Here is a 113815-nt window from a genome sequence, read left to right as displayed (position 1 = left end):
CCCGTGGCCCGAGGGCGCCGAGCGCGAGTGGACGAGGGAGATCCGCCTGCGCGGCGGCGAGGTGATCATCCGCGACCAGGGAGCCGCCGTCGGGGCAGCGGGCACCCGCATCGCCGTCGTGTGCGCCGGTGTGCCCCAGCGAGTGGGCGACGGCATCCTCGTGCCCGGTCGGCACGCATCCCGTTCCCTTCTGCTGGTCCATGACCCCGCAGAGGTCGTGATCGAGACGCGGACGACCGGCGACCCGTACCTCCAGGACTCCTGGGGGGTCGAGGTGTCGAGGATCCTGTTCACGCCTCATCCCGGCGTCGACTCCTGGGAGCTTCGCGGCAAGGTGCCACGTCGTGCATATTCCGTTCATCTCGGAGAGATCTGAACATGAACGAACTGGCGCCGGAAGCATGCTGAGCGAAGAGCGCCGAGAGCGCATCCTCCAGGAGGTGGCGATCCGCGGGCGGGTGCACGTCATGGAGTTCGCTGCTCGCACTGGACTGTCCGGGATGACGATCCGTCGTGATCTCGCAGTGCTCGCGGCGAGGGGACTCGTACGGCGCGTCCACGGAGGCGCGGTTCTTCCCGGGGCCGCGGATGCTCCCATCGCCGGCGATTCCGGGTTCAGCTCGTCCCGGCGCCCCATCGGTACGGTCGGGTTCATCGTCCCTGACTCGAACTACTATTTCCCGCCGGTGATCAGGGGGGCCCACGCTGCGGCGCGGCAGCTGGGGTTGAGGCTCGTCCTCGGGGTCACGAATTACGACCCCGGCGAGGAGGTTCGCCAGTTGGTCAAGCTCAGCGAGAACGGTGCTGACGGGATCCTCCTGGTCACGGCGAGGCCGGGGGTCGATGACGCGCGGACGTGGGATTGCCTGGCGTCCGTCCGCCCACCGGTGGTGCTCGTTGAGCGTTCCGCACGGGAAGCGCCGTTGGCGCTGGGCGTCGACTCCGTCCGCTCTGACCACAGCAGCGGCACAGAGCTCGCGGTCGACCATCTCGTCGCCGGAGGACACCGCCGGATCGGCCTCATCTGTCGTGACTCGGCCACGGCGTCCTGGATCGAGGAGGGGTACGTGAGAGCCTCGAGCAGATGGGGGCTGTCTCATGACTCGCCGCGGATGCGTGCACCGTCGCTGCGCTGGAGTGCCGAGACAGCGCCGGACATCTTGCGGGACTTCCTCGACGCATGCCTCGCCTCTGACACCAGGGCGGCCATCGTGCTGCCGGACGATCTGGCGATCGGCCTGCTCAGCGTCGTTGAGGAAGCTGGTTTGAAGGTGCCGGAGGACTTCGCGATCGTATCCTACGACGACGAGATGGCGTCACTCGCGAGTGTGCCACTGACAGCGGTGGCCCCGCCGAAGGACGCGGTCGGCCGTCAGGCGATGCAGACCTGCTTCATGCGGCTCGGGGAGCGCAACGCGTGTCCTGCGCTGCGCATCGAACTCGCGCCGGAGCTTCACGCCCGAGAGTCGAGTCCCTGACTCGCAGCTTCTCCACGCTGTGCGACTCTGTGCGTTTGCTTTGGGAAGTCGGTATCGGCGGTGAAAGCTGATCGGGTTCGACGAAAGGAGAGACGATGACGTCTCGCAAATTGAGCAGGAAGATCGTGACAGGCATAACTGTGCTGGTGACGGTCTTCACGATCGCCGCGACAGGTCCGGCCGCAGAGGCCACGACTGGTGCGCACTACATCGACTGCGGATCGACCGCAGCGTCACTGGGGACGGTGAGCGCCCCATGGAACTCGTTCGCCGATGTGAACGCGCATACGTTCGGTCCCGGGGACACGCTGAATCTCAGGGCCGGCACCACATGTTCCGGACGCCTCGCCCCTTCGGGATCAGGCACCACGGCCGCTCCCATCTTGATCCAGTCGTACGGAAGCGGGGCGCGTCCGAAGATCAACGGTGCCGGTGCCGACACCGCCATCTTGCTGCGCGACGTGAGCAACTGGACGGTGCGCGGGATTGAGGTGACGAATCCCTCGACGACCAGGGCGCAGCGCACAGGCATCATGTACGAATCCACTACTTCCGCGGCGAAGGCGGGCGTCGTCATCGACGATGTGTATGTTCACGATGTCGCCGGATGGGGCAACAAAGATGTCGACGGGCAGAAGTACGTGCTCTCGGCAGGTATCGCCGTGAAGGTGGTGAGCGGAGTCGGCGCCTACGCGGGCGTCCGCATCACGAACTCCACGATCGAGGACACCGGTGGCGGCGGAATCAAGCTCATGGGAGACACGACGGCGAAGCATACGAACGTCTACATCGGCGACAACACCATCAGAGAGGTCGGCGGCGATGGGATCGTCGTTCACAACTCTCAGTCGCCGCTCGTCGAGAGGAATACGGCACTCGACCTGGGGCTGGGCGCGTATCCGCTGGAAGGGGGGAACTTCGCCGGGATGTGGCCTTACAACAGCTCGGACCCGGTGTTCCAATTCAACGTCGTCGGCGGGAGTCGTGTGTCGAAGTTCGACTCGACCGCGTGGGACTGCGATCACAACGTGACCGGGACCTGCACCTACCAGTACAACTACTCGTACGGCAACGGCGGAGGCTTCTATCTCAACTGCCTCGTGAACTGTTCGGTTCAGAGCACTGCGACCGATGTCATCCTGCGTTACAACATCGCGCAGGATGACTGCCGGCTCGTCTTGCCGAACGGCGGAACGGGCGTCCACTACGTGTACAACAACACGTTCTATTGCCCGAGTAAACCGGTCGTCGACACGATCAACCGCAACATCGTCTGGAAGAACAACCTTGTGGTTTCACCGAGCGGGAGTTTCGCGACGGGTACGGGCGTCGTGTTCAGCAAGAACGCTGTGTCGGGCGGAGTGACCGTCCCTTCATCGGCGACTGGTACGGTCACGGCGGATCCCGGTCTGACCGCGCCCGGAAGTGCTCGGCAGTCCCTGGACTCGACCTCCGGATATCGGCTGGCCGCGGGGTCAGCGCTGCTCGGTGCTGGGGAAGTGATTGCGGGCAACGGTGGACGTGACTTCTTCGGGAATCCCGTATCCGCCACCGCAGCCCCGAATATCGGGGCGTACAACGGGCCCGGCATCGCGGTGCAGCCAGCCGAGCTTGTGAACCTGTTCAATCAGACTGCGGTGACGACCGACGCGCACCGCAACGGCGGAGCCGTCTATACATCTGGTCGGTCGTTCTCTGGTCAGTCGTTGGAGGCGGCGGGCTACGCCCGCGGTGCCGCACTGAGCGCGGCTGGATTCGACTTCACCTGGCATGAGGGTGACTACGGGCTCCCTGACAACGTGAAGTCGGCGGGCCAGCAGGTGGCCATCGGTGAGACGGGGCGGTACATCGGCGTCCTCGGGTTCGGTGCGGGCGGCACGACCGCAGGCACTGCGACCGTGCACTTCGCCGACGGAAGCACCCGCACGGTGACGCTGTCGCTGAGCGACTGGTTCGATTCGTCACCTCGGTTCGGCAACACCCAGATGCTCTCTGCTCCGAGCCACAACATCTGGTCGGAGCCCTACAACTCGGGGTCGTTCGGCAAGGTCGGCAGTACCGCGTCCGGGACGGTCAAGGTGTGGGTGGCCACCATCGATCTCGGCGCCAGCCAGCAGATCGCGTCGATCAGCCTGCCGTCCGGCTCCCTCACCACGTCGGCCGGTTTGCACGTGTTCGGCGTCGACACGCGGTAGCCGCGGGCACCCGATCTGATGCTCAGCCGGGTGCGACGGGGTGGATGATTTCACCTCGTCGCACCTGCGTGTGCGCGCTCGCCGAAGCGGGCTTGTTCTGCTTTGCGCCGAAGAAGCCGCCGAGCGAGTGGGGGCCTCGAACGCACGTGAACATCGCTCTCCTCCACAGAGCGCAAACGGCTCCATCTGGCGGCGAGATCCAGCCGTTTGCGCTCTTCGAAGCGCCGCGGCGGGAGGAGTCGCTTGCAGTCCTCACAGAACCGTGGCATGCTGTCGGAAAGCGCTTACCCGAATGGCGGCGCAACGACTTCCCAGAGAACGGACCAGCAATGTCACAGACGACGACCCGCGAGATCGGGATCATCATGAACGGCGTCTCCGGGCGCATGGGCTACCGGCAGCACCTCGTGCGCTCGATCCTCGCGATCCGCGACCAGGGCGGCATCGAACTCTCCGACGGCACCCGCGTCACGGTCCGGCCGATCCTCGTCGGCCGCAGCGAGCAGAAGCTCGCCGAGCTTGCCGCCCTCCACGGCATCGAAGACTGGACGACCGACCTCGACGCGGCGCTCGCCGACCCGCGGTGGGAGATCTACGCCGACTTCCTGGTGACGAAGGCTCGGGCATCCGCGATCCGCAAGGCGATCGCCGCCGGCAAGGCGATCTACACTGAGAAGCCGACCGCCGAGTCCCTCGAAGAGGCCCTCGAGCTCGCGCGCCTCGCCCAGGAAGCCGGCGTCAAGACCGGCGTCGTGCACGACAAGCTCTACCTGCCCGGCCTGCAGAAGCTCAAGCGCCTCATCGACTCCGGCTTCTTCGGCCGCATCCTCTCGGTGCGCGGCGAATTCGGCTACTGGGTCTTCGAGGGCGACTGGCAGCCGGCTCAGCGGCCGAGCTGGAACTACCGCACCGAAGACGGCGGCGGCATCATCAGCGACATGTTCCCGCACTGGAACTACGTGCTGGAGAACCTCTTCGGCGAGGTGAAGAGCGTCTACGCGCAGGCGGCGACTCACATCCCTGAGCGCTGGGACGAGAACGGCGAGAAGTACACCGCCACCGCTGAGGACGCCGCATACGGCATCTTCGAGATCGAGGGCGGCATCGTCGCCGAGATCAACTCGAGCTGGACCGTCCGCGTCAACCGCGACGAGCTCGTCGAGTTCCAGGTCGACGGCACCCACGGCTCCGCTGTCGTCGGTCTGTTCGGGGCGAAGATCCAGCCGCGCAACGCCACTCCGAAGCCGGTCTGGAACCCGGACCTCGAGGACACCCGCGACTACGACGCCGACTGGCAGAACGTGCCGACCAACGACGTGTTCCTCAACGGCTTCCGCCAGCAGTGGGAGGAGTACCTGGAGTCGTACGTGTTCGGCACCGACTACCCGTTCGACCTGCTCGCGGGCGCGAAGGGCGTGCAGTTCGCCGAGGCCGGTCTCACCTCCAGCGCCGAAGGACGCAAGGTCGCCATCGAGAAGCTGTCCCTCTGATGGCGGCGCTGACGCTTCTGGCCGCCGACGGCTCCCTGTCCGATGCGCCGCTGAACGCCGCGGGAGCCTATGTGCGACCGACGGCTCCGCTGCAGAGCCGAGTCGCCTACGCCGCAGCGCACGTCGTGCCGCGCGTCTCGGCCGACAACACTCCGGGTCAGCCGGCCGACATCGACTGGGATTCGACTCTCGCCTTCCGCCGCAACGTCTACTCGTGGGGTCTCGGCGTCGCCGACGCGATGGACACCGCGCAGCGCAACATGGGGCTGGATGCCGCGGCCACCCGCGAGCTGATCTCCCGCAGCGCCGAGGTCGCCCGTGAGGAGGGCGGTTCGGTCGTGGTGGGTGTGAACACCGATCACGTTCTCGATTCCCGCATCTCGCTCGATCAGGTGATCGACGCGTACAAGGGTCAGCTGCACTTCACCGAGGAGCAGGGCGCAGGTCCTGTGCTGATGGCCTCCCGCCATCTCGCCAGGGTGACGAGGGATGCCGCGGACTACCGCCGTGTGTACCGCGCGGTTCTCGAAGCGGCGACGACTCCGGTCGTACTGCACTGGCTCGGCACCGCTTTCGACCCGGAACTGGCCGGTTACTTCGGCGCGGACGACTGGCAGACGGCATCCCAGGTGCTGCTGGAGATCATCGGCGAGAACCCGGACAAGGTCGCCGGTGTGAAGATGAGCCTGCTGAACGCGGAGTCCGAGATCTCGGTGCGATCGCAGCTGCCCGAGGGCGTGCGCATGTTCACCGGTGACGACTTCAACTACGTCGGACTCATCGGAGGCGACACCGTCGGACAGGGCGACAGCCACTCCGATGCGCTGCTCGGCGCCTTCGCGGCGATCACTCCGGTGGCATCCGCGGCGATCCAGGCGCTCGACGCCGGCGACCCCGCTCGATACCTGGAGATCCTCGGCCCGACCGAGGAGCTCAGCCGTCAGGTGTTCGCCGCGCCGACGTTCTATTACAAGACGGGCGTCGCGTTCCTCTCCTGGCTGAACGGGCACCAGCCCGCGTTCCAGATGGTCGGCGGCCTGCACTCCGCCCGCAGCCTGCCGCACCTGAGCCGCATCGTCGAGCTCGCGAACGCCTCGCTCGCCCTGGAGAATCCAGAGCTCGCACGCGAGCGCTGGCACGGGATGCTGCGCGTGAACGGAGTGGACGCATGAGCGCCGCCCACCCGCGTCTGTCGATCAACCAGGCCACCATCAAATACGCCGACCTCGCCACGGCGCTTCAGGTCACGGTCGAAGCCGGAGTGCAGTCCATCGGACTCTGGCGCGAGCCGGTGAACGCGGTCGGCCTCGACGTCGCCGCGCGGATGCTGTCCGATTCCGGTCTGCGTTTCTCGACGCACTGCCGTGGCGGCTTCTTCACGCTGCCGGAGGGTCCGGAGCGGGATGCCGCGCTCGATGACAACCGCCGGGCGATCGAGGAGACCGCGACACTCGCCGCCGCGGGTGCCGAAGGATCGACGGCCGTGCTGGTGCTCGTCGCCGGCGGGCTGCCGGAGGGGTCCCGCGACCTCGTCGGCGCGCGGGAGCGCGTGCGCGACGCGATCGGCACGCTCGCACCGGATGCGAAGGCGGCGGGCGTGACGCTTGCGATCGAGCCCCTGCATCCGATGTACGCCTCCGACCGTGCCGTCGTCTCGACTCTCGGTCAGGCACTCGACATCGCCGCCGACTTCGACGCCGATGTGGTCGGAGCCGCCGTCGACACGTTCCACATCTGGTGGGACCCGCAGGTGTTCGAGCAGATCGCTCGAGCCGGCCGCGAGGGGCGCATCGCCACCTACCAGGTCTGCGACTGGAAGACGCCGCTGGCCGCGGACGTGCTGCTGTCACGGCACTACATGGGCGACGGTGTGATCGACTTTGGTGCGCTCACGCGTGCGGTGATCGAAACCGGGTACGACCGAGACATCGAGGTGGAGCTCTTCAACGCCGACATCTGGGCGGATGCTCCCGCCGATGTCGTCCGTCGCACCGCCGAGGCGTTCGGCGCCGTAGTCGCCCCGCACCTGCCCTGACAGGATGAACGTATGACGACGATCAGGCCGGGGTTGTGCTCGGTGACTTTCCGGGAGCTCCCGCCAGAGCGGATCGTGGGGCTGGCGGCGGATGCTGGACTCGAGGTGATCGAGTGGGGCGGCGACGTGCACGTCCCGCCCGGTGACGCCGTGCGCGCCGCGCATGTCGCTCGGGCGACGGTGGATGCCGGACTCGCCGTCTGCTCGTACGGCTCGTACTTCCGGGCGGGGGCGGGGGAGGAGCTCACGCCGATCCTGGACAGCGCCGAGGCGCTCGGGGCCGATCGCATCCGTATCTGGGCCGGCCCTGTCGGGTCGGCGGAGGCGACCCAGGCGGATTGGGCCGGCACCGTCGCGCGGCTCCAGTCGGCGACGTCCGAGGCATCCGCGAGGGGAATCGGATTGGCGCTCGAGTTCCACTCCGGCACTCTCGCCGACACGGCGCCGACGACGCTGCGGCTCCTTGCCGATGTCGCCAGCCCTGCCCTCACCACCTACTGGCAACCGACCGTCGCGGCGCCCGATGATGTCGCGCTCGCCGAGTACCGTGCGATCGCGGCGCATACGAGCGCCGCGCATGTCTTCTCCTGGTGGCCGACGAAGGAGAGGCTGCCGCTGCGCGCCCGCGATGAGCTGTGGAGTCGGTTCTTCGCGGCAGCATCCGCCGCCGAGCGCCCTCCACGCGACGCCCTGCTCGAGTTCATCCCCGACGCCGACCCGGATCTCCTCGCCTCGGAAGCCGCGGCACTGCGCGGCTACCTTTCCCGCTGATCTTCAGAATCGGGGAGGGCGTGGACCGGCATCCGGTGTCAGCGCACGCGCCCCAGGTGGCGACGGATCCACGGACCGAAGGCGAACATCAGGCCGCCCGCGGCGAGGCCCGCGAGGCCGATCACCAGGAAATAGGCGAACTCGCTGGTCGAGTGGTAAAAGCTTCCGATCACGCCGGAGAGCGAGGATCCGAGGGCTGAGGCGATGAAGTACAGCGCCATCAGCTGCGCACGGAACGCCTGAGGCGCGAGCTTCGTCGTCACCGCGAGTCCGATCGGCGCGACGAGCACCTCGGCGACGGCGAGGATCAGGAGGATGAGGAAGACGTACAGGGCCGGGGTCGTCTTGCCGGTGCCGCCCGCGAACGGCAGGAACAGCAGGAAGCAGATTCCACTGAGCATGATTCCCACGCCGAGCTTCGTCGGCGTGGACGGAGCACGGTCCCCCAGGCGGACCCAGATCGCGCTGGCCATCGCGAGCAGCGGCATCACCCAGACGGTCTCCGCGAGGAACAGCCAGGATGACGGGGCCGTCCACCCGAGGATGTTCCAGTCGATCCGCTCGTCGGAGTAGGCGGCGAATGCCGTGAACATCTGGGTGAACAGAGCAGCGAAGACGGTGATGGAAAGGAACATGGGGATGAAAGCCCGGACCCTGGAGCGCTCGTCCTTCGTCACCTTCGGGCTGGTCAGGATGACCACGAAGTACACGACGGCCGCAAGTGAAACGACGATGCTCAGCACCTGCGCAAGGTTCGACAGATTCACCACCCCGGTCAGCAACGCGGCGGCGACGACCGAGGCCGCCGCGACGGCGAGTACGACCGTTCTCGGGATCGCAGTGCGCGGCAGCGGGTTGCCTGGAGCTTTTCCGGCCGTGCCGAGGTTGCGACGGAAGGCCACGTACTGCACGAGCCCGAGGAGCATGCCGACCGCCGCTGCGCCGAACGCGAAGTGGAAGCCGCGCGAGTCGTTCAGCAGGCCGGTCAGCAGCGGTCCGAAGAAGGAACCGACAGTGATGCCGAGATAGAAGATCGAGAATCCGCTGTCCGTTCGCCGGTCATCCCGGGCGTACAGCGTGCCGAGCAGGGACGACGCGTTCGCCTTGAGTGCCCCGGCTCCGATCGCCACGAGCACCAGCCCGGTCGAGACGCCACCGAATCCCGGCAGCAGCGCCAGTGCGACATGACCGAGCATCACGACGAACCCGCCGTAGAAGACCATGCGCTCCATCCCGAGTATGCGATCCGCCAGCCAGCTGCCGAGCATGGTCGACAGGTACACCAATCCCGCGTACGCTCCGACGAACCCCAGTGCGGCGGGCTGCGGGATGCCCAGCCCGCCTTCGTCGAGGGAGTAGTAGAGGTAGTACGGCAGGATCGTCACCATGCCGTAGAACGAGAACCTCTCCCACAGTTCGACTCCGAGGAGGTTGGCGAGGCCGATGGGGTGCCCGAGCATCGTTCGCGGGGGCCGGGCCTCGACTGTCGCGTCGTCTTCTCGCTCTGCGGTCTGGGACATGTTCTTCAACCTCCGGGCTCGGCGTCTCACGGCCGCACTGCCGTGAGCTCATCGATGCGCCGGGAATCGTTGACGAGTTCACGTCGACGGCGTATCGCGATGTACCAAAGTGTGGACGGTGGCGCCGCCGTCGCCTCGTTGTTGTCGGCCAACATGACGACGACATCGCGTGATTTCCAGACAACGGCCGCGGTGCGCCCGCGATGAGGGTGCCGCGAAAAAGTTGAGTTTCTCCATTGAATGGCAACCGTTTGCCAGATACTCTGAGGCGGCACGCTACTGAACGGTAAGTACGTTTACTAATGACGTGGCGCACGAACCGTCGAGAAGCAGTTCCCGCCGAGTAGGAGACACCGATGTCGCACGCTCATCCTTCCGTCCGCAGATCCATCGCCGCGCTCGCCGCGGTGATCGTCGCGATCCCGCTCGGCCTGGCGGTGCAGTCCGCCACTGTTCCGGCATCCGCCGCAGAGCCGGGCATCACCGAGGGTCTCGATCTCAGCGCAGGCAACCGGCGCGCCCCGATCACCGGCCTCTATGACTGGAGCAAGGCCGGGTACCGCGGCGGTGCAGAACTCCCGAACACCGCCGCCCTCGCCCCCCGCGCGGCGTGCGACATCACAGCGGCGGAGATGACCAGCGCGCACGGCGTGACCGCCGGCGATGGCGTCGATGACACCGCGGGGATCCAAGCAGCGATCGACGCGATCCGCACCGGCTGCTCGCCGACAGCCGGCTTCGACAACCTCAGCCGCATCACGCTTCCGGCAGGGCAGCTCGACGTCATCGGCGAGCTGCACGTCGACGCCGACTACCTCGTCATCCGTGGTGCGGGATCGGATGCGGCGACCGGCACCACGCTCGTCTATCGACCGGATGCCGCCACCCGCTACGACACGATCACACCCGACGGATCCGAGTGGGACAAGGACGCGATGAACTCGGGTCAGGGCACCGGCGGCTGGCTGTGGCCGGGACGCGGTCTGTTCCGCGTGCAGTCGCGCGGCGTGCACACGGCGTATGCGAGCGACTACGCCGCCGCCCCCGCGAACCGCAAGGACCTCTTCGAGGGCACCGTCAACGTGCACTGGAAGGTCGGCGTCGCGCTGCGCGCCAAGAACGGCGATGCCGGTTACTCCGCCCGTGCCGGTGACACCGTCGTGCACCTCGCCACGACGGGCTCGATGACGACTCTCGGCGTCGGCGCTCTCGTCAACATCAGAGCAGCCAACTCGATCAAGTTCTACGAAGAGCAGGAGGCGGTGCAGGCCACGCATCCGCTGCAGAACCTGCACATGCGCCAGCAGATCTTCCGCATCGTCGCGAGCGACTCCACCGCCCGCACCATCACGCTCGACAAGCCGCTCGAGTACGACGTTCCGGTGAACTCCACCTCTGACGGATCGGAGGGCATCGGCGGCAAGGTCTACGCCTCGAAGGCATCCCCGATCGTCGACCCGGTCGTCGGTGTCGGAATCGAGTCGCTCGCCTTCACCCAGGTGATCGAGGGGGCGGATGCCGCAGACGCGAAGAACAACTACGGCAACCTTGCTCCCGACCAGGCGATGCACGGCATCGTGTTCAAATGGGCCGCCGACTCGTGGGTGCGCGGCATCCGCGCGGAGATGACCGGATCGCATCCGATCGTCACCGAAGAGGCGAAGAACCTGCAGATCGTCGACAACAAGCTCGACGGCTCGTGGAACAAGGGCAAGGGCGGCAACGGCTACTTCCGTGGCTCGCGCGTCTGGGACTCGCTCTACGCCGACAACATCTCTCGCAACCTCCGCCACTTCACGTTCCAGTGGGCGGCATCGGGCAACGTCGTGATCGGCAACGATTTCGACTCCGACCTGAACCTGCACGGCGGGTGGGAGCGCAACAACCTCTTCGAGCTCAACAAGGTCACCGTGCCCTATGCGCACCGTCCCGGAAACTGCAGCTCCAACTGCGGTGAGGAAGGCGGCGGCGGGCCGGACGACTCGAACTGGTTCCCGATCTGGTGGGGTGCCGGCCAGAAGGCGGTGAAGTGGTCTGGTTCGTCCGGGCCGATGAACGTCTTCTTCAACAACGACATGAGCAAGCAGTTGGGTGACGACGCGGCGACCTACACGCCGTATCTGCCCGACCGGCACCGTATTCTCCAGTTCGGATGGAACGGCACCGGCTGGCACCACCTCGATCAAGGCGGCACCCCGATCACCGACTGGGCGTCTCGCGAGACGCTGGACTACGGAGATGGGCACGGTGTGCATGACGAGTTGACGGATGCTGGGGACTCGCTGTTCCTCAAGTCCGTCACGGGAGGCGGTGGCGGAACGCCAACAGCCACACCGACGCCGACGCCGACGCCGACGTCGACCCCGACGCCCACGCCGACTCCGACTCCAACGAACCCGACGGAGACCCTCATCTCGCAGGGGAAGCCGGTCACGGCATCCTCCGTGGAGACCTCCGAGTTCCCCGCGTCCCACGCCGTCGATGGCTCCATGACCACGCGCTGGGCGAGCGCCGAAGGCGTCGACCCGCAGTGGATCACAGTCGACCTCGGCACCGGGGCCAAGGTCTCGAAGGTCGTCCTGAAATGGGAGGCCGCCTACGCGTCGAAATACCGTGTGGAGATGTCCACCGACGGCTCGACCTGGACGCCTCTGAAGACGGAGACCGCAGGCAACGGCGGCACGGACGAGTTCACGGGTCTGGCGGGCACGGGCCGGTACCTCCGCGTATTCGGCACCGCGCGCGGCACCACCTACGGCTACTCGCTGTGGGAGCTGCAGGTCTACGGCACGGCAGGAACACCGGGCGGCCCCGTCGACCCGGGCCCCGGTGATGGTGACATCGTCGATGTCGACACCGCCGCAGAGCTCAGCGCCGCGCTCACTGCGGCCGAACCAGGGCAGACGATCCGACTCGCGGCCGGCACGTACCGCGGCAGCTTCATCGCCACGGACTCCGGTACGGCGGCCAAGCCGATCACTCTCACGGGTCCGCGCAGCGCGATCATCATCAACAACGGCTCGTCCGGGACGTTGTCCGGATGCCCGCAGCCGACATCCGGTTGGAACTCCGGTTACGGACTCTGGCTGTTCGGGGCGTCGTACTGGAACGTGAAGGGCGTCACGGTCGCGGAGTCGAAGAAGGGGATCGTGCTCGACACGGCCACCCACGTCAACATCGACGGCGTGCTCGTGCGAGACATCGAGGAGGAAGGCGTGCACTTCCGTCGTTCCTCGGCCGACGGGACCATCCGGAACTCGGAGATCACCCGTGTCGGATTGGTCAAGCCCGGCTACGGCGAGGGCGTCTACCTCGGTTCCGCGAATTCGAACTTCGACTGCTATGGAGATTCCAGCGGGCGGGACCGCTCCGACCGTGTGCAGGTTCTCGACAACACGTTCGGGCCGGGCATCGCCGCTGAGCACATCGACATCAAGGAAGGCACCGAGGGCGGCGTCATCCGAGGGAACAAGTTCGACGGCAAGGGCATCTCCGGCGAGAACTCCGCCGATTCCTGGATCGACGTGAAGGGGAACGGCTACCTCATCGAGGGCAACACCGGCACCTTCTCCTCGCCGGGCACCTTCGCCAACGGCTACGAGACGCACAACCCCCTGACCGGCTACGGGTGCGGAAACACCTGGCGCTCCAACACCTCGAACCTCGGCGGTGTGGGCAAGTACGCGGTGTTCATCTCGTCGACGTCGAAGTGCTCGAGCAACCCCAACAAGGTCTACGCGTCGAATACCGTCGCGAACGCCGTCACGGGGCTCACGAACGTCACGGTGACACCGTGATGTGGGCGTCGTGCACCACCCGCGGTCCTGAGCTCGTCGAAGGACCACCATCAATGAAGATCGGAACAGGAATGAGAACCACTCAACGAGTCCTCGCCGTGCTGGCGACGGCATGCCTGCTCGCCGCGGGCGGCACCGCCGCGCACGCGAGCGCCCAGGAAACAGTCCCGGCGACGGCGTTCGGCCAGGCCGGCCCGCTCAGCGCGACCGAGGTCGGTCCGCTCGCCGAGACCCTCATCTCGCAGGGCCGTCCCGCGACGGCCTCCTCGGTCGAGACCTCCTCCTTCCCGGCGAGCAACGCCGTCGACGGATCGGCCACCACGCGATGGGCGAGCGTCGAGTACGTCGACCCGCAGTGGATCACGGTCGATCTCGGCGAGGGCGCGACGGTCTCGCGCGTGCTCCTGAATTGGGAGGCCGCCTACGCCAGCAAGTACAAGGTGCAGATCTCGGTCGACGGCACGACCTGGACCACGCTCAAGGATGAGACGGCCGGCAACGGCGGCACGGACGACATCACGGGCCTCAACGGCACAGGCCGATACCTCCGGGTCCACGGCACCGCGCGCGGCACGGCCTACGGTTACTCCCTGTACGAACTGCAGGTCTTCGGCAGCACCGGCGGCGGCACGCCGACCCCGACGCCGACGCCCACCCCGACCGTTCCCGCCGGGCAGACCCTCGTCACCTCGATCTCGCAGCTGCAGAGCGCGATCAACAGCTCCGACCCCGGTGACACGATCGTGCTGAAGAACGGCAGCTACAGCGTCTCCACCGCGGTGAGCCTCGGATCCAGCGCCTCCGGAAGCTCGTCCGCGCCGGTGACCATCAAGGCCGAGACCGTCGGCGGCGTGACGCTGACCGGCTCGTCGAGCTTCAGCTTCTCGAGCGTGCAGTACGTCAGCATCCAGGGCTTCAAGTTCACACAGTCGACGACGATCGACGTGGGCTCGAGCAGCAAGGCGGTGGACTTCGTCCGCAACGAGTTCGCGTTCTCCGACGCGGCGGAGCACAACCTGATCGTCCGCTCGGACGACTCGGAGATCGCGTACAACTGGTTCCACGGCAAGGACTCGCTCGGCGTCTACCTCGGCATCGAGGGCCCCGGCAGCGACACCGTCGCCAAGAACTCCCACATCCACCACAACTACTTCTCCGACCACAACTTCACCGGCACCAACGGCGGCGAGTCGATCCGGCTCGGCACCAGCCCGAAGGCGCTCTCCAGCGGCGGCGCGATCGTGGAGTACAACCTGTTCGAGAACGCCAATGGCGACCCGGAGACGATTTCGGTCAAGTCGAGCGGGCACACCATCCGGTACAACACGATCCGCGACAGCGTCGGCGGCATCGTGCTGCGCCACGGCAACAACAACAAGGTGCTGTCGAACTACATCCTGAACGGTGACAACGGCATCCGCATCTACGGCAACGACCACGTCATCATGAACAACTACGTGAGTGGCATCAGCAACGACGACGGTGCGATCGTCGTCGGCTCGGGCACGGTGCGCGACCACTTCGTGGGCGAGAGCGCCGATTCGCGGAAGAAGTACGATGCTCCCGACCGCGTCCGCATCGGCCTGAACACCGTGGTGAACAACGTCAACGGCCTCGCCGGCGAGACGCACCGCACGGTCAAGCCGCTCAACGTCACCATCGTGGACAACATCTTCCAGGGCGCCACCGGCAACCTCGCAGACGTGCCGCTCATGCAGGACTTCTACTGGCGAGGCAACATCCTGTGGGGCTCGGCCGCCAATGGGAACATCCCGACGGTGGGCTACACGCGGGTGAACCCGCAGCTCGCTCAGGATTCGGCCGGAGTGTGGAAGATCGGCTCGTCGAGCCCCGCGGTGAACGCGGCGTTCATGACCGATCACGGCACCTGGGTCACCGACGACATCGAGGGGCGTCAGCGCTCGGGCACCTACGACGTCGGTGCGCATGAGGTCACCAGCAACGCGGCGACCCGCGCTCCGCTGACCACGTCGAACGTGGGGCCGACCGCCCCGTAGTCGCAGGGAGAGATGGAAAAGGCCGGTGAAGATCAATCTTCACCGGCCTTTTCCATCCCTGTGGACGGATGTGCGGCGGGCGCACCGTAGCGGCGGGCGCCGCGGCGGCGGGCGGCGGATGCCGTGACTCAGGCCTGCGGGATGCGGAACGTGTCGTAGGGGATGCGCCGGACCAGGTCGTCGGCGATGTCAGCGGCATCCGCCTCGGTGAGCCGGTGGGTGGCGACGAGGGAGGCCAGGTACGAGGCATCCGCTCTGCGTGCCATGTCGTGCCGCGCGGGGATCGAGCAGAACGCCCTGGTGTCGTCGATGAACCCGGAGGTCTTGGCGAAGCCGGCGCTGTCGGTGATCGAGCGGCGATAGCGCTCCATCGCATCCGGAGTGTCCAGGAACCACCACGGCGCTCCGACGTACACGCTGGGGTAGAAGCCGGCGAGCGGAGCGAGCTCTCGCGAGAACGCGGTTTCGTCGACGGTGAACAGCACGAGCCGCAGCTGCGTGTCGGTGCCGAAGTCGTTCAGCGCCCGTCGCAGCGGCTCGGTGAACGTGGTCGGCAGGGGCAGGTCGTGGCCGGTGTCGGCGCCGTGGCGCTCGAGCGTGGGCTCATGGTGGTTCCGGTGCACGCCCGGATGCAGCTGCATCACCATGCCGTCCTCGGCGGACATCTCGATGAGGCGGTAGAGGATGTCGCGGCGGTAGGCCGTGCCCTCGGCGACGGTGGCTGTTCCGCGCAGGCCTGCAGCATGGATGCGTTCGGCCTCGGCGTCGTCCAAGGGGAGAGCCCAGGCATCCGCCACGCCCGTGTCGGTGGCCGTGCCGCCGGCGGCGCGGAAGTACGCGCGACGGGCGCGCAGCGCGGCGAGAAGGCCCGCGTGCGTATCGCAGGCGATATCGGATGCGGCGGCGAGGCGATCCAGCGCGGCGATCCAGCCGGTGGCGGCCGGGTCCATGCTGCGGTCGGCCCGGAATGTCGGCAGCACGCGGCCGCGGAACGTCGGATCCTCGGCGAGGATGCGGTGCGCGGCAAGATCGTCGGCAGGGTCATCCGTGGTGGCGAGCACGTCGACGCCGAACCGTTCGAAGAGGGCGCGCGGCCGGTAGGCGTCGTCGGTCAGTCGCTCGGCGATCTCGTCGTAGACGAGGTCGGCCGTGTCGGGGGTCAGCCGGGTGGTGACCCCGAACACTTCGCCGAGCTGATACTCCAGCCAGTACTGCACGGGGGTGGCACGGAACAGGCGCCAGTTCGCCGCGAGCACGCGCCACGCTTCGCGCGGGTCCACCGGCGGCGCCCCCGCGGGGGCCTGTACCTGGCCGAGCGGAACGCCGGCTCCGTGCAGCACCCTGGTCACGTAGTGGTCGCCGGTGATCAGTAGGTCTGTTGGAGAGGCGAACGGCGCGTTCTCGGCGAGCATCGAGGCCGGGACGTGGCCGTGCGGGGAGCAGATGGGGGCATCGCTGACGCGGAGATAGAGATCCCGGGCGATATCCCGGGTGGCCGGGTCGCTGGGGAAGAGGCGGTCCGGGTGCATCATCGTGGTCGGCATGCTGTCCTTCGGGGGTCGTGCGCGGCGACGGAACGGTCGTCGCCACGGTTGACGTTACCGGGCCTCGCCCACTATGGCAACCGCTTGCCATAGAATGGTTCCGAAGTCGACGCTGGAGTCGGCGGGGAACACGAGGAGACGGCATGTCGCAGCGTCCACAGGGCATCGACGAACACACCATCGCCCACCTGGGCGTCGGTGCGTTCCACCGTGCACACCAGGCCTGGTACACGCACCGTGCGACCGATCAGGACGACCCGTGGAGCATTGCCGCCTTCACCGGGCGATCGCCAGAGCAGGCGCAGATCCTGCAGGCGCGGCAGGGCGCATACACGCTGATCACCCGCAGCGCCGACGGGGATGACTTCACCCAGATCACCAGCATCCGCTCGGCCCATGACGGCGCCGAACGCGCGCAGTGGGAATCCGTGATCGCCGATCCGCAGACGGCCGTCGTCACGCTGACCATCACCGAGGCCGGGTATCGGCTCGGGGCCGACGGCCGGCTCGACACCTCCGCCGTCGTCGACGCCGACCTCCGGAATGCGATCCATTCCCCGGATGCTCCGATCGCGACGGCGCCGGTGCGTCTCGCGCTCGGTCTCGCCGCCCGCCGCGCGGCAGCTGCGCCGCCCCTCACGGTCATCAGCTGCGACAACCTCAGTGGCAACGGGGAGATCGCGCGGTCCGTCGTGCTCGCTGCCGCCGCCGTGCTCGATGCGACCCTGCCGGACTGGATCGACGAGAACGTCGCCTTCCTCTCCTCGATGGTCGACCGCATCACGCCGCGGACGACGGCTGCCGACGTCACCGCGGTTGAGCAGGCGACCGCCATCCGCGACGAGGGGACCGTCGTCGCCGAACCCTTCTCGGAATGGGTGATCGAAGACGGCTTCGTGGGTCCGCGACCCGCGTGGGAGCGGGGCGGTGCGCGACTGACCGTCGATCTCGCGCCGTTCGAGGAGCGCAAGCTGCGCATCCTCAACGGGGCGCATTCGCTGCTCGCCTATCACGGGCTGCGCAACGGGTTCGATGATGTGGCCGGCGCCTTCGGCGATCCTTACCTGCGCTCCCTCGTCGAGGACTACTGGGCGATCGCGGCCTCGAGCTGCGCCCTGCCCACCGATGAACTCGAGGACGCGATCGATGCCACGCGGCAACGGTTCGCCAATCCGCGCATCCGCCATCAGCTGGCACAGATCGCACTCGACGGCGCGCACAAGCTGCCGCACCGCATCGTGCCGGTGCTCGAGCACGCCATCCGGTCAGGTGCGGACGCGGAGGTGCCGGCGTCCGTCATCGCCGCGTGGTGCCTGCGCGGCGGTCAGTCCGCCGACGACGCCACAGCGCTGCTCTCCGGGGTTCAGGACGCATCCGCCGCGGACGCAATGCTCACCGTGATCGGGCGCGAACTCCGTAGGCTGGAGGGTGACCCCACCGGCGCCCCCCGAAGCGCCGGTGCAGTGAGGAGCTGAGCATGGCCGAAGACGGCACCGCCGACGCCGAGCTGCGAGCGGAGCGGGCACCGGCGGCCGGCTCGGAGAGTGTGACGATCTACGACGTCGCCAAGCTGGCCGGCGTGAACCCGTCGACGGTGTCCCGGGCGCTGAACAGGCCGGGCAGGGTCAATGCCGTCACCGAACGGCGGATCCGAGCGGCTGCAGAATCCCTCAACTATCACGTGAATCCGATGGCGCGAGCGCTGCCGACAGGGCGCACCTCGATCATCGGTCTCGTCGTCTCCGACATCACGAACCCGGTGTTCTTCGACGTGATCCGCGGCGCCGAGGCTGCTGCCGCCCGGGCCGGATACACCCTGGTGCTCACCGAGTCCGAGGAGTCGGACGAGCGCGAGTACGAGAGCGCCCAGCGGATGCTGCGCATGGTCGACGGTCTGCTCCTCGCGACTCCCCGCATGTCGGATGACCAGATCCGCGCGCTGGCGCGGCAGAAGCCCATCGCCGTGGTGAACCGACTGGTCGAGGACGTGCTGTCCGTGGTCCCGGACGTGCAGCACGGCATCGCCGAGGCCGTGCGGCATCTGCGCAGCCTCGGGCACAGCCGGATCGCATACGTGCCGGGTCCTCCGCTGTCCTGGATGGCTCGGCACCGCGGCGAGCTGCTCTCCCAACGCTGCGAGTGGGCCCACATCGAGCTGCTGCAGCTCGCACCGGTCGCGCCCACGGTCGTCGGCGGGCGCAGCGCGGCGATGGCGGCCAGGGACAGCGGAGCGACGGCGGTCATCGCGTACAACGACCTCATCGCGATCGGTCTCATGCAGGAGCTCGTCGAGACCGGCATCCGGATCCCGGCGGACATCAGCGTGCTGGGCTTCGATGACATCTTCGGCGCCGACTTCACGTCGCCGCCCCTCACCACGGTCAAGTCGCCGCTGCGCGAGGAGGGCGATCACGCCATGGCTGCGTTGCTCAGCCGGGTGACCGAGGGCTCTCTTCCTCCGGTCGGATTCGACCTGGCGACCAGCCTCGTCGTCCGGGGCTCGACGGGAATCGCCGCCGGCTGAGCGGGCGGCCCTGGCGGCATCCGCTTTCTGCAACGTTTCACAGTGTGGCAAGCGATTGCCAAGCGAGAGCGGACCGGGCCGAGGTCGGCGTCCCGGGGGAGGACGCCGACCTCGGTCGCGGGGGGATCAGGGGGCGAGCGGCCCCACGTCAGCCGGAGTCAGCGGCGCGCGCTTCGCGATCGCCGAGCTCGACTCATGGCAACCGACGTCGGCGGCGCCGATGCGCTTGCGGCCGCCGATGTCGTCTCGCACCTGGCCGGAGTGATCCTGAGTCGCGGCGTCGATGGCCGGGCTCGATGCACTGATCCGCCACACGTCGGCGGAGTCCCGCTCGAGCTGCGGGTCGACGCGGGTGAAGCCTGTCGTCGGCAGGTCTCCGTCGGCGGCAGCGCCCCAGAGGATGTTGCCCGACCAGGTGAAGCCATTCGACACGGGCACCTTGGCGAGCGTTCCGACATCGCCCTGGATGATGTTGTCGACGATCACGCAGTCGTTCGGCTCGATCGGCCGGTGCGTCTCTCCGGAGATGCCGCCCGTGTTGCCGACGAAGTTGTTCAGCGCGATGCGGACGCGGTCGGCCGCGTCGTTCTTGTTGCGCGAGTTGGCGGGCTCTCCCTCATAGTGATCGCGCAGCGTGCCGGCGCCGAGCACCAGTGCCGTGTCTGCCGTCTCGCCGACGTAGTTGTTGACGATGACGTGGTCGTTGCCGTAGATGCGGATGCCGCGCTGGCCGCGGATGATGTGGTTCGACTCCACGACGGTGCGGTTTCCGTGACGCAGCACGATGCCGCCGCCGCTGTCGCGCATGGTGTTGAAACGGATCGTGTTGTCGCTGGACTTCACCGAGATCGCCTCAGGGTCGCCGTTCGTGCGCTCGAAGAGATTGAACTCGACCAGTGCGTGGGCGCTGCTGAGCGCGCGCGGGCTGACACCGAGTCGGATCGGCTCGCCGCCGTTGTCGCCGGCGAAGCTGTGATCGGAGAAGTAGTTGTGGTGGATGTGCACGTTCTCGGCCATCTCGGTCGACCCCGCGCCCTCGACGCCGAGGAAGATGCCGAGCGTCGACTTGCCGTGGAAGTGGTTGTACTCGATGACCGTGTTGTCGGCGCGCACCATCACGCAGTGCATGCCCTCGATATCGGCGAGCACGAACTCATTGCGGCTGAGCGTGATCGCCGTGCAGCTCGCCGGGATCTCGAACGTCGTCGACTGCGTGAAGACGAAGCCCTGGAGCGCCAGATCGTGCGTGGCATCGAAGGTGAAGCTCTGTGCGCCCGTGAGGGTGACGCCGCCGATCGATTCGGCCATGATCGTGAGCGGCTTGTTCCAGCGGCCGCCGGCGCCGGCGAGGCTGATCGGAGCGCCGTCGGGTACCGCGTAGGTGCCGTCGGCGACGATGATCGTTCCGCCGTTGGTCATCTCGGTGATCGCGGTACGCAGCGCGTCCAGCGACGAGACGTGCGAGTACGGCCCGCGACCGGGAAGCAGCGGTGCGATGCGCGAGGCTACGGATGCCGAGGCAGGGCCCCCGAACACGGATGCTCCCGCCTGCTGCGGGATCGCGATCGCTGCCGCACCGGCGACAGCGGACAGGATGAACGTACGACGCTTCATGTTTCCTCCTCGTTGAGGCGGCCCCTTCGACGAGCTCAGGGACCAGGGTTCAGGGTCAGGGACCCAGGGTTGGGGTGGGGAGAGGTGCGGTCAGGGAGTCTCGGTGAGGAACAGCTCGATCACCGGGACGGGGGTCTCGGGGCGCTGCACCGGAAGCTGGAGCGTGAGCGTGCCGTCGGGCAGCCCGCCCATCAAGGTGTTCTGCGCCTGACGGTTCGGGTCGATGTGCAAGGGGACGAGCTCGGAAGCATCCGACATCAACTGGGCGTAGCGGACCTTGCCGGCGAGTCCGGGCAGGTGCAGGTGCTTGAACGGCCAGGAGAAGAGGTGCACGTACAGGCGGTCTCCGCGCAGGGTGTATCGCGCATCGTTCGGGGCCTGCCAGGGGGCGGCGCCGGCACCGTGGATCGAGCGGGCGTGGTCGTCCATCCACGCGGCGATGTCGTCGAAGGTGCGCTGCGCCGTGCGGTCGATCCGGCCGCGGCCGTCGGGCCCGACGTTCAGCAACAGGTTCCCGTTCTTCGCGACGCCGTCGATGAGGAGCTTGATCAACGATTCCGAGCTCTTCACGTCGAGGTTGTCGCGGTCGTAGCCCCAGCTGCCGTTGAGGGTCTGGCACGCCTCCCAGGCCACGGGAGCGCCGTCGCGCTCCATCGGCTTCAGCGGCTGGTACTGCTCAGGGGTGACGATGTCGCCGGGAATACCGAGACGGTCGTTCACGATGCAGCCCGGCTGCAGTGCACGCACCAGGCAGAGCAGGTTCTCGGCATCCCAATCGGCGGCGCCCTTGCCGCCCCAGTAGTCAGGGCGATGCGTGTAGGAGAAGTCGAAGAAGAGGTAGTCGATCTGGCCGTAGCCGGTGAGCAGCTCGCGCACCTGCCCGTGCAGGTAGCGCTGATAGTCGCGGATATCGCGGTCGGCCGTTGCCGCTTTGAACTCCTCGTCGTCGCGCTGCGGATGCGTTCCGTCGACGGGGAACCCGTCGTGGTGCCAGTCGATGAGCGAGTAGTAGATGCCCACGCGCAGGCCCTCGGCGCGGCATGCCTCGACGAACTCCGCCACCGCATCGCGGCCGAACGGGGTGTTCACGGAGGTGTAGTCGGTGAGCTTCGAATCCCACAGGCAGAAGCCGTCATGGTGCTTCGCCGTGAGGACCACGTAGCCGGCACCGGCATCCTTCGCAGTGCGCGCCCAGGCGCGCGGGTTGTAGCGATCAGGGTCGAAGTGGTCGAAGTACGGCGCGTACTGCGCGTCCGTCATGTGTTCGCGGTTCTTGACCCATTCGTGGCGTGCGGCGAGGGAGTAGAGCCCCCAGTGCACGAACATGCCGAGGCGCGCTTCTGCGAACCACTCGAGATCGGCGGATGTTGTCATGACGAGGCTCCCGGGATTGTGGGTGCGGATTCGACGAGGGCGGCGCGCAGCGCGCTCAGCTCCGAGGCGGTGAGGCCGTGGGCGATCAGGTAGTCGGCGGCGGAACCCCACTCGGCGTCGAGGTTCGCGAGAGTCTCGCGCATCACCTCGGCGGGGGATTCGGTGGCGAGCATCCAGGCGTGGCTCGACTGCGGGTACTTCTTCGCCAGCCGTTCCGAGGTCGCTCGGCGGTGTTCTGCGGGGATGAGGTCGCCGGTCAGGGCGTAGTCGGCGACGACGGATTCTCGATCCGCGCCGACAGCGGCGAGGGCGAGCGCGATCGTGACGCCGGTGCGGTCCTTGCCGGCCGTGCAGTGCACGAGGGTCGGCTCGCCCGCGGCGATGATCCGCACAGCATCCACCAGCCGGTTCGATCCGCCGCCGAGCAGGTGCGCGTAGATCTCGCCGAGGCTGTAGTCCTCGAGGAAGAACGAGCGCGTGGAGCCGAGGTAGAGAGGCAGTCGGGTGATCTCGACGCCGGTGACCGCCGTGACATCGGCTGCCACCTCGTCATCGGCGCGCAGGTCGACGATGCGGCGCACGCGGGCGCGGACCTCATCCGCACCCTGCGCACCGAGCCCGGCGAGGTGACCCGAGCGGAACAGTCGCCCTGTGCGGATCACCCCGCCGTCTGCGGGAATGCCACCGACATCCCGGAAGCCGGTCACGCCGTCGATCTCGACGATCGCCGTCGGCTCCGTCGTCGCTGTCATCGCTCGCTCGCCCGTCATGGTTCGATCAGCCCTTGAGCGCGCCGGAGGTGAGTCCGCGAGCGAACGAGCGCTGGAACAGGAGGAACACGATCACCGAGGGGGCGAGCGCGAGCAGCGATGCCGCCATCACCACGCCGGGGGTGACCTCCGGTTCGATGCGCAGGGTGCGCAGCGCCAGCGGCAGCGTGTACGTGTCGCTGGAGGTCGAGACGAGCAGCGGCAGCAGGTACTGGTCCCAGATCATCGTGAATCCGAAGACCCCGATGACGCCGATGGCCGGCTTGCACAGCGGCACGATGATCTGCGCGAACACACGCAGCTCGCTGGCGCCGTCGATGCGCGCGGCCTCCTCGAGCTCGAGGGGCACGTCCTTCATGAACTCGGTCATCACCAGGATCGAGAACGCCCAGGCGCCGATCGGCACGATCATGCCCGCGAGGGTGCCCATCAGGTTGATGTGCAGGAAGGGGATGTCGGCCAACAGGATCGACAGCGGCAGCGCCAGGATCTCATCGGGCAGCATCATCGTCGCGAGGATCGCGACCAGCGCCAGCGCCGAGAAGCGGAACTTCTTGCGGGCGAGGGCGTAACCGGCGAGGACCGAGACGATCACCTGCAGGAGCAGACCGAAGCCGACGACGAAGAACGAGTTCATGAGGTAGCCGAGCACGCCGAAGTCGAACGCGACGGAGAAGTTCTCCAGCGTCGGCCGGTTCGGAATGATGCTGAGCTCGGTCGGGTCGTTGACCTCGCTGAACGCGCCGGAGAGCAGCGCGAGCAGGGGGCCGGCGAACAGCGCGACGACGACCGCGTACAGCAGCACCTTCACGCCGATCCCGACGATGGTGCGGCTCTCGGTGAGTCCGAGGGCGGTATCCGTTCCGGCGGTCATGCGTCCTTCTTCCTTCGCAGCATCAGCTGCACCGCGAGGGTCAGCACCAGCGTCGCGAGGAACAGCAGCACGGCTCCGGCCGAACCGACGCCCAGCTTCTGCTGTTCCAGGCCGAGTTTGTAGAGGAGGGTCATCACGACCTCGGTAGCGCCGTTCGGGCCGCCGTTGGTCATGAGGTACACCTCGGTGAACACCCGGAAGCCGCGGATGGCGGCGAGGATGAACAGGATCGAGAACACCGGGCGGAGTCCCGGAAGAGTGACGTGCAGGATGCGCTGCCAGCGGTTCGCACCGTCGACGGTCGCGGCCTCGTAGAGCCCTCGGTCGATGCCGGCGAGTCCCGCGAGGATGATCATCATGTCGTAGGGGCCGCCGCGCCAGATGCCCATCAGCATGATCGACCACATGGCCGAGTCCGGGCTGTTGATGTACTCACTGGGGGCGAGGCCGACGATCCCGATGATGGAGTTCAGGAACCCGTTGTCGGTCGGGTGGTACATGATCCGCCACAGCTCGGCGATCACGGCCATCGGAACGACGACCGGGAGGAAGGCGGCGGAGCGGATGAAGGAGAGCTTGCGGGTCTGGCCCTCGAGGAGGAGTGCCAGCAGGAAGCCGAGCACCAGGCATCCGAGCGTCTGACCGAATGCCAGGACGAGGGTGTTGATCGTCGCGTCGCGGAAGGCCGGATCGGAGAGGATCGTCTCGTAGTTCTTCAGCCCGACGAACTCGTTGCCGAGGTAAGGGCGGACGTTCTCGACCGACATGCCGATGGCCTGGACCATGGGGATGTAGCGGAAGACGAGGAACAGCAGCAGGGCGGGCATGAGGAAGGCCCACGGGACCCACCACTGTCCCTGTACGCGATGGCGGCCACGCCGCCGGGCGGGCGGCGGGGACACGCTGGTCCCCGCCGCCGACTTCGGAGCGTCTGCCGTGTTCACGGCGTCGGCTGTGTGGATTGTCACTGCTTGAGGATTCCCTGCGTCAGGAGCTCGGCCGTCAGCTTGCCGTCGAGCTTGGTGAGTTCTTCTTCGACGTCGAGGGAGCAGTCAGCGAGCAGGGCGTTGATGGTGTCAGCGCTCATCTGGCGTACCGGCGTCCAGCTCGGGATGGTCGGCGCGTAGTGGCCGCTCTCCTTGTAGGCGGTCGCGAACGTCTCCCAGCGGGGGTCGTCGCGGACCTCGCTGATGTCGACCTTCTCGTTGACCGGGAGCTGGATGGCGAAGGCATCCGTGCCCTCCATGCCGTAGGTCTGCGATTCTTCGCCGACGTACCAGTCGGCGAAAGCCGTCTGACCCTTCTCGTTCTCGGAGCCGGCCATCAGGTAGACCGTGCCGCCCTCAGCGAGCACCGAGGCGTCCTTCGGGCCCTCAGGCGCCGGGACCACGGTGTACTTGTCGGCGCCGAGCACCTTGTCGAAGCGCGGCATCATGTAGGGGCCGGTCACGTACATGCCCGCGACGCCGGACTCGAAGGCCTCGTTCGTCGGCGGGGTGTCCATGCTCGGGGCTCCCGGCTGGATGACGCCGGCCGTGCACTGCAGGTCGCGGAACCAGGTGGTCGCCTCGATCGCCTCGTCCGTGGTCATCGACGGCAGCCACTCGTCGCCGGAGCCGGTGATGAAGTCGCCGCCCGCAGCCCAGAGGAAGTTCGAGAAGTACCAGGAGGCGTAGCCGCGCTTGGTCGAACCGGGAACGGCGAGTCCGTAGGTGTCGGCCTGGCCGTTGCCGTCGGGGTCGTTCTTCGTGAACGCCTCGGCGACGGCGAGCATCTCGTCCCAGTCGGTCGGTGCCTCGAGGCCCAGGTTCGCCAGCCAGTCGCTGCGGATCATGAGCGCGTTCGCCTGAGCGGAGTAAGGGATGCCGTAGGTCTTGCCGTCGATGGCCTTGCCGGCCTCGAGGGCCTGCGCTGTCATGTTCTTCGAGTTCTTGATGTCCTTGAGGTCGACCTCGCGGAGGATGCCCTGCGACTGCATCGTGCCGAGCTGGCTGACGTCGTTGAGCACGATGTCCGGCAGGTCCTTCTGGCCGGCGCGCTGAGCGAGCTTGATCTCGAAGTCATCGAAGATCGCGGTGACCTCGGCTTTGTAGCCGGTGGCCTCCATGAATGCTTCGACCTGTCGGATCGTCGCAGCCTCGCTCGGGCTGCCGGGGGTGGTGCGGGTCCAGACTTCGAGGACGGCCTCTTCGTCCTGCTTGACGCCCGAGCTGTCGCCTTCGGGGGCGGCTGCGCTGGAGCAGCCGGCGAGCGCAAGCGTGACGACGCCCAGGACTGCGGCTGCTTTCATCTTTGTGTGCATGGTTTCTCCAGGGTTTTGGCAAACGCTTGCCACTTTGCAAGACGTCGATGGCGAATCTAACCTAGGGATGCGAACACTGTCAATCATTGATCGGATGTTTCGCTTTCAATCGTGATGATGTCGGGAGACGAAGTGGTCGATAGAGACGAGAAGTTTCGAGTGCGTCTGGTGATGGAGGAGCGGCGTCGAGGGGATGTCTATCCCGCCGACGTGCTGGCCGATATCGACCGTATCGCGGACCTGGAGCGCCCGTTCCTCACGGCGCAGCAGCTCGCGGCCGATCCGGAGGCGCTGCGCGACACCGACGTGCTCCTCACCGGCTGGGGTGCGCCCGTCATCGATGCCCAACTGCTCGCCCGAGCCCCGCGGTTGCGGGCAGTGCTGCACGGTGCGGGATCCGTGAAGCACCTGATCACGGATGACTTCTGGGCGCGCGGACTCTCGATCGTCTCCGCGGCCTCCGCCAACGCCGAGCCGGTCGCCGAGATGACCGCCGCGCAGATCGTTCTGGCGGCTCGCGGAGTGCCGGCATCCCGCCGCCGGTATCGTGCCGAGCGCACTCTCGCCGCGGCCCAGGCCGCTTCCGGTACCAGGGGGAGCGTCGTCGGCCTGGTCGCGCTGGGGGAGATCGGACGGCGAGTGGCGGAGCGGCTGCGCGGCTCGGATCTCATCCTGCTCGCCGCTGACCCGTTCGCGGATGCGGCGGCCGCTGCCGAGCTGGGCGTCTCCCTCGTGTCGCTGGACGAGCTGTTCGACCGTGCCGACGTCGTGAGCCTGCACGCGCCTCTCCTCCCGGCGACGGAGGGGATGATCGACGCCCGCCTCCTGGAGCGGATGCCGGAGGGTGCCACGCTCATCAACACCGCGCGGGGTGGCCTGATCGCCGAGGCTGACCTGATCGACGTGTTCCGCCGTCGCCCCGATCTGACCGCGCTGCTGGACGTCACCGCACAGGAGCCGCCGGCGCCGGATTCGGCGCTCTGGGACCTGGAGAACGTCGAGCTGACGCCGCACGTGGCCGGCTCCATGGGCACTGATCGTGGAGCGATGGGGCAGCTCGTCGCCGAGGAGCTCGAACGCCTGGTCGGAGGCCGGCCGCTGCAGCACGCGATCGCGCGGAGCACCCTCGAGCGCATGGCCTGATTCGGAGGCGGAAGGGCGCGGGGTCCGGCGATTGGTCCGGCAACCGATTGCCACGATGGAGGGACGCGCCGGGTCCGGGTGGGCGACGCCGCTATGCTCGGTTCATGGATACGTCCGAGCCGACTCCGGAAAGCCCCTTCCGCGTTCGCGCGACACGGCCGGGCCGACACAGCGCTCCCACGCTGGAAGACGTCGCGCGCGTCGCCGGAGTGTCGCTGGCCACGGCATCCCGCGTCCTGAACGGGTCGGAGCGAAAAGTCGCCGAGTCGTTCCGGGAACGGGTCGAGCAGGCAGCCGAAGAACTCGGATACACAGCGAACGTGTCGGCGCAGGCCACCGCCCGCGGGACCTCACCGGTCATCGCGCTGCTCGTCGCGGACATCGCCGACCCCTACTTCGGCCTGATCGCCTCGGGTGTCGCGCGCGGTGCCGACGAGCACGGCCTCGTCGTGACCATCGCGATCACGGAACGCGACCCCGCCAGGGAGAAGCGGATCGTGCGGGCGTTGCGTGGTCAGCGACCGCAGGGGCTCATTCTCGCTGCGTCGCGCACGCACGAGCCCATGGAGCAGGAGACCAGACAGGAGCTGGCGGAGTTCGCCCGGTTCGGTGGTCAGGTCGTCGCTCTCGGCGCAGGTGAGGCGGGGGAGCGCAGCGTCCAGATCGACAACGCCGCCGGCGCTGAGGCGCTCGGACGCCGGATGGCCGATCTCGGATACCGTTCGGCGGTGGCGCTGGCCGCCGCGGCGGGGGTGGACACCTCCGATGCGCGACTCGACGGATTCCGTCGCGGCTTCGGTGCAGGCGGCGGCGCGGTGCAGAAGATCTACCGGGGCGACTTCCGGCGGGAGTCGGGAACGGACACCATGGCGGAGGCGCTGGCAGACGGCATCGACCGCGGCACGCTCGTCTTCGCGATCAGCGACGTCGTCGCGATCGGCGCGATGACCGCCATCCGCGACGCCGGACGCGAGATCGGTGCGGACATCGCCGTCTGCGGCTTCGACGACGTGCCGTCGAGTCTTGACGTCACCCCGCCGCTCACGACCGTGCACGTCCCGCTGACCGACGTCGGCTACCAGGCGTTCCGCGCGACGATCGATCCCGACTGGAAGCAGGGGCCGCTCCCGCTCGACGTCATCGTGCGCGCGAGCACGCCCGCGCTCGCGACCGGCGGCGCCGCGGAAAAGGAGCTCGGATGAAGGTCGTACTGGCACCGGACAGCTTCAAGGGCACGATCACCGCGGCGGATGCGGCGTCTGCGCTTGCCGAGGGGTGGGCGTCCGTCGATGCCGCCGCATCGTTCGTCTTCCGCCCGATGGCCGACGGCGGCGAAGGCACGGTCGCCGCGTTCGCAGCGGCCGTCGCAGGCGCGCAGCGCATGCCTCTCGTCGTGGACGGCCCCGCCGGCACACCGGTCGAGACCGCGTGGCTGCTGCTGCCCGCCTCTGCAGATGCCCCAGACGGAACCGCCGTCATCGACCTGGCCTCCACCTCGGGCATCGAACTGCTGGACGAGCTGCGGCCGTGGGATGCCGACACGACCGGCTTCGGGCAGGCCGTCGTCGCGGCCCTCGACCACGGCGTCTCGCGCCTTGTGGTCGGCATCGGGTCGAGTGCGTCGACGGATGGCGGCACCGGTCTGCTCACCGCGCTCGGCGCCCGATTCCTCGATGCCGCCGGCGCGCCGGTCGTGTCGGGAGCGCGAGGACTCGCCGACATCGCCGACGTCGACCTCAGCGGGCTCCGGCCGGCGCCGGAGGTGCGGGTGCTCACCGACGTCACCAATCCGCTGACCGGCCCACGCGGCGCGGCAGCGGTGTTCGGGCCGCAGAAGGGACTCGTCGAAGGCGACATCGCCGTCGTCGACGCCGGTCTGGAGCAGCTCGCCAGGCTGCTCGACATCGACGCGTCGTTCCCCGGTTCGGGAGCGGCCGGCGGTACCGGAGCGGCGCTCGTGGCCTGGGGCGCGACTCTCGCGCCGGGCTCTGCCGAGGTCGCACAGTTGATCGGCGTCGCGGAGGCTCTGGCCGGCGCGGACATCGTGATCACCGGCGAAGGGTCCTTCGACGGACAGTCCGGAGACGGCAAGGTGCCCTCGTTCGTCGCGGGCCTTGCCGAGGACGCCGGAGTGCGCGCGATGCTCGCCGCCGGTCGGATCACCTCGGATGCCGATACGACGCTGTTCGTGGCATCCGCTTCGCTCACCGACCTCGCCGGGTCGCCGGCGGCCGCCCTCGCGGAGCCCGCACGCTGGCTGCGCGAGGCCGGCGCTGCACTCGCCCGGGCCGCAGCATCCTGAGCTGAGCGTCACACGCGTTCGGGGATGGTTTCGACCGGTTCCAGGCCGTGGGAACCGGTGAAACCTCTCCCTGAACTGCGGTCAGGCGGCGTCGGGGGACGGTGTCAGCCGCCCAGAGCGGCCGACACGACGGCGCGGGCCTCTTCCTGCACCTCGGCGAGGTGCTCAGGGCCGAGCAGGCTCTCGGCATAGAGCTTGTAGACGTCTTCGGTGCCGGACGGACGGGCGGCGAACCATGCGTGCTCCGTCTGCACCTTCAGGCCGCCGATCGCCGCGCCATTGCCGGGGGCGTGCGAGAGCTTCGCCGTGATCGGCTCGCCGGCGAGGGTCGTCGCGGAGATGCTCTCCGGTGCGAGCTTGCCGAGGGTCGCCTTCTGCTCCGGGGTCGCGGCGGCATCGACTCGCTGGTAGGCGGATGCTCCGAAGGCCTGCTCCAGCTCGGCATAGCGCTCCGACGGAGTCTTCCCGGTGACCGCGATGATCTCGGCGGCCAGAAGGCAGAGCAGGATGCCGTCCTTGTCGGTCGACCAGACCGAGCCGTCCTTGCGCAGGAACGATGCTCCGGCCGACTCCTCGCCGCCGAAGGCGACAGAGCCGTCGAGCAGCCCGGGCACGAACCACTTGAATCCGACCGGAACCTCGAGCAGACGCCGGCCGAGCGACTCGGCGACGCGGTCGATGATCATCGACGAGACCAGGGTCTTGCCGATCGCGGCATCCCGCGGCCACTCGGCGCGGTGCGAGAACAGGTAGTCGATGGCGACCGCGAGGTAGTGGTTCGGGTTCATCAGCCCGGCATCCGGGGTGACGATGCCGTGCCGATCGGCGTCGGCGTCGTTGCCGGTCAGCACGTCGTAGTCGCCCTTCTTGGCGACGAGCGAGGCCATCGCCGAGGGTGACGACGGATCCATCCGGATCTTCTCGTCCCAGTCCAGCGTCATGAAACGCCACGTCGGGTCGACTTCGGGGTTCACCACGGTGAGGTCGAGTTCGTAGACCTCGGCGATGAGCGCCCAGTATTCGACGGATGCTCCGCCCAGCGGATCAGCCCCGATGCGGACGCCCGCCTTGCGGATCGCGTCGACGTCGATGATCGAGGCGAGGTCGCGCACGTAGGCGTCGCGGAAGTCATAGGCGGGGAGCGCGTCCCAGTCGACGTCGGCGAAGCGCTCCCGCTTGACACCCTCGAGGCCGGTGGCGATCAGCTCGTTCGCGCGGTCGGCGATCCAGCTGGTGGCATCGGTATCGGCGGGGCCGCCGTGCGGGGGGTTGTACTTGAAGCCGCCGTCGCGAGGCGGGTTGTGGCTCGGCGTGACGACGATGCCATCGGCTCGGCCCGCAGCATCCGCCGCCAGATCGCGGTTGAAGGTGAGGATCGCGTGACTGAGCGCCGGGGTCGGCACATACGAGTCGCGGGAATCGACGCGGACGTCGATGCCGTTCGCGACCAATACCTCGATCGCACTGCGCTCCGCCGGGAGAGACAGCGCGTGGGTGTCGCGGCCGAGGAACAGCGGACCACGGATGCCCTGACTGTCGCGGTAGTCGACGATGGCCTGCGTCGTCGCGAGGATGTGGTTCTCGTTGAAGCTGCCCGACAGCGAAGACCCGCGATGACCACTGGTGCCGAAGGCCACGCGCTCAGCGGCGACATCGGGCTTCGGGATGCGGTCGTAATAAGCGGCGATCAGTTCGTCGACATCGATGAGGTCAGTTTCCTCCGCGGGGAGGCCGGCACGGCTCGTCATGCACTCAGTCTGCCCTCTGTGCGGCGGGACCGCATCCGCGATCCGGGCGGATTACGCGCAGGGCGCCGAGGGCTAAGGTGAAACGCGTGACTGAACGCCGTACCTACAGCTACCTCGGCCCTGCCGGAACATTCACCGAGGCGGCGCTCGAGCAGGTCGCGGAAGCCCGCGGCCAGGACTGGCGCGCCGTGCACAACGCCGGTGAGGCGTTCGCCGATGTGCTGGAAGGTCGCAGTCATGCGGCGATGATCGCGATCGAGAACTCCGTCGAGGGCGGGGTGTCCACCACGCAGGATGCACTGGCGACGCTACCGGGGCTCCGCATCATCGGCGAGTATCTGGTGAAGGTGAACTTCGTCCTCGTGGCGCCCCGTGGAACGACGCTCGACGACGTGCAGGTCATCGCGGCGCATCCCGTCGCCTACGCGCAGTGCCACGGATGGCTCGGTGAGCATCTTCCCGCGCACTCGCACGTCCCCGCTGCGAGCAACGTCGCCTCCGCCATCGGCATGCTCGACGGCACCCTGCCGGTGCAGGCCGCCATCGCCCCTCCGGGGATCGTGCGGCACTACGACGTCGACGTGCTGGCGACCGAGATCGGCGACAACGCCCAGGCCGTCACCCGCTTCGTGCTCGTCACCCGCACCGCGCGGCCGCCCGCGCCGACCGGGGCCGACAAGACATCCATGATCGTCGAGCTGCCGCACGACCATCCCGGTTCGCTGCTCGAGATGCTCGAGCAGTTCTCGACGCGGGGCATCAACCTCTCGCTCATCGAGTCGCGGCCGATCGGCGACGAGCTCGGACGCTACCGCTTCGTCATCGACGCCGACGGCCACATCGAGCACGAGCGGATGGCCGACGCCGTGCTCGGCATCCGCCGGTTCAGCCCGCGTGTGGTGTTCCTCGGCTCGTACCCGCGTGCCGACCGGCAGATCGTTCAGTACCCGGAGCGCTACGCCGACGACGTGTTCGTCGAGGCGCGGGACTGGCTGCGCGGCATCCTGAGCGGCGAGCCCGAGGCGTAGCCGCGCGCCACGCCCGCTCAGATCGCGGCGGCGATGAGCTCCAGCGTCTGGGCCCGGCCGAACGGCTCCGCGAGAGGTTCCGCATCGAAGGATCCGGCCACGGGCGAAAGCATGACCTCGTCGACGCCGAATCGGTCGGCGAAGGAACGGACCTCGGCGGCGACCGTCTCTCCGGTGCCGACGAACCAGCGCGACCGCGCGGCCTGCACGACCTGGTCGGTCGCGGCATCCGTCTCCGCCGCCAGCGCCTGCTCGACCGTGTCGAGCGCCGTGAGCGGCTTGTTGAGACGCAACCGGGCCATCATCCGCAGCTGCGGGAGGGCGCGGGCCTCCGCCTCCTCCGAGGTGGGAGCGGCGACGGCGTTGACAGTGAGGAACGTGCGAGGCTCCGCGAGTGCCTCGGAAGGCCGGAACCCGGAGCGATACAGGTCGAGCGCGCGTTCGAGCCCCTCTCCGGAGAAGTGGTTCGCGAACACGTACGGCAGCCCCTGCGCGGCGGCCAGCTGTGCCGAGTAGTCGCTGGATCCGAGCAGCCACACCTCGGGCACGCCGGTGGCTGCGGGCGTCGCGTGCACCGAGTACTCGCCGCCCGAGGTGAAGCGCACGGTGGCGCCTTCGTCGGAGAGCAGCAGCGAGATGTCCTGCACATGGCGCGGGAACTGCTCGACGTCGCTGGTGGTGCCGGCCGTGCGCAGCAACTGGGTGATCACCGGGTCGCTGCCCGGCGCGCGGCCGATGCCGAGGTCGATCCGCCCCGGGGCGATCGCCTCGAGGGCGGCGAACTGCTCGGCGACGATGAGCGGGGCATGGTTGGGGAGCATCACACCGCCCGAACCGAGCCGGATGCGGCGGGTGCGACCGGATGCCGCGGCGATCAGCACCGGCGGAGACGTCGACGCGACCGCCGGCATGTTGTGGTGCTCGGCGAACCAGTACCGACGGTAGCCGAGCTGATCCGCGCGCCCGGCGAGGGCCAGTGATGCGGCCACCGCCTCTGCACTGGTCTGTCCGGTGCGTACCGGAACGAGGTCTAGGACGGAGAGGGCGGTGGCAGTCATCCTCCTCCCCAACCTCGCGGGGCGGCGGGGCATTCCCCCTCAGGGTTCAGAAGGTGGAAGCTCGCGCTACGTGCTCACCAGGGGGTGCCCGAAGAGCGCGTCCGCGAGCGTCGCGCGAGCGAGGAAGTAGCGGATGTGCCAGCGTGCGGCGAAGCTCTGATCGGGGAGGTCTCCGAGAAGCGCACAGTCGCTCGCGGAAAGGCCCTCGCGCGCGGCTTCGCGCAGCAGGTCGTCCTTGGTTGCGGGGTATTCCATGTCCGCCAGGAAGGCGTCAAGGGATGTCGGGATGGTCATGATGTCTCCTCTCTGGGAACTTCTGGGCGTATGGGTTTTACGCAGTGGGGGTCGCCGCCGCGACCCCCACTGCCGGGATCGGGTCAGGCGTCGATGGCCTGGCGCTGTTCGCCGGACTCGACCGCGATCTTCCGCGGTTTCGCGCGCTCGCTGACCGGGATGACGACCGAGAGCACGCCGCTCTCGTACGACGCGCTGATCTTGTCGGCATCCACTCCGTCGCCGAGCATGAACTGGCGCAGGAACATTCCTGCACCCCGCTCGCGCGCGAGCCAGCGGACGCCTTCACGGGTGTCCGCGGTGCGCTGAGCCCGGATCGAGAGCTGCGCTCCGTCGACGTCCACGTCGATGGATCCCGGATCGACGCCCGGCATGTCGGCGTGAAGGATGTATCGATCCCCGTCGCGGTAGAGGTCGACCGGCATCAGTCGCGGGGCCCGAACGGAGTCCAGCACGCTAGCCGCGAAACGGTCCAGCTGGCTGAACGGGTCGAATGACAGTGACATGAGTGATCTCCTTTCGTATTGCCCACCTGCGGGCTATCGCAATGAGCTGCATATTATCTGCAACTCGTGGTATAGATTTTTTATAGAACAACTTCAGATCCAATGCAACCCGAGATAAGGAAACTTTCAGAATGGCCGAACGTGATCCCCGGCTCCCGGTCTACGGGATCGCCGTCGCGGCACAATTGAGCGGGGTGCCGGAGGCAAGTCTGCGGCTGTTCGAGGCCAAGGGGCTCCTCACGCCGTCGCGCAGCGAGGGCGGCACTCGGCGCTACAGCGACGAAGACATCGGTCGGCTTCGTCGAGTGACGGACCTGCGTGAGGAGGGGGTCAATATTGCGGGGATCCGCCGTGTGCTCGACCTCGAGGATGAGAACGCAGGTCTGCGCGACGAGCTGGCCGACGGCCGCGGCTGAGGGCGGCTCGGGCGTCGGGCGCCACAGGGCTTGACCCGCCCATCGCTCGGGGGTACTCCAGAAGGAGGACGGAGGCGGCGACGGTGTGGTTCGCAGATCGAAAGCAGGCGGGGCGGATGCTCGCTGAGCGATTGGCGGAGCATCCGCTCACTGACCCGGTCGTACTGGGACTGCCGCGCGGTGGTGTCCCGGTCGCGGTGGAGGTCGCGCGGGTGCTCGATGCGCCGCTGGATGTTCTCGTCGTCCGCAAGCTCGGCTTCCCCGGTCACGAGGAGTTCGCGATGGGAGCTGTGGGCGAGGACGGGGCGAGAGTGCTCGATCAACGGGTGGCCGCCGGCGTCGCGCCTCGCGACCTGGAGCAGATCGAGACCAGAGAGACGATGGAGATCGGTCAGCGTGTCGCCCGGTTCCGCGACAGGCGGCCGGCCGTCGATCTGCGCGGACGCACCGCGATCATCGTCGACGACGGTGTCGCGACCGGGGCGACCGCCAGGGCGGCCTGCGCGATCGCGCGGGCGAGGGGCGCCGCCGTCATCGTGCTCGCTGTGCCGGTCGCTGCTCCCGACTCGCTCGCCGAACTCGCGGATGCGGCGGACGAGATCGTGTGCCTGTACGCACCCGCCGGGTTCATGGCGGTCGGCATGCACTACGTGGACTTCCGCCAGGTCGAGGACGCCGAGGTCATCAGGCTGCTCCGCTCCGCAGAGTGAGGTTTCGGACCCGGCCGCCACGGGTCATCCCGCTACGCTTCGACCATGGATGCCGGGATCTTCTTCGTTCTCACAGGCGCACTCATCGTCGCCGCCATCGCGCGCTGGCGCGGATGGCCGGCGCCGCTGCTGGTCACGGTCGTCGCGCTCGCCGTTTCGTTCGTGCCGTTCGTGCCGAATCTCGAGATCGACGGTCATCTGCTGCTGACCCTCGTGCTGCCGCCGCTGCTGTACTCGGCCGCTCTCGACGTCTCCTTCATCAGCTTCGCGCGCAGTCTTCCCCAGATCCGTCGTCTCGGCATCGGGCTGGTGCTGGTGACGACGCTGGTGGTCGGGCTCATCGCCTGGTGGATCCTCCCCTCGCTGACCCTGCCCGGCGCGCTGCTCCTCGGAGCGATCGTCGCGCCGCCCGATGCCGTCTCCGCCGCCGCGATCGGCCGCAAGCTCGGGCTGCCCCGACGAGTGATGACCGTGCTGTCGGGAGAGAGCCTCATCAACGACGCGACCTCGCTGACGCTGTACCGGGTGTTCGCGTCGATCGTGCTCGGCGCCACCGTCAGTGTCTGGGAAGGCATCGGCCAGTTCGCGCTCGCTGTGGTGTTCGGCGTCGGTATCGGCCTGGTCTTCGGCATCGTCATCCACCAGCTGCGCCTGCGGATCGCGGATCCCGTCGTCATCGGTACCTTCGGCCTGCTCGTGCCGTTCGGCGCCTATGCGATCGCCGAGCACGTCGGGGGATCGGGTGTGCTCGCTGTCGTCGCGATGGGTCTGTTCGTCGGCTTCAACTCGCCGAGCACCAGCTACACGACCAGGCAGCAGGAGGCGCCGCTGTGGCTGTCCGCCGACTTCCTGCTGGAGAGCTTCGTGTTCGCCTACATCGGCTTGCAGTTCCCTCGAGTGATCAGCGACCTCGGCGACGAATCCGTCGTTCATGTGATGCTGCTGTCCGGGGCCGTGCTGCTCGCCGTCCTGCTGGTGCGCCCCGCGTTCGTGTATCCCGCGAATGCGTGGGGTCGCTTCCAGCAGCAGGTGCGGCTGCGTCGCTTCGACCGACGGGTGCAGTCGGGCCGAGTCCAGGCGCGGTTGGTGCGCGGGAAGCATCCGCGAAAGCCGCAGATGTCCGTGGAGCAGCTGCGCGGGCGGATGATCGCGCCCGCCCTGACCTGGAAGGACAACGCCGTCATCTCCTGGGCCGGGATGCGCGGGGTCGTCACTCTCGCGACGGCTCTCGCCGCCGCGGATCTGGCTGACCTGGACAGAGGCGCAGGTCATGCGATCGTCGTCGTCGCGTATGTCGTCACCCTCGGCACGCTGCTGTTGCAGGGCTTGACGCTGCCGTGGCTCATCCGTGTTCTCGGGGTGGTGGCCGATTCGGAGCACGAGGAGGACCGACGCCAGCTCGCCGCAGTCCGTGCGCGCAGCAAGGAGGCGGGTAAGGAGTATCTCGAACAGCGCCGTTCCGAGTGGATCGCAGAGCACGGCAAAGGCAGCACGGCAAGGTTCGACGCCTTCGAGACGCGCCTGCTGAAGATGGAGACCGATGCTGATCGGGCGCAGGCGAGCACAGACGGTTCGGGTCCTGCGCATCCGACCTACGCCGAGCTCGAGGAGCTGTCGCGAGGGTGGCTGCAGGTGCGGCGCGAGGTGCTGCGGCAGGAGCGCGACGCCGGGAAGTTGAACGAGGAGGTGATGCGCGAGCTGATCGCGGCGATGGATGCCGAGGAGCTCGCGCTCGACACTCGGGGTGCGCTGCGGTTGCCCGGGCGGGCGTAGGGGCGCATCCGCCTCCATAACTCCGGAGATTTGCGGGGCAGGACGCGCAGTGCCCGCGTGATTTCGGGGAGCCGGATGCCTGCGGGCCGCGTTCTTCCTGAATTGTGAACGGCAGGCCGTCGGAGCCTCCGTCACCCGGATGCCGAAAGCGCCCCGTCCCGCAGGGGACGAGGCGCTCTCGAGGGGTGACGCAGCGGGTCAGCGGGCGCCGACCGGCTCCGGATCCTTGTCACTGACGGCATCCGTCTCCGGCACGCCGTCGGAGTCATCCGAGTCGCCGGAGTCGTCCGCGAACGGAAGGCCCTCGCGTGGAGCGTTGTAGAGCTCCTCGTCGAGGATGCCCTCGCGCTTGGCGACGATGGTCGGGACGAGCGCCTGGCCGGCGACGTTGACCGCGGTGCGGCCCATGTCGAGGATCGGGTCGATCGCGAGCAGCAGGCCGACGCCCTCGAGCGGCAGGCCGAGCGTCGACAGCGTGAGCGTCAGCATCACGGTCGCGCCGGTGGTGCCGGCTGTTGCCGCCGAGCCGACGACCGAGACGAGAACGATGAGCAGGTACTGCACGATGTTCAGCTCGATGCCGAAGAACTGCGCGACGAAGATCGCGGCGATGGCCGGGTAGATCGCGGCGCATCCGTCCATCTTCGTCGTCGCGCCGAATGGCACGGCGAACGATGCGTACGAGCGGGGTACGCCGAGGTTGCGCTCGGTGACGCGCTCGGTGAGGGGCAGCGTGCCGATCGAGGAGCGGCTGACGAAGGCCAGCTGCACGGCGGGCCAGACGCCCGAGAAGTACTGCTTGATCGAGAGGCCGTGCGTCTTCACGATGGCCGGGTAGACCACGAAGAGCACGAGCGCGAGGCCGATGTAGATCGCGGCGGCGAACCAGGCGAGCGAGGTGAGCTTGTCCCAGCCGTACTCGACAACGGCCGCGCCGATGAGGCCGAAGGTGCCGAGCGGGGCGATGCGGATGATCCACCACAGCACGCGCTGGATGACCTTCAGCAGCGACTCGGTGAAGACGAGGAACGGCTCGGCCTTCTTGCCGGCCTTGAGTGCGGCGATGCCGACCACGGTCGCGACGACGATGACCTGCAGGATGTTGAAGCCGACGCTGGACGTGACGGCGCCCGCCTCGGGGTTGAAGGAGCTGTTCACGCTGAGGCCGAGGAAGTTCTGCGGGATGAGCCCGAGCAGGAAGTTCCACCAGGTGCCGACCGTGTACGGGTCGCCGGGCTCGAGGCCTGCACCCGCGCGGGATCCGGGCTGGATGACCAGGCCGAGCACGATGCCGATGGTGACGGCGATGAACGCGGTGATCGCGAACCACAGCAGCGTCTGCCCGGCGAGGCGGGCGGCGTTCTGCACCCGACGCAGGTTCGAGATGCTGGCGACGATGGCGGTGAAGATCAGAGGGACCACGGCGGCACGGAGCAGCGTGACGTAGGAGCCGCCGATCGTGTCGAGCGTGGCGGAGAGTCCGTTCGGAGCGTCAGCCGTGGCGCCGAGCTGACGGGCCAGCAGGCCGGCGGCGATGCCGAGAACGAGGGCGGCCAGGATCTGGAAGCCGAACGAGGTCAGCAGCTTCCGGACGGGTCCGCGGGTATCTGGCGCTTTCTGGGCGCGGGCGGTGGTGCTCATGAGACTCCAAGTCGTTGCGCGCCGGTTGCGCGCCATGGGAGACAACGCTAGGAGCACCCATTCATTCCGAGGGCCGAAATGACGAAGGATGACGGATGCTGTGCGCATCCGTCATCCTTCGGTGATTGCTGCCGGAGATTACTTACCGGACTTCTCGGCGCACTCCTGGATGTTGTCCTTGATGAGTTGTGTGGTGAGGTCGCGGTCTTCGACGTTCTTCTGCTTGTCCTCGCCGTTGGCGATGTAGTTGAGGGTCTCGTCGCTGAGCTTCGAGTCGACGAGGACCTCGGCCAGGCATGTGGCGACGTCCTTGGTGACCACGTCTTCCTGGCCCTGCTCGACGAAGACCTGGTGGATGCCTTCGGCGACCTTGTCGACCGAGGGGCGTGCGGGGCCGGCGCAGGCGGCGAGGGAGAACGCCACGGCCGCGATGGGCAGGGCGAGAAGAAGGCGGGTGCGCAGTTTCCGGTCGATGTTCATGAGTTCAGGGTATCGGCTAACAGTGAATTGATAGGGGTCGCCGAGTGGGGAGAATTGCCCATGTATTCGCGGCGTCCGTCTGTCACGATGGCCTCATGTTCATGGTGACGACGAATGACATCCCCGGCTATCGGATCACCCAGGTGCTCGGCGAGGTGATGGGTCTGACAGTGCGGTCCACCGATTTCGGCCAGAGCTTCACCGGAGCGTTCCGCTCTCTCGGCGGCGGCGAGATCCCCGAGTACACGAAGGTGATGTACGAGAGCCGTCAGGAAGTTATGGCGCGCATGTGGGGCGAGGCGCAGCAGCGCGGGGCGAACGCGATCATCGCGATGCGATTCGACACCGGCTCGATCGGCAACTTCAGCGAAGTGTGCGCCTACGGGACCGCGGTCGTCGTCGAGCCGGTGGGTGCGGCGGCCACGCCCGCATGAGTTCCCGGGCCGGCGGCCCGTCGACCCGTGGATAGGATGATCGCACACCGGATCTCGCGGTGCCTCATGCGCTCCGACCGAAGGATCCCGGTGACCGATAACCACGCTGCCCAGCCCACCCGCCGCACGGTTCTCGCCGTGGCCGCATGGTCGGCCCCGGTGATCGCCACCGCCCTCGCGGTTCCGCTCAGCGCCGCGAGCACTGTCGGAGCCATCGACGCGGCCGGCGTGGAGCTCGTCTTCACCGGGCCGGAGTTCAGCTCCGAGTTCCGGCTCAGCGGGCAGCTGTCCTTCCCGCAGGCGCCCGCCGCTGCGACGATCGTGTCCGCGACGGTCACGTGGCAGGGCACGGGGTCGAACTCCGGCGCTCAGGGGCTCTATCTCTACAAGGGCAATATCGCCGGCGGTGACGCAGGGATCGTCGGGTGGGCGACGGTGCAGGGCGCGGCCGACGACCAGCTCCACCCCACCTTCGTGTTCCAGGCTTCGCTGGGTACCGGGGAGACGCAGCTGCCGGTGGTGTCGAGCTACGACGGCTCCACGCTGAACCCGATCATGTACGGGGCCGAGACGCCGAGTGGCGGCACCTCTTTCTGGGACGGCGTCATCACCATCCGGTTCTCCGCGCCTGGGTACGCGGATGCCGTGCTCACCGCCCCTTACGTGCAGTAACGCGGCGTCGATCAGCGAGCCAGCACCAGCAGGTCGCCGACCTCGCATCCGAGCGCATCGCAGATCGCGCGCAGCGTCGAGTACCTGATCGCGCGTGCCCTGTCGTTCTTCAGCACCGACAGATTCACGATGCTCACTCCGACTCGCGCGCTCAGTTCGGTCAGCGTCATCCCCCGCTCGGCGAGCAGCTCATCGAGTCGGCAGTGGATGCCGGTGTCCTCCTCGTCCTGAGGCGCGGGATTCATACCAGCCCCTCCGTCTCGCGCTGCAGCTGTTCCTTCTCCCGCTGCAGGCGCATCCCCTGGTGGAAGACTGCGGCCAGTGCGGCGAGAGCGAGAGCGGCGGCAAAGGGCAACGGCGTGACGAAGAGGTAGTAGTCCGACGGATACCACTCGCTGTCCGGCGGGAACACCTCGCGGAGGCCGACGGTCGCCGTGACGCCGGGAAGCAGGTCGTTCGCGACCCCGAGGACGAGCACCGCGACGGCCCCAGCGGCGAGGTTGCGCGTCGCCGTACGGGAGAACGGGCGGCCCTTGAGGGTCTGGAAGCAGATCACCGCGACCATCGCCGCGGGAACGGTGGACAGAGCGAGGTTCACCACCTGCGCGGCACCGGACAGCAGTCGGAGTTCGAGGGATGCCGGCGACACGGTGGCGTACTTCGCCGACAGGACGCTGCAGCTGAGCATCGGCTCGGAGCTGTCGCCGGTGTCGTTGCACGGCAACTGCTCGGGCCAGGGGAGCTGGAGGGCGGAGCCGCCGATCTCCGCCCAGTCCGACGTGAGCACCTTGACCATGATCATCACGACCCCGATCGCGGACAGGACGACCCACCATCCTGAGATCGTCAGCGCGAGGTCGAGAGTGATGGTCCTGCTCCCGCTCCGGCGTCCACGCCAGACGACGATCGCCGCGATCGCCGCGATCACGACGAGCATGATCAGCGCGTTACGCAGCGAGCCCCACGGATCGACCGAGGCGTAGGGGAACATCAGACCAGCCCCTCCGTCTCGCGCCGCAGCCGGTCGCCGACGACGAAGACCGTGCCGATGATCGCGAGGGCGAAAGCGGCCAGGAGAAAGGGGAACGGCTGCACGGACATGACGGCTGTGTCGAACGCGCCGTCTGTGACCTGAGAGATGGCGGCATTGGCCAGCACGTTGTCGCAGAAGCGAGACGCGGCTGATCCGACCAGGCCGAGGATTCCGCCACCCATCACGAGACCGGTGTTGACGCGGCTGAACACGACGCCGCGGAGGAGATTGCGGCTGAGTGCGATCAGGCACACCACCACGCCGATGATGGTGAGCGCGAAGGTGATCTGACCGAGGACGCCGAAAACGACGCCCGTTGGCATGAGGTCGGTCACAGTGACGACCGCACGGTCGAGCAGGACGGGCAGCGTCTCGCCGCCGGCCGTCGCCTCGGCGGGGACGTCGATGAACTCGGCGAGCACCTGGACGGATCCGCCGGACGAGAGTTCGGCGATGCGAACGATCGTCATGCAGATCGACGTCACGGCGATCCCGATGCCCAGGATGGTGAATAGGGCGAGCGCGACGGTGTCGCCGGTGCTCAGTACGCGCTGCTGGTTCTTCATTTCAACTCCTTATCGAATATCGTTGTTATCGATTCCCGTTAACGTAACGACAATCGATATGGGTGTCAACCCCGCCTGATCAACACCGCGCGCTATGCCGACGGCGAACACGGGCATACCGGCATCCGCCGCTGGTTACTCTCGATGTACAAGCGCTACACGCGTCTTCGCCCCGTGCGAATAAGGAGTCACAGCATGTTCGAGAGATTCACGGACCGAGCCCGTCGAGTGGTCGTCCTCGCCCAAGAAGAGGCGAAGATGCTCAACCACAACTACATCGGCACCGAGCACATCCTGCTCGGCCTCATCCACGAGGGTGAGGGTGTCGCAGCCAAGGCGCTCGAAAGCCTGGGCATCTCCCTCGACGCCGTGCGCGAGCAGGTGCAGGACATCATCGGGCAGGGTCAGCAGCAGCCCACCGGTCACATCCCCTTCACTCCGCGCGCCAAGAAGGTGCTCGAGCTGAGCCTCCGCGAGGCCCTCCAGCTCGGCCACAACTACATCGGCACCGAGCACATCCTCCTCGGCCTCATTCGCGAGGGCGAAGGCGTCGCCGCTCAGGTGCTCGTCAAGCTCGGCGCCGACCTGAACAAGGTGCGCCAGCAGGTCATCCAGCTGCTCTCCGGCGCCCCCGGCCGCGAGCCGGCCAGCGTCGGCGCCACCACCGGCGACCAGCAGCAGGGCCCCCAGGGCGGATCCGCGGTGCTCGACCAGTTCGGCCGCAACCTCACCCAGGCCGCGCGCGACAACAAGCTCGACCCGGTGATCGGGCGCGAGAAGGAGATCGAGCGGGTCATGCAGATCCTCTCCCGCCGCTCCAAGAACAACCCCGTCCTGATCGGCGAGCCCGGCGTCGGCAAGACCGCCGTCGTCGAGGGCCTCGCTCAGGCGATCGTCAAGGGCGATGTGCCCGAGACGCTGAAGGACAAGCAGGTCTACTCGCTCGACCTCGGCTCGCTCATCGCCGGTTCCCGCTACCGCGGTGACTTCGAGGAGCGCCTGAAGAAGGTCACCAAGGAGATCCGCACCCGCGGCGACATCATCGTCTTCATCGACGAGATCCACACCCTCGTGGGTGCGGGCGCCGCCGAGGGCGCGATCGATGCGGCCAGCATCCTGAAGCCTCTCCTCGCCCGCGGTGAACTGCAGACGATCGGTGCGACCACCCTCGACGAGTACCGCAAGCACTTCGAGAAGGATGCTGCGCTCGAGCGCCGCTTCCAGTCGATCCAGGTCGCCGAGCCGAGCCTCGCGCACACGATCAACATCCTCAAGGGCCTGCGCGATCGCTACGAGGCGCACCACAAGGTGCAGATCACCGACGGCGCCATCGTCGCGGCATCCAACCTCGCCGACCGCTACGTCAGCGACCGTTTCCTCCCGGACAAGGCGATCGACCTGATCGACGAGGCCGGCGCCCGCCTGCGTCTGTCGATCCTGTCCAGCCCGCCCGAGCTGCGCGAGTTCGACGAGAAGATCGCCGCCGTGCGTGAGCAGAAGGAGATCGCCTCCGAGGAGCAGGACTTCGAGAAGGCCGCCTCCCTCCGCGACGAGGAGAAGAGCCTCCTCGCCGAGCGTCTGCGCCTCGAGAAGCAGTGGCGTTCCGGCGACATCGCGACCGCAGCGGTCGTCGATGAAGGCCTGATCGCCGAGGTGCTCGCACAGGCCACCGGCATCCCGGTGTTCAAGCTGACGGAAGAGGAGTCGAGCCGGCTCGTCTTCATGGAGAAGGCCCTGCACCAGCGGGTCATCGGCCAGGAAGAGGCGATCGCCGCTCTCTCCAAGACCATCCGTCGTCAGCGCGCCGGCCTCAAGGACCCGAAGCGTCCGTCCGGTTCGTTCATCTTCGCCGGTCCCACCGGCGTCGGAAAGACCGAGCTGGCCAAGGCGCTCGCCGAGTTCCTCTTCGATGACGAGGCAGCTCTCATCTCGCTCGACATGAGCGAGTTCGGCGAGAAGCACACCGTCTCGCGTCTGTTCGGTGCCCCTCCCGGATTCGTCGGATTCGAAGAGGGCGGCCAGCTCACCGAGAAGGTGCGCCGCAAGCCGTTCAGTGTCGTGCTCTTCGACGAGATCGAGAAGGCGCACCCGGACATCTTCAACTCGCTGCTGCAGATCCTCGAAGAGGGTCGCCTCACCGACGGTCAGGGTCGAGTGATCGACTTCAAGAACACCGTGATCATCATGACCACCAACCTCGGTGCGCGTGACATCGCCGGTGGACCTGTCGGCTTCCAGCTCGAGGGCAGCAGCTCGACGACCTACGAGCGGATGAAGGGCAAGGTCAACGAGGAGCTCAAGCGCAACTTCAAGCCCGAGTTCCTGAACCGTGTCGATGACATCATCGTGTTCCCGCAGCTGTCGAAGCCCGAGCTGGTGCAGATCGTCGATCTGTTCACCAAGCGCCTCGGCGAGCGTCTGCTCGATCGCGACATGACGATCGAGCTGTCGCAGTCCGCGAAGGAACGTCTCATCGAGATCGGGTTCGACCCGGCTCTCGGCGCCCGTCCGCTGCGTCGCGCGATGCAGCACGAGGTCGAGGACCGCCTGTCGGAGAAGATCCTGCACGGCGAGCTCAACGCGGGCGACCACGTCAAGGTGGATGCGAAGGATGGTGAGTTCCTCTTCGAGCACGGTCCGCGCGGCGAGCGGGTCGCGGTCGGCGTGAACACCGGTGGCGCGATCGCGGGCACCCCCGACCTGGCGGTCGCCAGCGGGGAGTAGCCCTTCGACAGGCTCAGGGACCCAGTTTGAGCGGAGGGGCGGATGCGAGCAGCATCCGCCCCTTCGTCGTTCCCGTTCCGATTCAGGCGCTGCCTCACGGATGTCACAGGCGCGGGGTTCTAGGCTTGTCCTGTGAGCGAGATCATCGTACGGCCGGCGCGGAGCGCGGATATCGTCGCGATCAGGAACCTGCTGCAACCGCTCGTCGAGCAGCGCATCCTTCTGGGCAAGGATCTCGCGATCCTCTACGGTGCGGTGCAGGAATTCGTCGTCGCGGAAGCGGATGGTGTGCTGATCGGATGCGGCGCGCTGCACGTGATCTGGGAGGACCTCGGTGAGGTGCGCACGCTTCTCGTCCGCGATGACTGGCTGCACCACGGAGTCGGGCGCTCCATCGTCGATCGCCTCGAGGAGAACGCGAAGGCCCTCGGGCTGTCGCGGCTGTTCTGCCTGACCTTCGAGGTCGAGTTCTTCAGTCGGCGCGGCTTCGCCCCGATCGGCGAACAGGTCGTCGATCCCGACGTGTACTCGCAGCTGCTGCGCAGCGGTGACGCCGGCGTCGAGGAGTTCCTCGACCTGGCGCATGTGAAGCCGAACACGCTCGGCAACACGCGGATGCTGAAACAGCTGAACTAGCCTGGACGCATGACCCGTTCGTCTGCAGCCGTCTATCGCCGACGGCGTCTTGTGGTGGTCGGCGCGCTGATCGTCCTCCTCGCGGCGATCGGGGTCGGAGTCTGGCTTTTCGTCGCCCAGCCGTGGGCCGGAGCTGAGCCGGGAGCAGACCCCACGCCGTCATCGACGACGAGTTCGTCACCGACGACGACGCCGACCGCAGGAGAAACCCCGACGCCGGAGTCGACGACCGATGAGACCCCCGCGATCGTCGCCTGCAAGGCGACGGACATCAAAGTCACTGCCGTCGCCGATGCGGACGTCTACCCCGCAGGTGTCCTGCCCCAGCTGTCGATCTCGCTGACCAACGACGGGAAGACCGATTGCACGCTCGATGTCGGGTCGACCATGCAGGTGTTCACGGTCTCCAGCGGCGACGACGTCTGGTGGCGTTCCACGGACTGCCAGGAGAACCCGAGCAGCATGATCGCGACGCTGGTCGCGGGAACGACGGTCACCAGCAAGGAGCCGGTCACCTGGGACCGCACCCGATCGAGCGTCGAGACATGCGCGGACGAGAATCGTCCGCGAGCGCCAGGCGGCGGTTCGTCGTATCACGTCGCCGTGTCGATCGGCGGCTTCGAAAGCCAGGGAACACAGCAGATCCTGCTCGAGTGAGATCGCTCTGATCGAGGCGTGGTGCGGGGGCGCGGTGCCCCAAAGACGGTCGCCTTTGGGATACCATGGGGTGACTCTCGGGTATTCGCGGCGTAAGCCATCCCCAGTGGCGTCGGCTACAGCGTCCCCAGCGCTTCGACATCCGCCGCGCGAGAGCTCCGGGCCCTCTCGAGTACCCCAGTCCCCACTGGAGAACTCGAGAGGGCCCTCTTCGTTTTAGGCTGGACTCATGGCAGCGAAGAAGGCGAAGGCCTCCAAGAAACCCGCCCCCGAGGAGTTCCGCTCCGACGCGCTGGCGCAGGCGCTGGAGAAGCAGGACATCGCCGCGGTCGCACTGGCACTCCGCCACGGCACGACCGTCGTCCCGCTGATCAAGCCGGGAGCGCGCGATAACCCGCGCGACAGCGGCGAGGTCTGGACCTATCGCAACCCGGACAGCGGCGACCTCGCCCTGCTGCTCTTCAGCGACGCGAAGAACAAGCCGGCGAATCTGCCGCCCGGAGTCGGGATCTACGACGCCGACTGGCTGCGGAAGTTCCTCGCCGCGCATCCGATCACGACGGTCTTCCTCGACATCGCGGGCCCGCATCCGATGCAGGCCGCCCCGGACGAGCTGCTGAAGGCCCTCGACGCCTGAGTCGAAGCCGACCGGCCGGCCTCGGTCACGGACCGGAACCTCAGAACGGCGGGATCTCGCCGTCGGGCCGACGGTTGGTGTTCCGCGCCCGCACATCGTTGAGTGCAGCCCGGAGCGTCTTGGAGCGGTCGTCGACGACCTGCTCGTACCCGAGCCGCGCTGCTTCGGAACGCCGCTGTGCCGCCTGCGTGACCGGGCGGATCTCACCGGCCAGGCTCAGCTCACCGACCGCGGCCACCGTGCGCGGCACGGAGTTCAGCTGCACGGATCCGGCCACGGCGATCGCGATGGCGAGATCGGCGGCCGGCTCGGTGAATCGCACGCCGCCCACTGTCGACACGTAGACGTCGAGCATGCTGGTCTTGATGCTGGCCCGCTTCTCGAGGATCGCGAGCACCATCGCGACCCGTGAGGCGTCGAGACCGTGCACGACCCGGCGCGGATTGGGCGCGGACGACGGGATCGTCAGGGCCTGAACCTCGACCGGCAGCGCCCGCTTGCCCTCCAACGCGATCGCGACGCAGGTGCCCGGTTCGGTCGCGCCCTGCGAGAGGAACAACCCGGACGGATCGGGGACCTCGGCGATGCCGCCGCCGGTCATCTCGAAGCATCCGACCTCATCGGTGGGGCCGAAACGGTTCTTCAACGCGCGGATGAAGCGCAGCGATGTCTGGCGATCACCCTCGAAGTGGCAGACGACGTCGACGAGATGCTCGAGTACTCGTGGGCCGGCCACCTGGCCGTCTTTCGTGACGTGACCGACGATGATGATCGGCAGACTGCGTTCCTTCGCGACCCGGATGAGTGTGGCGGCGACCTCTCGCACCTGACTGGGCTGCCCTGCCGCACCATCGGTCAGTGAAGAGGACACGGTCTGCACGGAGTCGACGATCACGAGCTGCGGTCGCACCTCGTCGATGTGGCCGAGGATCGTGGCGAGGTCGGTCTCGCTCGCGAGATACAGCTCATCGTGCAGCGCGCCGGTGCGTTCGGCGCGCAGTCGCACCTGAGCGGGTGACTCCTCGGCGCTCGCGTAGAGCACGCGGCGGCCCGCACGGGCCGACTGCGCCGCCACTTCGAGCAGCAGCGTCGACTTGCCGACGCCCGGCTCGCCGCTGAGCAGGATCGCGGCTCCCGGAACGATGCCGCCACCGAGCACGCGGTCGAACTCGCCGACGCCGCTCGTGCGCCGCGGTGCGTCTTCCGTGGTGATCTGCGTGATCGGCCGAGCGGCGCGATCGGCGTGCGGGGCGAGCGGTGTCATCCGACGGAGGATGCCTGTCGGAGCGGCCTGTTCGGACACGGTGCCCCATTGCTGGCACTCGCCGCAGCGACCCACCCACTTCGCCGTCGTCCATCCGCATTCCGTGCAGACGAAGGCAGGGGGAGCGGGTTTGCGGGTGGCCATGCAATCAGGCTATCGGCCGCATCCGACATGCCTATCGGCAAGGGGGACTTTCGGCCCACGTCGGCCGTCGCGGCCCGACAGAATGGAAGCAGGAGAGAAGGAGTCGCGCATGGAATGGCTTGACCCGCTGGTCCTTTCACGATGGCAGTTCGGTCTGACGACCATCTACCATTACCTCTTCGTGCCGCTGACGATCGGCATGGTCGTGGTGGCCGCGATCTTCCAGACCGCCTGGGTGCGCACCGGCAAGGTCGAGTACCTGCACCTCACTCGTTTCTTCGGGAAGATCTTCCTCATCAACTTCGCGATGGGCGTGGTCACCGGCATCGTGCAGGAGTTCCAGTTCGGCATGAACTGGTCGGACTACTCCCGCTTCGTCGGAGACGTGTTCGGCGCCCCGCTGGCCTTTGAGGGGCTCCTGGCGTTCTTCTTCGAAGCGACCTTCATCGGCCTGTGGATCTTCGGCTGGGACAAGCTGCCGCAGAAGCTGCACCTCGCGACGATCTGGTGCGTCGCGATCGGCAGCATCCTCTCCGCATATTTCATCATCGCCGCGAATGCGTTCATGCAGAATCCAGTCGGTTACGAGTACAACGCCACGACGAACCGTGCCGAACTCGTCGACATCGGTGCCCTCCTCACCAACCCGGTCGCGCTCGCCGCCTTCCCGCACACCATCTTCGGCGCGTTCATGTTCGCCGCCGGCGTCGTGATCTCGGTGTCCGCCTGGCACCTCTCCAGAGGGCAGCACTATGACACCATGCGCATCTCGCTGAAGCTCGGGCTGTGGGCGATGATCATCTCCACCGCCGGGGTCGCGCTCACCGGCGACCAGCTCGGCCTCGCCATGTACGAGACGCAGCCCATGAAGATGGCCGCGGCGGAAGCGACGTTCAACACGGTCTGCGGGCCGGATGCCGCGTTCAGCCTGTTCACGCTCGGCACTCCCGACGGCAAGACCGAGCTGTTCAGCATCCGCGTTCCGTACCTGCTGTCGCTGCTGTCGACGCACACCCTCGACGGATGCGTGCACGGCATCAACGACCTCAACGCCGAATACGCCGAGCGCTTCGCCGACACCGGGATCACCGACTTCGCACCGGTGCTCTGGGTCACCTACTGGGGCTTCCGCTGGATGATCGGCCTCGGCATGGCCGCCGCGCTCGTCGCCGTCGTCGGGCTCTGGATCACCCGCCGCAGCGCCAAGCGCCAGCCGGCCCCGTGGATGTGGAAGCTCGCGATCTGGTCGTTCCCGCTCGCTCTCGGCGCCAACATCATGGGCTGGGTCTTCACCGAGATGGGCAGGCAGCCCTGGATCGTCTTCAGCCTGATGACGACACAGGACGGCGTCTCGCCGGGCGTGAGCGGGCTCGAGGTGCTCATCTCCTTGGTCGCTTTCACCGCGATCTACGCAGCTCTCGCCGTCGTCGAGATCCGCCTCATCGTGAGGGCCGCGCAGAAAGGCCCTGACACCACCGAGCAACCTCATGACGAGACGGCCCAGCTGCCGTCGGTCGTGTACTGAGAGGAATGTTCATGGACCTCGCAACCCTCTGGTTCTGGATCGTCGCCTTCCTCTTCGTCGGGTACTTCGTGCTCGACGGGTTCGACTTCGGCGTCGGGATGTCTCTGCCGTTCCTCGGCAAGGACGACGTGTCGCGCCGGCAGGTCATCAACACCATCGGTCCGATCTGGGATCTCAACGAGACGTGGGTGATCGTCGCCGGCGCCTGCCTGTTCGCCTCGTTCCCGGAGTGGTACGCCACGTTGTTCAGCGGTTTCTACCTGCCGCTGCTTCTCATCCTGCTCGCCCTGATCCTGCGCGGCGTCTCCTTCGAGTACCGGCACCAGCGCGAGGATGCCGCATGGAAGGCTCGCTTCGACCGGATGATCGTCATCGGCTCGGCCGTGCCGGCGTTCCTCTGGGGAGTGGCGTTCGGCAACATCGTGCAGGGCGTCCCGCTGGACGCCGATCACGTCTACGTCGGCGGATTCTTCGGCCTCCTGAACCCGTACGCCCTACTGGTCGGCGTCACGACCCTGCTGCTGTTCTTCCTGCACGGGGTGTGCTTCGTGGCGCTGAAGACCGACGGCCAGGTGCATGAAGATGCGCGGACGCTGGTCGCTCGGGCGGCCGTTCCGACGATCCTCGCGGCGGCTGCGACCGTCGTCTGGACGATCGTGCTGGCCGCCCAGCGCGAGGCCCCGTTGCTGTGGATGGTGATCGCTGCCGGTGCCGTCGCCGCCGTCTTCCTGGTGAGCCTGGTGGTGCTCTCTCTTCGCCGGCTGGACGGCTGGGCGTTCTTCGCCGGCGTCGTCACCGTGCTGTCTGCGGTCGTGATGCTGTTCGCTGCGCTCTTCCCGTACGTGATGCCGTCGACGATCGACCCGGCCGTCAACAGCCTCACCATCGCGAACGCCTCGAGCACGCCGTACACGCTGCAGATCATGAGTTGGACGGCGCTGGTCGCCCTGCCTCTGGTGCTCGCGTATCAAGCCTGGACGTACTGGATCTTCCGCAAGCGCGTCACCCGCCGCTCCATCGAGGCGGCTCCGGCGCACGCGTGAGGTCCTCGTCGCGGTGCGGTCGCACGTCGTGCGGGTGCGAAGCTGGGATGAGGACACGAAGTGCGACCGGAAGGGTGAGGGGCTGCGCATGAAACCCGTCGATCCGCGGTTGCTTCGATACGCGGCGGCGGCACGCGGGTTCGTCGCGGCATCCGCACTGATCGCGGTGGTGCAGACCGGGGTCGTGATCGCGTTCGCCTGGCTGCTGACGGATGCCGTCACAGGCGCGCTCGCGGGACGAGATGTCACCGCATCCCTCATCTGGCTGCTGATCGCCGCGAGTCTGCGCGGGGCGCTGATCGCCCTCTCGGATGCCGCAGGCACGCGCGCCGCCGCGCGGACCGGTGCCCAGCTGCGCGCCGCCCTGATCCGAGCGGTCGGCCGGCTCGGGCCGGGCTGGCTCGCGCAGCGGAATCAGGCTGGTCTCGCCGTGACCGCCGGGCACGGGCTGGACGCGCTCGACGCCTACTTCGCGCGGTACATCCCGCAGCTCGTGCTGACCGTCATTGCAACGCCGGTGCTGCTCGCGGTGATGTGGTGGCAGGACTGGCCGAGCGGACTCGCCGCGGCGATCACGCTGCCGCTCATCCCGCTCTTCCTCATCCTCATCGGGATGGCCACCCGCACGGTGCAGCGTCGGCAGTGGCAGACGCTGCAGCGGCTCGCCGTGCGTTTCGCCGATACCGTGCAGGGGCTCGCGACCTTGCGTCTGTTCGGTCGGGAGCAGCGAGCGGCGGAGCGGATCGAGACCACGGCAGACGAGTACCGGCGCGAGACGATGACGGTGCTGCGGTTCTCATTCCTCTCCGGCTTCGCGATGGAGCTGCTGTCCTCGCTGGCCGTCGCGCTCATCGCCGTGTCGGTCGGTTTCCGGCTGCTGTCCGGTGAGCTCTCGCTCGAGGTCGGGCTGTTCGTGCTGCTGCTCGCACCGGAGGCCTTCCTGCCGATCCGGCAGGTCGGAGTGCAGTTCCACGCCGCGGCCGAGGGCGTCGCGGCGACCGAGGAGATCTTCGAGGTGCTCGATGCCGCGGGGGCGCGCGCCGATCGTGTCCACAACTCCGGAGATCTTGTGCCGGAGACGGCCGAAGCGCGTGTTCTTGGAGAGAATCGGCCCGGATCTCCGGAGTTGTGGACGCGCGGAACAGACCTCGTCATCTCCGACCTCGGGGTCCGTGACCTCCCGCCGGTCTCGTTCGCGGCCGAGCCGGGAACGATCACTCTCATCGAAGGTCCGAGCGGTTCCGGCAAGTCGAGCCTCCTCGCTGCCCTGCGTGGCGCGGCGGACTTCGACGGCGCGGCCACGTTTGGCGGGAGCGATCTGCGCGACCTCGCGCCCGCCGACTGGCTGGCCTGGGCCGGGCAGGCGCCGGGGCTCATCCGCGGCACGATCGCCGAGAATGTCGCACTCGGAGATCCGTCAGCGGATGCCGAGGGCATCCGCGCGGCCCTCGACGACGCCTGCGCCGAGGATCTCGACCCTGCGGCCGAGCTCGGTGTGCAGGGCAGCGGCCTGTCGGGCGGACAGGGGCAACGGGTCGCGGTGGCCCGCGCGTTCTACCGGCACGCGGCGGAGCCGAGGAGAGTTCTCGCGCTCGACGAGCCGTCCAGTGCTCTGGATGCCGATACCGAGGCGCGACTCTGGTCGTCGCTGCGGAGGAGAGCGGATGCGGGCGCCACGATCCTGCTCGTCTCGCACCGCCGCTCAGCGCGGACGATCGCCGATCAGGTCATCGCCTTGGGGGTGAGCGTGTGAGCATCCGATCCGATGCGAGGCGTGCTCCCTCCGCCCGCGCGACGGCCAGAGAAAGGGCAGTGCTCCGCGGCGCGCAGCCGCCGCTCGGCCGATTCCTTCCCGGTCTCCTCTGGGGCGTGCTGTCGGCCGGAGCTGCAGTGAGCCTGCTCGCGGTGAGCGGGTGGCTGATCGTCAGCGCCTCGATCGTGGATTCGCTCGTGCCGCTTTCGATCGCGGTCGTGGGGGTGCGCTTCTTCGCGGTTTCGAGGGCCGTGACCCGCTACCTCGAGCGGCTCAGCGGGCACGATGCCGCGTTGCGCCAGTTGGCGGTCACCCGCGCCGACATGGTGCGCCGACTGATCCCGCTTTCTCCCGCAGGGCTCGGTCGCACCGATCGTGGCCGGGTGCTGTCGGCTCTCGTCGACGATGTCGAGAATCTGCAGAATCTGCCGTTACGGGTGGTGCAGCCGTTGGCGGTGGCCGCTGTGGTCGCCATCGGCGCGGTCGGTTTCATCGCCTTCGTATCTCCGCCGGCCGCCCTGACTCTCGCCGCGTGCCTCATCGTCGCCGCCGGCGCGGCCATCGGTCTCGGCTGGATACTCGGATCACGTGCCGAGACGCGAGTCTCGTTGCGCAGGGCCGAGCTGTCGGCGGCTCTGGTGGACTATTTCGGAAGTCTGGACGTGCTGATCGCGTATGGCGCCGAGTTCGCAGCGCGGGAACGGGTGCAGGACGCCGACGCCGCCCTTCGCGCCTCGGTGACTCGGGCGTCCCTCGCTCAGGCGGTCGCCGCCGGCGTCGTGTCGACGACGGCGGGAGCCGCCTCCGTCTGGGCGCTCGCCGCGGCATCCCCTGGGCTGTCGACCGGAGCGATCGACGGCCCGTGGCTTGCCGTTGCGGTGCTGGTGCCGATGGTGGTGTTCGAGATCTTCGGCGCAACGCCGGTGGCGGCGGCCTCGTGGCGCAGCGTCCGGGCGAGCGCTCGGCGCGTGGTCGACGTGCTGCCGGAGCGGATGCCCGATGAGCTGCGCGGCGACGAGGGCGCCGATGCCGGTGGGCTCGAGGGGAGCATCCGGTTGCGGAACGTGCACGCGACGTGGCCGGGTGGGGCGGAAGGGCTGCGCGGCGTCGATCTCGATCTGCGGCCGGGGGAGCGGGTGCTGGTCTCGGGCCCCAGCGGTGCCGGGAAGAGCACCCTCGCCGCGGCGCTGGTCGGGTTCCTCCGGGTGGAGGGCGAGTATTCCGTCGGCGGCATGGATGCGGCAACGCTCTCCGGGCCTTCGCTGCGCGCGGTCGTGGGACTGTGCGAGCAGAGCCCGCAGTTGTTCGACGAGGACATCCGGCAGAACCTCCTCTTCGCGCGCGACACCGCCACCGACGACGAGCTGCTGGCCGTGCTCGACCGGGTCGGGCTCGCCGACTGGGTGCGCGACCGCGGAGGGCTCGACGCGCGTGTCGGCGACCGCGGTGCGCTGGTGTCCGGAGGTCAGGCGCAGCGCATCGCTCTCGCCCGAGTGCTGCTGCGCGGGTTCCCGGTGCTGGTGCTCGATGAGCCGACGGCGGGCGTCGACCCGGCGGCATCCGACGCGCTGCTGCGCGACCTGCTGGAAGCGGTCGGCGAGCAGTCCGTCCTGCTGATCTCGCATGTCGCCCCGCCCGCGGGCACGGTGGATCGCGTCGTGCGCATCGAAGCGGGGCGCACGGTCTGACCGCCCGGCCTCGACGAGTGGGTGCATCCCTCGGTATGCCCCCGTAGCGTGGGGGCATGAGACGGACAGATGAAGCAGATCTGCTGATGAACGCCTCGCCGGAGCGGGTCTTCCGCGCACTCACCGATCCGGAAGCACTCGTGAAGTGGCTGCCTCCGGAAGGCATGACCGCGCGCTTCGAGCGTTTCGACGCGCGGCCAGGCGGTGACTACCGGATGGTGCTGACCTATGTGGATGCCACGGGTGCTCCGGGGAAGAGCAGCGCTGATCAGGATGTCGTCGAGGGCAGGTTCGTCGAGCTGATGCCCGGCGTCCGGGTGGTTCAGGAGATCGAGTTCGAAGCCGAGGATCCGTCGTTCGCCGGTGTCATGCGGATGACCTGGGAAGTCGCGGCGCGAGATGCAGGCGCCCACGTCATCTTCCGTGCCGAGGACGTTCCACCCGGGATCTCCGCAGAAGATCACATCGAAGGGATGACGTCTTCGCTGCGGAATCTCGCCGCTCTCGTCGAGGCCTGAGTCAGGCCAGCGAGACCGGCGGTTCCATCACGATGCCCTGGGCTTCGAAGGCGCGGCGGCGCTCTTCGATGCGGCGGTGCAGTTCGACCTGGGCGTCCTCGATCGTCTGTGGGTCCAGATCGACGGTGGGCGGATGCGGGTCGCCGTGGTTCGCCGCGATGTAGGCGTCGAGCTCGGGCCCGGACGTCCACGAGGTGATCAGCGCGTAGCGGGGAGCGGTGCCGCGGTGCCAGACCGCATGCCAGAAGCGCTGGGTGTCGACGATGATCCGCGAACCAGCGGGGAGTGCGAACCGCACCTCGGTGGCGGGGTCGAAACGGTCTTCGCGGAGGATGAGCATCGAGTCGGAGTCGTCGGTGAGGTTGAAGAATCCGCGCACCACCCATCCGGTGCCGTCGTCGTTGAGACGGTTGTTGTCGTCCTGGTGCAGGTTGTAGATCGCGTCGGCGTAGTCGTTGGGCTGCAGCTCGATCACCCGGCAGCGGCCGACGTTGGCGCCCGGCTCCTGGGCGCGCTGCACCAGGATCGGCGCCTTGTCGGCCTGACCCGCGACCCATACGCCGTCCTTGTCGGTGCGAGGCGGGGTGTGGTTCCAGAAGCCGTTGCAGTCGATGTCGCCGGCGTAGCTGGTGAGCGGCGCGAAGCGGGTGATGCCGGAGGAGCGCCAGCCGATGTACTCCAGGTCGAGCCACTCGGCGGGATCGGCGGCCTGATCGTGGTCGTCGAGGACGACGTAGCCCGTCTCGGCCAGTGCTTCGGATGTGATGAAGCTCATGTTGCGCCTCCCGGCTGTCTTCTCTTCGAGCCTAGCCCGGCGTCGTCTTGTTTCGTCGGCATCGATCCCGCGTTCGACGGTCCACCAGTACGATGTGCCATATGACGCACTTTGGATCGGTCCGATGACTGGCGTGATGGCCACTCTCGCCTCGGCGGAGAGCCTGCGAGAGCAGATCGAGGCCCAGCTCTCGTCACGGATCATCTCCGGCGAGATTCCGCCGGGGCAGGTTCTCACGGTGCCGACGCTTGCCGGCGAGTTCGGTGTGAGCGCCACCCCGGTGCGCGAGGCGATTCTGAATCTCGCGAGACGCGGATTCCTCCGCCCGATTCGCAATCGCGGCTTCGAGGTCACCGAGGTGTCGCCGGAGGAATTGCGCGAGCTCAGCGACGTGCGGATGCTGCTCGAGGCGCCGACGATGGTCACCGTCGCCGGGACTCTGGACGACGAGACGGTCACGGAGTTGCGCGCTCTGGCTGATCGCATCGTCGAGGCGGGCCAGGAGGGGCGCTTCGATGAGTACCTCACGGCCGACACGGCATTTCACCTGCGGATTCTCGAATGCACCGGGAACCGCAAGCTGGTCGATCTGGTTCGTGAGCTGCGTCAGCAGACGCGGTTGGTCGGGCTCGCGCATCTCGCCGAGACGGACACCCTGATGTCGACGGCCCTCGAGCACGCGGAACTCGTGGATCTGCTGGTGGCCGGCGACGGCCCGGCGGCCGAGGCGCTCATGCGGAGGCACATCCGGCACGTGGGGGGCATCTGGAGCGGCCGCGACGAGGACTGACGCCTCAGCGCAGTTCGCGGGTGCATCGATTCGGCCCGAGGGGTTTCGCTCTGCCGGTCCGATGAGTAATGTGTCACATGCTATCAAGTGTGGAATTGCAACGACGCATCCCAGGAGACCCTCATGAAGACCCGTACACAGCGCACCCGTCAGATCCTCGCCCTCGCCGCGGCGACCGGCGTCCTGCTCGCCGCAGCAGGCTGCTCCGGCGGCCTCGGCTCCGACGATGGCGGAGGCACCGACCAATCCGGCACGATCAAGCTGGGGATGCTCGCTCCGTTCTCCGGCAGCGAGTCCGCCTTCGGCGAATACATGCAGAACGGCGCCCAGCTCGCCATCGACGAGATCAACGCAGACGGCGGAATCGACGGACGCAAGCTCGAACTGCAGGTGGAGGACGACGCCTGCGATGCGACTGCTGCCGTATCCGCAGCGAACAAGCTCGTGACCGAGGGCGTCGTCGCTTCGGTCGGCGGCTACTGCTCAGGCGCCACGCTGCCGACGCTTCCGATCTTCGATGAGGCCGGCATCCCGATGGTGATCCCCGCCGCCAACTCGAACGAACTGGTGAAGCAGGGCCTCCCCGGGGTCTTCCTCATCAACGGCACCGGCACCCAGCAGGCTGCCGCAGCGGTCGCTTACGCGGAGAAGAGCGGCATGAAGAGCGTCGCGGTGATCGACGATGCGACCGCATACTCCGCAGATCTCGCGGCATCCTTCGTCACGCAGGCGACCGAGGCCGGGCTCAGCGTCTCGTTCGAAGCGACCGTCACGCCTGGTGAGAACGACTACGCGGCCGTCGCCACCCAGCTGGCGAGCGAGAAGCCCGAACTCGTGTACTGGACCGGCTACTACCAGGAGGGCGGACTCATCGTCCGGCAGGCGACGGATGCCGGTTACGCCGGCGCCTTCCTCGTCGGCGATGGCTCGGTCGACGCGAAGTTCGCCGAGATCGCGGGCGACGGATACACCGACAACGTCCTCGGCACGTTCACCCAGACTCCCGACATGATCGAGGGTGCCGATGCCTGGATCGCGGACTACGAGAAGCTCGCCGGCGCTGCGCCCGGACCGTACTCGACGCAGTCGTACGACGCCGTCCGAGTGATCGCTCAGGCGATCGAGGACGCGGGGAGCACCGACTTCGACGAGGTCGTCGCCGCGCTCGAAGGTCTGAAGGACTTCGACACGTTCGCCGGCCCGCTCACGTTCACGAAGGACCACACGCTCTCGGGCGGCGGTTTCGTGATCGTCGGCATCGATCCGGCATCCGGTGCGTTCATCCTCGAAGACGATCTGCAGGACTGACGTGGGTGGGGCGGCTGACGCCGCCCCACTCCATCGGCGTCCGAACGACGCGGAAGGACATCTGCAGTGATGCAACTCATTTGGAACGGCCTGATCGTCGGCTCGTTCTACGCACTCGTCGCTCTCGGCTACAGCATGGTCTACGGGATCATCAAGCTGCTGAACTTCGCGCACGGCGACATCTACATGCTCGGAGCTTTCACCGGGTTCGCCACGCTCTCGGCTTTCGGCATCTCGAGCGAATCCTCGATCCCGCTGCTGCTGGTGATTATGCTGCTCTCGATGGTCACCACCGGTCTCATCGGCGTCGGCATCGAACGCATCGCCTATCGGCCGCTGCGACGAAGCCCTCGCCTGGCCGTCCTGATCACCGCGATCGGCGTCTCGTTCACTCTCGAGTACGCGGTCAGGCAGATCTTCGGCCCGAACCCCGAAGCCTTCCCCGTGCGCCTCGAGTCGAGTGGGTTCGACTTCGCCGGCATGCGCATCACCGCCGCGCAGATCGTGCTGGTGATCATCGCCGGAGTGCTGATGCTGGTGCTCGCGCACGTCGTCGAACGCACCAGGCAGGGGCGCGCGATGCGCGCGATCGCCCTCGATCCGCAGGGTGCCCAGTTGATGGGGATCAATGTGAACCGCGTCATCGCCACGGTCTTCTTCATCGGCTCGGCGCTCGCCGGAGCCGCAGGCGTGATGGCGGGCGCGTACTACGGTTCGATCGACTTCCTGATGGGTTTCATGATCGGCCTCAAAGCGTTCACCGCTGCCGTCATCGGCGGCATCGGCAACCTCTACGGTGCGATGCTCGGCGGTCTCCTCCTCGGCATGCTCGAGTCCTTCGGCTCGGCCTGGTTCGGCGGCGAATGGCGAGATGTGTTCTCCTTCGCGTTCCTCATCCTGTTCCTCACCTTCAAGCCGACCGGGCTCCTCGGAGCTCGCGTCGTAGAGAGGATGTGACATGCCTCGTCTCTCCGCACCGTTGCGCGACGCCGCGCTGCGTGCACCATCGCCACTGTTCGACCGGCAGCCGGCAGCACGCGGCATCCTCTCCTCCCAGCAGGGGTTCCTTCGCGCGCTCGGCGGCCTGTGCGTCGTCCTGCTGGTCGTGCTGCCCTTCCTCGACGCATCGCGATACACGATGTCGATCGCGACCAGCGCGCTCATCTACGTGATGCTCTGCATGGGGCTGAACGTCGTCGTCGGTTACGCGGGACTGCTGGATCTGGGGTACATCGCCTTCTTCGCCGTCGGCGCGTACATCTCCGGCATCCTGACCACCGAGCTCGGCTGGCCGATGTGGGCGGCGCTGCCGGCGACCATCCTCGCCTGCGTCCTCGCAGGCATCGTCGTCGGCGCGCCCACCCTAAGGCTGCGCAGTGACTATCTCGCGATCGTCACGCTCGGTTTCGGGGAGATCATCCGGATCACGGCGAACAACCTCGACGTCACGGGCGGGCCTTCGGGAATCCACGGGATCCCGACCTGGTCCTTCGGCGATTGGAGCTTCGCAGACGGGTTCACCGTGCTCGGGATCGAGTTCCCGCAGCGCGTCGTCTTCTACTACTTCGTCGCGGCCATCGTCGTGCTCGTCGGAGTGATCGGCGCCGGGCGCCTGGCCAGAGGGCGGCTCGGCCGGGCGTGGAAGGCCGTGCGCGATGACGAGGACGCCGCCGAGGCGATGGGCATCAACACCTACGTCGCCAAGATCACCGCGTACATCATCGGCGCGGTGTGGGCCGGCATCGCCGGCCAGCTCATGGCCACGCACCTGTCGGCGATCAGCCCGAACAGCTTCCAGTTCCTCTATTCGGCGCTGATCCTGATGGCCGTCGTGCTCGGCGGCATGGGCTCGACGCCGGGCGTGATCATCGGCGCCCTGTTCGTGTCGCTGGCGCCCGAACTGCTGCGGGAATTCTCCGAATGGCGCTTCCTCATCTTCGGCGTGCTTCTCGTGGTGGTGATGCTGTTCCGTCCGTCGGGCCTGTGGCCGGCGACCGCGGTGCTGCCCTGGCTCAAGCGCAGACGACCGATTCCGCCGCCGACGGCAGGGTTCGCGGCGGTTCCCGCGCCCGAGGACAATCTCGACGACAGCGAGGGAACCCGATGAGCGCGCTCCTCGAGGTCAAAGACCTCCGGCTGCAGTTCGGCGGCGTCAAAGCCGTCGACGGCCTGAGCTTCTCCGTCGACGCCGGGGAGATCCTCGCCGTGATCGGCCCGAACGGCGCCGGCAAGACGAGCGCCTTCAACTGCATCTCCGCCTTCTACCTGCCCACCTCCGGGTCGGTCGAGTTCGATGGCAACAGCATCGTCCGCGAGCCGCCGGCCGTCTGGCGCACCCTGCGCCTTGTCGACCTGCTGCAGAGCTTCGGCTTCTACCGGGTGCTGCCGTCGCGAGTGACGAAGTGGGGGATGGCGCGCACGTTCCAGAACCTGCGCCTGTTCCGTGAGCTCAGCGTGATCGACAACGTCAAGACGGCCATGCACGCGAACCTTCGCGAGGGGTTCTGGGCGACACTGCTGCACTCGCCCGGCTACCGCCGAGCCGAGCAGTGGTGCACCGAGCAGGCCAGGGGGTGGCTGGATTTCGTCGGCTTCGCCGGAGACGAGAACCTCTACGTCACGCAGCTCCCTTACGGCGAGCAGCGACGGGTGGAGATCGCCAGGGCACTCGCGAGCAGTCCCAAGCTTCTGCTGCTGGACGAGCCGGCGGCCGGCCTGAACTTCAATGAGAAGCAGGCGCTGATGCAGCTCATCCGACGGATCCGCGACCTCGGTGTCGCGGTGGTCTTGATCGAGCACGACATGGGGCTCATCATGGAGCTCGCCGAGCGGATCGTCGTCCTCAACTACGGCAAGGAGATCGCCGTCGGCACTCCGCACGAGATCAAGAACAACCCGCTCGTGATCGAGGCGTACCTCGGTGTCGACGATGAGCCGCTCGATGAGACGAAGCTGCAGACGGGCACTGTGGACCTGTCGTTGCTCGCCGAACCCCGTAAGAAGAAGGACCGATGAGGATGCTGTCCGTCGAAGCCGCCGACGTCTACTACGGCCGGGTGCACGCTCTGCGCGGGCTCAGCTTTGAGGTGCAGGAAGGCGAGATCGTCTGCCTGCTCGGCAACAACGGTGCCGGAAAATCCACCACGATGAACATGCTCTCCGGTCTGGTGCGTCCGAAGTCCGGCGTCGTGCGATGGGGTGAGCTGGATCTGGCGACCGCAAAGCCCTGGGACATCGTCTCCGCCGGGTTGATCCATGTGCCAGAGGGGCGGCGGATCTTCTCCACGATGAGCGTGCACGAGAACCTGCTGCTCGGCGGATACACCGTGCGCGAGCAGAAGCTCGTCGCTCAGCGCGTCGAGCAGGTGTACGCGCTGATGCCGCGTCTGGCAGAGCGACGCAAGCAGCAGGGTGGCACGTTGTCCGGCGGTGAGCAGCAGATGGTCGCCATCGGCCGTGCGATCGTGGGCGGCCCGAAGCTGCTGCTGCTGGACGAGCCCTCCATGGGGCTGGCGCCGCTGGTGGTGAAGCAGGTCATGGAGACGATCCAGGCGGTCAACGCCGAAGGCACCACCGTTCTGCTCGTCGAACAGAACGCCCGTGCGGCGCTGAAGATCGCCGACCGCGCGTATGTCATCGAGACCGGTCAGACGACGCTGTCGGGGCCGGCGGCCGAACTCGCCGCCGATGCCAGGGTGATCGATGCCTATCTCGGCGGCTGAGAGGATGACCACCAGGTCGACGATGAAGAAGAGGGGCACGCTGTGCGGATCGTCGTGATCGGCGCGGGCATCGTGGGTGCGGCGTGCGCCCTGGAGCTCACCGAGCGCGGGGCGGAGGTCGTGGTCATCGACCGCACCGGAGTGGCCGCGGAGACGTCGAGCCGCTGCGAGGGAAATCTGCTCGTCAGCGACAAGGAGCCCGGCCCCGAGGCCGATCTCGCGATCGCTTCGAACGAGATGTGGCGCGGGCTCGCTGCGCGCCTCGATGCGGATCGTCCTTCGGGGCAGCCCGGGACGGAGTTCGAGGCCAAGGGCGGAATCGTGGTCACCTTTCCGGGGGGAGAAGGAGCGCTCGAGGGATTCGCTGCCGCACAACGCGGCATCGGAATCCGCGCGGTGGCTCTGGATGCGGCGGCACTGCGGGCTGCCGAACCGCATCTCGCCCCCGACGTCGCCCTCGCCATGCACTACCCGGATGATGCGCAGTTGCAGCCCTCGACGGCGACGCAGGCGCTGCTCGCGACCGCGCTGCGCCGCGGCGCGCGACTGCGGATCGCCGAGGTCGTCGGCGGCCTGATGCACGACGGTCGCCTGCGCGGTGTCGAGACGGATGCCGGGCCGATCGAAGCCGACGCCGTGGTGAACTGCGCGGGACCGTGGTCCGGCGAGGTCGCGGCGCGGCTCGGCGCACGACTGGATATTCGACCCCGGCGGGGCGTGATCCTCGTCACCACCCCGATGCCGCAGCGGGTCTTCCACAAGGTGTATGACAGCGACTACGTCGGAGCGGTGGGTTCGGGGAACGCTGCACTGCAGACGTCGACGGTGGTCGAGTCCACCCCGGGCGGGACCGTTCTGATCGGGTCGAGTCGGGAGCGCGTCGGCTTCGACGAGCATCCGGGCACGGGTCCTTCTGCGGCGATCGCGGCGAAGGCGATCCGTCTGTTCCCGTTCCTGGCGGAGACCACGCTGCTGCGCAGCTACTTCGGCTTTCGCCCGTATGCACCGGATCACCTGCCGGTCATCGGCGCCGACCCGCTCGTGGACGGCCTCTTCCACGCGACAGGCCATGAGGGGGCCGGAATCGGGCTGGCGCCGGCGACGGCCGCACTCATCTCTCACGCCGTGCTCGGCACGAATACCGATCTCGATCCCGGACCTTTCCTGCCGGGTCGGGCCAGCCTGCAGGAGACTCCATGATCCGCATCACCGTCGACGACGAGCGCTTCGAGGGCCGCGACGGTCAGACGATCGCGGGGGTGCTCATCGGCGCCGGACGCATCGCATGGCGCACCGCCCAGACCGGAGAGCGCGGCGTGTTCTGTGGAATCGGCGTCTGCCACGACTGCCTCGTCACCGTGAACGGGTTGTCCGGCGTGCGGGCGTGTCAGCGTGCGGCGTCCGATGGTGACGTGATCGAGCGCGAGGTGCGCGCATGAGGCGGGTGGCTGTTCTCGGCGGAGGACCTGCCGGTCTTGCCGCGGCCCAGGCGGCGCTGGCCCTCGGGGCCGAGGTCACCCTCGTCGACGAAGGAGCCGGTCTCGGCGGACAGTTCTGGCGGCATCACGACACGATCACCGATCCTCGGCTCACGCACGGGCGGGCGCGGTTCGACCGGCTTCGCGGCACGCTCGAGCGGGCGACCGTGCACACGGGGGCCAGCGTCTGGTCGGCGGACGTCGCGGCATCCGTCACGCTGCGTGCATTCGCCGGAAGCGCCGACGGACCCTCTCGGCGCTCGCTCGCCATCGAGGCGGATGCCGTGGTCGTGGCGACCGGTGCGCACGATCTGGCTCTGCCGGTGCCGGGGTGGACCCTGCCCGGCGTCACGACAGCCGGTGCGGCACAGGCGCTCGCGAAGCGCGACGGAGTCACAGTCGGCCGCCGGACGGTCGTGAGCGGCTCGGGTCCGTTCCTGCTCCCCGTCGCGCAGTCGCTCGCACTGACGGGTTCGCAGGTCGTGGGCGTGCACGAGGCATCAACGGTTCGCACGCTCGCCGCGGGATGGCTGCCGCGGCCGTGGCAGCTCGCAGGCAAGGCGGGCGAGCTCGTCGAGTACGTCGCCGCCCTCGCCCGGCACCGCATCCCCTATCGTCCAGGCAGTGCCGTGGTGCGCATCCTCGGCGAGAGCAGAGTGGAGGCCGCAGTGGTCGCATCGCTGGATGCCGCCTGGCGGCCCATTCCCGGCACCGAGCGGGAGGTCGTCTGCGATGCGGTTGCGCTCGGACACGGCTTCACTCCGCGTCTGGAGGCTGCACTCTCTCTGGGGTGCGCGATCGTGGGGGAGCGCGGAGCGCGGTTCGTCGCGGTCGACGACGAGCAGCGCACGAGCAATCCGCTGGTGTTCGCCGCCGGCGAGGTAACGGGTATCGGTGGAGCGGATGCGGCACTCGCCGAGGGCGTGATCGCCGGATTCCTCGCAGCGGGCGGCTCGATCGACGACAGTCGGCTGCGGGGGCCGCTCGCGGTCAGGCGCCGGATGCGGGCGTTCGCCGCCCGGCTCGAACGAGCGCACGGCATTCGCCGAGGCTGGACGGACTGGCTCGACGACGACACCGTCGTCTGCCGATGCGAGGGGGTCGCGAAGCAGGCGATCGAGCAGAGCTCCCACGCGCCGATGCGCGCCATGAAGCTCGCCAGCCGCGCCGGTCTCGGCCCGTGCCAGGGGCGCACGTGCGGGCATGCGGTGGAGGAGATCATGGCGCAGGCGGGCGGGCGCCCGTCTGGATTCGACCGTAGGCCGATCCTGGCTCCGATCCGACTGGGCGAGCTCGCGGGGCAGTCGGGAGACTGACGCGGATCTCGACGACCGGTCCTTGCAATCGCTCGATCGGGATGAGTAATATGTTACACATTACCCCGTCAAAGGAGACGACCGATGTCGCAGAGAACAGCAAGTGCCCCACCGCCCGGCATGGCGGACACCGAGAGTTCTGCCGAGTCCGTCCGTCGTGTCCGCAAGGTGATGACCGCCTCCGCGATCGGGCATTTCGTCGAGTGGTTCGACTTCGCGGTCTACGCGTACGCCGCCCCGGTGATCGCGAGCCAGTTCTTCCCGAACAGCGATCCGGCTGCGGCGCTGCTCTCCGTGTTCGCCATCTACGCCGTCGGTTTCGTCGCCCGTCCGATCGGTGCATTCCTGCTCGGAAACCTCGGCGACAGGTTCGGCCGCAAGCGCGTGCTCGCCGCGGTCATCCTGATCATGGGGCTTTCGACGATGCTCATCGGGCTGCTGCCGACCTACGCGGTGATCGGTGTCTTCGCGCCGCTGCTGCTCATCGTGCTCCGGATGGTGCAGGGTCTCTCGGCCGCGGGCGAGACGATCGGCTCGAACTCGTTCGTGTCCGAGCACTCGCCGATCCGTACCCGCGGGCGCAACGTCGGCCTGGTGTACACCTGGTCGAATCTGCCCCCGGTCGTCGCCGCGCTGCTGGTGCTCTTCCTCACCACCGCGCTGCCCGTCGAGGCCTACGAGAGCTGGGGATGGCGCATCCCCTTCCTCCTCGGCGCCCCGCTCGCGATCGTCGGCCTCTACATCCGGAGCCGCGTCGACGAGTCGCCGGCGTTCACCGAGATGCGCGAGACGCGCCAGGTCGAGTCCGCGCCGATCCGCACCGTCTTCCGCGAGCAGTGGCGCAATATGCTCACCTGCTTCAGCATCGCCGCAGTCGCGAGCCTCGGCTACTACTCGCTCACGGGGTACTTCTACTCGTTCATGACGGTGACGATCGGCCTGCCCTCGTCTGAAGCGCTCCTGTCGAACAGCATCGCGCTGCTGATCACCTTCGTCACGGTGCCGATCTCGGCTGCGATCTCCGACCGGATCGGGCGGCGCCGCATGCTGCTCATCGCGGGCACCTTCGGAGCGCTCATCGCCGTCCCGGCGTACCTGCTCGTCTCCACCGGCACCCTCGGAGCCGCGATCGCGAGCCAGGGGCTGCTGGGTCTCGCGCTCGGTCTCTTCTTCGGGCCTGCCGGTCCGGCGTTCGTCGAGCTCTTCCCCGCTCGCGTCCGGTACACCGGTGCGTCGATCAGCTACAACCTCGCGTTCACGATCTTCGGCGGGACCGCTCCGTTGCTGGCCATCTGGCTCATCGGCGTGACCGGTTCGACGATCGCGCCCGCCTGGTACGTCGTCGCCGTCACTGTGCTCGCCCTCATCGTGATCTCCGGCATGCCGGAGACGCATACCCGCTCGATGCGTGACGAGGCGTCGATCGAGAACGCTCCTGCTCCCGCACGCGATCGCGCGTGACCTGACACAACACGAACATCCACAAGAGAATGGAACTCTGATGACCGGAACTATGGACCTCGGTGGCGTCGTCGTCGCCACCACCCTCGCATTCAAGGAAGACGCATCCGCACCGGCCGGCCTCGCGGTCGACTACGACCGGTTCGCCGAGCACGTCGATTTCCTGATGTCGAACGGATGCCACGGCGTCGGCCCGAACGGGTCGCTGGGGGAGTACTCCTCCCTCACCGACGAGGAGCGCCGACGGGTGATCCAGGTCGCCGTCGAAGCCGTCGACGGGCGCGGCATCGTCATCGCCGGGGCACACGGCGTCGGAAGTCACCAGGCCAGGAAATGGGCCGAGATCGCGCGCGAAGACGGCGCCGACGGTGTGCTGCTGCTGCCGCCGACCATGTACCGCGCCAACGAGGGCGAGGTGATCGCTCACTTCCAGGAGGTCGCCAAGGCGGGCCTGCCGATCATGGCGTACAACAACCCGTTCGACACCAAGGTCGACCTGGTGCCCTCGCTCGTCGCGAAGCTCGCCGAGATCCCCGAGGTCGTCGCGATCAAGGAGTTCTCGGGTGATGTGCGCCGGGTCTACGAGATCAAGGAGCTGTGCGACATCGACGTCATCGCCGGTGCGGACGATGTGCTGTTCGAACTCATGGTCAACGGCGCCGTCGGCTGGTTCGCCGGCTACCCGAACGCGTTCCCGCGGGAGGCCGTCGAACTGTACAACCTCTGCAAGGACGGGCACTGGCACGAGGCGAAGGCGCTCTACGAGCAGCTCGTCGCCGTCTTCCGCTGGGATTCGCGCACCGAGTTCGTGCAGGCGATCAAGCTGTCGATGGACATCTGCGGCAACTCCTACGGCGGACCCACCCGTCCGCCGCGCGGTCCGCTCTCCGCCGAGCAGCGTGCCCAGGTCACCGCTGACACCGAGCGGGCTCTGGCCGCGCTCTCTGCCCGCACGGCGGCGGTCGTCTGATGCGGGGGCGCCGGGTGATCCAAGCGGTCGACTCCCATACCGAGGGCATGCCGACACGGGTCGTCACCGGTGGCGTCGGCCGGATCCCCGGCGCCACCATGAACGACCGCCGGCTGTACGCCATGGAGCACCTCGACGGGCTTCGGGGCTTCCTGATGAACGAGCCGCGCGGCCATGCATCGATGTCCGGTGCCCTGCTGCAGCCGTCGGCGCGCGACGATGCCGACTGGGGCGTCGTGTTCATCGAGGCATCCGGATTCCTGCCGATGTGCGGGCACGGCACCATCGGCGTCGCCACCGTGCTGGTGGAGACCGGAATGGTCGAGGTCACCGAACCGATCACGGAGATCCGGCTCGACGTTCCGGCTGGCCTCGTCATCGCCCGGGTCAGAGTCGAGGACGGCCGCGCGGTCGATGTGACCATCGAGAACGTGCCGAGCTTCGTCGATCGGCTCGATCAGCGCATCGAGGTTCCCGGAATCGGCGACATCGAGTACTCCGTGGCCTTCGGCGGCAACTACTACGCCCTTGTCGAGCTCGAGCAGGTGGGGCTTCCGTTCGATCGTGCCAGGAAGGACGACATCGTCAAGGCCGGCCTCGCGATCATGGACGCGATCAACGAGCAGGCGCCGCCGGTGCATCCGACGCTCTCCGGGGTGAACCACGTGCATCACGTCGAGTTCATCGCGCCGGGATCGGATGCCGTACGTTCCCGCCACGCGATGGCGATCCATCCGGGTTGGTTCGACCGCTCGCCGTGCGGCACGGGCACCAGCGCGCGGATGGCTGAGCTGCACGCACGCGGCGAACTCGCCCTAGACGCGCCGTTCGTGAACGAATCGTTCATCGGCACCGAGTTCATCGGGCGGATTATCGGCGAGACGACAGTCGGCGACCGCGCGGCCGTCATCCCCACCATCACCGGGCGGGCCTGGATCACCGGGCTCGGTCAGTACCTGCTCGATGAGAGCGATCCGTTCCCCGAGGGGTTCATCTTCTAATGGAGGAAACGTGACCAACACCACTGTGAACGCCACCCGTCCGCTCACCGATGTGGCCGAGGCCGCAGCAGGCGCCGCACGTGCTTTCGCGCGCACCAGCCCGCGCGAGCGCGGCGCTGCGCTGGTCGCCGTCGCCGATGCACTCGATGCCGCGGCGGGAGAGCTCATCGCGATCGCCATGCGCGAGACGGGTCTCTCCGCGGCCCGCCTCACCGGCGAGGTGCGGCGCACGTCCTGGCAACTGCGGCTCTTCGCCGACGAGATCGTCGACGGCGCCTACCTCGACGTGCGCATCGATGCGGCCGACCCGGAGTACGTGATCGGCCCGCGCCCTGATATCAGGCGGATGCTGGAACCGGTCGGCCCGGTGCTGAACTTCGCAGCATCCAACTTCCCGTTCGCCTTCTCCGTCGCCGGCGGTGACTCGGCTGCTGCGCTCGCCGCGGGCTGCCCGCTCGTGGTCAAGGCGCACTCCGGGCACCTGGAGCTGTCGCGTCGCACCGCGGAGGTGGTCGTCGAGGCGCTCCGCGCCGCGGGAATGCCCGATGGTGTCTTCCAGGTCATCGAGGGGCAGGAGAACGGCGTTGAACTTCTGAAGGACGAGCGCATCCGGGCAGCGTCCTTCACCGGCTCCACCCACGTCGGTCGTCTCCTCGCCGACATCGCGGCATCCCGGGCTGTGCCGATTCCCTTCTATGGCGAGCTCGGCAGCGTCAACCCGGTCTACGCGACGTATGCGGATGACGCACTGCTCGACGGATTCGTCGCCTCCGTGGCCGGTTCCGCCGGTCAGCTGTGCACCAAGCCGGGCTTCCTGTTCGTGCCGGAGGGGGCCGAACTCGGTTCCGTGGAACGTGCCGCTGCCGGTGTCGCCGAGCACCGCCTGCTGAACCCCGGGATCGGCCGAGCTTTCGCGCAGCGTCGTGCCGACGTGCTCGGAGCGGAGGGCGTGACCGTTCTCAATGAAGGCGAGGTGCGCACCGACGAGGGCGGGCAGACCTTCGCCACGCCCACCGTGGTGACCGTCGACGTCGATGCGCTGCTGGCGAATCGTGAGGCTCTCCTGGAGGAGTCGTTCGGACCGCTGTCGGTCATCGTGCGCTACCCGGACCAGGCGGCACTTCCGGCGCTGCATGAGCAGTTGTTTCCCGGAAACCTCACCTCCACGGTGCACGCGCGGCCCGAGGAGTTGGCCGACGGCTCCCTTCAGGTTCTCGTCGATGCGCTCGCCGACACCAGCGGACGAGTGCTGTTCGGCGGCTGGCCGACGGGCGTCTCGGTGACGCCCGCGATGCAGCACGGCGGACCATACCCGGCGACCACCACCGACGACACGAGCGTCGGCACGGCCGCCATCACCCGGTTCCTGCGTGGCGTCTCCTATCAGGGGGCACCGCAGGAGCTGCTGCCGGCGCCGTTGCGCGACGACAACCCGTGGAACGTCCCGCAGCGCCGCAGCGCCGCGGGCGGATCGACCGGTTGGGGCTCCTTCGCCGGCTGAGTGCGTGGGGCGCGGCGGTCAGCTCAGAACGCGACCGCCGCGCAGTACCGCTCGCCTGGATTCCTGATCCCAGAGCGCATCGGGGGATGCGATGGGGTTGCGCGAGAGCAGCACGGCATCGCCGTAGGCGCCCGTCCGGAGATGGCCCAGCGCCGGGTCGCCGATGAGCTCCGCATTCACCGCGGTCATCGACTGCAGCGTGGCCGAAGCGCCGGATGCCTCGATCTGCAGACGCACGCCGGCCAGCTGGTCGTCCTCGAGGTCGCCCATGAGGTCGGTGCCGAACCCGACGCGCACGCCTGCGGCGAGGGCGAGCCGGACGGCCTCCTGGCCGTGCGAGAGCACGACGGCGTTCTTTGCGAGGGAGGTCTCGTTCAGCCCGATCTCGGCGCCCCGGCGGTCCAACGCGTCGTAGGCCGCGAGGGTGGGCACCAGGAAGGCTCCGGCCTTCGCCATCAGTTCGGCCGTCTCCCGATCGATCAGGTTGCCGTGCTCGATGGAGCGGATGCCGTTGTCGATGGCGTGTCGAACGGCTTCGGAGGAGTAGGCGTGCGCGGCGACATAGGTGCCGCGTCGGGTGGCCTCGTCGACGATCGCCCGCAGTTCCTCGGCGGAGTACTGGGGGTTGTGGATCGGATCGGCGAGGGAGAAGACGCCGCCGGATGCCATCACCTTGATGGCATGCGCCCCGGTGCGGAGTCGGTTGCGCACCGCGAGTCGCAGCGCATCGACGCCGTCGACGACTTCGCACATGTGGCCATGTGCGAAGCAGACGTCGACGTGAGCCGCACGGGGGTCGCCGTGCCCTCCGGTCTGGCTGAGCGCCGGCCCGGTGAAGTGGTACCGCGGCGAGGGGAACAGATCGGCGTCGATCGCGCGCGCCAAGCCGATGTCACCGCCGGCAACGTCGCGCACGGTGGTGAATCCGCGGCGCAGGGCGGCTGTGAGCCGCTTCGTGCCGTTGATCGCGGCATAGCTGAGCGGGCCGCGCTCGTTCTCGATGCCGTCCATGCTCGTCGCGTAGGCGTGGAAGTGCGCGTCGATCAGACCGGGGATCAGCCAGCCGCCCTCGGCATCCAGAGTCTCGGCGTCGTCGCCGGGTGTCGAGGCGACGAGCCCGTCGACGATGTGCACGTCCCCGGCGACGAATGCCTCGCCGTCCCAGACTTCTGCTCCGCTGATGGTGATGGATCCGACCTGCATCCGCTTCTCCTTCGGTTCTGCTCTTCTGCGTCGTGATCCTGCGCGTGGTCAGCGCAGGCTGAAACCTTGGGGCAGAGGGTCGCCGTCGTCGAGCTCGAACGATGACGATCCGACGCGATGCGCAAGGCCCGTGACCTCGGGAATCACGCCGGTCGCGGTCCGTTCGGCGATTCGAGCGATGAAGCGGGTGCCGATGATCGAGTCGTGGGTGAGTTCCTCATCGTCGGCGAGCACGCCAGATGCCGCGAGCAGCGCCACGCGCGCGGCAGTGCCGGAGCCGCACGGGCTGCGGTCGACTTCACCGTCGGCGAAGACGGTGACGTTGCGCTGCCAGGGGCCGGCGGAGGTGCGGCCGAGATCGTCGAAGAGGATCGTGCCGTAGACGCCCGACAGGCGCGAGTCGGCGAGCCGGGCTGCCGGATGGTCGTTCAGCGCCCACTTGATCTCGCGCCCGATCGCGATGAGAGCCGTGGTGTTGGCGGGTGTGACGTCGAGGCCGACGGAGCCGGCTGACAGCGTGGCATAGACAGCGCCGCCGAAGACCAGATCGACCTCGACGTCGCCGCGGGAGGTGCGCACCGGGATGCCGCTCTCGAGCACTCTCGACTCGACGTTGCGGAACACGATCTGCTCGATGCGTCCTGCGCTGCGGCGCACGCGCGCCTGGACACGTCCGCTGGGAACGTCGATGGTCACCACGGTGTCGCCGTCGGGATCCGACGGCACCCGGCCGGTGCGCACCGCCCAGGCGCCGAGCGCGATCGTGCCATGACCGCACGCCGTCGAGAAGCCGTCCTTGTGCCAGAACAGCACGCCGAAGTCCGCACCGGCGTCGTCGGGGGGAGTGATGAAGCCGCCGTACATGTCGTCGTGGCCGCGCGGTTCGAGGCAGAGGAATCGGCGCACGGCATCCGCCTGACCGCTGATGGCCTCGATGCGTCGCTCGGCGACGGTGGCGCCCTCGGTGGGCACGCCCTCGACGATGCGGAACGGTTCGCCGGCGGTGTGCCAGTCCTCGGTGTTCCAGTGCATTCTCTGCTCCGTCTTCATCGGATGGCGAGGCGGGCGACGACGAGGTCCTGCCACCCCATGCCGCAGGTCTTCACAACACGTGGGCGGTCGGTCGCTGGCTGGACCTGCCCGGTGAACAACTCGTGCATGGTGACGAGGTCATCGGGATGCAACGTTCCTGCGGTGATCGCGCCGATGACGTCGCCCGCCTCGGACATGGCCACGCGACGACTCTCCACGACGACCTGCGAGCGCCCGACGAGCACAGGGTCCAGTTCGGAGCGATCGGGTTCGTGCGAGCCGATCGCCACGATCGTGGCATCGTCGCGGACGAGGTCTGAGGGGAACAGGGGAGTGGAAGCGGTGGTCGTGCAGGCGATCAGGTCGGCGGCGCGGAGGTCGTCGAGGGTTCCTGTGCTGATCTCGGCGTTCGGCGCGTAGGGCCGAGCCGCATCGACGGCGGCTCGCGTTCGGGAATCGTCACGCCCGATGATGCGGACGGTCCGCAGGTTCCGAATCGCGGCAAGGGCCTCCACATGGCGCACGGCCTGGGGGCCGGTGCCGAATACTACGAGGTCACCGGCATCGGCGCCGGCGAGCACATCGACGACGGCAGCAGACACCGCCGGGGTGCGCAGGCTTGTGAGTGCCGTGCCGTCCAGCAGGGCGGTGGGCGCCAAGGTGGCTCCGTCGAGCAGGACGTACAGCGCCTGAATGCGTTCGAGTCCGCGCGCCGGGTTCGCGGGGGCGACGGTCGCGAGCTTCTGGCCTGCGGCGCCATCGACCGCCGACGGCATCAGCAGGAGTTGGCCGTTCGGGACGTCGAGAATCGTGCGCGGCAGATCTTCTTCCGGATCGAATCCTGCGCGGAGGACAGCCGAGATCGCCGCGATGGCGTCGGCCATGCTCACGCGATCGCCGAGTTGGCGACCGCTGACGAGGGTGAGATCCGAGAGGACGTCGGTCATGCTCCTACGCTAACGGGCGCTGTGTAATATGTCACGCATTGCCCGAGTTTGGCGGATTCGCGCGTCGGCGGCAGGTGAAGTAAGCTGTTCCGCGGTGACGTGTCCGAGCGGCCGAAGGTGCAACTCTCGAAAAGTTGTGTAGGGTAACCCCCTACCGTGGGTTCAAATCCCACCGTCACCGCCACCGAGAAAGCCCCCGAGATCCGCGGAATTACGCGGAAGTTCGGGGGCTTTTCACTTGCCGAATTCGCCTCGTGGCAACGCTTTGGCAACAACTGAGTCAGACCGAGCCTGATCGAGGGCGACCGAAACGCGGTCAAGATCGTCGTCGAAGAGATCGGCATAGGTGTCGAGAGTCATCGATGCTGAGGCGTGACCCAGCATCCGCTGCACGGCCTTCACGTTCGCTCCGGCGCTGATCGCGAGGCTCGCCGCGGTGTGGCGAAGGTCGTGCGGAGAGATCTTCGGGAACGTATGGTCCACTTTCCGTGCGCGCTTGACGGCGGCCGCGAACCAGCCGTCCTGCGACTGAGGCAGGCGATGGTGCGCGTCACGCTTGCCGAAGACGAGATCATCGGGCGACTTGCCAGTGCATGCGACGCGCAGCGGAGTCGTGAGGAACTCCGGGAACGGAACAGAACGTGTCTCATTGGTCTTCGGAGATCCGACGTGGACGGTCGCGTTCACGAGCACGGCGTTCTCCTCGATCAAGATCCGTTTGCGAACGAAGTTGACGTTCTTGACGCGGAGTCCACTCATCTCGCCCCATCGTATCCCGGTGTAGGCGAGGACGTAGACGATGGTCGGATACAGCGACGTCGATGCGAGCGCTTCGACTTGTTCGTGCGTCAGATAGGAGCGAGACCCACGAGTCTTCTTCGGGAGCCGGAGGTCACGGGCCGGATTCTGCGTGATGCGGCGATCTCGGACGGCGGCGTCTAGGATGCCGGCGATGATGCCGTGCGCGCGCAGCACGGTGGTGGCACTGTGCGTTGCCGCAAGGGCCGATACCCATGCCTGCACCTCGGAATGCCGGATGCTGCCGATCGCACGCTTTCCCCACTGCGGCTCGACGTGAATGCGCCAGGCCGACTCCACGGATCGGTATGTCGAGGGCTTCAGCACGGAGGCGCGGTCGTTCAACCATTCCGTGCCGAGCCGGACGACGCTCACTTTGGCGTCGGTCGGGTTGACATAGTCGCCACGAGCTTTCGATGTGTCGATGTGAGCCAGGTAGAGCTCAGCTTCCTTCTTCGTGGTGAAGCCGCGCTTCTGGCCTTGGGATCCGTCCGGACGTCGGTAGAGAACGCGGTATCGCCGGCCGTCTTTCGTGACGTACGCGAGAACGCTACCCACCCGCCGGTCGACCGACGTTAGACGTCATGCCGACCAGCCAGCCCGCCGCGCGGGCCTTCTGGATCCAATCCGATGCGGTGCGCTCGGGGACGTCGAGCTCGACCGCGATGAGTTTCACGGGCGGGAGATCTGCGAGGGCAGCGGTGCCGTAGAGGATCTCGACGACCTCCCAGCGCTCGTCCTTCATGCCGCGCTTCACTACAGCCTGTGCGAGCCACGGTGGAATAATGCGTCCTTCGGCGGTGGTGAGGTCCGCGACCGTCGTCCACTTCGCATCGGGGCTGTCATCGAGCTGCAGCGCGACGCAGTGCGGGATCGCGACCTGCAGGATCGCCTGCGGCGCGGAATGCTTCAGGCGATCCTCGTTGAACTCGGCGGAGACGGCTCGGTTGAGGATCGTGGTGATCACGTACCGGCCACGCTCGGCGAGGTAGTGCGCCTCGATCGTCGTCTCAACACTCGTCGTGTCATCGATCACGGTCGCGACGAACGCGGGGGCAATGCGCAGTGCGGACCCGACGGGCTCTGTGGCGTCCTGCGTCGACATCGTCTTGCCGTCAAGTGTCTTCACGTCGACCTTCACCCCCTTATTTTGCCTTACCGCACACGCATTCCGCAGATACCTCTTGACTAACCATACATCTTAGGAGTGTACTGCTGTCAAACGTCAAATCAGATCCGCAGAACGAGGTGTTTTCGATGACAACAACGACGAACTCCGACTCTGCCGCGCTGAGCCATGTCTTCCTGAGTCCAGACGAGCTCGCGGCAGCCCTTCCCGGCGTGACGAGGAACACGCTCGCGATGTGGCGCTACGAGGGGAAGGGTCCGCGCTATCGAAAGCTCGGACGCGTCGTCGTGTACGCGCTCGATGAGATCGAAGCCTGGATCGAAGAGGGGGCGCGAGAGGGCGAGCGCCATGAGCATTGACCGGGCCCCCTCGTCTCCCGATACCACCCTGCACATCATCGCGATCCTGAACCAGAGGCGCGGCTTCGGCAAGACCGCATTCATGGTGCAGCTCGGCGCGGCGCTGTCTCGTCGCTACCGCGTCCTCGTGGTCAACGTAGATCAGCGGCATTCAACGGTAAGAGGTGCGCGAGTTCCCGACGATCCACTTACGGCACCGACGGTCAACGTCGATTCGGTAGGGGTGTGGCGATGACCACCGTGACCGTCTACTCAACAGGTCCCGCATGCATCCGTTGCACGCTGACTTGCAGACGCTTGGCCGCGGTCGGCATCGGGCACACGGTGCTCGACATCACCCGCGACAACCATGCGGCGATCCGCGAGTTCCTCACCGAAGAACTCGGCTACACCGAGGCGCCGGTCGTGATCGTCGACGACGAACCGGAGCACCACTGGTCGGGCTTCCGCCCCGATCTCATCGACGCGCTCGCCGTCCACTTCCGGGGAACTGCGGCGGATGAAGTGCCGATCTGCTCGCCAAGCCTGACCAGGGAGGTAGGCCATGACCGACGATGATGACGCCCTCGACCGGGTCGAACGCGAGGTCGAGGACATTCGGTTGAAGATCGCGTACACCTACCACCAGCTCTATTTCAAGAAGGAAGCTCGAATAGAAAGCCGTCGCGCCTACGCGCGCGACTACTACGCGGAGCACCGCGAGGAGCTTCTCGAGAAGCAGCGTCAGTACCGGGCTGCACAGCGTGCCCGCGACCCGGAGCGATACAAGGACTTGCGGCGGGGGAGGGCGAAGCGCTGGAGAGATGGGCACAAGGAGCGGGAGAACGCCAAGAACAGAGCGAAGTACCGCGCCAATCCGCACCGCGAACTCGAACGGCGGGCCAAGTACTACGCCGACAACGCGGAAGAGATCAAGGCCCGGCGCCGTGCCCGGTACGCCGAGAACCGTGAGAAGGAGCTGGCCAAGCAGGCCGCGTGGCGCGACCGTGAGAAGCGTCGCCGCGAATTGGGGCTGCCGGTCCGGCGCTTGCATGTCAGCACTGCGGATGACATCGCTGCGAACGATGCGGCCGCGAACGCGTTCTTCGCTCAAGTGTGGGGCAAGCGCGCGATCAACCGCATGGTGAAAGGGCCGCCAACTCCGCCCGAACTCCTGGCCGCCTTCAAACGGCAGAGCAAGCGGATCCGCGCCGCCAGCATCCTTGCTGATAAGCGGGAGGTCCTGGAGCGGCTGGAGAAGGAACTCGGCCGCACACCGCCGGGCCCGAAGCCGAAGCCCCGGCGCAGCGCCAAGGAGATTGAGGAGGAGCGACTCGATGCGATCGGCAAACAGGTCAACGATCAACTCCGGTACCGAGAGCCCCCGCGGCGTCCGCACCACCTCGACCCCGCCGCGCCGCACCCGATGCTGCAACCGAACCAGACGATGGGAATGAGCAGATGACCCCCACGAGCGCCGTGCCTGCGATCGACCGAACCGACGTCGAGGCGACCCTCTATCGCGTCGCGGTCTCCTCGTTCACCTACTATCCCGACAAGGAAGCAGCGGAGCCCGGCTACACGATCGACGAAGACGTGGACTGGTGTCTCGCGCCGCTTGCGGGCCGGCCAGCGGGGCAGCGAAGTCAGCTACGAGCGATGATCCGAGTGATGGTCACCGAACCTACCGCGAACCGCCGGGAGTTCATCGCGATGCTCGCCGACCTCGCGGAGGGGTGAGGCGATGTGTCCTGCGCGAGACGGTTGCGGATGTCGGGCGAGCGTCTTTCCTGGTGGCTCATCGTAGCTCCCTGCGGGGTGCTCCGTTCCGGGCTTTCGCGGCATATGCTCCCTCGCTGCGCTCGGTCCGCTATTCCACGGTCCCGGCACTGCGCACCCCTCCGGTCGCGTCCGTAGCCACTTACCAGGAAGCCGCCGTAGGAGCGGTCAGACTGGGATCCTACGGCTCGACTTGCCGTCCGATGAAGGCTGCCATCCCCGGGACGGTGAAGGCGACGACGCCGTGCTCAGGGGCGAACACGAGGCCCTTGTTGATCAACGCGGCACGGACGGGGCCGATGCTCTTCGGTTTCTTGCCGAGCCGGGTCGCGATCTCGCCGGAGGAACTGCCCTCGTCGCCGTCGGCGGCCATCGCCCGGAGATACTGCTGCTCGGATGGCGTTGCCCTGTCCCAGCGGACCCGGAAGAATCCACTGTCGAGCTGGTTGTTTCCCTGGAGGATGCCGACCTCGGCATCTCGCGCGGTGATCGTTGACCCGGGCGCTGCGTTCCATGTCTCCTGTCCGTACTGCTGGATGAAGTACGGGTAGCGGCCGGATGCTGCAACCACGACGTCGACGGCATCGTCATCCCAGGATGCGTCCTCGTGCGCGGCGGGAATCGTCAACGCCTCGGCCACGACGCTCTCGTCGATTTGGTGGATCCGCGAGTACTGGAAGCGTTCGGCGTACGACTTCGCTTCGGCGAGGATCCGCGGCAGGCTGGGCAGGCCTGCAAATGCGAACAGCGCCGGCCAGTTGTCTTGGGCCGCCGCGTGGGCGATCGTGCAGAGCGTGACTAGCTCGTCGACGGCGAGGTCTTGCGCTTCGTCGACCAGGATTGCCAGGCCGACGCCTTCTTCCTCGGCAGCGTCCGCAAGATCGTGGATGAGCTTTTTCAGGTCGGTGTCCAGGATGCCGGTGTCGGCGCCACCGCCCGGTGTGCCGGAGAGGTCGAGTCCGAACGTCCACGTCCCGGTGGTGTCGTACGAGGTCTTGAAGCTGACCGCGGTCTTGAGCGCCTTCAGGAGCCGCTTCCCGGAAGAAGGCCGTGCGAGATCGGCGAGAGGCGCGTACAGCGCTTCACCGAGCAGTTCGCGCAGTGGCTTGCCCGACCCGGCTTCGATCTGCGCGACGATCCAGTCCTTCTTGAGGGCGTTGCGGCGGAATTCCGAGAGCAGCACCGTCTTCCCTACGCCGCGCAGCCCGTAGAGGACGAATGGCTGATCGGTACGCCCTAGTTCGGCGCGCTTTAACGCGATCGCCCACGTTTGCAGCGCATCGTCGCGTCCGACGAGTGCGGCCGGCTTGCGGCCCGCTCCGGGTGAGTAGGGGTTACGTACGGGATCCACGTGATGCCTCCTGCTGACGATATCGAGGAAAGTCTAGGAAGATCTAGTGCTGTCTAGTGAAATCTTAGACTCGACTAGATTCTACAAGATTTCCCTAACATCGATCCCGAACCTCAACGCGACAGCCAGCCACGTTCGGGGCCACCCGGCACCAAGATCGGCGCCGCAGCATCCACAGACTCCTCCGTCCGCAACGAACGACGCAGCAGTTCGAGGCGCGCGGATACTTTCTGCTCCATCACCGTCGCGAACTTCCCGCCCATCGGGACGTGCAGTTCCGGAATCACCTCATCCATCGCGATGGCGTGGAGCTCGACGAGCGACTCCGTCACGCCGGGCGACAGATCACGTCTGGACGTCGCGAAGTCGGTGACATGGTGCAACTCACTCAACCACTGCGTCGCATCGAATCGGATCATTCGGGCAGATTGCGCAGCCGCCAGCGCCGCACCAGCGCCGGCGAAAGCATCCGTGGCCCCCGCACGCTGCGCGTCGAAGGCTACCCGACCGTTGCGTCCGAGCACTGTGAGGCGATCCACGGATGCCGACTCTTCGATGGTGGCAACGAGCGATCGCGTAGCGGTGAACCCGCGATCATGCGTAGCCAGGCTCGTGTACTGCGCAGGAGTACCCGCATGCACCTCGCGCAAGTATCGCGAGACAACGGACATCAAGCTCTCGGCGCGTCGCGAGGCGACAACGACGATGTGCGTAGTGAATCCTTCTGACGCGAACCGTGCCGCGGTGGCCGTGGCGACCGAAGGATCGTGAAATGTTCCCTCGAGGAGCAGCGAGCGATGGTTCTCGCGGGCGAATCGGACGCAGTCGCGCACCCATCCAGCCGTAGCGCGAGAGAGGACCGCCGAGGCTTCAGGGGAGCGAGCGGCAACAAGCTTGAGGAAATGCGGATGGAACGCTCTAAGATCCTCGCCGTTCAGCGTGGCGATATAGGCCCCGGGTGCTGTGGCTATCTGCCCGATCGCCCGAGACCGGCCAGCCCCCGGTTGACCGCTCAGCAAGACGAGCGTTGGATCATCGCTTGCAACCTTCGTTGCGAAATAGAGCGGCAGGATGTCGCGCTGCAGAATCCGCTCGCGTTCGTCGTCGCTAAGTTCCCAGTCGCTCAAGAAGTCTCTCCGTCGAGTTCGCGGGAGCGGGTTTCAATCCGTGTGGCCAGGGCGGCGACGGCGGCGCGGTCGTACGCGTCGACGGTGAGAATATCGGTCCGCCAGGCCGCGATCTCAGCTCGCGCGTGATCAGCAGTTCGCGGATCTTGTGCGCCCGACCGCAGCAACAGGGCGATCAGGGTCGTCGCCGACTCCCGCATCACGTCGAAGGTGACTGCGTCGCTTGTCCGCCATGCCGAGATTGCGGCCAATCCTGCCTCCTTGTTGCCAGATTACCGGCTCTAGTCTGGGTTCTGCCGCTCAAATCGGGGACTGCGCTCCTCGACCAACCACTTAGTTCCGTCGAGCTCGAAGACCACGCCGATGTGCTGACCCACTCCAACCCGAGAAGGTCACGATGGTAGTCGCCCCGTTACACGAGTAGGACAGAGCAATAGGGGAAGCAGTCACGGCAGCGGCGGCCGAACTCCGCAATCGTCTGCTCTACAAGAGCCCGTGGCCGCAGCAATGTCGCCGATCCGACCTCCGATTGCGAGAGCCTTCCCTTCCGCTCTACTCGTTCGGCCGCGCCTCAGTTACACCCATACCCGGCCGCTCGCACCACGCCTGACGACGCGGACCTAGGGCGTGTCTGACAGGGCATCGGCCCATGCCACGGCTGCGCTAAGAACGTCGAAACCCACGTCCTTTTCGGCTGGTGGACATTTGATGCACAGCACTCATCGCGCACGCGTCGACCGCCGTGGTGCGGACGCGGCCGGCATCCGCCGGGTCGGCGCGAAACTGGGAGCGGATCGTGAAGGACGCGCAACAGCAGCCGTCGATATGCGATGAAAAGAAGCGTCTCTTGCTGACCTAGCGGAGTGCCTTCAACGCGGCGGACGCGGCGGCCTTCTTCTCGCCGATACGCCAGTTCCGACTAGCAGGCTTACGAGCCGCGGCACGCGACATCTTCCCCGGGCGCAGCGCAGCCCCCAGGGTGGCGGCAACTGCAGTGCTCGGCTCCTCGGATATCCAATGGAGCATCGCGCCCCCGACGGTCTTCGCCACGAGTTGGTCGAACTCACCATCTGTGCTGGTGGCGGCGAGAGTGATGGATGCGGCTGAAGCTTGCTGCGCGGATGAGGTGAGCTTCGACTCGACCTCCGCCCAGATGTCGGCACGTTCGGCCATATGGAGCGGAATCGTGATGAACGCCCACAGGTGCTGGTCGCCCGTCCCGCCAACATCGAGGGTGTCGGCGAGCAGGATGCGGACAGCGCCCATGTAGACGTCGTAGTCCGCCGAGGCAAACGCACGTGCGAACGACGCCCGCGCCGGAACTGGCGGCTGAAGGACAGCGATCCTCCGCAGTAGTCCAGCGACAGCCGGGTCCGCCTCGCTGGCCTCGAGCCCACGGGCTGCGACGGCGGCCATCGCGTCCTCCGATTCGGCAGATAGCGCGAGCTCCAAAGCCTTCTCGAGCGGCAGCACACGGGCCAGCGGCTGAGCGCGTGTCTTCATCGCTTCCGTCGGCTCGTCAGCGTCTAGGTGCGTGTCGATGTGCGCGGTGAAACTCGCGTCCACGAGTCCGCGATTATCGAATAGGTCGAACAGAGCCCAGTAGTCCGCTTCGGGGGCCTCCTCCACGAATGGTGTCACGGTCGCCGCCACCTCAGCCGACAGCTCCTCGGACCATGGCATCTGCGCAAGCGAGGTGAGGGCCCGCACCTCGTGCGCCCCACCGTAAGGAAGGATCCTCCCGAACGCATCGAGCAACTCCCGCTCGCAGTCCACGGAGACGCGCCCGGTCGCCATGACGAAGGCTGCCGCTTCTGTGGCGTCGGTGCTGTAGTCGATGGAACGCTGGAACATTGGGACAAGCTGCGCCATCGCCTTGTCGCCCCACTCGGTCGGTGCCCTTGCCGTCAGGATGTGTGGGGCGATACCTGAGACGAACGCGCGGGTGTCCTCATCTCCGAGCGCTGCCACCCAGGCATCGACTACGGCGGTGGACGCGGTCTCTTCCATCTGCGGGAGAAGCGCGCACATGCTTTGAACAGTTCCCCCGTATGAGACACCCTCTGCGTCGATGCCCCCAGGGTTGCGGATCCAGGCGTCGATGAGAGCTTTCGCGAGGGACGTGTGTGTCTTTGCCCCCTGCGTGACCATCGCGGTGAGGGTCGGAAGGGCGAGAGATGCCGGGTAGGTATCGGCGTCGACCCACCCGGCCAGCAGCGACGATCCGACGCTGGCAACGGAGTGCGGGTTGGTCGCGTTCTTCCAGTACCCGTACTCCGGATTCTGGGTAGTCGTGCGGATCGTGACCGCCACCAGGCCGTCCTGCATCTCGCGCACCGGTTCCGCGTCGTCGGCGAGCGACTTCTGGGCAGTCGCCGCCGATTGGAGAACTTCAGCGAGCTGTTGATCCGTGAACGTGTACGCGCGCGTGCTTTCGAGTGCGATTGCCGATTCGAGAGTGTCAACTCCAACCTCGACGGCCGCGCGAAGCGCCTTCATGTCTGCCACCGGGATCTGCTCGGACACCTGAGATGTGATCACGACAACGTTCGCGAAGTCGTCTTCGTTCGCGACAGCGGTCTCGCCTGGGTCTGACGCCAACGCGACGGCGCGTCCAAGAAGTGTGGCGGCGAACGCATCACCGAGGTCTTGGCGGGTCCAACGCTCGACGTCGCTCCACGAATCGACATGCGCAATCCGCTCTTGCGCCCAGGACGAAAACGCCTTCTCGCCGAGCACGGCGCGAATTTGAGCACGGCCGCCCCACAGTGTTTCTTCAGCGTTGACGTCGGAGGCATCCAACGCAAGTCGGACCAGGGTCTTCGCGTCCTCCGGGGACGCGGATTCGGCGAGCACGAGCGCACCAGCGACGTCGGTCACAGCTTCGGACCGGCGGTTCGCGGCGGCGGCCACCGCGCGGGCAACCTCCTGATCCTGAAGTGCGGGGGTGGCTTGCGCGGCCTGGATGACAGCGGATGCGGCGTTCGTGATCTCGGGGTCTTCGAGCTCACGCAGGACCGATACCAGCAGCTCTCGGAACAGAGCGACCGCGTCGGTGCCGGCCGAGTGCGCTGCGTTGGCAAGGTCTGCGAGTGCAGCGGACTGGTTGTTTGCGAGAGCGGAACGGAGCTCGCGTGCTTCCGCGTTCCCGAGCGTCAGGCTGAAGCGGTCCTGCCCGAGGTAGAAGAACGGGAACAGATCGACATTCCCAGGCACCCATCCAGCAGTGCGGGCGAGGTACTTGTAGAGGGGCCGATTCTTCGCCTGCGGGAACGCGCTCAGCTTCGAGAATTCCGTGTCACCCTCGCCGAGGGACGACGCCCGGGATCCGATATCGACGAGCGCCAAATCGTTCAGCGCCGCCTTGAAGAACGACGCAAAATCCGTCTTCAACACCACGACGCGAGCCAGGACATCTGGGTGCGCGGTGACAGCCTCCGCGCGGAGGGAGCGGCGCCCTTCGCGCTTCTCGCGTGCGAGCGCGAGGCGGTAGTCGCTACTGAACGCGTTGATGAGGCGGACGACGTGGCGAGGGTCGGCGACGTCCTCGTAGACGAGCATCGAGATGACGTCGTCCACGCGCGTATCGAGCTTAGCGGCGAGTGCCGGCGCCTGCGTGCGGAGTACGTCGCGGGCGTAGTCGCGAAGGTCTGGACTCTCGTGAACGGGTACCTCTTGGCGGAGAGTGAAGAGCCGGTTGAGGAAGTCCTGGGCGTGTTCCCCGTCCAACTTGCCGTCGGTGTCCAGCGCCCCTCGGATGATCTTCTCGGCGACGGACACGATGAAGACCGGCCGGAGGTCTTTCTTGCAGGTTAGTTGGAAACTCCGGATGGCGTTCAAGGCCTCGAGGATCTGCTGCTTGGAGAGGCGGTCGATATCGTCGACAGCCACAACAAGGCGGTGCTTCGCCTTCGACGCGAGCGTGGCGAACGCCCGCTCATGCTCGTCAGCGGCCTCAACCCGGGGCCGCTGGGTGACGCTTGTGCCAGGAGTGAGAAGCGATGTGAAATTAAACTCGCTGCCGCTGAGTTTCGTAATGAACCAGATCAATGGGACGAAGACAGTTGCGCTTGTGAAAAGAGGCACGGCGAACTTCTGGAGGTTCTCCCAAGCCTCCGCTCCTACAACCGCGGCGATGGCTCCGGAAGCGATGAGCGCGATGACGATAACCGCCAGTGTGAGCAGGATGAAGCCCGTGCGCGTCATCTTCAATTTCGCCTGGAACTTCGTAAAGATGCGCCCGAGCGGAGAGTTCGCGGGGTCGCTGATGGTGATGGTCTGAGCGCTACGTAGCGGCTCGAGGATTTCCTCTGCGTCCGACGCCTTGATCTCTCCCGCATCGACGAGCGCCTCCGCGAACCCATAGACAGCTGCACGATGGAACCCGACCGGCTCGTGACGTTCGGCCGACATACGAACGACACGGAGCTTCTTGTGCCCAACGAGCTTCGCCTGGAGAAGCTGGATGATGGTGCTCTTACCGACACCAAACTCGCCGAACAGGCCAATCATCCGCCGATGCACGCTTGGCTCAGTCACCATGCGGTAGAGGTTGTCGGCGATGTCGTTGTGACCGAATGCGTCCTTCTCGACGTCGCTGATGGGCGCGTCGATGACGAACCAATTGTCGGGGGTGCTCGCCTCGGCGTTCATGGCTCTCCTCTGAGTGGTCGTGGCGCCGGACGGCATCGGGCACAGATTATCGAACGTCTCGACGTTCCCGGTGGAATGATGGAACGTGGCGTGCTGCGTTGTGATCACTCGTGCGGTCCGCCATCGTGTGCACCTCCGCGAGCGCACCCGAGGACGGGCGATGCCGTTACTCGCGAGGATCATTCCCTTCGCATGTACTGTGTGAATCGGGGCGCCTAAGGGGGCGTAGACCGGGGGTTACGATGTCTTCTTCAGGTGCACGTACGCGGACGGAGCTGGCGGCCGACTACCCGGACGAGGAGTGGCGCGAGCGCTTCCTCGATCTGCGCACTCTGGTCCATATTCTGGCTCACTCCATAATTCCGTCGGGCTTCAAAGCATCCGACGAGTTGAACCGTGCGATCGTCCTCTCCGATTCAGGCAAGAAGCTTCGGCATCAGTTGGTCGCCAATGAGTCTGTCGAAACCAAGGACGCGAATCTGCTGTGTCTGCTGACGCTGACCCACGTTGACCCGCTCATCGATATCGAACGCATCGACATGGGCAAGCTCGTTGACGCGGTGTCCGAGATGATTCGGGACAAGCGCATCCTGTACCCGATGATCTTCGGGCGCGGTCTCTACGACGAAGCCGTAGCCCTCTTTCCGGAGGAGCGCGACGAGCTCAAGCACGGCGACACAATGCGACTGCTCCAAGATAAGCCGCAGGGCGTCTTCCACGACGGCCACTACCTCATCGGCCCGTTCGGGCTCCAGCGGCTGGAGTTCGAACGAGATCTCCATCCGTCTACGGACATCCCGCTGCAGCACTGCAGCGATATCTCCTGCACTGCGATCCACAACGTCGGTCTCTCCACCAGTCGCGAGGCTGGAGTGAACCAGCACCGGCCGCTCGCGAGCAAAATGCTCCGTCAGTTCGCCAACGAGCCATCCGACTGGTCCGGCTTCGCGGCGGATCTCATCGAAGAACGATACAACCCGTATGAGATCAACGACGCCTCCACGCTGCCGTTCCTGCTCGGGGATGGGCTCCACGACACCGAGCTGAGGAAGCTCCTCAAGCGAGTCGTGGACACATCAGACGGGCGCACTCGAACGTGGGCTTCGTCGTTCGGGTTCTCCGGTGACGTCGATAAGTGGTCAGCCGAGCTCGACCGCGCCAGTCTCCTGAACCTCCTTCTCACCGAACCCGACGATGCACTGGCCGAGGCTCTCGACGCCGCAGTGCAGGAGGGTGAGATCGAGGTGCCCGACGGTGAGGTCCGTAAACCCGTCGTGAACCATCGGGCGCGATCCGGCGCTTGGGGACTTCGGTCCGAGCTGAGCTCGATGGGCTATCGGATCATGCCTGGTAGCTCAACCGTGACACTGTTGCGTCTCACGTCCCTTGCTCGTTCTCTCTTCGATCCCGAGTCTGCGGACGAGATGAACGACCTTGCATGGCTACTCCGCGGACACCCGGGAACGACCACGGAGGAGCGGTTGGAGAGCTTCCTGCGCACCGCGAGTCCGCGGGAGATCCTCTCAACCTTGGTCCTTTCAAGGGAAGGGAACGCGAAGAAGGCTGCGGAGGTCCTCGGACTCAACATCGGCGGGAATGACGATAGCTTCCTGGACGCGATGCTCTGGAAGTTGGGTTTCGTTCCGAACCGTAGGCCGGACATCCGCGATGCCTATTGGCGGAACCACAACACCCTGGAGAAGTTCGTCGTCACTCCGCTCAAGACCAATGACTCGGCCGAAGAAGCGCTGCGTAAGGTCGCCGTCAATTACTTCGTCGCACTCGAACGCCACCTCTTCGATTCGCTCATTTTCGCCACATGGGCGCTCCTCACTGACCATTCGATGGCTGGGAGACCGTTCGAGTTCCACCTGCAGTCGGCTCGCGACTTCACCATCGCGACGCTCAATAGCTCCGTCGAACGCAAGGACGGCGTGGAGCGCAACGACCTGCGCGAGGGTCCTGTGCTCGCGGAGCTCGTGCAAGGGTTTATGCGGCTGTCTAACCACCTCGAAAGCCTGCGGGGTCGGGAGGACGACTTCCGCCGTGAGAAAGACGAATACCCGCGGTTCGTAAAGCAGACGGACCTGCAGCGTTTTCCCTTCGAACACACGATTCCTTACCTCGATCTGACAGCCTCATCGCAGGTATCCCTGAGGAAGACCTTGCGTGACGTCAGCACTCGACTAGGCGACTCCGGCATTCTCAGTGCCCGCAACGGCCTGCTCCACGCGGAAGGCAAGCAGCGGACCCCCACCACAGAGGAAGTGAACTCTGCCTTGGACCGTGCCCGGGAGGTGCTCCGTTCCTTGGAGCAGATCGGGTGCGTGCGAGTGACCTTCGAAGTGGTCTCGAGCGAGACGGATCAGTGGGGTCGCAGCAGTACGCTACTGTCTGCGAACGGCACGGAGATCCGCGTGGCGGGTCCCTCCAGTTACGAGCTGCTCGGGATGCCTTCACTGCACCGCAAGGTGTACTTGATGCAGGGTGCCGTCTTCGCCGCACCGAACGAGATGCTGAGGTTCCGAGAAGGATTCGATTCCCTTTACGCCGGTTACTGGCGCGACTTCGTTCGGCGGCCTGAGCCGGCAAACCGAGCCTCTGCCGCACAGATGGCAGATTCCGGAGCGGACGTTGAGGCGCCCGCGGCAACTGGCGCATGACCTGACCGATAGATTTCCGCTGGCGGAAAGTCTGGCTCGATGTACGGTCGCCGGTGGTGGCTGTGGTGATCAGCGTCCGCCATCGCCCCTAGCGACGGGGCCGCGGTTCGGTCAACCCATCTGATGGAGTCGAGAAATCGCCAGTCCAACTTAACCTCATTGACTCCACACCCAGGCGTCGTTTCGCGCGTCCCGTAACTCCTCCTCGAGGCGCCACTCGTAGAGCAGCGTGATGTTGCGGGGCGCGTCCTCATCGAGAAGCGTGACGTTCAACCACTGCGCCCATGCCCACGGCGATTTCACCCTGGCCTGAAGGACGAGAAGCACCTCCTGCAGCACTTCGACCACCTTGCCGCCCAGTAGCCGGAACGACGGGAAGAGATAGACGTCGTCATCGTTGTGCAGCATGAGGAGTCGTAGATTGTTCCCAGCCTCCATGACCTCTGCCTCTGCCCCGAGGGTGCGGGCCATGCTCAATATCGTGTAACAAGGGCCAACGATTCTCGCCCACGGGTTGGGCTCATCCGCGGTCATGGCTTCTCCTCATGGATCTGAGCATCACGAATTCACGAATTCACGAATTCACGAATTCACGAATGCACGCAGGCACTTTCTGTGGAACTCGTTTTGAGTTGAGCAAGAACGGCGTAGTGTGGATGTGTGCGAGGAGGTCTCGAGCGCTGGAAACGGGGTGTCGGATCGCAGGGTGTTCGACAGGCGCTCGGGTACGCGCTCAAGGGCTCGTGTGACTCCCACCTCCGCGAAGCGACGGGAGTCAATGCGCTTGCCGGCTACAGCGCCGCCGCATCGGTTGGCGTCACCCGTTTCACGGTCGAAGCGGGAATCATCACAATCGACGCGCTCGACGAGACCCAGCTGCGCCGCTGGGTCGAGGGCCGCGATCCAGATACCGGTGAGCTCCGCGGACGCGACCTAAGTTCCCCGGACGCGGATCTGATCCTCGACGGGACCATCAACGCTCCGAAGTCGTACAGCATCGCCGCACTGATCAACGAAGACCTCGCGCGAGAGCTCGAACTCCTACAGGACCGCCTCCGGGATCGGATCATCACAATCTGGCAGCGAGAACTGAATGCGCGGCGCGGCGCCGGTGGGCGCATCCGTGAGTCCCTCCACCGCATCGAGGTCGTCGAACTACAGCATCGACGTTCACGGGCGTTGGACCCGCACATCCACCGGCACCTGTGGCTGAACGTCAAGGTACAGGGCGACGACGGCCAATGGTCTAACGTCGACTCTCGCGTGGCGATGAGGTTGCATACCGTCATCAACGCCGAAGGCGAACTCGCTGCACGCACCGATCCGGAATGGATGGCCGCACTCGCCCGCCACGGGTACTCGCTCAACTCCGAGGGCGAGATCGCAGCACTCGCCCATGCGGTGCGCCCGCTGTCGCGCCGGTCGACGCAGATCGAATCGAACCGGTCCATGCTGCTCGTGGCCTGGCGGCGGGAGTATCCGGGACAGGAGCCGAGTCCTGACCAGGTGCACCGGATCGACCGGCTCGCGTGGGCGAGAGCCCGACCGAACAAGCCCGGCGACCTGGACGAGACGGCATGGGAGAAACTCATCGCCGGTGAGCTTGGCGCGATAGATTCTGACCTGTTGCGCGCCCGTCGCGAGGTACCATTTCGCGCGGTCTCTGTCGAAGGTCTGGATCTTGACTTGCTAGCAGCGCAAGCGATCGTCGAGGCGGATGCGCGGTCAGCGTGTTGCGGAGGAAGGTTCAGCCTGTTCGACGTCAGAGCTGGCGCGACGCGTGCGCTCGCGGGTTGCGGCGTCGTCGCCCCGCGCGATCACCTGCAACGAGTGATCGACGATGTCATCGACCGCGCCCTCAGATTGGCCACCGACTTATTGAAAGATGAGGCAGAGCGCCCAGCGCACGTGAAGGCATACATGGCGTCCACGACCGCTCGGCTGAAAGTCGAGCTGGGCGCACGGTTCGACGCGCTGAGCCGTGCGGGCGAGGCCATCGGCAGTGACGTGATCGTTCGGATCGCCGCTCAGGTCCTCGACGAGTACGTCGTGCTCGATGAGCGACAGGTGCAGGCCGCGGCGGCGATTGCGGGGACCGATCGACTGGTATCGGTGACGGGGCCGGCTGGCGCGGGGAAGACAACGATGCTGCGGGTCGCGAAAGTAGCAATCGCGCGGCAGGGGTATCGGATGCTGGTGGTCGCGCCGACCAAGAAAGCGGCATCCGTCGCCGAGCGTGAGATCGGTACTTCCGCGTCGAGCCTGCACGCGCTCCTCGCCGATCACGGGTTCCGCTGGGGGCGAGACCAGGCGGGAGCCGAAGCGTGGAGTCGCCTCGCTGTAGGCGACGTCGATCCCGCGACGGGGATCGAGTTCGCCGGACCTCGACGGTTCCTGCTGGCTGGAGGTGATCGGGTGGTGGTGGACGAGGCGGGCATGGTCGACCTGCAGACTGCGACGGCGCTGGCGACCGTCGCGGACGAGACGGGAGCCGGCGTCGCGATGGTCGGAGATCATCTCCAAGCACGTCCGGTTGGGCATTCCGGGGCAATGGCTTCGATGACGCGTCGGGCGACCGCGGTCGTGGAGCTGACGGCGGTGCATCGATTCATGGATCCGGACTACGCGGCGCTGACGCTGCGGATGCGGGAGCCGGCATCCAAGGACGTGGCTCTCGCCGTCGCCGCCGAACTCGACGGGCGTGGTTTGATTCGTCGCGTCTCCGATCACGACCAGGCGCGAGAGGAAATGATCGATGCCTACTTCCGATGGGCTGCCAACAACGGTCGCGTGGCGTTGGTCACCAGCAGCAACGAGGAAGCCGATGCGATCAACGAGAGGATCCAGCAGCGTCGCCTCGACCGCGGACAGTTGGGTGACACGCGCATCGTCGTCGGGCAGCGGGAGCAGCGACTTCTGGAGGGCGACATTGTCCAGACTCGTCGCAACGATCGACGGACGGGCGTCGAGAATCGAGCAGTCTGGGTCATCCGCAACATCGGGCCACGGGGAGTGGAGCTCGTGAGCCTCGGCGACAGCGGCGATACCTGCACGGTCGCGCATGAGTACACCGCCGAGCATGTGCACCTCGCATACGCGTCGACGGTGCGCGGCATTCAAGGGGAGACGACGGATGCCGCGATCGTCGGGCCTGGCGTCGACGCAGCGGGCCTCTACGTCGGGATGACTCGCGGTCGGGCACACAACGTGGCGATCACTGTTGCGCGCACGGATGCGGAAGCGCTGGATCAGACTGCCGACAGCATGATGCGCGGTATTCCAGAGGTGAGTATCGAGGACTCGATTCGGGCGGCGCGGATCGAACTCGGGCGGGCGGCGCGAGTGGGTGATCCCGTGAGGGGTCCGGTGCCCGGATTGGGTGACCGGCTCGTGCGTCAGGATATTTCGATCCGTGCCGCAATGGCGAAGCTTCTCGAGACGGATGCCCGTATCGCGGCGAAGGATTCGTCGGCGCATGGCCGCAAGAGTGGTGCAGAAGTCGATTCGTTGACGAACGCGCGTGCGGAGCTCGTTGCGCAGTACGAAGCGCGAGCCGACGAGTACTCGGAGCTTACTCGCCAGTACGGCGGCCGCCTACACGTCGATGGCGGTCGCTCTGGCCAGAGCCTGATGGGTCAGTCGGCGCACGATCACTCTGGGGTTTCCGACACTCGAGTTCCGTTGGCCGACGGTTTGTCCCTGGAACGATGACGCGAACACTTGCTGGGACGCGGTATTCACGCGGGATTCCGTTCCGGCGCGGCTGGCGGTGTTGCGGACGTGCATGGGGAGAAACCCGATTCCGAGCAGTGGACTGCAACCTTTAGGTCCCTAGGAATCTCGGGACGTCATTGAGCCTCCCGCGGGGGAGATCAAGGGCGGCACGGGTGAAGCGCCCCCACCGCAGGCGGAAGTTGGCGGAGATTGGGATCGACTCGTTGCCGATCCTGTCTCATCTGAAGTGTCAAGACTGGCCACTCTGACGGGCTTACTCGTGAGATAGCAGGAGATCGGCGATCAGGCGGGCCATGTTTCCTGACAGCTGCGAGTGGTGATCAGTTACGTACACGACGCCGGAATGTGTGGAGGCTCGGAAGTCGAGGATGGCTTCGGCGAGCCACTGCACGGGAAGGCAGAGAACGCCATCTCGCCAGACCGCTTCCGCGAGCATCGCTGTGATGCGCCCATCGACCACGCAGCCGATGGCTCCACGGGCGAACTGTAGCGTGCGTCCGTCCTTAAGCGTGAGCTCCGCGACTCGCCCATCGTCGTCGTCAGCGAGTGTCGCGTCGAAGACCTCCGCGAGCAGATCGATCGGCGCGAACACGTAGCTGCCGCGGGACAGCGTCGATCCGCCCCGGCCGTGGTACTGGACCGAGTCCCAGACGAAGGCCGGGGTCGACATCGGCACTCTCCGACCCGACACCCACGCCTTGGCGCGCCCCGCCGCGACGGCGAGAGCAAATGGATCCCCGGTGCGCGGCAGCAACGACTCGTCGCGGACGATCGACCCGTCCGCGTCGCGGCGAACCCCGGAGAACAAGTGGTCCCAGACCAGCTCGGCGTCGTCGAAGGTCTGGCCGTGGTCGCGGTTGTGCACGTCACGGAACACCACGTCGGCATGCGCACCGCGATAGAAGGCGAAGTTGTCCGTACCCCTCACCGCGATCACGGGCGGATCGGTCACGCCGTTCAGGCGCAGCCAATAGTTGCGATTGGCGACGACCACCGAGGGGATGTCGTCCGAGTAGTACGTGCCCGCCAGATCGAGATCCAGGCGCGACTCCCACACGGCCAGGGGGCCCGCTTCATTGATGATCTCGCCGTCGGCGTCGAACAGCATCGCGGGGTCGGTGGGACCCCCCGACCCCGCGACACCCGCCAGGACACCACCCAAATGTCGCGCGAACTGCGAGGCCATGATGTTTCCCGCCGACATGCCATGCACGAAGATCCGCTCGCGATCGATGTCGTACTCTTGAGCCATCCGCTCGATGAGCGCGCGCACGAACTGCAGGTCATGATTGGCCTCGACGGATGCCGCGGGTGCGGGCAAGTAGAGGCCTTCCGGGTTGGGCCTGGTCATTCTGGCGACATGCTCCGCCGCGACATCGATCGCCCACATCCGTCGCTCGTGCGCGTCGGGAAAGACCACAACGAAGCCCTCGCGCTCGGCGACCGCCGTCCACGACGAGTAGACGGCCTGCCCCCAGCCGGTCATGAGGCCGCCGTGCAGCGAGATCACGAGCGGCAGGGCAACACCCGGCCGACAGCCGCTCGGCACGAAGGTGTACCAGGTGTCCTCGACGCCGTCGACGAGAACCTCCCGATGCTCGGTCAGCCCTGCGGGATACGGCTGCGAGTTGTTGCCGTTCTCGTTGACGACGATGTCCGAGTGCTTGAGCGACTCCGGGAGGTAGTCGCGATTGGCGTCGTCCGGCGTCCCGGGCAGAAGACGGATGGCGGAGTTCATGCCGACTCGCTCAGACCGCGTCGTGGTCGATGTCGCGCAGCCCGAAGAACTCGAACGCGTCGCGCACCGCCACATCCCAGAAGTCCCATTCGTGCGCGTAGCCGTCGCGGACGAGGAACTCGGCGTCGAGGCCTATCTGCTCGGCGTGAGCGCGGAACGGACGCAGGTCATCCATGACGTAGTCGTCGTCGGCCCCGCACGCGAAGAGCAGGCGCGGCAGCTCCCCGGATGCGGCGCGCTCGTCGATGACGCGCCAGGTGTTGTCCGGCGAAGCGAGGAACGCGTCCAACCCGCCGGCGTTTTCGATCGACCGCGAGAAGCGCTCGGCGACAGGGCCGTCCGACGCCAGGTACTCCGGCGTGAGCGTGGCAAAATCGCGCGGCGAAGCGGACAGCGCTGCCGCCGCAGCGAAGCGCTCCGGATTGTTGACCGCGTACGTGATGGTTCCCCGGCCGCCCATGGACAGTCCGGCGATGAAGTTGTCTTCACGTCGACTCGAGACCGGGAACCAGTTGTGCACCAATGGCATCAACTCGTCGAGCAGGTAGTCGTACATGTTATAGCCGAGCATCGCGCGGCTCCAGTTGGCGTAGCTGGTGTTCATCGCGCTCGGCATGACCACCGCGACCCGCTTTTCGGTGGCGTACCGCTCGACGTTCGTCTTGCGCACCCAATCGGTGTGGTCACCGTAGGTGCCGTGCAGCAGCCAGACGACGGGCAGATCGGTGGTCGCACCATAGAACTCCGCCGGCTCTCCCTCCCTCGGCATGTCGGGCAGGATCACGCTGAACTCCTGATTCACGCGCAGGTGCTTGCTCGCCATGTTCATCGTCAGCAGTGCCATCTGTCCTCCTCGAGCTGGTGCGGCCGGCTCGGGTGCGATGCCGTCGTGGCCGTAAGAACACTATGCCCAGTGACCCTCGGCCGTGTCAGCCGCCGGGTGGCGGATTCTACGACCGCGATTGCGGTCGAGGGGCGGCTCAGCGGCACCCGCAGTGCGCATCAGGATGGCTTGGGGGAGCGCTGAACACCATGGCGCCCAGGGAGGCTGAACGTGCGAGGTATGTCGTGATGACGCGCGCCGGTGGCTCGCCCCGCATCTGGACGGGGCCTTTCGTCGCGCTTTTCGCGATCAATCTCGTCATCACCTTCGCGCAGTTCATGACCATTTCCCTGATTCCCAAACTCGCCGTGTCGCTCGGCGCCACGTCGATCACGGTCGGCGTCGTCACAGGGATCTTCGCCGTGACCGCCCTCGCGGTGCGGCCGGCGGTGGGATGGGCCACGCTGAAGGTGCGGCACTCGTACCTTCTGATGGGCACGCTCGCCCTGATCATCGTCGCCTTCGTGCTCTACGGAATCTCCGACAGTATCCCGGTGCTGATCGCCGCCCGCCTTCTCCACGGCGCAGCCATGGGCTTCCTCGCACCGGTGACGCTGGCCCTGGCCAGCAACGCCCTGCCCGCGTCGCGGATGGCGCAGGGCATCGGCGTCTTCTCGCTGGGCCAGGCTGTCAGCACCGCCGTGGGGCCGTCGGTCGGCCTGTGGCTGCTGGAGACGTTCGGGTCCCTCCCGTCCTTCCTCCTGGGCGCGGTCCTGCTGCTGGGCGCCGCGGTCGCGGCCGGGTTCATCCGCTCGCCGAGGCCCGGGCCGGCTGCCGAGCAGCGTTTCGGCTGGCGATCCTTCATTGCGGTCGAGGCGATCGTCCCGGCGACGGTGATGCTCTGCCTCGCCGGAGCCTTCTCGGGTGTGAACGCGTTCATCGTGCTGTACGGCGAAGCGCGCGGCGTCGCTCAGATCGGGCTGTTCTTCGCCGCGTACGCGGTGTTCATCCTGCTGTCGCGGCCGCTGGCGGGGCGTCTTGCCGACACCTACGGTCTCACGGTGGTCATCGTGCCCGGACTGCTCATGTTCGCGGTGTCCTTCATCGTGATCAGTCAGGTGACGACTCTCACGGGCTTCCTGATCGCCGGCGCGATCTCGGCGCTCGGTTACGGGATCTGCCAGCCGGCCATCCAAACCCTGTCGCTCATGTCTGTCAGCCCGGAACGGCGAGGCGTAGCCAGCAACACGAACTACATCGGAATCGACCTCGGCTATCTTCTGCTACCTGTCGCGGCGGGCTGGATCGTGACGGCGAGCATGGATGCCGGCGCCGCGACCTCGGACGCGTATTCGATGATGTATCTCGTCCTGATCGTGCCGATCGGAATCGGCCTGCTGGTCTTCCTGCTCTTCGGACGCGGCTCCCGGGGCCCCGGCCACGCCGAACCTCTCGTCGAACTCGACGAGTGACCCCTACCCACCCGGATCGGAACCCACCATGCTGCCCGTCGTGAACCAAGCGATGCTCATCACCTACGCCGACAGTCTCGGAGGTGACCTCAAGGCGTTGGCCCGCACCCTGCGCACACACTTCGCCGGCGCCTTCGGAGGTGTGCACATCCTGCCGTTCTTCCCATCGTCGGGGGACCGGGGATTCGCGGTTGTCGAGTACGACATCGTCGACCCCGCCTTCGGCGACTGGTCCGACATCGACGACATCGGACGCGACCACTATCTGATGGCCGACTTCATGATCAACCACGCGTCGATCCGCTCTCGCGAATTCGTCGACTACATGCGCCGAGGCGACGAGTCGCCCTTCCGGAAGATGTTCATCCACTGGGACGAGTTCTGGCCCGATGGCGATGCGACGGAAGACGAGATGGCGGCGCTGTATCGGCGCAAGCCGAATGGCCCGTTCTTGGAATTCACCCGCGACGACGGCCGCGTCGTCCGCCTCTGGAACACGTTCTTCGCCGAGCAGATCGACATCGATCCGTGGCAGCCGGTCACGCAGGAGTACTTCGCACGCAACCTCGGCATGCTCGCCGAGCGCGTCGCGATCGTTCGCTTCGACGCGTTCGCGTATGCCTCCAAGCGGCCCGGAACCAGTTGCTTCTTCGTGGAACCCGAAGTGTGGGAAGTGCTCGAGATCGGCATGGAGCCGTTGCGCGCCCGCGGGACGGAGATGCTGCCCGAGATCCATGAGAACTACGGGATTCAGTTGAAGATGGCCGAGAAGGGTCACTGGGTCTACGACTTCGCCCTGCCGATGCTGACGCTGCACGCGTTGTTCACCGGTCGGTCCGACCGACTTCTGCATTGGCTCGAGATCTGTCCGCGCAAGCAGTTCACGACGCTCGACACCCATGACGGAATCGGCGTCGTCGACGTGGTGGGACTGCTCACCGAAGACGAGATCGAGTTGGTCTCGGATCGCGTCAACTCCGAGACGGCCGTGCTGCGCGAGGTCGTGCCGCTGCCCGCGTCCGTGATCCGCAAGGGGGCTGCTGGCGCGCAGAAGTACCAATTGATGTCGTCGTACTACTCCGCGGTGGGCGAGGACGACACGGCATACCTCCTCGCGCGGGTGTTTCAGCTGTTCGTTCCCGGCATCCCGCAGGTCTATTACGTCGGTGCGCTGTTCGGTGTGAACGACCTCGAGGCGCTGGAGGCCGCGCGCGATCCGCGCAGCGCCAACCGCCATGACTACACGCTGGACGAGATCGCCGAGCGGGTCGGCAAGCCGCAGATCCAGAAGTTCTTGGAGGTGCTGCGGTTCCGCAACACGTTCCCGGCCTTCGGCGGCGCGTTCACGGTCATCGAGGAGGGCGCCGGCGTTCTGCGATTGACATGGTCGGATGCCTCATGCTCCGTCGCGCTGGTCGCCGACTTCCCCGGTCTTGCTTTTCGCATCACGACTCGTCGCGGGGATGCTCAGGAGGAGCTGGTCTTCTCGTCCTGAGTGCATCCGTCTCAGGCGTCCGGTGGGACGTCGAAGGGTCGCGGAGCCAGGCGCACCTCGGTGGCCATGTTCTCAGGCGTGCCGAAGGAGGCGAACCGGTACGCGGCGCAGGCGAGCCACAGGTGATACACGTGCCGCGAGTTGGCGAGGTTGAGGTTGAAGTGGTGCTGCAGCTTGTCGATGCGCTTCTGCACCGTGGAGTGATGCAGCCCCAGCAGGTCGGCAGCGCCGCGGACGGAACCGGTCTGGGTGACCGCGGTGACGGTCTCATCGAGCCAGGGCATGTTCTCCGAGTCGATCGCATTGACGATCGGCTCGGCGAGCAACTCATCGGTCTTGGCGCGCAGGAACAGTGGCGCCAGGACGCCGAGCTTGTCCCAGGGCAGGGCCTCCCCCTGACGCGCGAGGCGAAGCACGACGACAGCGCGTCGCCACGAATCGAGCAGGTCCACGACGTCGACAGCCGGGCCGATGCCGTAGCGTGCACGCTCGCCGACCTCGTACTCCATCTCGAACGGCGCCGGGCGGATCGTCGCGCCGACCTGCACGCCCTGCACGGTCGTGTAGGCGTGAAGTCCGTCCGTGCGCGCGGGGGGCACTTGGGCGACGACCTGATAGCGGCGCGCGGTATCCAAGCGAAGCGCCGCGAACAGTTGATGGCGCCGCTCGCCGGGCACGGGATCGTTCAACAAGACCGACCACGCCTGAGCCGGTTCGGGAGTGAGCGCCTCCATGCGGCCCGTCCATCGGTTCACGCCCTGTTCGACGCGCTCCAGGATGAGCTCATGGAAAGTGCTGCGCTCGTGCGTCTCGACCCAGACTCGGTTGCTCGAGGACGATGCAAGCGTGCGCTGGAGCCACTCTTCGGAGGGTTCGAAGCTGCGGTCGGCGCGCAGTCGCTCACCGTTCGGGGCGATCCGGAGTGTCAGACGCCGCTCGTTGAGCACCATGCCGACCGCGGACGCGCTCAACGCCGCTGCGCCGCGCAGGTAAGTCTCGGGGCCACCGGCCCGGTCGTCGAGTGCGTCGAAGTAGTCAAGTACTCTCAGCGCGGCGGAGGCGTCTTCATCGTTCTGCGCCAGTCGCGCCAGCAGATCTCTCATGCTGCGTCGCCTCCTGCGGTCCATATCCGAACAGCCGGCCCAGCCAGTTGCGCCGTGACTCGATCGCCGCCTGGGTCACCGCCGCGTGGGGGTAGCTCTGAAAACCGTGGAACCCCCCGCTCCACACGTGCAACTCGGCATCCCCGCCGACCTGCCAGATGCGACCAGCATAATCGATGACCTCCGTGCGGAAGATCTCGGCCGAACCGACCTCGAGCAGCGCCGGGGGCAGGTCACCCAGCCGCGGGACACGGCCGGGCGCGTTGCATCCGACCTCGTTCTCGGGGACCCCGTCGAGCACCATCTTCCACGCAGCAGAATTCTCTTCACGGTTCCAGGGCCCGGAGGGCTGCTGGCGCATCGAGTCACCGTCGCTGTCAGGGTCGAGCATCGGGGCCATAAGCAGCTGCCCGCGCAGCGCTGGTCCGCCGCGGTCCCGTGCGAGCACGGCCGTGCCCGCGGCAAGCCCGCCCCCGGCGCTCATACCCGCTACGACGATCGCCGCGGGATCAATGCCCCACTCGGCGGCGCTGGCATGCACGTGACGCAACGCCGCGTAGCAGTCCTCGACGAGCGTGGGCGCCTTGGCGGTCGGGGCCAGGCGATAGTCGACGGTCACGACGCTCACGCCGAAGTCGGCGATCCACCTCGGGAAGTCCGTGACGCCGTCCCAGGGCGTCCCCATGATCATCCCGCCCCCGTGGATGTAGATGATGCATGGGCGTGGCGAGCTCGAGGACGGCGAGAACACGTGATGCAGCGGGACGCGGTAACCGTCGTGGGCCAACGCATGATGGTCGAGGACCACCAGACCCAGTGCCTCGAGCTCGCCGCGTGACACGTCTGATGTCGCGCGGACGTTGGCCTGAATTTTCTGGAGGAGGTCGATATCGTCGAAGTCCAGGACATACGGCCCGCCGGCTGCCCGGAGTGAACTGGCGAGCTCGGCATCATAGGCGGGGCGGACGGGAACGTCGCTGGTCACGGTTGCCTCCTCGAGGGTCATCCTTTCACCGAGCCTTGCAGAAGAGCCGCCGTGAACTGCCGTTGGAACACGATGAACACGAGCAGAGTCGGAACCATCATCAGCAATGCGGCCGCGCACAGCATGACGACGTCCGTGGCCTGCGCGCCCTGGAACCCGGCGAGCGCACCGCCCACCGTGCGCCTGGCGGGATCGTCGATCATCACCAGCGTGAGGATGAAGTGGTTCCACGTCCACAGGAAGCTGAGGATGACCATCGTCGAGATGGCCGGACGGGCGAGCGGCAGCTGCACCTGGAAGAACGTACGGATGGGGCCGGCGCCATCGAGTTGAGCGGCTTCTTCCAGCTCGGCAGGCATGCCGAGGAAGTGGGCGCGCATCCAGAAGATTCCGAAGGGAATCTGGATCGCCGCGAGCGGCAGCGCGACGCTCCACACCGTGTTGGTCAGGTTCAGTTCACGCATCGTCAGGTACAGCGGCGTGATGAGACTCTCGAAGGGGATCGTCAATCCGAGCAGGAACACGATGAAGAGAACTCCCGCGAACGGCACGCGCAGCCACGTCAGCGAGTAGGCCGCCATGGTCGCACACAACACGACCAACGGGACGACGATCAACACCAGCGTCGCACTGGAGACCATAAGGGTCGGGAATTGCGACAATTCGAAGGCCGTCGCGAAGTTCTCCCAGTGCAACTCGCGCAGGAACGAGATCCCCGAGGGGAGCGTGTTCGGCGGCGAGAGGGCGACCGACAGGAGGGCGACGAAGGGGAGGAGGGTGAAGAGCACCAGGGCGACGAGGACGACGGCGCTGAACACACGTTCGGTACGGGAGATGCGCACGGGTCAGTCCTTTGCTGCGAGACGCTGGAGCGGCAGGATGACCACGAGCACGACGGCCATCAGCACGATGCCCATGGCTGCCGCGCCGCCGACCTTCTGTTCACCGAAGGCCATGAAGAAGATGTCGATACCGGGCACTGTCGTCGCCCGTTCCGGACCGCCCTGCGTTGTGATGTAGATGATGTCGAATGCCGCGAGTGCCGCGATGACAGTGAGGGTCGCGCTCACCACGAGCTCACGGCGCAGTCCGGGAAGGGTCACGGCGAAGAGCTCCTGAAACGGGTTCGCCCCATCGATGCGGACCGCCTCGTACAGGGCGGGATCGATCTTGCTGATGCCAGCGGTCAGCAGCAACGTCACCAGGCCCAGCAGAGCCCAGGTGCCGATGAAGCCGACGGCGATGAGCGCGGTGGCGGGGTCGGCGAGCCAAGGCCGGGTGACCGCCCCCAGACCCGTCGCGGTGAGGATCTGGTTCACAGCCCCCTCTCGGGAGTAGATCCAGCTCCATCCGATGGCAGCCGCCACGATCGGGATCACCTGGGGCATGAACAGGATGGCCCGGGTGACGCCCGATCCTCGCCGCTTGGCCGCACCGCGGGTGAGCACCGCGGCGAGAAGGCCGAGGGTCAGGGTCACCCCGGTGAAGAACACCATGAGCTCGAATGCATGCAGCAACGAGATGAGGCGAGCCGGGGAGGAGAATACGTCGACATAGTTCTGCAGCCCCACGAAGGTGGCGGTGCCGATGCCATTCCAGTCGTAGAGGGAGAACTGAGCGGCCTTCGCGAACGAGCCCAGCACGAGCCAGCCGTAGAGCGCGGCCGCGGGCGCGATGAAGAGCAAGCTCATCAGAGTGCGCCGTCTGTTGATCCCCCGTTGCAGGAGTCCTCCCCGGCTGCTCATCAGTTCATCAACTCCGACTCATAGGCGGCCTGCACCGAGTCGACGAAGTCTTGCGGCGTCTTCGAGCCGAGCATCATCGACTGCATCAGTCCGTTGAGGGTGGACAGCGTGAATGCCTGGCTGACGTTCGTGAACGAGTCCACGGCGCCGTCCTCGCGAAGCACCTGCTCGAATGCTGCCGAGGTCTCTTGGATCAGTGGCACGTCGGTCACGGGTGCGGGCAGGTCGGTCGGCCCGGCCGGCGAGCTGCCGATCGTATCCACGATCAATTGCCGTCCGACCTCGTCGGTTCCCAGCCAGTTGAGGAAGTACGCGGCGACATCCTTGTTCTTCGCGCCGGCGGGGATGGCGTGGTTCGAGGGGAACGCCATCGCGTACTGCTTGGCGTCCGCGTCTTGGTTGGGCATGAGGAAGAACCCCACGTTGTCCCCCATGGCCGCGACCAGGCGCTGCGCCTCCCAGTCGCCCACGGCGACGAACAACGATTTGCCGGCCTGGAAGTCGCCCATCATGGTCGGATAGTCGACCGACACGGCATCCTTCGAAATAACGCCTTTGCCCTTCCACTCCTGCAGCTTTGCCGCCGCATCGACCATTGCGGGCTGGTCGAACGTGGCCCCGGGCTCCTGAGCGCTCCAAGCACTGATCTCGGGAGCATTGCCGAACGAGTTCTGCACCTGCTGCAGCAGCAGGGGCGTGCCGGCATCCTTGGCAGCGACCGAGAATCCGAGGTATCCGGCCGCAACGGCCTCTTCAGCGGCGGCTTCCATATCGTCGAACGTCTTCGGCGGCTCGGTCATGCCCACCTGCTCGGCGATCTCTTTGTTGTAGAAGACGCCGGTGACGTTGTTGCCGATCCCGACCGCGTAGAGCGGACCGGAACCGCGCTGTCCGTCGGGGCCGACGCGGTTGATGTCGAGCAGGCCCTGCGACCAGGTGTCCCACCCGTAGGCGTCGAAGTAGGGATCGAGGTTCGTCAGCAGGCCGTCCTTCGCGGGCTGCGCGATGGTGGGAATGAAGATGACGTCGGGCGGGGTATCGCGGGTGAGGATCCGAGACAGATTCGTCGCGACGTTCGCGTTGGCCTCAGCGACCACATCGAACGTGACGTTCGGGTGCTGCTCCGTGAACGCCTCGCCGATCGTCTTCAGAGCTTCACCCATCTCGGTGTTGGACAGGATCTGCAGGGTGACCTCCTCGCTGGTCAGCTGGGTCGAGACAGGACCGGCAGGATCCGATGCGGCGGGTGCGGATGAACCGGGAGGAGCGCACGCGGCCAGCGCGACTCCGACGACCGCAACGGAGGCGAGCGCGAGCACGGCACGACGCGAACGGCGCGGCCGGGCGGGTCGATGGATTCGGGACATGAGGTTCTCCTTGGCGTCGACTGTGACGAGCGGTAACGACTCATGATCCCGCGTGGGGAACTACGGAGAAGCCGCAGATCGTGCGCGGTAACGCTAGCCGAAGCCGCCGCGCGGCGGTGTCGGGTGGGCGTACCCCGTGGAGTGGGGCCGCCAACGGTCCCGGAGCGAAAGAACCCTTATGCGCCGAGGGGTGAGCGATGGGCGGATAGTCGGTTCCTCGGAATCCGCAGGTCGGCCCGCACCGGCACCACCGATCTACAACTCGGGTGAGAACCCGCGACTCCGTTGAGGCTTTCCTCAGGTAGGTGAGTTTACCCAGAGCCGGTGACGTAGGTCGACACGCACATCGACGACAAACGGCCCCAATGAGGAGCGGGACGAGAGTACGCTGACTCTCGTCCCGCTCTCTTGATTCAGGTCAGCGGACAACCCCCGCTCCGGCGTACGAGGCCGGTGCTGCTGTCGGGCCCGTAGCGTCTGCTGCGGGCCTTTCAGCTTTTGGGGCGCGATCCACGGTGACGCTGGCGAATTTCAGCGAGGCGCCGACGTTGTCGGCGACGACGTCGCGGGTTTCGCGGGTCTGGCCAGTCTCCTTGTCGGTGTAGGTGCCGAACCGGAGGTCGCCGGCGACGATCACGCTGTCGCCCTTGTGGAGCGAGTCTGCGATGTGCCGCGACTGCTGGTTGAACGCGACGACGCGGTGGAACACCGTGCCGGCGTCTTCCCAGCGGTTGGTCGTCTCGTTGAGGCGGCGGTCGTTGACGGCGACGGTGAATCGGGCGTACTCGTTACCCGACTCTCCTGTGCCGTGCTCGGGGTCACCGGTGAGGTTGCCCTCGATGGTGACGGGGATCCTCGTAGTCATCTCTCTTCCTTTCTGTTGTGCGACGCCTGGACAGGCGTCGCGATTGCGTGGGCCTGGCTGGTCCACGCAGTCCATTCCTGTTCGTCGATCACCCACGAGCGCGGCGTTGCGGCATCATGCCCGCGTGCGCAGCCGCCGGAGTATGCACGGTTCATGCGGGGGATTGCGAGGCTGAGACGTTCGTGCCATCCGATCGGCCCGAACCCGGCATCGGACGGATCAAACGCAGCGGTGTGCGCTATATGCAGTGCGGAGAGTTCCTCGACGAGTTGCCCGTGCTTGAACCAGCACGCTGGGACGACCGATTCGGAGACCCGATAGCGAAGCGAGAACCACTCGACCCATGCCCGCAGCTCGTCCCATGCTTCGCGCGCATCGGCGTCGGTGAGGGTGCGCCAGTTCACGACGTGCGCGCCGAGCGGCACGGAGCTGGCGTGGCGGATGTCGGGTTCGAAGTCGCTCAGCTCGGCAGCGAGGAGGTCGTCGAGGTCGGGCGGTTCTTCGTAGCGGGTCATGACGAGGCTCCTTCGGCGGGTTGCAGCTTGCGGCGGAGTCGTTCGAGCGCGAGGTCGGATGCTGCGCGGCGGGTGCGATTCCGGGAGAGGACGGCATCGCGGTCCAGGAGACGGTGGAGCAGATCGTGGCAGTACGGATGCATCGGCACGAGGTCTTCGTGCGTTTCGAGCGCCTGCCATCGCCCCTGATCGAGGACCACGCCGACGTAGTCGAGGTGGTGCAGCTCGAGCTGCGCCTTGCTCGCAGCACGCCCGCAGCCCGCGCACGCCAGCACCCGACCGAACGACGCCTCTTCGGTGAACCAGCGGTCGCGCCTCGCGAACCAGACCGGTGAGTGCAGGAACTCAGACCGGTAGATGTTCAGCAGCCCGGGACGGCGACGATTGCTCATTCGTCGTTCACCGCCTCGGCCGGAGCCGCCTCCGTCGAGGCAACGTCACGGGAGGATGGTTGTGCGGCGGGCTGAGTCGCGCGGGACGCGGCGTCGAACACGTCGCGCTGTTCGACCTCGGTCTGGCGTTTCCCGGATTGAATGCTCGCCGCGTCGCGACGTTCGTCCCAGCCGGCGAGGTCAAGGAGCACGCTGCGCCGGTTGCGGTACGCGAGCAGCCCCGTCGTTGGTGGGAGTCGGCGGATCTCGTCGACCGACATCAGCGGGCGGCGCTCGTGCTGCTCGCTCGCGGAGTGCCCGGCATCCCTGGTTGACCACGAACGTTGTGTGCGCTGCGTGTCGCGCGTGCCCAGCAGTGACTCGATGTCGCGGAGGTGGCCGACGTGGCTGGCGCCGCCCAAGAGCACTTTCGCGGTCGCCGCGGCCCAGATGGTGTCAGCCTCCGCCCGCGACCAGGAGGTCTCGGCTTGGGAGAGAGCCTGCAGGACGATGAAGGTGCAGATGCCACGACCCCCGCCGTCGGCCATGATCCGGGGCAGGTTGCCCCACCGGAACATGTTCGCGATCTCGTCGAGGATCAGCCCGAGCGGGTGCGCAAGCCGGGACCCCGGGGAGGCGAGCGCGGTGGTGCGGGCGACCTCGACGATGTCGTCGAGCAGCGCCCCGAGCCATCCGCCCATCGCTGAGGCGCCTGACGAGGACCCGATCAGGTAGAGGGTGTTCGCGGCATCCAGGAACTCCCGCGGGTCGAGCGTGGGATCACCCGGTCGGGGCATCAGGGCGTCGCGGATCTGCGGGACGGCGAGCGGTGCGACGGCGCCCTGTACTCCGAACCAGATCGAGGAGACGAGCTTTTCGTCGCCGTTGATGGTCGCGTCGAGGCTGTCGCCCCAACCTGGGGCGCCGTCGCGCTTGAGGATGTCGACGGCGTCGCGGGTGAGTGCAGGGCTGGATCCCCAGTCGTAGAGTTCGGCGATCGTCTTCCGGCCCACGGCTGCGGCGTGCAGGAGTCTGCCGAGTATGACACCGGATGCCTGCGCCCACTCCCCGTTGGTTGTCGACGCGCCGAGCGCGGTGCCGGTGATGATCGCGGTGCCGCGTTGCATCGCCACCAGCGGATCCTCGCAGCCTGCGATGGGGGAGACGCGGAGCGGATGCCGGATGCCGGAGAGCCCTTGCGGGTCGAACACGTGCACGTCGCCGCGAGCCTGCCGGGTCCGCATCGTCGCGGTCAGGTTGTCGTTGGTGGTCGAGGTGGTGATCAACGGACCGGACCAGTCGACGATCGCGGAGACCAAGACGCGATACCCCTTGCCCGACCGCGGCGGCCCTTCGAGCGCCACGGAATCCTCGATCGAGACGTAGACATCCTGCTGGCGGGAGCGCCCAACGCGCCAGCCGACGTCGGTAGCGGTGGGCTTGGCGAGATCCGGCCGGAGTTGGCGTGCGCGGCGGAGGACGGCGCGGGCGGACAGGTGCTCGCGGATCTCGGAACTCGTCGCGAACCCCGGCCGGGTCCGCAAGTCGGTGATGAACGCGCGGTCCGACTCCCGGTACCGACCTACCGCGACCAGCACCCACACGGTCGCGCTGGCAATCAGCAGGACAGCGGCGAGGTCGGCAATGCGGATCCCTGTGATGGGTAGGGCGCATCCGGCGGGCGCGGTGTAGCCAGCCGGGTCGCCGGTGATCGCAAGCCCGAGCCCTGCGAACAGGTTGCCAGCGGTAGGTCGTGCACCGCAGATAAGGCGGGTGACGGCCTCCGCGATGAACCCGAACACGAGCGCGAGGATGACCGCGGCGCCGATGAGCACCGTGACTCCTTTCCCGAGCAGTCCCTGATTCATGACGCCGGCTCCTCAGAGCGCCCCGGCGACAGATGCGGCGGCGCTCAGCCAGGCGTCGCGGGTACGGCGGTGTAACGCATCGAACCGCAGCGGTCCGGCTTTCAGCGCGCGGTCGAAGGGGATGATCTCGACGGCGCGGACGAGCGGACGGAACCCCTCGGCGATGCGCCGTGCCGTCCGTTCCGCCGGCTCGGATTGGGTGACAATGACGACCGCCCGGTCGGCGAGGTCGGCGGAGCGTTCGTCGCGGCCGCGGAGCGCGTCCAGGAGCAGTGCGGCGGATTCGGCGGATTCCGGGGTGGCAAGGGTGGGGATCACGAGCTGGGAGGAGCTGTCGATCATCCGCAGCCACCGATCAGCGGATTCGTCGTTACCGGAGTCAAATACCACGAGGCGGAAATAGCGGGCGGCGACGCGCATCAGCAGGTTGAACTCGGAGGCGGCGATGCGCTGATCCGTGGCGAGAAGCTCCGGGTTCGAACGCAGCACGTCGTACCGGTCGGTCGCCTGGTGATGCACGAACCGCGTGATGTCCGACACCCCGGCGCTCAGCTCGAGTAGCCCGGGGGCAGCGGGCACCAGGTCGCGGAGGGTGGTGTCGTAGAGGCCTTGTTCGGTGCGCCAACCGAGGGTGCCGCGGGTGTCGTTGTTGTCCCAGGCGAGCACGTTCCCGCCGCCTTCACGGGCGTACACGGCGGCGAGCATCGCGCAGGTCATCGTCTTGCCTACGCCGCCTTTGCCGTTTGCGACGGCGATCGTGCGGCATCCGGCCCAGTGCATCGATACGGCCGCGACCCAGTCGGCCCGCCGACGGTCGGCATTCGACGGCCGGATGTTGATCCCGATGCCGGCGAGGGCACCACGCCACCCGGTGGGTCGGGAGGCGGCCTCTGCAACGGGGGTGAGGAAGGTCGGACGGGGAGACTCCGCAGCCGACATGGCGTCAACGGCATCGGGCTGCGGGGTCGGTACCGTAAGCTCCTCTCCGCTCGTCGACGCGTCCGCGATGTCGGGGACGGGACCGGTTGGGGAAGCTGTCGCGTCCGGCGTGATCGCCGTGAATGTGCCATCGGTGCCGACGAGGAGGTGGTGGGAGCCGCGGTCGCCGGCGGTGATGAGTTCGACCGGGGTGCCGGTGCGGCGGGCCTCTTCGGTGGCGCGGCGGACGACCGCGTGGCGGATGTCCTCCTCACCGGTCGGTGTGACGGGTTCGGTGCTGCCCTCGAGGGTGATGAAGGTCGCCTGCGGCCCGGTGACGGTCGCGTAGGTGCGGGGATGGGTGACGATGCTCATGGTCAGTGCTCCTAGGTGAGATCGAGTGTGAGATCGCGGGATTCGGGGATGACCCAGCCGCCGAGGCTGGTGTCAGGGCCACTGGGCCAGTAGGCGTCGAGGGCCTCGGCGTCCAGGATTCGGAGGGCGTCGTCGTGGTCGGCGGCGGAGACGGCGTCGTCGGTGGCGAACAGTTCGTATTCCCAGTCGGTGCTGGTGGCGAAACAGTCGACGAGGTAGGAGAACTGGCCCACGTAGGCGAGGAACTCGCCCTTCCGCAGTTGCCTAGCCATCTCCACGTGCGGAGCTGGAAGGTTCAACCGCTGGCGGAGGGCAGTCTGCTCTTGGTGGTTGACGCGGAAGATGAACTTGTTCTCGATGTCGCCGACGATCGAGTAGGCGAGGGAGCGTTCCATCGAGTCGGCGTCGCCGACAGCATCCAGGTCGCCCATCTTGTGCAGGATCACGATGTTGCTGATCCCGTAATGGCGGGACAGCTTGAGCCACTGCTGGAACATCTGCAACGACGCCAGCGAGGTCATGTCGCGCCATCCTTCCTCGCGGACCACGTAGCGGGTGCGGTGCGCGGCCCGGTCGCTGATCACCGCCTGGATCCACGCCGTCGAGCACACCTGCGTGAGCTGGGCGGCGAGGTCACCGCGGGCGAACAGCTCACTGGTGTCGGTGACGACGATCGGCGCGTCCTGGTCGAACTCGACCGTGGACTCGTCTTCGAAGAGCCCGGACAGGTCGCCGTCAACGAATCGGCGCAGCACGAACAGAGGCTGAATGGCGCCGTCGGACGCACGGAACGCGGCATCGGACTCTTCAGCGATGGTGCCGAGCTCCTGGTAGACACCGCGGAGCGTCGGCCGGTCATCGGTGTGCGCGATGCACCGCTCCAGTGCGTCGAGGATCGCGGCGTGCTCGACCGCGGTAAGGCGGTTGCCGAGCGTCAACTCGATCAGCGAGATCAGGGTGCCGATGCGACGTTGCTTGACCATCTGCTCGTGCTGCTCATCCGTCGTGTCGGTGCGACGCGGGCCGCGGTCGAGCGGATTGAGGCGGGTGCCGGTGCCGCCGCCGAGGCGGATCACCTGCCCGCTCGGGATCGCCTCCGCGACCGCGACCCACTCGCCCTTGGGGTCCGAGGGAACGACAACCTGGTGCCCGAACGCGATCGACCGCGTGACGAGGGTCTTCACCGTCGCGGACTTCCCGCCCCGGTATGCCCCGAGTACGAGGATGTTCGTGGAGAACGTGCCGCGCTCGGTGTCGTCGACGTACGCCTCCCACGGGGAGAAGTGCCACAGCGCGTCGGCGTTCAGGTCGACGCCCAGGATGGGGCCGCGGTGTCCGAGCCCGGAGTCGGCGACGAACGGGTAGATCCCGGCGATGTGCTGCGAGGTCGCCTGATGCGCCGGGACCACCGCCTTCGCCAGATTCCAGTACCCGCCCTGAACGAAGCCGGGGCCGAACGGCCCGCGCACCGGTGCCTCGGGAAGAGAACGGTCATGACGTGTCGTGCGAGCGGGCGTCGCCTCTCGCTGCTCTTGCGCGACCTGACGTCGCAGCTCGCGCTTCTGCCGTCGGGTGAGGCCGGTCGGGGTGAAGGTGGCGGCGTGGCGGGTCATCACTTTATCCCCAATCCGACCGGGATCGCGTTCACCATCAGCGCCTCGGCCTGCTGGCAGTACAGGATCTGCGCCTCCATTCCGGCGCGGGACAGGGCGTTGCGCATCCCCGCTACGGCCTGGTCGAGGCGCTCCTCGTCGGATGCGGTGATGGTGAGGTAAGCGCCGTACTGGAACTCGCCGTGCCCGTTCGCAATTTCCTGTTCCTGCTGCTCCAGGGCACGCCAATCCGCAGCATCCGCCGCCGATCCGTCCGCCCCGCGCTTCGCGCGGAGCGACTCGTTGCCACGCCACACCTTCTTCTCGTCACGGATCCGCTTCAACGCTTTGGACACCGGAACCGGGGTCAGCACGATGGAGAGGATGTGCGTGATCGCCTCACCCGTGTTCGGATGCCGGGCGAACACGACGGGGGAAAGGAACCCGACGGGAGAATCGGAGCGCGGCCACTCGTGCACCCACATGGTCGTGTGCACGCCGGAGTCGGTAACGACGATCCCGTTGCGTCCCTTCGGCTCATCGAGGAACATCGGGCCGATCGCGACCGGATCGACCCCGGCGAGCTGATCGGGACGGTTCTGCACGATCGGCGCGAACTCCGGATCGAACGCCAGCCGGCCGAGGGCTGCGACATCACGAACTGTCAACCAGCGGCGGACGGTGATCTTCGCGGCGGTCAGCGCGTCGGCGAGGTTGCCGGATTCGATCTGCGCGAGAGCGAGGATCGCGTCCTTCCCGCCGCCGAGCGCCTTCAACTGCGACCCGAGCGCGACCAGGTCGAGGGTGAGGATGACGTAGTTGCGATGCGCGACCTCGAACCGCTCCGACTGATCCATCACCTCCTGGTAATTGCGGGCGACCGGCGAATCTGCGGCGATGTTCCTGACTCGGCGGACGGTGTCGTAGTGGTCGCGGGCGGCGCGGATCGTGGTCGGCAGGGTGCGCTCTTGCAGGGTCACCCGCTTCATTCCGGGGCGCTGGGTGAATGGTCCGAGGACCCGGTCGAACTGCTCCGCGAGGTCGAACCGTTCGGGGAGGTCGTGCATCAGGAAGCCCTGCACTTCGAGTTCCGCGACGACCGACACGGACCGGTCGTGCGGGTTGTAGACGGCAGCGAGACCGTTCACATCCCACAGCTGCAGCGACGCACGGATGCCGGGAAGGTTCAGCGTGCCAGCAAGTTCGGGGCGCTCGGGGCGGAACGTGTGCGTCGTCGCCCCGGTACGGCTACGGAGCTTCTTCATCATCCACAATGCCGCCATCCGAGGGGTGGAGACCCCACGGAGGCTCGTCAGCGCGGTCACCCCGAACCCCAGATACAGCGGTGCGCCGTACAGCAGCCCGAGCGGCCCGAATCGGTTCACGAAGAGCAGCAGAACGAGCGCCGCGATGGCGAGGAAAGTCAGCTGCCAGGGATCCATCCCCATCACGACGCCCTGCCTCGACCGACGCGGCAACCGCACCGGACGTGCGTAGTCGCTGTTGATGGTCATGATGGGCTCCCCTCAGCCTGCGGTTTCTGAGCTTGCGGTGATGCTTTCGGCGGTGCCTGCGGCGAAGCTTGCGGCGAGGGACGCGGTGTTGATGCGGTGGGACCGCCGGAGTGGGATCCGCCGGACGTCGTGGCCGTGCGATTCCGAGTCGGTGTGGATGCACGGCGGAGCGCACCCGACCTGGCGCCGGTCTTCGACATCGGGCCGGTGCTCTTGGGACCGCCACCCGGCGAGTGGATACCGGAGGGGAGACCGCCGAGCCGAGTCGGGATACGCGCGGCCGTGCGCCCTGCGTTCCCGGCCATGCGCCCGCCGTGAGATCCGAGGCGAGAGCCGACGCCGTCGGCGGCAACCGCGCCGACGAAGCTGAACAGCCCGAAGATCGCGAAAGGTGCGAATGCGACGAGGACGAGTCCGACCAGCAGCGGCCAGGACTGCGGATTCCAGATCGTCTTCACGCTCGCGAGCCCGTTGATGATAAGCGTGACGAACCCGATCGTGAGGGGACCGGTCAGCAACAGGACCATCACAGCCGAGGAGTAGCGGACGACCCATTGCGGACCGACACCGCGCACCGGGAACAGCATCCACGCCACCGGTCCGACCATGATGAGCGCGGCGAGCACGATGTTGCGGAACGTGAACACGAGCATCAGCAGCAGCATCCCGAGCATGAGGAGACCGTGGATCAGGAAGGCGAAGAAGTAATTCGCCTGCCCGCCGGCCCACATCACCGACTGCAGCGTCGAGAACAGCGCAAGCGGACCGTCGCGGTTCATGATGTACCAGGTCATGTCGTCGATCGCGTTCAACAGGTGGCCCGTCAGCCACAGCGTGATCGGCACCGCGGGGACCGCGATGAACGACCGCACCAGAGCGCCCACGAGCTCCTCGCGATCACCGGAGACGACGGCAGCGGCGACGGCCCAGACCATCGCGCCGAAGGTGATGATCAGGATCGCCCACTGCCAGAACGACCACTCGCCGACCGCCGCGGCCCACAGCAAAGTGCTGGTGTCGAAGCGCATGGCATCCGCGACGAGGAACATGATCGCCGTCGCCGCGATCGCCATGCCACGACCCGCGTTCTCAAACGTGAGGCAGACGGCATCCCCGAGGCTGCAGCCGTACTTCACCAGCAGGGGAGTGCCGCCGTCGGCCTGAATGGCCTTGACGTGTCCTTCGTAGGTCGTGCAGACCATGGCGCGCTCACCGCCGAACGAGACCCCGACGAAACACTGCTGGGCCGTGACCTGCTGTGTGTCATTCGGGGTGCAGTTGACCTGCCCGCTCGAGCTCTGGCAATCGACATCGAACGCGGGAGCGGACCAGGGTTCGCCACCGACGGATGCCGACATGGGCGGGGTATTGGCGGCATCCGCAGGGGTGCTGGCCTGGGCCGCGCTGCCCGAGGCGAGCACCAGCGCGATCCCGACGGTGACGCCGAACCGGAGCGCGCGCAGCATGTTCATCAGAACCCGAAGTCGAAATTCACGAACCAGGCGAACAGGCCGGATGCCGCACCGAGGACGGCGGCGGCGATGAAGATCCAGAGGATGTTCTCGCCCGCCCAGGTGCGCACGCGATCGGAGGCAAGGCCGCGGAAGGCGAGGGCAGCGCCGGCGATGATCAGCATGATCAGGACGACGAGCATCGCGCCCGCGAGGATGTACGACGCGATGACTTGGAACCCTTGGAAGAACGGGGCAGAGAAGTCCGGTTGGATATCGGGGACGTCGACCTCGCCAGGGATGGTGTTCGTGAACATGGGGATCTGCTCCTTGCGGTGGGGGCCTGCGCGGGCCCTATTTCAGGGGAAGGCCGAGAGCGGCCATGAACGGCTCCGGATCTACCGGAGTTCCGGACTTCTGAACTTCGAAATGCAGATGGCATCCGAACGACGCGCCGGTGTCGCCTTCCGCACCCAGAGGTGTGCCTGCCGTGATCTGCTGCCCTTCGACAACACGGATCGATTCCCATTGCATGTGGCCGTACAGCGTGACCAGCGAGTCGCCGTGATCGATGCGGACGGTGTTTCCCCAGCCGTAGTACGACCCCGCCGTGATCACTTCCCCGGGCCCAGCGGCGAAGATCGTCGAGCCGCAGCCCTGAGCCATGTCATAGCCCTTGTGGTTCGTGGAGCAGTAGCTGCATCCGTCCACCGGGTCGTATCCGAACCCGCGGCCCTTGGTGTATTCGCCAGCGAGCGGGTACCCCCAGTCGCCGCTCGCTGCCGGAGGATTGGCGCCGGGTTCAACGATGCCCGCGGCGCTCCCTGCGACAGCGAACGGGATCGCGATCAGCGGAGTCAGCGCGAATGCCACAGCGAGCAGGATGACCAGGATCGCTCCGCCAAGGATCCGCCGGCCAGTCCTCGTATTGAGGGCTGCGGCGGCGACGGCGGGGACACCCATGTCAGGGCTCCAACGGCTCCGTGAAGTAACGCACCACCTTGCAGTCCCCAGACTGCTGCGCGCTATCGGGCGTCGGTACGGATCCGGCGCCGCACAGCACCTGGACACTCACCCGCACCTGCTCGTCATAAGACGTCTCGCTGCCGTCGCCATCTGACCGCGTGAAGGACAGCGTCACGTCCGCGGTCCCGATCGACATGTCGCCAGACGCGTCATCACTGACCGGCACGAAGGCGATATCGCCAGTCGTGGCGGCAACGACCCGGCCGTCTTCGTTCGCGAGCGAGTCCCAGTCCTGCTGGGGGAGCACGACGCCTTGACGCATCAATCCTTGCGAATCCGTCATCGCGGCCTGCTGATCGGCTTCGGAGTTGAAGCGGGTGTCGGGCGTGAACCAGGTGTCGAGGTAGTCGAGCCACGCTTCTCGCTCGCCCTTCGTCGTGTCGAAGGAGGATGCGGCTTCGAGCGCGGCGCGAATATACGTTGCGGCGTCCGTCGTGATCGGTTCGGGTCGCCAGCCGCGGTCGGCGACGGAGGGGTCGACGACCTCGTCATCACCCGGGGTCGTCTGTGGAGTGGGCTGCGTTGTCGGCTCCCCGGTCGGATCTGTGGGCGTCGGCGTCCGCTGTGTCAGCAAGGAGCCGATGATGATCGCCACGATGCCAGCGACCAAGACGAGGCCGCCGGTGATGGCCCACGTCAGTCCGCGCCGTCCGGAGTTTGCGCTCGTCACTATCGCCGACCCCCCTGATGATCCGGGATGGCGACCGTGCACGGACGGTACGGCTCGCGCGACGGTTGCCGTGCGGGCATTCTACGCACGAGGTAGGCCGTCATGTAGCGACTTTTGGCCAGATTGTGGATAACTCGGATGCCGTCGGCCTTTGTGGATCCCGCAGCCTTGGGCCTTCTGGCGGTGGGGGATTCGAGCTGTTCTGCCCGGATATCTGGGGCTATCTCGTCAGTGGGCCCACGGAACTGGAGGGGCTTCGAGGCCACCATCTGGATCGTGCGAGCCGTGGACATGCCCACACTGTATAGCAGTGTGGGCGTGAAGTACAGGTCTAAATCGGATGGTTCGCTGGACCGGTAGCCAGGCAGTGCGAGAGAATCGGAACATGCCACGACTAGCTCAGCCGGCGGGATCCGAAGACGCCCAAGACCCGATCGCGCTCCTCGGGAACCTCGTCAAGGCCGCGATTCTACGGTTCCTCCGCAGCAACCCCGACGTCACTGTCGGCCCGATCTGTGATGCTCTCGTGCTCGGGCCGACGACGATCCAGCCGCGACTTAACGAGCTCGAGGCGGCAGGGCTGGTGATCGCCGATCCGCCGAGTCTAGAGGGAGGATCCCGCAAGGGTGTCTGGGTCAAGTATCGGGTGAACAACGAGGCTGTGACTGACCTCTACCTTCGCTTGGGACTAGCGATCGGGGAGTTCTAAGAGTGGGCCAGTTCAGCCCGTTGATTGCGGCGGTCGACCAGATCAGGATCCTCGCGAGATCATTGCGAGAGCGTCGGCTTAGGGATGGGCAGTTTTCGCCCGCTCGTGAGGCACAGTGATCTGGACATGCAGTTCGCCGAGCCCGCCCGCTACCGGGCGGGCTCTTCCAGGAGAGGTCGCACACGAGGCCAGAGCCATCGTCCGCAACGCCGAGCGTGCCTTCGTCGATCAGGGCGAATCCAGGCGGGTGGGGATCTAGTGGGATTGCGATGGTCTGAATCTGCTGATCGGCATTCGCGACGATGGCGATCCGACATCATGACCTGCGCCTTGTGTACAGGGGAAGACCATCGCGCGGTGGCGACTAGCTCGCTTCGCTCGTCTTCCGGCGCGCACGGAGGTGTTTGACGATCAACTGTGTCGTCACTGCGACGATCAGCACGGAGAAGGCGATGTTCGACGCGAGGGGAGTGATGTTCGTTGCGGTCAACAGGCCGAGCGGAGAAGCGATGCACGCGGTGATGCCCACGGTCGCGGCAACGCGCATATCGAAGTTCTTCCGACGCACGTTTCCGATCGTGCCGGATAGGGAGCCGGGGATCATCATCAGCAGCGAGGTGCCCTTGGCGTTGAGGTCGCCCGCTCCGAACAGCAGCATCAATGCCGGCACGACGATGATCCCGCCTCCCACGCCGAGAATCCCGGAGAGGATTCCGGTGAGCACACCGAGAGCAGCGAGTCCGGCGACGGCCCAGCCGTCGATGCTGATGGTGTCGCCGCGGTCGGGGATGACGATCCACAGGCTGATGACGACGCCCGCCATGAACACGATGAAGATCCAGAACAGCACCGACCTGGGAAGCCGCGACAGCAGGTAACTACCGATCTGCGCTCCTCCGATGATCCCCGCTGCCAGGATCGCGCCAGCGACCCAGTCGACGTGACCAGCGATGCCATAGCTGGTGGCGCCGACAATGGCAGTGGGAAGGATTGCAGCGACCGAGCTTCCTGCGGCCCGCCGTTGATCGATGCCCAGGAGCACCAACGCGGGCACGACGATGATGCCGCCGCCGACGCCGAAGAGGCCAGAGAGATACCCGGCCGTCAAGCCCAGGACCATCAGGCCCCAGAGGGGGATCGGGCCCTTGGCTGTTGCTTTCGTCGCGTTACCAGATGCCATCAATTGTTCCCTCCGTGGTGCGAGGCCGCGAGCGTGGTGACGTGATCGCGGAACACGATGTCCACGAGTGCGGATCTGATGGCAAGATCACGCCGGAGGCACTGGGGTAGTCACCCGGCTCTTGCCTCGCGCGGTTGGGGTGAGCGTGCGGTCGTACGGATCCCGATTCTGAGTTCTCAACGATCTCCGTTGCCTCCGCGATGCAAAGCGTTGAGGCACCCGCGCGAACGCGGTTGACGACCCGGGCGCGAATCACG

101 protein-coding genes and 1 tRNA gene (2 of these 102 running past the window's edge) are annotated in these 113815 nt (G+C 67.0%); 53 read left to right on the top strand and 49 right to left on the bottom strand.

Annotated elements, in window-relative coordinates:
• The 7 genes from MRBLWH12_RS11420 to MRBLWH12_RS11390 all read left to right on the top strand — a co-directional run.
• A protein-coding gene (locus tag MRBLWH12_RS11420) for a heparinase II/III family protein (protein WP_363548936.1) crosses the window boundary here: on the top strand, positions 1-376 show its 3' portion. The gene continues 1529 nt to the left of window position 1, outside the view; only the last 376 of its 1905 coding nucleotides appear in the window; its start codon lies off the left edge, out of view; its stop codon occupies positions 374-376.
• Positions 377-401: 25 nt separating this feature from the next.
• On the top strand, positions 402-1478 hold the full coding sequence (locus MRBLWH12_RS11415) for a substrate-binding domain-containing protein (RefSeq protein WP_363548934.1): 1077 nt from the start codon (positions 402-404) through the stop codon (positions 1476-1478).
• 95 nt (positions 1479-1573) lie between these two features.
• Positions 1574-3673, top strand: a complete 2100-nt coding sequence (locus MRBLWH12_RS11410) for a right-handed parallel beta-helix repeat-containing protein (protein ID WP_363548932.1) — start codon at positions 1574-1576, stop codon at positions 3671-3673.
• A gap of 329 nt (positions 3674-4002) precedes the next feature.
• Positions 4003-5163, top strand: a complete 1161-nt coding sequence (locus tag MRBLWH12_RS11405; protein WP_363548930.1) for a Gfo/Idh/MocA family protein — start codon at positions 4003-4005, stop codon at positions 5161-5163.
• Entirely contained in the window at positions 5163-6335 is a 1173-nt protein-coding gene (locus tag MRBLWH12_RS11400; protein ID WP_363548928.1) for a dihydrodipicolinate synthase family protein, read from the top strand. Before MRBLWH12_RS11405 ends, MRBLWH12_RS11400 begins: the two co-directional genes overlap by 1 nt.
• Positions 6332-7198 carry a sugar phosphate isomerase/epimerase family protein gene (locus tag MRBLWH12_RS11395; protein WP_363548926.1) on the top strand — a complete coding sequence of 289 codons (867 nt, stop codon included), beginning with the start codon at positions 6332-6334 and terminating at the stop codon, positions 7196-7198. Before MRBLWH12_RS11400 ends, MRBLWH12_RS11395 begins: the two co-directional genes overlap by 4 nt.
• 12 nt (positions 7199-7210) lie before the next feature.
• Positions 7211-7969: a sugar phosphate isomerase/epimerase family protein gene (locus MRBLWH12_RS11390; protein ID WP_363548924.1), complete on the top strand. Its 759-nt coding sequence runs from the start codon at positions 7211-7213 to the stop codon at positions 7967-7969.
• Positions 7970-8007: 38 nt separating this feature from the next.
• On the opposite strand, the gene MRBLWH12_RS11385 is transcribed toward MRBLWH12_RS11390, so the two are convergent.
• Positions 8008-9489, bottom strand: coding sequence for a peptide MFS transporter (locus MRBLWH12_RS11385; protein ID WP_363548922.1), 1482 nt, complete (start codon positions 9487-9489; stop codon positions 8008-8010).
• Positions 9490-9845: 356 nt separating this feature from the next.
• On the opposite strand from MRBLWH12_RS11385, the gene MRBLWH12_RS11380 reads away from it, so the two are divergent.
• Both MRBLWH12_RS11380 and MRBLWH12_RS11375 read left to right on the top strand, forming a co-directional pair.
• Positions 9846-13286, top strand: a complete 3441-nt coding sequence (locus MRBLWH12_RS11380; RefSeq protein ID WP_363548920.1) for a discoidin domain-containing protein — start codon at positions 9846-9848, stop codon at positions 13284-13286.
• A gap of 53 nt (positions 13287-13339) precedes the next feature.
• A complete protein-coding gene (locus tag MRBLWH12_RS11375; RefSeq protein WP_363548918.1) occupies positions 13340-15304 on the top strand; it encodes a chondroitinase-B domain-containing protein in 1965 nt (654 codons plus the stop codon).
• 128 nt (positions 15305-15432) lie between these two features.
• On the opposite strand, the gene uxaC is transcribed toward MRBLWH12_RS11375, so the two are convergent.
• The gene (gene uxaC / locus MRBLWH12_RS11370; RefSeq protein WP_363548916.1) at positions 15433-16848 is read right to left on the bottom strand and encodes a glucuronate isomerase; all 1416 of its coding nucleotides are present in this window, start codon (positions 16846-16848) and stop codon (positions 15433-15435) included.
• 143 nt (positions 16849-16991) lie between these two features.
• Here uxaC and MRBLWH12_RS11365 point away from each other — a divergent pair, with 143 nt between their 5' ends.
• Both MRBLWH12_RS11365 and MRBLWH12_RS11360 read left to right on the top strand, forming a co-directional pair.
• Positions 16992-18323 (top strand): mannitol dehydrogenase family protein, encoded by a 1332-nt coding sequence (locus MRBLWH12_RS11365; RefSeq protein WP_363548914.1) that lies wholly within the window; start codon positions 16992-16994, stop codon positions 18321-18323.
• Positions 18324-18325: 2 nt separating this feature from the next.
• Entirely contained in the window at positions 18326-19372 is a 1047-nt protein-coding gene (locus MRBLWH12_RS11360; protein WP_341977631.1) for a LacI family DNA-binding transcriptional regulator, read from the top strand.
• Between the two features lie 126 nt (positions 19373-19498).
• Here the strand turns inward: MRBLWH12_RS11360 and MRBLWH12_RS11355 are convergent, their stop codons facing one another.
• The 6 genes from MRBLWH12_RS11355 to MRBLWH12_RS11330 all read right to left on the bottom strand — a co-directional run bounded on the left by MRBLWH12_RS11355 (position 19499) and on the right by MRBLWH12_RS11330 (position 26306).
• Positions 19499-20986, bottom strand: coding sequence for a polysaccharide lyase 6 family protein (locus MRBLWH12_RS11355; protein WP_363548912.1), 1488 nt, complete (start codon positions 20984-20986; stop codon positions 19499-19501).
• Between the two features lie 90 nt (positions 20987-21076).
• Positions 21077-22360 carry an alpha-L-fucosidase gene (locus MRBLWH12_RS11350; protein ID WP_363548910.1) on the bottom strand — a complete coding sequence of 428 codons (1284 nt, stop codon included), beginning with the start codon at positions 22358-22360 and terminating at the stop codon, positions 21077-21079.
• A complete protein-coding gene (locus MRBLWH12_RS11345; RefSeq protein WP_363548908.1) occupies positions 22357-23112 on the bottom strand; it encodes a tyrosine-protein phosphatase in 756 nt (251 codons plus the stop codon). The genes MRBLWH12_RS11350 and MRBLWH12_RS11345 overlap by 4 nt, the downstream gene beginning before the upstream one ends.
• Positions 23113-23137: 25 nt before the next feature.
• A complete protein-coding gene (locus MRBLWH12_RS11340) occupies positions 23138-24004 on the bottom strand; it encodes a carbohydrate ABC transporter permease (RefSeq protein WP_363548906.1) in 867 nt (288 codons plus the stop codon).
• A complete protein-coding gene (locus MRBLWH12_RS11335; protein WP_363548904.1) occupies positions 24001-24972 on the bottom strand; it encodes a carbohydrate ABC transporter permease in 972 nt (323 codons plus the stop codon). Before MRBLWH12_RS11335 ends, MRBLWH12_RS11340 begins: the two co-directional genes overlap by 4 nt.
• Positions 24969-26306, bottom strand: a complete 1338-nt coding sequence (locus MRBLWH12_RS11330) for a sugar ABC transporter substrate-binding protein (RefSeq protein ID WP_341977643.1) — start codon at positions 26304-26306, stop codon at positions 24969-24971. Before MRBLWH12_RS11330 ends, MRBLWH12_RS11335 begins: the two co-directional genes overlap by 4 nt.
• 132 nt (positions 26307-26438) lie before the next feature.
• On the opposite strand from MRBLWH12_RS11330, the gene MRBLWH12_RS11325 reads away from it, so the two are divergent.
• From MRBLWH12_RS11325 to MRBLWH12_RS11315, 3 genes are all read left to right on the top strand, one after another.
• On the top strand, positions 26439-27449 hold the full coding sequence (locus MRBLWH12_RS11325) for a hydroxyacid dehydrogenase (protein WP_363548901.1): 1011 nt from the start codon (positions 26439-26441) through the stop codon (positions 27447-27449).
• A 104-nt stretch (positions 27450-27553) separates the two neighbouring features.
• Entirely contained in the window at positions 27554-28651 is a 1098-nt protein-coding gene (locus MRBLWH12_RS11320) for a LacI family DNA-binding transcriptional regulator (protein ID WP_363548899.1), read from the top strand.
• On the top strand, positions 28648-29751 hold the full coding sequence (locus MRBLWH12_RS11315) for a glycerate kinase (protein ID WP_363548897.1): 1104 nt from the start codon (positions 28648-28650) through the stop codon (positions 29749-29751). Before MRBLWH12_RS11320 ends, MRBLWH12_RS11315 begins: the two co-directional genes overlap by 4 nt.
• 104 nt (positions 29752-29855) lie before the next feature.
• On the opposite strand, the gene pgm is transcribed toward MRBLWH12_RS11315, so the two are convergent.
• Entirely contained in the window at positions 29856-31499 is a 1644-nt protein-coding gene (gene pgm / locus MRBLWH12_RS11310; protein WP_341977649.1) for a phosphoglucomutase (alpha-D-glucose-1,6-bisphosphate-dependent), read from the bottom strand.
• 77 nt (positions 31500-31576) lie between these two features.
• On the opposite strand from pgm, the gene pheA reads away from it, so the two are divergent.
• The gene (gene pheA / locus MRBLWH12_RS11305) at positions 31577-32527 is read left to right on the top strand and encodes a prephenate dehydratase (RefSeq protein ID WP_363548895.1); all 951 of its coding nucleotides are present in this window, start codon (positions 31577-31579) and stop codon (positions 32525-32527) included.
• Positions 32528-32544: 17 nt separating this feature from the next.
• Here the strand turns inward: pheA and MRBLWH12_RS11300 are convergent, their stop codons facing one another.
• The 3 genes from MRBLWH12_RS11300 to MRBLWH12_RS11290 all read right to left on the bottom strand — a co-directional run bounded on the left by MRBLWH12_RS11300 (position 32545) and on the right by MRBLWH12_RS11290 (position 34385).
• On the bottom strand, positions 32545-33585 hold the full coding sequence (locus tag MRBLWH12_RS11300; protein WP_363548893.1) for an LLM class flavin-dependent oxidoreductase: 1041 nt from the start codon (positions 33583-33585) through the stop codon (positions 32545-32547).
• Between the two features lie 66 nt (positions 33586-33651).
• Positions 33652-33879, bottom strand: coding sequence for a DUF2795 domain-containing protein (locus MRBLWH12_RS11295; protein WP_363548891.1), 228 nt, complete (start codon positions 33877-33879; stop codon positions 33652-33654).
• A gap of 83 nt (positions 33880-33962) precedes the next feature.
• Positions 33963-34385, bottom strand: coding sequence for an Hsp20/alpha crystallin family protein (locus MRBLWH12_RS11290; protein ID WP_102191392.1), 423 nt, complete (start codon positions 34383-34385; stop codon positions 33963-33965).
• A 131-nt stretch (positions 34386-34516) separates the two neighbouring features.
• Here MRBLWH12_RS11290 and MRBLWH12_RS11285 point away from each other — a divergent pair, with 131 nt between their 5' ends.
• From MRBLWH12_RS11285 to MRBLWH12_RS11275, 3 genes are all read left to right on the top strand, one after another.
• On the top strand, positions 34517-34801 hold the full coding sequence (locus MRBLWH12_RS11285; RefSeq protein ID WP_363548889.1) for a MerR family transcriptional regulator: 285 nt from the start codon (positions 34517-34519) through the stop codon (positions 34799-34801).
• An 83-nt stretch (positions 34802-34884) separates the two neighbouring features.
• Positions 34885-35511, top strand: coding sequence for a phosphoribosyltransferase (locus MRBLWH12_RS11280; protein ID WP_363548887.1), 627 nt, complete (start codon positions 34885-34887; stop codon positions 35509-35511).
• Positions 35512-35556: 45 nt separating this feature from the next.
• Positions 35557-37284, top strand: coding sequence for a cation:proton antiporter (locus tag MRBLWH12_RS11275; RefSeq protein ID WP_363548885.1), 1728 nt, complete (start codon positions 35557-35559; stop codon positions 37282-37284).
• A 198-nt stretch (positions 37285-37482) separates the two neighbouring features.
• Here MRBLWH12_RS11275 and MRBLWH12_RS11270 read toward each other — a convergent pair whose 3' ends face one another.
• Positions 37483-38925 carry a dicarboxylate/amino acid:cation symporter gene (locus tag MRBLWH12_RS11270; RefSeq protein ID WP_363548883.1) on the bottom strand — a complete coding sequence of 481 codons (1443 nt, stop codon included), beginning with the start codon at positions 38923-38925 and terminating at the stop codon, positions 37483-37485.
• A gap of 138 nt (positions 38926-39063) precedes the next feature.
• Positions 39064-39405 (bottom strand): hypothetical protein, encoded by a 342-nt coding sequence (locus tag MRBLWH12_RS11265; protein ID WP_363548881.1) that lies wholly within the window; start codon positions 39403-39405, stop codon positions 39064-39066.
• Between the two features lie 95 nt (positions 39406-39500).
• Between MRBLWH12_RS11265 and MRBLWH12_RS11260 the strand changes: the two genes are divergently transcribed.
• Both MRBLWH12_RS11260 and MRBLWH12_RS11255 read left to right on the top strand, forming a co-directional pair.
• Entirely contained in the window at positions 39501-39839 is a 339-nt protein-coding gene (locus MRBLWH12_RS11260) for a YbjQ family protein (RefSeq protein WP_363548879.1), read from the top strand.
• A gap of 90 nt (positions 39840-39929) precedes the next feature.
• Positions 39930-40511, top strand: coding sequence for a hypothetical protein (locus MRBLWH12_RS11255; protein WP_341977665.1), 582 nt, complete (start codon positions 39930-39932; stop codon positions 40509-40511).
• 11 nt (positions 40512-40522) lie between these two features.
• Here MRBLWH12_RS11255 and MRBLWH12_RS11250 read toward each other — a convergent pair whose 3' ends face one another.
• The 3 genes from MRBLWH12_RS11250 to MRBLWH12_RS11240 are packed head-to-tail and all read right to left on the bottom strand — an operon-like array spanning position 40523 to position 42110.
• Positions 40523-40756 (bottom strand): helix-turn-helix domain-containing protein, encoded by a 234-nt coding sequence (locus tag MRBLWH12_RS11250; RefSeq protein WP_363548877.1) that lies wholly within the window; start codon positions 40754-40756, stop codon positions 40523-40525.
• Entirely contained in the window at positions 40753-41502 is a 750-nt protein-coding gene (locus MRBLWH12_RS11245; protein ID WP_363548875.1) for a hypothetical protein, read from the bottom strand. Before MRBLWH12_RS11245 ends, MRBLWH12_RS11250 begins: the two co-directional genes overlap by 4 nt.
• Positions 41502-42110, bottom strand: coding sequence for a hypothetical protein (locus MRBLWH12_RS11240; protein WP_363548873.1), 609 nt, complete (start codon positions 42108-42110; stop codon positions 41502-41504). Before MRBLWH12_RS11240 ends, MRBLWH12_RS11245 begins: the two co-directional genes overlap by 1 nt.
• A 195-nt stretch (positions 42111-42305) precedes the next feature.
• Here MRBLWH12_RS11240 and MRBLWH12_RS11235 point away from each other — a divergent pair, with 195 nt between their 5' ends.
• The 4 genes from MRBLWH12_RS11235 (at position 42306) to MRBLWH12_RS11220 (ending at position 46764) form a co-directional block, all read left to right on the top strand.
• Positions 42306-44834: an ATP-dependent Clp protease ATP-binding subunit gene (locus MRBLWH12_RS11235; protein ID WP_341977671.1), complete on the top strand. Its 2529-nt coding sequence runs from the start codon at positions 42306-42308 to the stop codon at positions 44832-44834.
• Between the two features lie 132 nt (positions 44835-44966).
• Positions 44967-45470, top strand: a complete 504-nt coding sequence (locus MRBLWH12_RS11230) for an amino-acid N-acetyltransferase (protein ID WP_341977711.1) — start codon at positions 44967-44969, stop codon at positions 45468-45470.
• Positions 45471-45479: 9 nt separating this feature from the next.
• A complete protein-coding gene (locus MRBLWH12_RS11225; RefSeq protein WP_341977713.1) occupies positions 45480-46127 on the top strand; it encodes a hypothetical protein in 648 nt (215 codons plus the stop codon).
• 229 nt (positions 46128-46356) lie between these two features.
• Positions 46357-46764: a dehydrogenase gene (locus tag MRBLWH12_RS11220; protein ID WP_341977715.1), complete on the top strand. Its 408-nt coding sequence runs from the start codon at positions 46357-46359 to the stop codon at positions 46762-46764.
• A 40-nt stretch (positions 46765-46804) separates the two neighbouring features.
• Here the strand turns inward: MRBLWH12_RS11220 and radA are convergent, their stop codons facing one another.
• Positions 46805-48172, bottom strand: coding sequence for a DNA repair protein RadA (radA, locus tag MRBLWH12_RS11215; RefSeq protein ID WP_341977717.1), 1368 nt, complete (start codon positions 48170-48172; stop codon positions 46805-46807).
• A gap of 109 nt (positions 48173-48281) precedes the next feature.
• Between radA and MRBLWH12_RS11210 the strand changes: the two genes are divergently transcribed.
• The 5 genes from MRBLWH12_RS11210 to MRBLWH12_RS11190 all read left to right on the top strand — a co-directional run bounded on the left by MRBLWH12_RS11210 (position 48282) and on the right by MRBLWH12_RS11190 (position 54699).
• Positions 48282-49697 (top strand): cytochrome ubiquinol oxidase subunit I, encoded by a 1416-nt coding sequence (locus MRBLWH12_RS11210; RefSeq protein WP_363548869.1) that lies wholly within the window; start codon positions 48282-48284, stop codon positions 49695-49697.
• An 11-nt stretch (positions 49698-49708) separates the two neighbouring features.
• Complete coding sequence (gene cydB / locus MRBLWH12_RS11205) at positions 49709-50740, top strand: cytochrome d ubiquinol oxidase subunit II (RefSeq protein WP_363548867.1); 1032 nt, start codon at positions 49709-49711, stop codon at positions 50738-50740.
• An 88-nt stretch (positions 50741-50828) separates the two neighbouring features.
• The gene (cydD, locus tag MRBLWH12_RS11200; protein WP_363548865.1) at positions 50829-52493 is read left to right on the top strand and encodes a thiol reductant ABC exporter subunit CydD; all 1665 of its coding nucleotides are present in this window, start codon (positions 50829-50831) and stop codon (positions 52491-52493) included.
• 2 nt (positions 52494-52495) lie between these two features.
• The gene (gene cydC / locus MRBLWH12_RS11195) at positions 52496-54181 is read left to right on the top strand and encodes a thiol reductant ABC exporter subunit CydC (protein ID WP_363551353.1); all 1686 of its coding nucleotides are present in this window, start codon (positions 52496-52498) and stop codon (positions 54179-54181) included.
• 56 nt (positions 54182-54237) lie between these two features.
• The gene (locus MRBLWH12_RS11190) at positions 54238-54699 is read left to right on the top strand and encodes an SRPBCC family protein (RefSeq protein WP_363548863.1); all 462 of its coding nucleotides are present in this window, start codon (positions 54238-54240) and stop codon (positions 54697-54699) included.
• Position 54700: 1 nt separating this feature from the next.
• Here MRBLWH12_RS11190 and MRBLWH12_RS11185 read toward each other — a convergent pair whose 3' ends face one another.
• On the bottom strand, positions 54701-55474 hold the full coding sequence (locus tag MRBLWH12_RS11185; RefSeq protein WP_363548861.1) for a hypothetical protein: 774 nt from the start codon (positions 55472-55474) through the stop codon (positions 54701-54703).
• Positions 55475-55610: 136 nt separating this feature from the next.
• Here MRBLWH12_RS11185 and MRBLWH12_RS11180 point away from each other — a divergent pair, with 136 nt between their 5' ends.
• From MRBLWH12_RS11180 to MRBLWH12_RS11120, 13 genes are all read left to right on the top strand, one after another.
• Positions 55611-56264 carry a GntR family transcriptional regulator gene (locus tag MRBLWH12_RS11180; RefSeq protein WP_363548859.1) on the top strand — a complete coding sequence of 218 codons (654 nt, stop codon included), beginning with the start codon at positions 55611-55613 and terminating at the stop codon, positions 56262-56264.
• A 123-nt stretch (positions 56265-56387) separates the two neighbouring features.
• Entirely contained in the window at positions 56388-57572 is a 1185-nt protein-coding gene (locus tag MRBLWH12_RS11175) for a branched-chain amino acid ABC transporter substrate-binding protein (protein WP_363548857.1), read from the top strand.
• A 69-nt stretch (positions 57573-57641) separates the two neighbouring features.
• On the top strand, positions 57642-58529 hold the full coding sequence (locus MRBLWH12_RS11170) for a branched-chain amino acid ABC transporter permease (RefSeq protein WP_341978327.1): 888 nt from the start codon (positions 57642-57644) through the stop codon (positions 58527-58529).
• Position 58530: 1 nt separating this feature from the next.
• Positions 58531-59679, top strand: coding sequence for a branched-chain amino acid ABC transporter permease (locus tag MRBLWH12_RS11165; RefSeq protein ID WP_363548855.1), 1149 nt, complete (start codon positions 58531-58533; stop codon positions 59677-59679).
• Positions 59676-60587: an ABC transporter ATP-binding protein gene (locus MRBLWH12_RS11160; RefSeq protein ID WP_363548854.1), complete on the top strand. Its 912-nt coding sequence runs from the start codon at positions 59676-59678 to the stop codon at positions 60585-60587. The genes MRBLWH12_RS11165 and MRBLWH12_RS11160 overlap by 4 nt, the downstream gene beginning before the upstream one ends.
• A complete protein-coding gene (locus tag MRBLWH12_RS11155; RefSeq protein ID WP_363548852.1) occupies positions 60584-61294 on the top strand; it encodes an ABC transporter ATP-binding protein in 711 nt (236 codons plus the stop codon). The genes MRBLWH12_RS11160 and MRBLWH12_RS11155 overlap by 4 nt, the downstream gene beginning before the upstream one ends.
• 42 nt (positions 61295-61336) lie before the next feature.
• The gene (locus MRBLWH12_RS11150) at positions 61337-62494 is read left to right on the top strand and encodes an NAD(P)/FAD-dependent oxidoreductase (RefSeq protein WP_363548850.1); all 1158 of its coding nucleotides are present in this window, start codon (positions 61337-61339) and stop codon (positions 62492-62494) included.
• Positions 62491-62733 (top strand): (2Fe-2S)-binding protein, encoded by a 243-nt coding sequence (locus MRBLWH12_RS11145; protein ID WP_341977738.1) that lies wholly within the window; start codon positions 62491-62493, stop codon positions 62731-62733. Before MRBLWH12_RS11150 ends, MRBLWH12_RS11145 begins: the two co-directional genes overlap by 4 nt.
• Positions 62730-64088 (top strand): FAD/NAD(P)-binding oxidoreductase, encoded by a 1359-nt coding sequence (locus tag MRBLWH12_RS11140; RefSeq protein WP_363548848.1) that lies wholly within the window; start codon positions 62730-62732, stop codon positions 64086-64088. The genes MRBLWH12_RS11145 and MRBLWH12_RS11140 overlap by 4 nt, the downstream gene beginning before the upstream one ends.
• 84 nt (positions 64089-64172) lie before the next feature.
• Positions 64173-65549: an MFS transporter gene (locus MRBLWH12_RS11135; protein WP_363548846.1), complete on the top strand. Its 1377-nt coding sequence runs from the start codon at positions 64173-64175 to the stop codon at positions 65547-65549.
• Positions 65550-65586: 37 nt separating this feature from the next.
• Complete coding sequence (locus MRBLWH12_RS11130; RefSeq protein ID WP_407359265.1) at positions 65587-66519, top strand: dihydrodipicolinate synthase family protein; 933 nt, start codon at positions 65587-65589, stop codon at positions 66517-66519.
• Positions 66519-67520 (top strand): proline racemase family protein, encoded by a 1002-nt coding sequence (locus MRBLWH12_RS11125; protein ID WP_363548844.1) that lies wholly within the window; start codon positions 66519-66521, stop codon positions 67518-67520. The genes MRBLWH12_RS11130 and MRBLWH12_RS11125 overlap by 1 nt, the downstream gene beginning before the upstream one ends.
• Positions 67483-69021, top strand: coding sequence for an aldehyde dehydrogenase family protein (locus tag MRBLWH12_RS11120; protein ID WP_414684973.1), 1539 nt, complete (start codon positions 67483-67485; stop codon positions 69019-69021). Before MRBLWH12_RS11125 ends, MRBLWH12_RS11120 begins: the two co-directional genes overlap by 38 nt.
• A gap of 18 nt (positions 69022-69039) precedes the next feature.
• Here the strand turns inward: MRBLWH12_RS11120 and MRBLWH12_RS11115 are convergent, their stop codons facing one another.
• The 3 genes from MRBLWH12_RS11115 to MRBLWH12_RS11105 are packed head-to-tail and all read right to left on the bottom strand — an operon-like array spanning position 69040 to position 72203.
• Entirely contained in the window at positions 69040-70224 is a 1185-nt protein-coding gene (locus MRBLWH12_RS11115) for a metal-dependent hydrolase family protein (RefSeq protein WP_363548840.1), read from the bottom strand.
• A 48-nt stretch (positions 70225-70272) separates the two neighbouring features.
• The gene (locus MRBLWH12_RS11110; protein ID WP_363548838.1) at positions 70273-71256 is read right to left on the bottom strand and encodes a proline racemase family protein; all 984 of its coding nucleotides are present in this window, start codon (positions 71254-71256) and stop codon (positions 70273-70275) included.
• 14 nt (positions 71257-71270) lie between these two features.
• The gene (locus MRBLWH12_RS11105; RefSeq protein WP_363548836.1) at positions 71271-72203 is read right to left on the bottom strand and encodes an ornithine cyclodeaminase family protein; all 933 of its coding nucleotides are present in this window, start codon (positions 72201-72203) and stop codon (positions 71271-71273) included.
• A 93-nt stretch (positions 72204-72296) separates the two neighbouring features.
• On the opposite strand from MRBLWH12_RS11105, the gene MRBLWH12_RS11100 reads away from it, so the two are divergent.
• Positions 72297-72387: transfer RNA gene (locus MRBLWH12_RS11100), tRNA-Ser, on the top strand.
• Between the two features lie 50 nt (positions 72388-72437).
• On the opposite strand, the gene MRBLWH12_RS11095 is transcribed toward MRBLWH12_RS11100, so the two are convergent.
• A complete protein-coding gene (locus tag MRBLWH12_RS11095) occupies positions 72438-73559 on the bottom strand; it encodes a tyrosine-type recombinase/integrase (RefSeq protein ID WP_341977757.1) in 1122 nt (373 codons plus the stop codon).
• Entirely contained in the window at positions 73552-74130 is a 579-nt protein-coding gene (locus tag MRBLWH12_RS11090; RefSeq protein ID WP_341977759.1) for a hypothetical protein, read from the bottom strand. Before MRBLWH12_RS11090 ends, MRBLWH12_RS11095 begins: the two co-directional genes overlap by 8 nt.
• A gap of 128 nt (positions 74131-74258) precedes the next feature.
• Here MRBLWH12_RS11090 and MRBLWH12_RS11085 point away from each other — a divergent pair, with 128 nt between their 5' ends.
• From MRBLWH12_RS11085 to MRBLWH12_RS11065, 5 genes are read left to right on the top strand one after another with little or no spacing between them, the layout of a single operon-like run.
• Positions 74259-74489 (top strand): helix-turn-helix transcriptional regulator, encoded by a 231-nt coding sequence (locus MRBLWH12_RS11085; RefSeq protein WP_341977761.1) that lies wholly within the window; start codon positions 74259-74261, stop codon positions 74487-74489.
• On the top strand, positions 74479-74724 hold the full coding sequence (locus tag MRBLWH12_RS11080; RefSeq protein WP_341977763.1) for an AAA family ATPase: 246 nt from the start codon (positions 74479-74481) through the stop codon (positions 74722-74724). The genes MRBLWH12_RS11085 and MRBLWH12_RS11080 overlap by 11 nt, the downstream gene beginning before the upstream one ends.
• Entirely contained in the window at positions 74721-75047 is a 327-nt protein-coding gene (locus MRBLWH12_RS11075) for a glutaredoxin family protein (RefSeq protein ID WP_363548833.1), read from the top strand. Before MRBLWH12_RS11080 ends, MRBLWH12_RS11075 begins: the two co-directional genes overlap by 4 nt.
• Entirely contained in the window at positions 75034-75933 is a 900-nt protein-coding gene (locus tag MRBLWH12_RS11070; protein ID WP_363548831.1) for a hypothetical protein, read from the top strand. Before MRBLWH12_RS11075 ends, MRBLWH12_RS11070 begins: the two co-directional genes overlap by 14 nt.
• On the top strand, positions 75930-76208 hold the full coding sequence (locus tag MRBLWH12_RS11065; RefSeq protein ID WP_363548829.1) for a hypothetical protein: 279 nt from the start codon (positions 75930-75932) through the stop codon (positions 76206-76208). The genes MRBLWH12_RS11070 and MRBLWH12_RS11065 overlap by 4 nt, the downstream gene beginning before the upstream one ends.
• A gap of 220 nt (positions 76209-76428) precedes the next feature.
• Here MRBLWH12_RS11065 and MRBLWH12_RS11060 read toward each other — a convergent pair whose 3' ends face one another.
• The 4 genes from MRBLWH12_RS11060 to MRBLWH12_RS11045 form a co-directional block, all read right to left on the bottom strand.
• Positions 76429-77598: an ATP-binding protein gene (locus tag MRBLWH12_RS11060; RefSeq protein ID WP_363548827.1), complete on the bottom strand. Its 1170-nt coding sequence runs from the start codon at positions 77596-77598 to the stop codon at positions 76429-76431.
• Between the two features lie 113 nt (positions 77599-77711).
• Positions 77712-78725 carry a zeta toxin family protein gene (locus tag MRBLWH12_RS11055; protein WP_363548825.1) on the bottom strand — a complete coding sequence of 338 codons (1014 nt, stop codon included), beginning with the start codon at positions 78723-78725 and terminating at the stop codon, positions 77712-77714.
• Complete coding sequence (locus tag MRBLWH12_RS11050) at positions 78722-78976, bottom strand: hypothetical protein (protein ID WP_363548823.1); 255 nt, start codon at positions 78974-78976, stop codon at positions 78722-78724. The genes MRBLWH12_RS11055 and MRBLWH12_RS11050 overlap by 4 nt, the downstream gene beginning before the upstream one ends.
• A gap of 604 nt (positions 78977-79580) precedes the next feature.
• On the bottom strand, positions 79581-83378 hold the full coding sequence (locus MRBLWH12_RS11045; RefSeq protein WP_363548821.1) for a P-loop NTPase fold protein: 3798 nt from the start codon (positions 83376-83378) through the stop codon (positions 79581-79583).
• Positions 83379-83767: 389 nt separating this feature from the next.
• Between MRBLWH12_RS11045 and MRBLWH12_RS11040 the strand changes: the two genes are divergently transcribed.
• The gene (locus MRBLWH12_RS11040; RefSeq protein ID WP_363548819.1) at positions 83768-86041 is read left to right on the top strand and encodes a hypothetical protein; all 2274 of its coding nucleotides are present in this window, start codon (positions 83768-83770) and stop codon (positions 86039-86041) included.
• A 156-nt stretch (positions 86042-86197) separates the two neighbouring features.
• Here MRBLWH12_RS11040 and MRBLWH12_RS11035 read toward each other — a convergent pair whose 3' ends face one another.
• Entirely contained in the window at positions 86198-86512 is a 315-nt protein-coding gene (locus MRBLWH12_RS11035; protein WP_363548817.1) for a hypothetical protein, read from the bottom strand.
• A 189-nt stretch (positions 86513-86701) separates the two neighbouring features.
• Here MRBLWH12_RS11035 and MRBLWH12_RS11030 point away from each other — a divergent pair, with 189 nt between their 5' ends.
• On the top strand, positions 86702-89752 hold the full coding sequence (locus tag MRBLWH12_RS11030; RefSeq protein ID WP_363548815.1) for an AAA family ATPase: 3051 nt from the start codon (positions 86702-86704) through the stop codon (positions 89750-89752).
• 277 nt (positions 89753-90029) lie between these two features.
• On the opposite strand, the gene MRBLWH12_RS11025 is transcribed toward MRBLWH12_RS11030, so the two are convergent.
• Positions 90030-91514 carry a PHB depolymerase family esterase gene (locus MRBLWH12_RS11025; RefSeq protein ID WP_341977810.1) on the bottom strand — a complete coding sequence of 495 codons (1485 nt, stop codon included), beginning with the start codon at positions 91512-91514 and terminating at the stop codon, positions 90030-90032.
• Positions 91515-91524: 10 nt separating this feature from the next.
• On the bottom strand, positions 91525-92358 hold the full coding sequence (locus MRBLWH12_RS11020) for an alpha/beta hydrolase (RefSeq protein WP_363548813.1): 834 nt from the start codon (positions 92356-92358) through the stop codon (positions 91525-91527).
• 227 nt (positions 92359-92585) lie between these two features.
• Between MRBLWH12_RS11020 and MRBLWH12_RS11015 the strand changes: the two genes are divergently transcribed.
• Both MRBLWH12_RS11015 and gtfA read left to right on the top strand, forming a co-directional pair.
• Positions 92586-93809, top strand: a complete 1224-nt coding sequence (locus tag MRBLWH12_RS11015; protein WP_341977814.1) for an MFS transporter — start codon at positions 92586-92588, stop codon at positions 93807-93809.
• A gap of 40 nt (positions 93810-93849) precedes the next feature.
• Complete coding sequence (gtfA, locus tag MRBLWH12_RS11010; RefSeq protein ID WP_341977816.1) at positions 93850-95304, top strand: sucrose phosphorylase; 1455 nt, start codon at positions 93850-93852, stop codon at positions 95302-95304.
• Between the two features lie 11 nt (positions 95305-95315).
• On the opposite strand, the gene MRBLWH12_RS11005 is transcribed toward gtfA, so the two are convergent.
• From MRBLWH12_RS11005 to MRBLWH12_RS10930, 16 genes are all read right to left on the bottom strand, one after another.
• The gene (locus MRBLWH12_RS11005; protein ID WP_341977818.1) at positions 95316-96407 is read right to left on the bottom strand and encodes a helix-turn-helix domain-containing protein; all 1092 of its coding nucleotides are present in this window, start codon (positions 96405-96407) and stop codon (positions 95316-95318) included.
• Positions 96370-97413 carry an alpha/beta hydrolase gene (locus tag MRBLWH12_RS11000; RefSeq protein WP_363548810.1) on the bottom strand — a complete coding sequence of 348 codons (1044 nt, stop codon included), beginning with the start codon at positions 97411-97413 and terminating at the stop codon, positions 96370-96372. Before MRBLWH12_RS11000 ends, MRBLWH12_RS11005 begins: the two co-directional genes overlap by 38 nt.
• The gene (locus MRBLWH12_RS10995) at positions 97410-98234 is read right to left on the bottom strand and encodes a carbohydrate ABC transporter permease (protein WP_341977822.1); all 825 of its coding nucleotides are present in this window, start codon (positions 98232-98234) and stop codon (positions 97410-97412) included. The genes MRBLWH12_RS11000 and MRBLWH12_RS10995 overlap by 4 nt, the downstream gene beginning before the upstream one ends.
• 3 nt (positions 98235-98237) lie before the next feature.
• On the bottom strand, positions 98238-99083 hold the full coding sequence (locus MRBLWH12_RS10990; protein WP_341977824.1) for a carbohydrate ABC transporter permease: 846 nt from the start codon (positions 99081-99083) through the stop codon (positions 98238-98240).
• Positions 99084-99136: 53 nt separating this feature from the next.
• Entirely contained in the window at positions 99137-100504 is a 1368-nt protein-coding gene (locus MRBLWH12_RS10985) for an ABC transporter substrate-binding protein (RefSeq protein WP_341977827.1), read from the bottom strand.
• Positions 100505-100922: 418 nt separating this feature from the next.
• Complete coding sequence (locus MRBLWH12_RS10980; protein ID WP_341977829.1) at positions 100923-101369, bottom strand: single-stranded DNA-binding protein; 447 nt, start codon at positions 101367-101369, stop codon at positions 100923-100925.
• Complete coding sequence (locus MRBLWH12_RS10975) at positions 101366-101884, bottom strand: hypothetical protein (protein ID WP_341977831.1); 519 nt, start codon at positions 101882-101884, stop codon at positions 101366-101368. The genes MRBLWH12_RS10980 and MRBLWH12_RS10975 overlap by 4 nt, the downstream gene beginning before the upstream one ends.
• The gene (locus tag MRBLWH12_RS10970) at positions 101881-102276 is read right to left on the bottom strand and encodes a hypothetical protein (protein WP_341977833.1); all 396 of its coding nucleotides are present in this window, start codon (positions 102274-102276) and stop codon (positions 101881-101883) included. Before MRBLWH12_RS10970 ends, MRBLWH12_RS10975 begins: the two co-directional genes overlap by 4 nt.
• Positions 102273-104123, bottom strand: a complete 1851-nt coding sequence (locus MRBLWH12_RS10965; protein ID WP_341977835.1) for a type IV secretory system conjugative DNA transfer family protein — start codon at positions 104121-104123, stop codon at positions 102273-102275. Before MRBLWH12_RS10965 ends, MRBLWH12_RS10970 begins: the two co-directional genes overlap by 4 nt.
• 12 nt (positions 104124-104135) lie before the next feature.
• Positions 104136-105416 carry a MinD/ParA family ATP-binding protein gene (locus MRBLWH12_RS10960; protein ID WP_341977837.1) on the bottom strand — a complete coding sequence of 427 codons (1281 nt, stop codon included), beginning with the start codon at positions 105414-105416 and terminating at the stop codon, positions 104136-104138.
• A gap of 11 nt (positions 105417-105427) precedes the next feature.
• Positions 105428-107029 (bottom strand): hypothetical protein, encoded by a 1602-nt coding sequence (locus MRBLWH12_RS10955; protein ID WP_341977839.1) that lies wholly within the window; start codon positions 107027-107029, stop codon positions 105428-105430.
• Positions 107029-108522, bottom strand: a complete 1494-nt coding sequence (locus MRBLWH12_RS10950) for an SCO6880 family protein (protein WP_363548805.1) — start codon at positions 108520-108522, stop codon at positions 107029-107031. Before MRBLWH12_RS10950 ends, MRBLWH12_RS10955 begins: the two co-directional genes overlap by 1 nt.
• Positions 108519-109994: a hypothetical protein gene (locus MRBLWH12_RS10945; RefSeq protein WP_363548804.1), complete on the bottom strand. Its 1476-nt coding sequence runs from the start codon at positions 109992-109994 to the stop codon at positions 108519-108521. Before MRBLWH12_RS10945 ends, MRBLWH12_RS10950 begins: the two co-directional genes overlap by 4 nt.
• A complete protein-coding gene (locus MRBLWH12_RS10940; protein WP_341977845.1) occupies positions 109994-110290 on the bottom strand; it encodes a hypothetical protein in 297 nt (98 codons plus the stop codon). Before MRBLWH12_RS10940 ends, MRBLWH12_RS10945 begins: the two co-directional genes overlap by 1 nt.
• Before the next feature lie 37 nt (positions 110291-110327).
• Positions 110328-110936: a M23 family metallopeptidase gene (locus MRBLWH12_RS10935; RefSeq protein WP_341977847.1), complete on the bottom strand. Its 609-nt coding sequence runs from the start codon at positions 110934-110936 to the stop codon at positions 110328-110330.
• A 1-nt stretch (position 110937) separates the two neighbouring features.
• On the bottom strand, positions 110938-111669 hold the full coding sequence (locus tag MRBLWH12_RS10930) for a hypothetical protein (RefSeq protein ID WP_341977849.1): 732 nt from the start codon (positions 111667-111669) through the stop codon (positions 110938-110940).
• Positions 111670-112054: 385 nt separating this feature from the next.
• Here MRBLWH12_RS10930 and MRBLWH12_RS10925 point away from each other — a divergent pair, with 385 nt between their 5' ends.
• Positions 112055-112378, top strand: coding sequence for a helix-turn-helix domain-containing protein (locus MRBLWH12_RS10925; protein WP_341977851.1), 324 nt, complete (start codon positions 112055-112057; stop codon positions 112376-112378).
• 364 nt (positions 112379-112742) lie between these two features.
• Here MRBLWH12_RS10925 and MRBLWH12_RS10920 read toward each other — a convergent pair whose 3' ends face one another.
• A complete protein-coding gene (locus MRBLWH12_RS10920) occupies positions 112743-113558 on the bottom strand; it encodes a sulfite exporter TauE/SafE family protein (RefSeq protein WP_341977853.1) in 816 nt (271 codons plus the stop codon).
• A protein-coding gene (locus tag MRBLWH12_RS10915) for a flavin reductase family protein (protein ID WP_341978331.1) crosses the window boundary here: on the bottom strand, positions 113545-113815 show its end. The gene runs 353 nt beyond the window's last position; 271 of the gene's 624 nt are visible here — the last part of the coding sequence; the start codon falls outside the window, past its right edge — the gene reads right to left on this strand; the stop codon is at positions 113545-113547. Before MRBLWH12_RS10915 ends, MRBLWH12_RS10920 begins: the two co-directional genes overlap by 14 nt.

The sequence above is a fragment of the Microbacterium sp. LWH12-1.2 genome (assembly GCF_040675825.1).
Lineage (GTDB): Bacteria > Actinomycetota > Actinomycetes > Actinomycetales > Microbacteriaceae > Microbacterium.
Note: the sequence above shows the minus strand (reverse complement) of the source record. Positions and strands in the feature narration are given on the sequence as shown.

Excerpts from the sequence above, each read along its gene's own strand:
- MRBLWH12_RS11415 (WP_363548934.1), top strand. The coding sequence starts at position 402 with ATGCTGAGCGAAGAGCGCCGAGAGCGCATCCTCCAGGAGGTGGCGATC.
- MRBLWH12_RS11410 (WP_363548932.1), top strand. The coding sequence starts at position 1,574 with ATGACGTCTCGCAAATTGAGCAGGAAGATCGTGACAGGCATAACTGTG.
- MRBLWH12_RS11405 (WP_363548930.1), top strand. The coding sequence starts at position 4,003 with ATGTCACAGACGACGACCCGCGAGATCGGGATCATCATGAACGGCGTC.
- MRBLWH12_RS11400 (WP_363548928.1), top strand. The coding sequence starts at position 5,163 with ATGGCGGCGCTGACGCTTCTGGCCGCCGACGGCTCCCTGTCCGATGCG.
- MRBLWH12_RS11395 (WP_363548926.1), top strand. The coding sequence starts at position 6,332 with ATGAGCGCCGCCCACCCGCGTCTGTCGATCAACCAGGCCACCATCAAA.
- MRBLWH12_RS11390 (WP_363548924.1), top strand. The coding sequence starts at position 7,211 with ATGACGACGATCAGGCCGGGGTTGTGCTCGGTGACTTTCCGGGAGCTC.
- MRBLWH12_RS11385 (WP_363548922.1), bottom strand. The coding sequence starts at position 9,489 with ATGTCCCAGACCGCAGAGCGAGAAGACGACGCGACAGTCGAGGCCCGG.
- MRBLWH12_RS11380 (WP_363548920.1), top strand. The coding sequence starts at position 9,846 with ATGTCGCACGCTCATCCTTCCGTCCGCAGATCCATCGCCGCGCTCGCC.
- MRBLWH12_RS11375 (WP_363548918.1), top strand. The coding sequence starts at position 13,340 with ATGAAGATCGGAACAGGAATGAGAACCACTCAACGAGTCCTCGCCGTG.
- uxaC (WP_363548916.1), bottom strand. The coding sequence starts at position 16,848 with ATGCCGACCACGATGATGCACCCGGACCGCCTCTTCCCCAGCGACCCG.
- MRBLWH12_RS11365 (WP_363548914.1), top strand. The coding sequence starts at position 16,992 with ATGTCGCAGCGTCCACAGGGCATCGACGAACACACCATCGCCCACCTG.
- MRBLWH12_RS11360 (WP_341977631.1), top strand. The coding sequence starts at position 18,326 with ATGGCCGAAGACGGCACCGCCGACGCCGAGCTGCGAGCGGAGCGGGCA.
- MRBLWH12_RS11355 (WP_363548912.1), bottom strand. The coding sequence starts at position 20,986 with ATGAAGCGTCGTACGTTCATCCTGTCCGCTGTCGCCGGTGCGGCAGCG.
- MRBLWH12_RS11350 (WP_363548910.1), bottom strand. The coding sequence starts at position 22,360 with ATGACAACATCCGCCGATCTCGAGTGGTTCGCAGAAGCGCGCCTCGGC.
- MRBLWH12_RS11345 (WP_363548908.1), bottom strand. The coding sequence starts at position 23,112 with ATGACAGCGACGACGGAGCCGACGGCGATCGTCGAGATCGACGGCGTG.
- MRBLWH12_RS11340 (WP_363548906.1), bottom strand. The coding sequence starts at position 24,004 with ATGACCGCCGGAACGGATACCGCCCTCGGACTCACCGAGAGCCGCACC.
- MRBLWH12_RS11330 (WP_341977643.1), bottom strand. The coding sequence starts at position 26,306 with ATGCACACAAAGATGAAAGCAGCCGCAGTCCTGGGCGTCGTCACGCTT.
- MRBLWH12_RS11320 (WP_363548899.1), top strand. The coding sequence starts at position 27,554 with ATGGATACGTCCGAGCCGACTCCGGAAAGCCCCTTCCGCGTTCGCGCG.
- MRBLWH12_RS11315 (WP_363548897.1), top strand. The coding sequence starts at position 28,648 with ATGAAGGTCGTACTGGCACCGGACAGCTTCAAGGGCACGATCACCGCG.
- pgm (WP_341977649.1), bottom strand. The coding sequence starts at position 31,499 with ATGACGAGCCGTGCCGGCCTCCCCGCGGAGGAAACTGACCTCATCGAT.
- MRBLWH12_RS11300 (WP_363548893.1), bottom strand. The coding sequence starts at position 33,585 with ATGACTGCCACCGCCCTCTCCGTCCTAGACCTCGTTCCGGTACGCACC.
- MRBLWH12_RS11295 (WP_363548891.1), bottom strand. The coding sequence starts at position 33,879 with ATGACCATCCCGACATCCCTTGACGCCTTCCTGGCGGACATGGAATAC.
- MRBLWH12_RS11290 (WP_102191392.1), bottom strand. The coding sequence starts at position 34,385 with ATGTCACTGTCATTCGACCCGTTCAGCCAGCTGGACCGTTTCGCGGCT.
- MRBLWH12_RS11285 (WP_363548889.1), top strand. The coding sequence starts at position 34,517 with ATGGCCGAACGTGATCCCCGGCTCCCGGTCTACGGGATCGCCGTCGCG.
- MRBLWH12_RS11275 (WP_363548885.1), top strand. The coding sequence starts at position 35,557 with ATGGATGCCGGGATCTTCTTCGTTCTCACAGGCGCACTCATCGTCGCC.
- MRBLWH12_RS11270 (WP_363548883.1), bottom strand. The coding sequence starts at position 38,925 with ATGAGCACCACCGCCCGCGCCCAGAAAGCGCCAGATACCCGCGGACCC.
- MRBLWH12_RS11265 (WP_363548881.1), bottom strand. The coding sequence starts at position 39,405 with ATGAACATCGACCGGAAACTGCGCACCCGCCTTCTTCTCGCCCTGCCC.
- MRBLWH12_RS11260 (WP_363548879.1), top strand. The coding sequence starts at position 39,501 with ATGTTCATGGTGACGACGAATGACATCCCCGGCTATCGGATCACCCAG.
- MRBLWH12_RS11250 (WP_363548877.1), bottom strand. The coding sequence starts at position 40,756 with ATGAATCCCGCGCCTCAGGACGAGGAGGACACCGGCATCCACTGCCGA.
- MRBLWH12_RS11245 (WP_363548875.1), bottom strand. The coding sequence starts at position 41,502 with ATGTTCCCCTACGCCTCGGTCGATCCGTGGGGCTCGCTGCGTAACGCG.
- MRBLWH12_RS11240 (WP_363548873.1), bottom strand. The coding sequence starts at position 42,110 with ATGAAGAACCAGCAGCGCGTACTGAGCACCGGCGACACCGTCGCGCTC.
- MRBLWH12_RS11235 (WP_341977671.1), top strand. The coding sequence starts at position 42,306 with ATGTTCGAGAGATTCACGGACCGAGCCCGTCGAGTGGTCGTCCTCGCC.
- MRBLWH12_RS11225 (WP_341977713.1), top strand. The coding sequence starts at position 45,480 with ATGACCCGTTCGTCTGCAGCCGTCTATCGCCGACGGCGTCTTGTGGTG.
- MRBLWH12_RS11220 (WP_341977715.1), top strand. The coding sequence starts at position 46,357 with ATGGCAGCGAAGAAGGCGAAGGCCTCCAAGAAACCCGCCCCCGAGGAG.
- radA (WP_341977717.1), bottom strand. The coding sequence starts at position 48,172 with ATGGCCACCCGCAAACCCGCTCCCCCTGCCTTCGTCTGCACGGAATGC.
- MRBLWH12_RS11210 (WP_363548869.1), top strand. The coding sequence starts at position 48,282 with ATGGAATGGCTTGACCCGCTGGTCCTTTCACGATGGCAGTTCGGTCTG.
- cydB (WP_363548867.1), top strand. The coding sequence starts at position 49,709 with ATGGACCTCGCAACCCTCTGGTTCTGGATCGTCGCCTTCCTCTTCGTC.
- cydD (WP_363548865.1), top strand. The coding sequence starts at position 50,829 with ATGAAACCCGTCGATCCGCGGTTGCTTCGATACGCGGCGGCGGCACGC.
- MRBLWH12_RS11190 (WP_363548863.1), top strand. The coding sequence starts at position 54,238 with ATGAGACGGACAGATGAAGCAGATCTGCTGATGAACGCCTCGCCGGAG.
- MRBLWH12_RS11185 (WP_363548861.1), bottom strand. The coding sequence starts at position 55,474 with ATGAGCTTCATCACATCCGAAGCACTGGCCGAGACGGGCTACGTCGTC.
- MRBLWH12_RS11180 (WP_363548859.1), top strand. The coding sequence starts at position 55,611 with ATGGCCACTCTCGCCTCGGCGGAGAGCCTGCGAGAGCAGATCGAGGCC.
- MRBLWH12_RS11175 (WP_363548857.1), top strand. The coding sequence starts at position 56,388 with ATGAAGACCCGTACACAGCGCACCCGTCAGATCCTCGCCCTCGCCGCG.
- MRBLWH12_RS11170 (WP_341978327.1), top strand. The coding sequence starts at position 57,642 with ATGCAACTCATTTGGAACGGCCTGATCGTCGGCTCGTTCTACGCACTC.
- MRBLWH12_RS11165 (WP_363548855.1), top strand. The coding sequence starts at position 58,531 with ATGCCTCGTCTCTCCGCACCGTTGCGCGACGCCGCGCTGCGTGCACCA.
- MRBLWH12_RS11160 (WP_363548854.1), top strand. The coding sequence starts at position 59,676 with ATGAGCGCGCTCCTCGAGGTCAAAGACCTCCGGCTGCAGTTCGGCGGC.
- MRBLWH12_RS11155 (WP_363548852.1), top strand. The coding sequence starts at position 60,584 with ATGAGGATGCTGTCCGTCGAAGCCGCCGACGTCTACTACGGCCGGGTG.
- MRBLWH12_RS11145 (WP_341977738.1), top strand. The coding sequence starts at position 62,491 with ATGATCCGCATCACCGTCGACGACGAGCGCTTCGAGGGCCGCGACGGT.
- MRBLWH12_RS11140 (WP_363548848.1), top strand. The coding sequence starts at position 62,730 with ATGAGGCGGGTGGCTGTTCTCGGCGGAGGACCTGCCGGTCTTGCCGCG.
- MRBLWH12_RS11135 (WP_363548846.1), top strand. The coding sequence starts at position 64,173 with ATGTCGCAGAGAACAGCAAGTGCCCCACCGCCCGGCATGGCGGACACC.
- MRBLWH12_RS11125 (WP_363548844.1), top strand. The coding sequence starts at position 66,519 with ATGCGGGGGCGCCGGGTGATCCAAGCGGTCGACTCCCATACCGAGGGC.
- MRBLWH12_RS11120 (WP_414684973.1), top strand. The coding sequence starts at position 67,483 with ATGAGAGCGATCCGTTCCCCGAGGGGTTCATCTTCTAATGGAGGAAAC.
- MRBLWH12_RS11115 (WP_363548840.1), bottom strand. The coding sequence starts at position 70,224 with ATGCAGGTCGGATCCATCACCATCAGCGGAGCAGAAGTCTGGGACGGC.
- MRBLWH12_RS11110 (WP_363548838.1), bottom strand. The coding sequence starts at position 71,256 with ATGCACTGGAACACCGAGGACTGGCACACCGCCGGCGAACCGTTCCGC.
- MRBLWH12_RS11105 (WP_363548836.1), bottom strand. The coding sequence starts at position 72,203 with ATGACCGACGTCCTCTCGGATCTCACCCTCGTCAGCGGTCGCCAACTC.
- MRBLWH12_RS11085 (WP_341977761.1), top strand. The coding sequence starts at position 74,259 with ATGACAACAACGACGAACTCCGACTCTGCCGCGCTGAGCCATGTCTTC.
- MRBLWH12_RS11080 (WP_341977763.1), top strand. The coding sequence starts at position 74,479 with ATGAGCATTGACCGGGCCCCCTCGTCTCCCGATACCACCCTGCACATC.
- MRBLWH12_RS11075 (WP_363548833.1), top strand. The coding sequence starts at position 74,721 with ATGACCACCGTGACCGTCTACTCAACAGGTCCCGCATGCATCCGTTGC.
- MRBLWH12_RS11070 (WP_363548831.1), top strand. The coding sequence starts at position 75,034 with ATGACCGACGATGATGACGCCCTCGACCGGGTCGAACGCGAGGTCGAG.
- MRBLWH12_RS11065 (WP_363548829.1), top strand. The coding sequence starts at position 75,930 with ATGACCCCCACGAGCGCCGTGCCTGCGATCGACCGAACCGACGTCGAG.
- MRBLWH12_RS11045 (WP_363548821.1), bottom strand. The coding sequence starts at position 83,378 with ATGAACGCCGAGGCGAGCACCCCCGACAATTGGTTCGTCATCGACGCG.
- MRBLWH12_RS11035 (WP_363548817.1), bottom strand. The coding sequence starts at position 86,512 with ATGGCCCGCACCCTCGGGGCAGAGGCAGAGGTCATGGAGGCTGGGAAC.
- MRBLWH12_RS11025 (WP_341977810.1), bottom strand. The coding sequence starts at position 91,514 with ATGAACTCCGCCATCCGTCTTCTGCCCGGGACGCCGGACGACGCCAAT.
- MRBLWH12_RS11020 (WP_363548813.1), bottom strand. The coding sequence starts at position 92,358 with ATGGCACTGCTGACGATGAACATGGCGAGCAAGCACCTGCGCGTGAAT.
- MRBLWH12_RS11015 (WP_341977814.1), top strand. The coding sequence starts at position 92,586 with ATGACGCGCGCCGGTGGCTCGCCCCGCATCTGGACGGGGCCTTTCGTC.
- MRBLWH12_RS11005 (WP_341977818.1), bottom strand. The coding sequence starts at position 96,407 with ATGAGAGATCTGCTGGCGCGACTGGCGCAGAACGATGAAGACGCCTCC.
- MRBLWH12_RS11000 (WP_363548810.1), bottom strand. The coding sequence starts at position 97,413 with ATGACCCTCGAGGAGGCAACCGTGACCAGCGACGTTCCCGTCCGCCCC.
- MRBLWH12_RS10990 (WP_341977824.1), bottom strand. The coding sequence starts at position 99,083 with ATGAGCTTGCTCTTCATCGCGCCCGCGGCCGCGCTCTACGGCTGGCTC.
- MRBLWH12_RS10985 (WP_341977827.1), bottom strand. The coding sequence starts at position 100,504 with ATGTCCCGAATCCATCGACCCGCCCGGCCGCGCCGTTCGCGTCGTGCC.
- MRBLWH12_RS10980 (WP_341977829.1), bottom strand. The coding sequence starts at position 101,369 with ATGACTACGAGGATCCCCGTCACCATCGAGGGCAACCTCACCGGTGAC.
- MRBLWH12_RS10975 (WP_341977831.1), bottom strand. The coding sequence starts at position 101,884 with ATGACCCGCTACGAAGAACCGCCCGACCTCGACGACCTCCTCGCTGCC.
- MRBLWH12_RS10970 (WP_341977833.1), bottom strand. The coding sequence starts at position 102,276 with ATGAGCAATCGTCGCCGTCCCGGGCTGCTGAACATCTACCGGTCTGAG.
- MRBLWH12_RS10965 (WP_341977835.1), bottom strand. The coding sequence starts at position 104,123 with ATGAATCAGGGACTGCTCGGGAAAGGAGTCACGGTGCTCATCGGCGCC.
- MRBLWH12_RS10960 (WP_341977837.1), bottom strand. The coding sequence starts at position 105,416 with ATGAGCATCGTCACCCATCCCCGCACCTACGCGACCGTCACCGGGCCG.
- MRBLWH12_RS10955 (WP_341977839.1), bottom strand. The coding sequence starts at position 107,029 with ATGACCCGCCACGCCGCCACCTTCACCCCGACCGGCCTCACCCGACGG.
- MRBLWH12_RS10950 (WP_363548805.1), bottom strand. The coding sequence starts at position 108,522 with ATGACCATCAACAGCGACTACGCACGTCCGGTGCGGTTGCCGCGTCGG.
- MRBLWH12_RS10945 (WP_363548804.1), bottom strand. The coding sequence starts at position 109,994 with ATGAACATGCTGCGCGCGCTCCGGTTCGGCGTCACCGTCGGGATCGCG.
- MRBLWH12_RS10940 (WP_341977845.1), bottom strand. The coding sequence starts at position 110,290 with ATGTTCACGAACACCATCCCTGGCGAGGTCGACGTCCCCGATATCCAA.
- MRBLWH12_RS10935 (WP_341977847.1), bottom strand. The coding sequence starts at position 110,936 with ATGGGTGTCCCCGCCGTCGCCGCCGCAGCCCTCAATACGAGGACTGGC.
- MRBLWH12_RS10925 (WP_341977851.1), top strand. The coding sequence starts at position 112,055 with ATGCCACGACTAGCTCAGCCGGCGGGATCCGAAGACGCCCAAGACCCG.
- MRBLWH12_RS10920 (WP_341977853.1), bottom strand. The coding sequence starts at position 113,558 with ATGGCATCTGGTAACGCGACGAAAGCAACAGCCAAGGGCCCGATCCCC.